The sequence below is a fragment of the Rhizobium sp. BK512 genome (genome assembly GCF_014194915.1).
Taxonomy (GTDB): Bacteria; Pseudomonadota; Alphaproteobacteria; order Rhizobiales; family Rhizobiaceae; genus Rhizobium.
This window is the reverse complement of the sequence record NZ_JACIAS010000010.1, coordinates 227,097-324,259: the sequence shown is the minus strand read 5'-3', so window position 1 is coordinate 324,259 and position 97,163 is coordinate 227,097. Positions and strand designations below refer to the sequence as shown.

Here is a 97,163-nt window from a genome sequence, read left to right as displayed (position 1 = left end):
GACGCGGGGTGGAGCAGCCCGGTAGCTCGTCAGGCTCATAACCTGAAGGCCGCAGGTTCAAATCCTGCCCCCGCAACCAAACATATAGCCCGCATGCAAGCGGGTTTTTTTTGTTTGATAACACGACGAGCATGCAACGTCTCGAAAGTCGCCCAAGCTCCCAAAGCCGACGCGGCGAAACCAAAATCTCCCCTCACTCCATCTCATCTAAATATCTCGGCGCGGATATTTCCGATGCTTCGATACATCTTAAGCACAGTCAGCCAATCGCATCCGGATATTCGGGTCTACTATCAAAATTTCGAATGTGCTAAAGTAAATTCGCGTGGCGCTTTAGATTTTTGCGCACGGATTTCAATTGGTTTTTCGAAGTCTGCTGTCTCGCTCAGCCGGAGTACTTCTTTTCATGCCCTAAATCGATGAACTTTTCAGGGAGGGGAACAATGCGGATATATGCATCTTCTCGATCGGCAATACGACGCAGGGGGCGTTGGGTCCAGTTCGGGTTATCGATATCAAGCGTCATCTGCGCGGCCAGTCTTCTGACCGGGGTTGCCGTTGCACAGGCACCGACCGAAGAGCAGCGCAATGAGATCCGGGCAGCATGCCGTTCGGATTTCATCGCACAGTGTTCAGGGGTGCAGCCTGGAGGTATCGAGGCGCTGACCTGCTTGCAGCAACATGATTCCACGCTTTCCGCAGCCTGCCGCAAGGCAGTCTCCGCCGTCAGCGCCAAGCCGAAATCGACATCTGCGGAGCCATCTCAGACGGCGCCTGCGACGGCAGGGGCGGCCACGGCGGCACCAGGAGCCGGCGCCCAGGCGGCGGCTCAGCCGACCGACGCACAGCGCAACGCCGTCAAGTCAGCTTGCCGCTCCGATTTTATGGCGCAATGCTCCGGCGTGACTCCGGGAGGTGCCGCGGCACTCGCCTGCCTGCAGCAGCATAATGCCCGCCTGTCGGCGCCTTGCCAGCAGGCTGTTGCGGCCATCGGTGCGGCGGGCGCGCCCGCGGCCGGTGCGGGTGCAGGTGCCGCAACGGCAGCCACACCGCCGGCGACCCGGCCGGCTGCGATGCCTGTCTTCTCTCCCCGCGAGGAAGTGATGATCGTGCGCGAGACTTGCGGGCCGGACTTCCGAGCTTTCTGCCGCATGGTGCCGATCGGCGGCGGGCGGGTGATCGAGTGCCTGCGGGACAATCTGCAGCGCGTGTCGCCAGCCTGTCACAGGGTGCTGACCTCGGGCCTGTAGCGGCCTTCCAATTCCTATCCGGTTTCGCCCGGAATGCCTGAGCCGTCAGGCATTCTCCTGACGGTTCCGCTCAGCCGTTTCGAGATCGTCGCAGTACGATCCGAAATCTCCGCATCCGATGAATTCAATGACGACACAAATGAAAGGCAGTGCCATGTCATCGACTTCTCTATCGCGATTGAAACGAATACTGAGCTATTCCGCTGTTGCCGTCGGCCTTGTGCTGCCGACCCATGCATGGGCGGATGATGCAAAAGATCTTCTGAAGGCCATGTCCGATTTTCTGGTGGCGCAGAAGAGCATATCCTTCAACTACCAATCATCACTCGAGGCTGTGACCCCGGACTTCGAGAAACTGCAATTCGTCAGTTCGGGTACAGCCAATATCACCCGCCCCGACAAGCTGCGTGTTACGCGGACCGGAGGCTTTGCCGATATCGATGTCAGTTTCGACGGTTCGACGCTGACCGTGCATGGCAAGAACCTCGATGCCTATGCGAAGGTCGATGGCAAGGGCTCGCTTGATGATCTGATCGACAGGCTCGCCGATGCTGGCGTGGAAGCACCAGGCGCCGATCTGCTCTCGTCTCACGTCTATGACATCTTGATGTCCGACGTGACCGAGGCCAAGCACATCTCCAGCGCCTTCGTCGACGGTGTGGAATGCGAATATCTGGCTTTCCGCACACCAGAACTCGACTGGCAGATCTGGATACAGACGGGTTCGCAGCCGATACCGCGGCGCTATGTAATCACCAGCAAACACGTCGTCCAGGCGCCGCAATATACGCTCGAGATCAGCAACTTCAAAAGCGGGGCGGATGTCGCCGCCACCTCCTACAATATCGACATCCCAGCCAATGCGAAAACCGTGGATCTGAGTGAACTTCAATCGATCGATGAGCTTCCGGCGCCCGCCGTTACAGGAGATATGCAATGATCTGCAGCAAGCTCTTTTTCGCTCTGTGCCTCGCCGGCGTGATGGTCTTCACCGATTTTCGCCTGGAAGGAGAAGGCCCGCTACCGCTGTCGATAGGCTTCGCCACGCCGGCGGAGGCGGTCATCGGCCGTCCCTTGACGCCGCTCTCCTATGCCGGAGTGGCGCGTCGCACCACCCGCCGGGTAGTCCGACGCACGGCGACGACGATCGCCGTGCTGCCTCCAGGCTGCATCTATGGCCCTTATTATGGCGGCTATTATTATCGCTGCGGTGGCCTCTACTATGCCAAGAGCGGCGGCGTCTATGTTCAGGTGATCGTGCAATAGGCTGCTTGCCAGCCTATTGTGCCGTCATTTCAGTATCGGTTACAGCAGGCGCTTTACCGCGGCGCCTTCTGAACTCTTCAAGGCGCTGCAGCACGACGTAGAAAGAAGGAACGAACAAAACGGCAAGGCAGGTCGATGCGATCATGCCGCTGAAGACCGATATGCCGATTGACTTGCGGGCAGATGCGCCAGCTCCCGTCGCGAGGACAAGCGGCAGGACGCCGAGAATGAAGGCGAAGGATGTCATGAGGATCGGTCGGAAGCGCAGGCGGGCAGCCTCAACGGCTGCTTCGAGGATTTCCATGCCTTCCTCTCGCTTTTCTCGGGCGTATTCGACGATGAGAATGGCATTCTTCGATGCCAAAGCGATCAAAAGGATCAGGCCGATCTGGGTGTAGAGGTTGTTGGCGACGCCCGCCGCCATCAACGCGCCGACGGTGCCGAGCAGGGCAAGCGGGACAGCCAGCAATACGGCGAGCGGCAGGATCCAGCTTTCATATTGACCCGCGAGCACGAAGTAGACGAGCAGCATGCCGAGCGCGAAGATATAGTAGATCTGTCCGCCGACCGCCTTTTCCTGATAGGAGAGCGCCGTCCACTCATAGCCGGTTCCTGTTGGCAAGGTCTGGTCGGCAATCTGCTCCATGACATCGAGTGCCTGGCCGGAGCTGAAGCCGGTCGCAGGTCCGCCGACGATCGTTGCTGACGGGTAGAGGTTGTAGAGGCTGATCAGGGAGGGGCCTTCCATCGGCTTGATATCGACGACGGTACCGAGCGGCACCATCGTGCCATCCCCGGCCTTGACCTCCAGATTGCGGATATCGTCGGGGCTGACGCGGAATTCCGGAGATGCCTGAGCGTAGACCTGGAACGTGCGGCCAAACTTGTTGAACTGTGTCACGTAGCTCGATCCAACGTAGCCCGAGAGCGCAGAGAAAACCTGTCCGACCGTGACGCCCAATGTCTCGGCCTTGATACGGTCGACCACGATCTCGAGCTGCGGCACATTCGAGCGGAACGACGTACTCAGCCTTTGCAGCGATGACTGGGCTTCGCCATTTTTCACAATCGTATCGGTAAGCGACTGCAACAGTGCATAGTCGGAAACACCATTCTTGAGTTCCACTTGCATCGTGAAGCCGCTGGCATTGCCGACGCCCTGAATCGGCGGCGGTACGATCACCAGGGTTTTCGCGACCAATACGCTTTGCAGCGCGCCATTCAGATGCTGGTAGATGGACAGAAGATCCTGCCCTTTTTCCTTGAGGCGTTCGTCCCAGTCCTTCAGCACGACATAGGCCACGCCGGCGTTTTGAAGGCTGGCATTGTTGTCGAGAACGGATATGCCGCTGATCGTCAGGACCTGATCGACGCCCGGCGTCTCCTGGGCGATCTTGCCGACCTCCGCCATGACGGCGTCGGTGCGCTCCTTGGAGGCACCATCGGGCAGTTGCGCGCCGATCAGCACGTAGCCTTGATCCTCGATCGGCAGGAACGCGCTCGGCACGCGTGTCAGCCCCCAGACAGCTAGTCCCATCAGCGCCAACGCCAGAATAGCCATGACCGCGGCGTGGCGCGTCATCGAGCCTATCAGCCGGACGTATCCGCGTTCACCCCAGTCGTAGATCCTGTTGAAACCGCGATAGACGAAGTTGCGCTTCTCGGGAGGCACCGGCGTGCGCAGCCAGAGGGCGCACTGCGTCGGCTTCAGCGTCACAGCGTTGATGGCGCTGATTAGCGCGGTGGCTGCGATCACGAGAGCGAACTGCCGATAAAGCTGGCCCGTCAGCCCCGGCAAGAAGGCGGCTGGAATGAAAACCGCCATCAGCACCAGCGTGATACCGATGACGGGACCGAGCAGTTCGTCCATTGCCTTTTCAGCGGCCTTACGGCCGGTCATGCCCGCCTCGATATGTCTCGCCACACCCTCGACAATGACGATGGCGTCATCGACGACAATGCCGATGGCGAGAACGATTGCAAACAGAGTGGAGAGGTTGACCGTGAAGCCCATGGCCGCCATCGCGGCAAAAGCGCCGATGATAGTGACAGGAACAGTTGTCGCCGGAACGAGCATAGCTCGCCAGTCCTGCAGGAACAGCAGAATGACGATGAGAACGAGAACGCCTGCCTCGATCAGCGTGACATAGACTTCGTCGATCGAGGCCTTGACGAATTTCGTGGTGTCGAAGGGGAGATGATATTCGAGGCCCGGCGGGAAGGCCTTCGCCAGTTCCGCCATCTTCACATCGACTGCCTGGGCCACAGCAATGGCGTTTGCTTCCGGCAATTGGGAGATCCCGATGCCCGCAGCCGGTCGGCCATTCTGCATGAAGGTCTGGCTATAGGTCTGCGCACCCAGTTCGACCCGGCCGATATCGCGGATGCGCGTTACCCGGCCGCCGTCCGAACCATCGACCTTGACGATGATGTTTTCGTAGTCAGCAGCATCGTTCAGCCGTCCATTGATGTTCAGCGTGTATTGGAATGTCTGCCCCTGGGGTACCGGCGGAATGCCGATCTGGCCAGCCGTGACCTCCTGGCTCTGCTGCTGCACGACATTGACGATATCCTGTGGTGTCAGCCCGCGAGCCTGCAGCAGGTTCGGATCCATCCAGATGCGCATGGCATACTGGCCGGCGCCGAAGACCGTGACATTGCCGACGCCGGGCAGGCGGGCAAGTTCGTTCTGGAGGTTGATGACCGCATAATTGGAGAGGAACAGGTTATCATAGCGGCTGTCCGGGGAGGTCAGGGTGACAAAGCCGAGGATGGCGGTCGATTTCTTCTGGGTGCTGACGCCCTGGACCTGCACCGCCTGTGGAAGCGACGACATGGCAATCGCGACGCGGTTCTGCACGAGGACCTGTGCCTGGTCGGGATCCGTTCCAATCGCGAAGGTCACGGTGAGCGAATAGGTGCCGTCACTTGCGCTCGTGGACTGCATATAGAGCATGTCCTGCACGCCGTTGACCTGCTGCTCGATCGGCAGCGCGACCGTATCGACAAGCGTCTTGGCGCTTGCGCCCGGAAAACGCGTCGTCACCTGCACGGTGGGTGGAACGACATTCGGATATTGCGCGACCGGCAATTGGAAGAGAGCTACCGCGCCGATGAGAACAAAGACCAGGGCCAGAACATTGGCGAGCACCGGCCGTTCGATGAAGAAGCGCGAGATCATGCTGTTGCCCTTGGACGTTCGGATGAGGCGTTGCTGCGAAATTACTGCGTCGTCGTCGTAGCCTTTGCATCGGTGCCGGCCGCCGCCGGTTGCGGTTTCATGTCGATTTTCTCAGGCGCGGCCTTGCTCCCGGGGATCGCCTGCTGGATGCCCTGGACGACGACCCAGTCGGCGGGTTCGAGGCCGGATTCGATGACGCGGAGACCGCCTTCGCGCTGGCCCGTCTTCACCTGCTTCTGCTCGACCGTATCGTCCTTGCCGAGAACGAGCAGGTAGCTGCCGAGCTGGTTGGTGGCGATCGCATCGTCGCGCACGAGCAGCGCTTTCTCGCTCCGGCCGATCGGTACGCGAACGCGCACGAAGAAGCCAGGCAGCATCGCCTTGTCCTTGTTGTCGAACAGGGCCCGGACTTGAAGCGTGCCTGTTGATGCATCGAGTTGCGGCGAGACGTAGTCGAGATGTCCCTTATGCGGGTAGCCTTCTTCGGATTGCAGGCCGAGTTCGGCTGGGATGCTTGGCAGATCCGTCTGCTTGAAGGTGCGTCCCTGCTTTCTCAACATATCCTTGATCAGCAGAACCTGGGTTTCGCTGACGTTGAAATAGGCATAGATCGGGTCCGTCTGGACGATGCTTGCGAGCTTGGTGGGGCCTGAGACGCCGACGAGCGTGCCGATATCGACAAGGTGGTCGGTCACCGTGCCATCGAAGGGTGCAATCACTTCGGTATAGCCAAGATTGATCGTTGCGAGTTCGACATTGGCCTGGGCATTGAGGATTTGCGCATTGGCTTCGTCGAGCGTCGCCTTGGCGCTGTCGACGGCTGTCTGCGTCGTGACCTGCTGCTTCATCAGATTGACCTGACGATCGTACTCCTGCTTGGCCCCAACCTGGGATGCCTGTTGCGATGCGAGGGATGCCTTGGCCTGATCAAGCTGGGCCTGATAGGTGTCGCGCTCGATTCCGAAGAGTTTGGTTCCCTTCGTTACGGTCGTGCCATCCTGATAATCGATCGACTGAAGGTAACCCTGGACGCGTGCTTCGATATCGACCGAGTTCAGCGGCGCAGTATTGCCTGTGAGTTCGAAATAGAGGGTGACGGGCTCCTGGACTGGTTGTGCAACACGGACGGCCGGCGGCGGAGGCGGGACGTAGGTATTGCTGCTTCCATCGCAGGCAGCGAGCGCTGCCATGCCGATGAGTGTCACAGAAATCTGCAGGCCCCGATGCAATCCCTCACGCATTCTTGCTGCCCCGATGATCTATGTGCCCCGGTCGTCATGCGTGCCCTGGTGGCGGCCCCATCAGTCGCCAAGTGTTTCAGGCATGCGGTACTATGTCGTGGAATCGTCCGAAATTGCAATAGGTTATGGCATGCAATTTAGCTGTGTCTAAACGATTGATGACTCCGCAACCCTACCGTGGTTCAGTCTGGATAATTTCCATTCATTGCTGAGTAATGAGCAGTACGTAGGCGAGGAACAGCACCAGGTGAACTGCGCCTTGCATGAGATTGGTGCGGCCGCTCGAAAAGGTAATGATGCTGACGGTAATTGTCAGAACGAACATGACGAGATCCGGACCCTCAAGCCCTAACGTGACCGGGTGCCCGTAGAAGTGGCTGATTGCGAGCATCGCCGGTACCGTCAGGCCGATCGTCGACAGGACTGAGCCGAGGAAGATGTTGATGGCGCGCTGCAGGTGGTTGGCGACGGAAGCGCGCACGGCGCTGATCGCCTCAGGTGTCGCGACAAGCACCGCCATGATCACGCCCCCGAATGCCGCCGGTGCATGCAGGGTTTCGATCACATAGTCGATCGGCTTGGCAAGCTGTTCAACCAGGAAGACCACCGGCCCCATGTAGGCGAGCAGCAGAACGGCATGATGCCATACCCCCCGGGGGGGCCGAATGCCGACTGCGCGCCGCTCAAGATTGTTGCCGTCTTCGGCGAAGTAGCGCTGGTGACGGCCGGACTGCAGCAGGAGAAATATGCTGTAGAGACCGATCGAGACGATACCGAGAAACATCTGCCGCGCGGCCGTGGGGTGCGGACCATCCGGGCCGGCGAGGAAAGTCGGCATGACGAGGCCAAGGGTTGCGAGCGGCACGATCACCCCAAGATAGGCATTGGCGCCATGCAGATTGTGCTGCTGATCTTCCCGCCGCCAGGCGCCAAAGAGCAGCGATAGGCCCACCATGCCGTTCAGGATGATCATGACCACCGCAAACAGCGTGTCGCGTGCGAGTGTTGGATTATTTTCCCCATGCAGCATGACAGCCGAGATCGCCATCACTTCGATCGAGGTAATCGCAAGTGTTAGGATGAGGGTCCCGTAGGGCTCGCGAAGCTGCTCTGCCAGATGATCCGCATGGCGAACGACCGACAGGGCGGAGCCCAGAACGACAGCGAAAAGCCAGAAAAAAATGACGACGAACCAGAATGGCTCGGCAATCCGGGCGAAGATCGGATCGGGGAAAGCGAGGAAAATCAGGCTGGTCGCGGCGCTGACGCCAATGAACCATTCCTCGCGTGCCAGGCTCGTTATGTTTAAGGGATGCAGGGCGGGGCTGTCAGTCATCGGCACCACCGCCAGCCACGGAATGCCGTCGCTTCACAACCGCGATCACTGTCATTTTCCCCTCCGCCTCCCAACTGGCCGGCTGATTGTCTCACGCAGAGGGGCAACGCGCCTATCTAAAAATCATCGCTGCGGGCTCAGGGCGAATTTAATGATACTTCCGCTTCTCCCGCCCCAGAATTTCCGGGGCGTTGAGGCCGGCAATCGGCCTTGAGAGATCGGCGGGGATGTCGCCCGCGAGTTGGAGATCCAGATAGCGGGCGCAGCAGACGCGGAGGAAGGAGGTGAAGTTGCCGAGATCATGGCCGGCGTCGATCGACTCGTGGTGCAGTCTGGTTATCAGCTGGACCACGTTCATGCCGTCGCGGGCGGCAATTTCCTCGAGTTTCGACCAGAAGAAATTCTCCAGTCGCACACTGGTCACCATGCCGTCGATACGCAGCGACCGAGTGGTGCTTTCCCAGAGCCGGGCATCCGCCTTGATAAACAGTTCACACATCACGTCCTCCCGCCGGTCCATTTAAAGCGTGCCGCGATGCCACGCTTTAAGGCTTTGATTTTGCACGTCATTATCGCAAAGCCGCTGTTTGCGCGACATGCTTTAGGCGGCGTTGGTCTCTAGGACCGTTGCAGCATCAAGCACCGTCATGAACTGGCGCAGCCACGAGGGATGGGCCGGCCAGGCCGGTGCGGTGACGAGATTACCATCGGAAACAGCATCAGTGATGGCAATATCGGCATAGGTGCCGCCGGCAAACTCGACTTCCGGGCGGCAGGCGGGATAGGCCGAGCAGGTGCGGCCCTTGAGCACACCGGCGGCCGCCAGAAGCTGGGCGCCGTGGCAGATGGCAGCGACCGGCTTGTTGGCATCGAAGAAATGCCTGACAGCCTTGATGACTTCGGGGTTGAGGCGGAGATATTCCGGCGCGCGGCCGCCGGGGATGACGAGCGCATCGTAATCTTCGGCTCGCACGCTTTCGAAGGTGGCGTTCAGCGCAAAATTATGACCGCGCTTTTCGGAATAGGTCTGGTCGCCTTCGAAATCATGGATAGCGGTGGCGACCGTCTGGCCGGCTGTCTTGCCGGGGCAGACGGCGTGGACCGTGTAGCCGCAGGCAAGCAGTGTCTGGAACGGAACCATCGTTTCGTAATCTTCAGTGAAATCGCCTGTGATCATCAGGATTTTGGACGCTGGCATTTCTTCCTCCTCTAAAAACCAACAGATGGACTTTAACAAAGGATCGCGGGCCGCGGGTACTAAGGGAATACTACACGGGGCTCCGGCTCAGGTCGTCTCGCGGGTCATGGCATCGGGAATGGCGCAGGCCTCGCCGCCGCCGAACATGCGCGAACGGGTAAGGAAGCGCTTCTCGCGGCCATTATCGAGCGAAAACATGCCGCCGCGCCCGGGTACGACATCGATGATGAGTTGGGTATGCTTCCAGGCCTCGAATTGACTGGCGCTGATATAGACGGGAACGCCGCCGATTTCGCCGAGTTTCACATCCTGGTCGCCAACGATGAAATCATCCGTCGGGTAACACATGGGCGATGAGCCGTCGCAGCAGCCGCCGGACTGATGGAAGAGGACATCAGGGTAGTCCCTTTGAATTTCCTTGATGAGGTCGAGCGCCGCATCGGTTGCGAGTACACGCGGTTCGCCATTGACCATCTGTTCCATGATTGCCTCCTCCAAGACAATGCCTCCTCCCCGTCAAGGGAGGAGGCTCGATGATAGCACAATCGACTGCTTCTCAGAAGAAACCAAGTTTCTTGGGGCTGTAGCTGACCAGCATATTCTTGGTCTGCTGGTAGTGGTCGAGCATCATCTTGTGCGTTTCACGGCCGATGCCGGATTGCTTGTAGCCACCAAAGGCCGCGTGGGCCGGATAGGCGTGATAGCAATTGGTCCAGACGCGGCCGGCCTGGATTTCCCGGCCGAAGCGATAGGCCCGGTTGGCGTCGCGGGTCCAGACACCAGCGCCGAGACCGTAAAGCGTGTCATTGGCGATCTCGAGCGCTTCCTTCTCATCCTTGAAGGTGGTGACCGAGACGACCGGGCCGAAGATCTCTTCCTGGAACACACGCATCTTGTTGTGGCCCTTGAAGATGGTCGGCTTGATGTAATAGCCGTCAGACAGTTCGCCGCCGAGATCGTTGCGCGAGCCGCCGGCCAGCACCTGTGCGCCTTCCTGCTTGCCGATATCGAGATAGGCGAGGATCTTTTCCATCTGTTCGGTGGAGGCCTGAGCGCCGATCATCGTTGCCGGATCGAGCGGGTTGCCCTGCTTGATGGCCTCGACGCGCTTGACGGCCCGTTCCATGAAGCGATCATAGATCGATTCCTGGACGAGAGCGCGGCTCGGGCAGGTGCAGACTTCGCCCTGGTTCAGCGCAAACATGGCGAAACCTTCGAGCGCCTTGTCGAAGAAATCGTCGTCTTCGGCCGCCACGTCTGCAAAGAAGATATTGGGCGACTTGCCGCCGAGTTCCAGCGTGACCGGAATGAGGTTCTGGCTGGCATATTGCATGATGAGGCGGCCTGTCGTCGTCTCGCCGGTGAAGGCGATCTTGGCGATGCGTGGGCTGGAGGCGAGCGGCTTGCCGGCTTCGAGACCAAAGCCATTGACGATGTTGAGGACGCCGGGCGGCAGCAGATCGCCGACGAGTTCTGCCCAGAGAAGCAGGGAAGCGGGTGTCTGTTCGGCCGGTTTGATAACGACGCAGTTGCCGGCGGCAAGGGCCGGCGCCAGCTTCCAGGTCGCCATCAGGATCGGGAAGTTCCAGGGAATGATCTGGCCGACGACGCCGAGCGGTTCATGGAAATGATAGGCAACCGTATCATGGTCGATTTCGCCGATCGTGCCTTCCTGGGCCCGTATGCAGGAGGCGAAATACCGGAAATGATCGATGGCGAGCGGAATGTCGGCCGCCATGGTCTCGCGGATCGGCTTGCCGTTGTCCCAGGTTTCAGCCTGAGCCAGAAGCTCCAGCTTGTCTTCCATGCGTTGGGCGATCTTCATGAGAATGTTGGAGCGCTCGGTGGCGGAGGTGCGGCCCCATTTTTCCTTCGCGGCATGGGCGGCATCGAGTGCTGCATTGATGTCCTTTTCATCGGAGCGCGGGATTTCGCAGAGTTTGCCGCCGGTGACGGGCGTGACGTTGTCGAAATATTTGCCGCCGATCGGCTCACGCCACTCGCCGCCGATGTAGTTGCCGTATTTCAGCTTGAACGGCGACTCGACGATTTTCTGATGAAGCATGTCATCCTCCCTTGATGAACAGGTTCCGGATCGAACCAGTGGGAGGAAATCTGTGTCGCTTTGGCTCGGTAGAACAGGGCGGCTTGCCAATACCGCACCGCACAGTGTCGCAGAGTTGCGACAGGTTTCGGTGTCACCACGAGATTGTGACCGAACCCTTGCTCGATATTAGTGGAGGTCGAGTTTCTTCATCTTCCGGTGCAGTGTTGCACGGCTGATGCCTAGAGCCGCAGCGGCTTGGGAGACATTGCCGTGGGTGCGGGAAAGTGCCCGCAGCAGCGCCGCTTTCTCGGCCTCGGCCATTTCTTTTTCCTGGGAAACATGGCCTTCATGCAGGGCGTCGGAGGCGGGAAGGCCGGCAGCGATGCGCACGTCATCCAACTTGAGGACGAGGCGGGCGGCGCGTGTGGCGCCGAGAACGAGATCATGCCGATCGACGGCCAGCAAGGCGTTCGCGGAATTGGCGCCGGCCGGCACCATGACGAAGCGTGCACCGGCAAAGGCGGAGCGGAAGAGATTGAGCTCGATGCGCATCGCCGCATCCCGCACGGCTTGCGAGAGGATGCTCAGCGTCATTTCGTTGACGTCATCGCGGCAGGTGGAGATGTCGAGGGCAGCGGCCAGCAGGCCGCGGTGATCGCGGATCGGGGCCGTGGTGCAGCTGAGCTTGATGTTGGAGCAGTAAAAATGCTGATCGCGAAAGACAGCGACTGCACGATCATCGGCCAGCGCAGTACCGATGCCATTGGTGCCGATGCTGGCTTCCGTCCATACCGAACCGGTCCATAGACCAAGATCATGAAATTCCTTGTCATTGCCGACGGCGCCGCGGCGTTCCAGCGCAATGCCGTTGCGATCGGTCAGGAGCAGGCAGCAGCCGGCCTTGCCGACTGTTGCAAAAAGCCGGTCGAGTTCGTCGCGCGCATCGGCGATCAACTGATCCGATTGCTCCCGGGCAACGCTGAATTCCTGTTCGGTAAGACGTAGCGGCGTGCGCCTATCTTCGGGAGCAAGCTGATACATGGTCATGCAGCGGCGCCAGGAGGCGACGATTGGAGAGCTGGCCGCAGCGGAATTTTGCTGGGCGCACGTATAGACATGTTCCGCATGTGCGGATTGTTCGTGCATTGAGGCTCCTCCCACGGAACTTGCGCATACTCTGATGTAAATGTGGCGGCTTTGCAATCAGCCGGGCATGACGGCAGATTGCATGGATCGAATTTGCGTTGCCGCGAGTGTCGCACTTCTGAAACAGTTGTGCCGGGCCGGGTGACCATCATGCTCGCGACAATATGACCGCTCATCCGCTTGCTCGGCCTCGCTTTACGGCATAGCGTCGTATTTACTTGGATATAACGATCCGGGATGGCGCCTTCTCACTTTTGCGTGTCCCCATGGGCGACTGCGTAACAAAACACTGCTTGGCTCCGTAGTTCTCGGCGTGGACAAAAGATCGGCATGGCGGGAATAAAGCCGGCCGATCGTTGTCTACTGAATGAAAGTGCCTGTCGCAGATGCTGTAGACATAGGAGAGCGACGCGATGCTGAACAGACGATTGCTGCTGATCACTGCGGGACTTGGCGCCTTCGCCCTGCGCTTGGGTTTCGGCAGCCAAGCCATGGCGAAGGAAACCTTTGCCGTTAGCCATACAGACGAAGAGTGGAAGAAGCTGCTGACTGCGGACCAATATTCGGTACTGCGGCAGGAGGGAACGGAATATCCCTTCACAAGCCCGCTGCTGCACGAGGAGCGCAAGGGCAATTTCGCCTGTGCGGGCTGTGATCAGGAAGCCTTTTCATCGACTACGAAATTCGACAGTGGCACAGGCTGGCCGAGTTTCTGGGCGCCGCTCAATGACAAGGTCGTCGGCACGACGCGCGATACATCCTTCGGCATGGTGCGCGATGCCGTCCATTGCGGGCGCTGCGGCGGGCATCTTGGCCACGTCTTTAACGACGGGCCGAAGCCGACCGGCTTGCGCTACTGCTTGAACGGCGTGGCCATGACATTCCACCCGGCTTCTGCCTGATCGACGGGACACTCTGATGCTTCTCTTCGTCCTTGCCTATCTCGGTGGGGTGCTGACGATCGTCAGCCCCTGCATCCTGCCAGTGCTGCCGTTCGTTTTCGCCCGTGCCGGCCAACCTTTCCTGCGCAGCACATTGCCGATGATGCTCGGCATGGCGGCGACATTCGCTGGAGTCGCGACCCTCGCTGCTGTCGGCGGCGGATGGGCCGTGCAAGCCAATGAATATGGCCGCTATGTCGCGATCGTGCTGCTTGCCGTTTTTGGCGTCATTCTGCTTTTCCCGGCGCTGTCGGATTACCTGACGCGACCGCTCGTTTCGCTCGGTGCGCGTCTGTCGCAGTCTGCCGATCAAAACACACGCAGTGGCGGCTCGGCCGTTGCCGCTTCGCTGTTGCTCGGCGTCGCGACCGGGCTGCTTTGGGCACCCTGCGCCGGGCCGGTTCTAGGCCTCATACTAACGGGTGCGGCGCTGCAGGGCGCGAATGTCGGAACGACGCTTTTGCTGCTTGCCTATGCGCTGGGGGCTGCGACCTCGCTTGCACTGGCACTCCTCATTGGCGGCAAGGTCTATCAGGCGATGAAGCGTTCGCTTGGCGTCGGCGAATGGCTGCGGCGTGGCGTGGGTGTTGCGGTTCTCACGGCTGTCGTGGCGATTGCACTCGGCCTTGATACCGGCTTCCTGACGCAGGCTTCGCTTGCCAGCACCAATGCCCTGGAGCAGGGTCTGGTCGACAAGTTCCATCAGCAACAGACGGCTGACAATGCCGGTGGCTCGATGAAGTCGGTGTTAATGCCGGCTGGTGGCGGGGGCTCGATGTCGATGACCGCCAACAACCAGATGATGATGACCGGCAATCCCGCCACGATGAGCGGTAACACCATGATGATGGCGATGAAGCCAAAGGGTGCTGCCGAACAGCTGCCGGTCGAAGGTCAGATGCCGCCGCTCGATGGCGCGGTGCAATGGCTGAATTCCACGCCGCTGACGGTGGAGCAGCTGAAGGGCAAGGTCGTCCTCGTCGATTTCTGGACCTATTCCTGCATCAACTGCCTGCGTGCCATCCCCTATGTCAAAGCCTGGGCCGAGAAGTACAAAGACCAGGGTCTCGTCGTCATCGGCGTGCATTCGCCTGAATTCGCCTTCGAGAAGAATGTCGACAATGTGAAGAAGGCGATCTCCGATCTCGGCATCACCTATCCTGTTGCTGTCGATAACAACTATGCGATCTGGCGCGCCTTCGACAACGAATATTGGCCGGCGCATTATTTCATCGATGCGAAAGGGCAGGTCCGCCACCATCATTTCGGCGAGGGCGATTACGACCAGTCCGAACGGATAATCCAGCAATTGCTGGCCGAAGCCGGCAAGACCGGTGTTTCCAGTGATATCGTGGATGTGAAGGCGACCGGTGCCGAAGCCGCTTCCGATGCTGCCAATGTGCAATCGCCGGAAACCTATGTCGGCTATCAGCGCTCGGAGAACTTTGTTGACGACAAGGGCACGATCAACGATGCCGCGCATGATTATGTTGCCGTGACGCCGAAACTCAATGAATGGGGCCTGACCGGCAATTGGACAGTCGGGTCCGAACAGGCAACGTTGAATGCTGCCGACGGTACTATCTATTACCGCTTCCATGCCCGCGATCTGCATCTGGTTCTCGGTCCAGGCGCAGATGGCAAGCCGGTGCGCTTCAAGGTGATGGTCGATGGCAAGGCGCCCGACGATGGTCACGGCGCGGACACGGATGCCGACGGCAATGGCACGGTGACGGGGCAGCGCCTCTATCAACTAGTGCGCGAAGCCGGACCGGTCGGCGACCACACGTTCGAGATCCATTTCCTCGATCCCGGCGTGCAGGCTTTCGCCTTCACCTTCGGCTGAGCCAGGCCTCGATGCCTTTTGCTGCGGCCCGGCCCGTTGCGAAACAGGCAGTCAACAGATAGCCGCCTGTCGGTGCCTCCCAATCCAGCATCTCTCCGGCCGCGAACATGCCGGGGAGATGTTTCAACATGTAGGTTTCGTCGACCTCGCTGAAGGCGATGCCGCCGGCAGAGGATATGGCCTCGGCGATGGGGCGTGGGCGCAGCAATGGGATAGCCAGCGACTTGATGGCGGCAGCGAGTTTGTGCGGATCGTTGCGATCGGTCTCCGGCACCAATTCACGCAGAAGTGCCGCCTTCACGCCATCGAGCCCGGCGCCTTTGCGCAGGCGGTTGGAAAAGCTCATCTTGGCATCCTGCCGGGTCAGATCGCGCGACAGGCGATCTGCGGTGCGGCCCGGGGCAAGGTCGACTGTCAGTCTTGCCTCACCATGCGACAGCAGGTCGTCACGCAAAGCGGCTGAATGCGCGTAGATGAGGCTGCCTTCGATACCGTGCTTGCTGATGACGAATTCGCCCGGAAATGTCCCGGCGCGTGATGTTGCCGTCACGGATTTCAGCGGCTCTCCGGCGAAGCGTTCGCGAAGGATCTCGCTCCAGGCGACATCGAAGCCGCAATTGGCCGGTTGAAACGGTGCGATCGCCACCCCGCGCTCGGAGAGCAATGACACCCAGCCGGCATCGGAGCCGAGGCGCGGATAGCTGGCGCCGCCGAGCGCGAGCAGGGTTGAATCGCAGGATATGGTCTTGTGGCCGTCAGGCGTTTCGAAAATATGGCCGTCTTCTGTGAACCCGATCCAGCGATGGCGGGTGAAGAAGCTGACGCCGCGGGCTTCCAGCCGGGCGAGCCAGGCGCGCAGCAGCGGCGAGGCCTTCATCACATCGGGGAAGACGCGGCCGGACGAGCCTACGAAGGTCTCGCTGCCGAGGTCTGACGCCCAGGCGCGGATATCGGCCGGCGTGAAGGCATCGAGGGCTGCGCGCAGGCGGGGATTGGCGTTGCCGAAGCGGGTGGAGAAGCGTTCGTAGTCTTCGGAATGGGTGATGTTGAGACCGGATTTGCCAGCGAGCAGGAATTTGCGGGCAAAGGTCGGCATCGCATCATAGACGGAAACGGCATGGCCGCTTGCCGACAGCACTTCGGCTGCCGAAAGGCCGGCGGGGCCGCCGCCGATGATCGCGATTTTCTTCTGTTTCATTGCGCCTTCTTGGCGTGGGCAGTCGGCGAGCGCAAGTCTCAGTGATGTGGATGCACGCACTTGCCGTGATCGGCCAGCACCTCGATGACCCGGCACTGGTCGACGCGACCATGGCCGCAGCCTTCGACCATCTGTTCCAGCTCTGCCTTCAGGGCATTGAGGCTGCGGATGCGCTGCTCGACCTCGATCAGGCGGGCCTTGGCGATGGCATCGGCGGAAGCGCAGGGCTGATGCGGGTCGTCCTGAAGCTGCAAGAGAGTGCGGATCGCCTCGATCTCGAAGCCGAGCTCGCGGGCATGGCGGATGAAGGCGAGGCGGTTGAGGTCCGATGGTTCGTAGGAGCGCTGATTGCCCTCGCTGCGGCTCGGCGCAGATAGCAGACCGATGCCCTCATAATAGCGGATCGTCGGCACTTTGACGCCGCTTTGGCGGGCAGCTTCACCGATGGTGATCTTTTTCATGATTTTCCTCTTGCACCTCTAGTCGCTAGAGGATGTAGGAACGATACTGCCTACAAGCAAGGATCGAAATCATGAGCGAAGCAGCACAGGCACGGTACCGGGTTGGCGGCATGGATTGTGCCGCCTGCGCAACAAAGATCGATACGGCCGTCAGGCGTGTGCCCGGCGTCGAAGACGTCTCCGTATCGGTGACGGCGGGCACGATGACTGTGCGCCACGATGGCAGCAGCGATCTCAAGGCGATCGAAAAAAAGGTGACCGGCCTCGGCTATTCGGTTGCTCCGCTCACGGGCAAGGCCCCTGTCCGGGAAAGCAAGACCGATCATGATCATGCGGATCACGACCACGATCATGACCACGGGCATGATCATGATCACCATGGTCATGAGCATGATGATCACGACCACGAAGGTCACGACCACGATCATGCTGGTCATCATCACGCCGATCACGGGCATTCGCATGGCGCCGAGGAAGTCGAGGGGTTGCACGGCCATGATCATGGGCCGATGACCGGTCCCTGGTGGCAGAGCAAGAAGGGCCGATTGACGATCCTTTCGGGACTTGCACTCGTCGTTGCCTACGTGGTCGGCCATCTGGTGCCTTCGATTGCTCCGTATGCTTTCATCATCGCCATGCTGGTGGGGCTGGTGCCGATCGCGCGTCGCGCGGTCATGGCCGCACTTTCCGGCACGCCCTTTTCCATTGAAATGCTGATGACGATTGCCGCTGTTGGCGCGGTCATCATCAATGCCGGTGAAGAGGCAGCGACGGTCGTGTTCCTGTTCCTCGTTGGTGAATTGCTGGAAGGGGTTGCCGCCGGCAAGGCGCGCGCCAGCATCCAGTCGCTGACGACGCTGGTGCCGAAGAACGCACTGCTCGAGGCGGCTGGCGAAGTGAAGGAAGTGCCAGCCGAGAAACTTGCGGTCGGTTCCATCATTCTCGTGCGGCCGGGAGACCGGATTTCCGCCGACGGCACCATTCTTTCCGGTGAAAGCGCGATCGACGAGGCTCCGGTGACGGGCGAAAGCACGCCGGTGCGCAAGGGCACAGGCGAAACGGTGTTCGCCGGCACGGTGAATGGCGACGCTGCATTGCGCGTCCGTGTCACGGCCGCTGCCGAGGACAATACGATCGCCCGTGTCGTCAAGCTTGTAGAGGAGGCCCAGGAATCGAAGGCACCTACGGAACGCTTCATCGACCGTTTCTCCCGCTACTATACGCCTGGTGTCGTCGTCGTGGCGGCCCTGGTCGCCGTTCTGCCGCCGCTGCTGGGGGGCGGAGCATGGGGCGAATGGATCTACAAGGGACTCGCGATCCTTTTGATCGGCTGCCCCTGCGCGCTGGTCATTTCGACGCCGGCAGCAATAGCTGCCTCGCTTTCAGCGGGTGCGCGCCGCGGTCTGCTGATGAAGGGTGGGGCAGTCCTTGAATCACTCGGCAAGGTGACGGCCGTTGCCTTCGACAAGACAGGCACGCTGACCGAAGGCAAGCCGCAGGTCACGGATATCATCGCCTATGGGCGCTCGGAGGCTGAGGTGCTTTCGCGTGCTGCCGTTCTAGAGCAGGGCTCCAGCCATCCGCTGGCGCTGGCGATCCTCAACCGTGCCAAGGCCGATGCCGTGCCCGTGCCGCCCGCTTTCGAAGTGGAAGCATTGCCCGGCAAGGGCATGACCGGGAAGGTGGATGGGGAGACGCTCGATCTGCTGTCGCCGCCGGCCGCGCGCGAGCGCGGGGCGCTGAATGCCGAACAGGATGAGCGGGTCGCGGCGCTGAATGGCGCGGGCAAGAGCGTCTCGGTCCTGCTCATCAATGGTGTCGCCGCCGGTCTCATCGCCATGCGCGACGAGCCACGCGACGACGCCAAGAGCGGGCTTGCGACGCTGAAGGCGGCAGGCGTGCGCGCCATCATGTTGACCGGCGACAACAAGCGCACGGCAGCAGCCGTTGCCGGTGACCTCGGCATCGACTGGCGCGGCGAGCTGCTGCCGCAGGACAAGCAGCGCATTGTTGGCGAATTGAAGAAGGAAGGATTGTTCGTTGCCAAGGTCGGTGACGGCATCAATGATGCGCCTGCACTTGCCGCAGCCGATGTTGGCATCGCCATGGGCGGGGGCACCGACGTTGCGCTGGAAACGGCGGATGCGGCGGTACTGCATGGGCGTGTCGGCGACGTTGCCCGCATGATCGACCTTTCGAAGCGGACGATGCGGAATATCTTCCAGAACATCACCATCGCGCTCGGGCTGAAGGCCGTGTTCCTGGTCACCACCATCGTCGGTATTACCGGCCTGTGGCCAGCGATCCTCGCGGATACAGGCGCGACCGTATTGGTGACGATGAATGCACTTCGCCTTCTTCGCATAAAGATATAAAGATTTCTTTATGTCATCTTGACGATCCGATGCGACAGGTGCATGCTTGTCGCATCGTGGTTCTCTGGATTTGACGATCCTGAGCTAAGAGGGAATTCGGTGAGGCTAACGCCAAGACCGAAGCTGCCCCCGCAACTGTAAGCGGATAGACACCGTCCTTCGACGTCACTGGGAAGACGCCTGGGAAGACTGGATGGTGTTGAAGACCCGCAAGCCAGGAGACCTGCCGCGATAGATAACGTCCACGGGCGGGGTGTCCCGGTGTGCCGCTTTGCGCGAGACGGCACGTCTGTAGCCACACCTCGTCGATGCGTTGCGCCTGAGCCTTGCCCATAACCTTCGGGGTAAGGAAATGACCATCAAGACTGCAAATCTCGGCTTTCCCAGGATCGGAAAGCATCGCGAACTCAAATTCGCACTTGAAAGCTATTGGGCCGACAGGTCCGATGCCGGCGTGCTTCTCGATGTCGGCAAGCGGCTGCGGGCGCAAAACTGGGCTCTGCAGAAAGAGAAGGGGATCGATATCATCCCCTCCAACGATTTCTCGTTCTATGACCATGTGCTCGACACGACTGTCATGGTCGGCGCCATACCTTCGGCCTATGGCTGGAAGGGCGGGCCTGTTGCGCTCGATACCTATTTCGCCATGGCGCGCGGTTCGACCGGCGATGCGGCGCACGCCGATTGCGGCCATAAGCACCATCACGGACATGGCGTGCCGGCGCTGGAAATGACCAAGTGGTTCGACACGAACTATCACTACATGGTGCCGGAAATCGGTCCCGATCAATTCTTCGCGCTGACCGCAAACAGGCCACTCGATGCCTTCATCGAGGCGAAGACGCTCGGAATCCACACACGGCCAGTCATCCTCGGCCCTGTCACCTTCCTGAAACTCGCCAAGGGAACCGAGGAAGGTTTTGCACCGATCAGCCTGCTTGAACGCCTGTTGCCTGTTTACGCGAGGGTGCTTGCGGAACTGAGCGCTGCCGGTGCCGACTGGGTGCAGATCGACGAACCGTGCCTGGTGCTGGATCTCTCAGGAGAAGAGCAGGCAGCGCTGAAGCATGCCTATCGTGCGCTGCACGAGCTGGTGCCGAACCTCAAGATCATGCTCGCCACCTATTTCGGCAATATAGGCGATAACCTGCCGACGGCGCTCGCATTGCCGGTTTCCGGCCTGCATGTCGATCTCGTTCGTGCTCCGCAGCAGATCGATGCCCTTCTCAAGACGTCCCCCGATTTGACGCTGTCGCTCGGCATCATCGACGGACGCAATATCTGGAGGGCGGACCTTGCCGCGATCCTGAAAAAGATCGAGCCACTGGTTCAGCGCTTCGGCGCGGATCGGCTGCAGATCGCGCCATCCTGCTCGCTGCTGCATGTGCCGATCGACCTGGATCTGGAAACCGGACTGGATGAGGAACTGACGTCGTGGCTCGCTTTCGCCACCCAGAAACTCGATGAACTCTCTGCCCTCGGCAGTCCCGGCGGGGCTTATCAAGTAATTGCTGCAGCCTCTCAGGCCGTTGCCTCTCGAGCGGCTTCTCCACGTGTGCATGATCTCAAAGTTAGGCAGCGGGTCGCGGCAATCGATGAGACGATGATGACGCGGAGCAGCGGTTTTGCCGAGCGGACCAGCCTGCAGGAGCGCAAGCTTTGCCTGCCGCTCTTCCCGACAACGACGATCGGCTCCTTCCCGCAGACATCCAATGTGCGCAAGTCCCGCTCGGCCTTCGCAAAGGGTACGATCAGCGAGGCGGACTACGATGCGTTCCTGAAAAAGGAGACCGAAGCGGCGATCCGTTGGCAGGAGGAAATCGGTCTCGACGTGCTCGTCCACGGGGAATTCGAGCGCAACGACATGGTGCAGTATTTCGGTGAGCAGCTTTCCGGTTTCGCCTTTACGCAACATGCCTGGGTGCAGAGCTACGGTTCACGCTATGTCCGCCCGCCTATCATCTTCGGCGATGTCTCTCGGCCGAAGCCGATGACAGTCGAGTGGTGGCGCTACGCGCAGTCGCTGACGGACAAGCCGGTCAAGGGAATGCTGACCGGGCCGGTGACGATCCTCAACTGGTCCTTCGTGCGTGATGATCTTTCTCGCGCGGATGTCAGCCGGCAGATCGCTCTGGCGATCCGCGACGAAGTGATCGATCTCGAAAAGGCGGGTGCTGCGATGATCCAGATCGACGAGGCCGCTCTCCGTGAGGGTCTGCCATTGCGCAAGGCCGACTGGAAGACCTATCTCGACTGGGCGGTCGAGAGTTTTCGCCTTTGCGCATCCGGTGTTTCCGACGAGACGCAGATCCATACGCATATGTGCTATTCGGAGTTCAACCAGATCATCGATGCCATCGCCGCGATGGATGCCGATGTGATCTCGATCGAGACTTCACGATCGAAGATGGAACTGCTGGAGGCTTTCCGCAGCTACAAATATCCGAACGAGATCGGCCCCGGCGTCTACGACATCCATTCGCCCCGCGTTCCCGAGGTCGCCGAGATGACGGAGCTCCTGACGCTGGCGCGGAAGCGTCTGACGGACGGACAGCTATGGATCAATCCGGATTGCGGATTGAAGACACGCAAGTGGGAAGAGGTTCGCCCGGCACTCGTCAACATGGTTGCCGCCGCTCGGCAGTTGCGTAATGCCGCACCGCCGACACGCGCCTGAGCGCCTAATCGATTCCTGGAGAGCCGGCTATGGGCCGGCTCTTTCCGACGCGGCCTTCTCTACAGGCTGCTTTCGTTAACCATTCATTAACCACGTTTTTCACAGGAATGCAGCGATTTCAAACATGCCGTAACGCGATGCGCAAACCATCCGTTGACGCAAACCGGGATTCGAGTACTATATCTAGTGTTCAAGGTTCCTTCGATTCGTGAGGGTCGGGGGCTAAGATGGGAATACGGTGCGTCTCGCCATGACGGCGCGACAAAGCCGGAGCTGCCCCCGCAACTGTAAGCGGCGAGCAACTGTCCGATTTCAGGTCACTGAGGCATGAAGCTTTGGGAAGGCTGGGGGCAGGGTGCTTCGACCCGCGAGCCAGGAGACCTGCCTTGAACGAGGTATCCACGGGCGGGGTGTCCGGAAGGTCGCGTATACGCAGGCGGATCAAATCCGCGCCTGTTGCGCTGCCCCCGAATGTCCGCTGAACACTTCGGGATTGAAGTCATGTTGAAAGCATTAAAACCGCCGCCCGCGCAGATCGTGCGGGGGAGAGTGTTCGGCGTGTAAAGCGCCAACTTTGTCAGATCAATACCAAGCATTCCCTCGGACGCCGCAAGGCGCCCGATCCTAGTTCTGCGTCTGGAATCCATTGACATCACGAGGAACATGATGAGCGTTACCGTTTACAGCAAGCCTGCCTGCGTACAGTGCACCGCTACCTACCGCGCCCTCGACCGTTTGGGCGTCGACTACCAGATCATCGATATCTCCGAGGATGCCGACGCGCTCGATCGCGTGCGCGGCATGGGCTACATGCAGGTTCCGGTCGTCGTTGCCGGCGAGAACCACTGGGCGGGCTTCCGTCCCGACATGATCAGCGCGCTCTCCTGACCGGAGAAAAGCGGTGGGCCTGATCGTCTATTATTCCAGCCGGTCCGAAAATACCCATCGTTTCGTCGAGAGGCTGGGACTGCGCGCGGCGCGCATTCCCGCTGGCGCTGAAGACATCCACATTCGCGAACCCTATGTGCTGATCTCGCCCACCTATTGCGGGGACGGCGGCAAAGGGGCCGTGCCCAAGCAGGTAATCCGTTTCCTCAATGATGCGGAAAACCGCTCCAACATCCGCGGCGTGATTGCTGCGGGCAACAGCAATTTCGGCGAGACCTACGGGCTTGCCGGCGACGTAATCTCGCAAAAATGCCAGGTACCTTACCTCTACCGGTTCGAGCTCCTGGGGACTGCCGAGGATGTCGCCAATGTCAAAGACGGGATGGGACGATTTTGGACACGGGGACAAATCTGACGCGGGATGCGGGCGTCAAGCCGCTCAAGGCCGTGGAAGCGCTGGATTATCACGCGCTGAACGCGATGCTGAACCTCTATGATGATGAGGGCAAGATCCAGCTCGACAAGGACCGCATGGCGGCCAAGCAGTATTTCCTGCAGCATGTGAACCAGAACACGGTGTTCTTCCATAATCTCCGGGAGAAGCTCGATTATCTGGTAACTGAAGGCTATTACGAGCAGGAAGTGCTCGACCAGTATTCCTTCAATTTCGTCCGCGACCTGTTCGACGAAGCCTATGCCAAGAAGTTCCGGTTCCCGACCTTCCTCGGCGCCTTCAAATATTACACCAGCTACACGCTGAAGACTTTCGACGGAAAGCGCTACCTGGAGCGCTATGAAGATCGTATCTGCATGGTGGCGCTCGCGCTCGCCAGAGGCAATGAACAGCTTGCCCGCGATCTGATGGAAGAGATCATCTCCGGCCGTTTCCAGCCGGCAACGCCAACCTTCCTCAATGCCGGCAAGAAGCAGCGTGGCGAACTCGTCTCCTGCTTCCTGCTGCGTGTCGAAGACAATATGGAATCGATCGGTCGCTCCATCAATTCGGCGCTGCAGCTGTCCAAGCGTGGCGGAGGCGTTGCGCTGTCCTTGACGAACATCCGCGAGGCCGGTGCGCCGATCAAGCAGATCGAAAACCAGTCTTCCGGCATCATCCCCGTCATGAAGCTGCTCGAAGACTCGTTCTCCTACGCCAACCAGCTTGGTGCGCGGCAGGGGGCAGGTGCCGTCTATCTCAATGCGCACCACCCCGATATCATGCGCTTCCTCGATACCAAGCGCGAAAATGCCGATGAGAAGATCCGCATCAAGACGCTATCGCTCGGCGTCGTCGTGCCTGACATCACCTTCGACCTCGCCAAGAACAATGAGGATATGTACCTCTTCTCGCCCTATGACGTGGAGCGGGTCTATGGCGTCCCCTTCACCGAGATATCGGTGACTGAAAAGTATCGCGAGATGGTGGCGGATGCCCGTATCACCAAGAAGAAGATCAAGGCCCGCGAATTCTTCCAGGTGATCGCCGAAATACAGTTCGAGAGCGGCTATCCCTACATCATGTTCGAAGACACGGTGAACCGCGCAAACCCGATCGCCGGCCGCATCAGCATGAGCAACCTCTGCTCGGAAATCCTACAGGTGAGCGAGGCCAGCGAATTCAACGACGACCTTTCCTACAAGACGATGGGCAAGGATATTTCCTGCAATCTCGGCTCGCTGAATATCGCCATGGCGATGGATTCATCCGATTTCGGCAAGACGATCGAAACCTCGATCCGCGCGCTGACGGCCGTTTCCGACATGAGCCATATCTCTTCGGTGCCTTCGATCGAGAAGGGCAATGACGACAGCCATGCGATCGGCTTGGGACAGATGAACCTGCATGGCTATCTTGCCCGCGAGCGCATCCATTACGGTTCGGAAGAAGGCGTCGATTTCACCAATATCTACTTCTACACGGTGACCTATCACGCTCTGCGTGCATCCAACCGCCTGGCGGTCGAGCATGGCGCAAGTTTCAAGGGCTTCGAGAATTCGAAATATGCCTCAGGTGACTATTTCGACAAATATACCGGGCAGGAGTGGAAGCCGGCGACCGAGAAGGTGCAGGCGCTGTTCGATGACGCCGGCATTCATATCCCGACGCAGGAAGACTGGCTGGAATTGAAGAAGGTCGTCATGGCCTCCGGGCTCTATAACCAGAACCTGCAGGCGGTGCCGCCGACGGGCTCGATCTCCTACATCAATCACTCCACCTCCTCGATCCACCCGATCGTCTCGAAGATCGAGATCCGCAAGGAAGGCAAGATCGGCCGCGTCTATTATCCGGCGCCGTTCATGACCAACGACAATCTCGATTATTACGAGGATGCGTACGAGATCGGCGCGGAAAAGATCATTGATACTTATGCGGCTGCCACCCAGCATGTCGACCAGGGCCTGTCGCTGACGCTGTTCTTCCGCGACACTGCAACGACGCGCGACATCAACCGCGCCCAGATCCATGCCTGGAAGAAGGGCATCAAGACAATCTATTACATCCGCCTTCGCCAGATGGCGCTGTCCGGCACCGAGGTGCAGGGCTGCGTCTCCTGCACGCTATAACCGACCGGAGAAAACCATGAACATGCAAGTCAAGCCGGTCAGCCGCGTGCGCGCCATCAACTGGAACCGCATCGAGGACGACAAGGATCTCGAGGTCTGGAACCGTCTGACCGGCAATTTCTGGCTGCCGGAAAAGGTGCCGCTGTCGAACGACATTCCGTCGTGGGGAACGCTGACGCCGGTCGAGCAGCAGCTGACGATCCGCGTCTTCACCGGGCTGACGTTGCTCGACACGATCCAGAATGGTGTCGGCTCCGTGAAGCTGATGGCGGATGCGGTCACCCCGCATGAGGAAGCAGTGCTTTCCAACATCTCCTTCATGGAAGCGGTGCATGCACGCTCCTATTCCTCGATCTTCTCCACGCTCTGCCTCACGCCCGACGTCGACGATGCCTATCGGTGGTCGGAAGAGAATGAGTTCCTGCAGAAGAAGTCGGCGCTGATCATGGAGCACTATGCGTCCGGCGATCCCTTGAAGAAGAAGGTCGCAAGTGTCTTCCTCGAGAGCTTCCTCTTCTATTCCGGTTTCTATCTGCCGATGTACTGGTCAAGCCGCGCCAAGCTCACCAACACCGCCGACATGATCCGCCTCATTATCAGAGACGAGGCCGTGCATGGCTATTATATCGGCTACAAGTTTCAGCGCGGACTGGAAAAACTCTCAGAAGAGCGCCGGCAGGAGATCAAGGACTTCGCCTTCGATCTGCTCCTCGAACTCTACGACAACGAGGCTAGATATACGGAAGCGCTCTATGATGGCGTTGGGCTGACGGAGGACGTCAAGAAGTTCCTGCATTACAACGCCAACAAGGCGTTGATGAACCTCGGGTACGAAGCGCTGTTTCCGGCCGAAGCCTGCAAGGTCAATCCGGCAATCCTGTCTGCGCTTTCGCCGAATGCCGACGAGAACCACGACTTCTTCTCGGGTTCCGGCTCCTCCTATGTCATCGGCAAGGCGGTGGCGACCGAGGACGAAGACTGGGATTTCTGAGGTTTATCTTTACGAAGCCTCTTATCATTCGGCCCGCTATCGCCCACATTCAGCCCGATGTGTTCGTTGAATGTGGCGTAGCGGGAGTTTTTCATGAGGCCCTCTTTCGAAGCGACTGATCCGGCAAGCGAAGCTGCCGAAGGTGTCTGGCCAATCCGCAGGCGTCGAATTCTCGATTGGCTGATCAACGAGACCCGCGGTGAACGTTTCATCGACAATATCCTGGTGGAGATGTGCAAGCGGCTGTTGGCGGCTGGCGTACCGGTGAACCGCTCCAGCCTGCATTTCCGCACCAACCATCCGCAATGGATCGGCGCCCGCATCCTGTGGGTGGAAGGCATGGAAGAGGCGAAGATCAACACCTTTGCCTACGGGGTGGAAACCACGCCGCAATTCCTCAACAGCCCGGTCAACGAGATTCATAACGGCGCCAACGAGGTGCGGAAGAACCTGGAGGATTTGTGGGAGGGCGACGATTATCCCTTCTACCAGGAACTACGCGACGACGGCTATTCCGAATATATCGCCTGGCCGATCGATCATACGTTCGACAAGCGTCACGTCGTTACGTTCTCCACCAATAGGCCCGGCGGTTTTACCGGCGAACACGTGGATTTCCTGCGCGACCTGCTGCCGGCTCTCACTCTCGTCAGCGAGATCAGGCTCAAGAACATCATGGCGCGCACGCTGCTGCAGACCTATGTCGGGCCGCATGCGAGCGAACAGATTCTCTCCGGCGTCATCACCCGCGGCAGCGGAACGACCGTAGGTGCGGCGATCATGATCTGCGACCTGCGCGATTTCACTGCGATCTCCGATCTCTGGCCGCGCGACGACGTCATCCAGTTGCTCAATGACTATTTCGATGCCATGTCCGATCCGATCGAGCGGCACGGCGGCGAAATCCTGAAGTTCATGGGCGATGGACTGCTCGCCATCTTCCCGCTGTCGAAGCCTTCTGCCTGCGAAGACCTGCTGACGGCGATCCGTGAAGGGCAGGAGGCGATGGCGAAAGTGAATGAGCAACATCAGCGCCTGGGACGTGATCCACTGCGCTATGGTGTCGGCGTCCACGTCGGCGACGTTATGTATGGTAATATCGGTTCGCGCCGGCGGCTGGATTTCACGGTCATCGGCCCGGCAGTCAACGTCGCTTCGCGGCTTGAAACCTTGACCAAGGAAGTCAGGCGGCCGGTCCTGTTGTCTCGCGCTTTTGTTGAGATGGCGACCTGCACGGAAGAGATGGACAATCTCGGCACTTTTCCTCTGCGCGGGCTTGGGGAGCCGGTCGAAGTCTTCGGTTTCCGCGAAAAGCCGACAGCGGGTCGTGACGCAGCTTAGGCTACCGGAAAATTGATCTGCGGCGGCAGGAGCAGGCTCTGGCTCTCTGCTGCCGGATTGCCAATGCGCTGAAGAAGCATCTGGCCGAGATGTTCGCCTGCCTCGACCAGATCCTCGTATATGGTCTCGATCTTCGGCTGCAGATGCGTGAGGAGATGCGACGTCTCCTTGGCGACGATGTCATAGTCCTCGGCCAGAATACTGCCCGCATCACCCATGGCGCTGACGAGCGCCAGCGCAGAAACTTCACCCGGACAGACAAAACCATCGGGAACATCGGGTGCGGTGGCGCGCGCGCGGAAGAAATCTCTAATTTCATTGGCCGGCGAATCGAGCGTAACGGCTTCCGGTATCTCGTAGGCCACGCCAGCCTCGCGCACAGCGGTCATGAAGCCATGAAGGATATGCTGGCTGAAAGTCAGCCGCTTCGGCGGCATGACGACTGTAACCTTCTTCCTGCCCTTGGCGATCAGGCGCCGGGTGGCTTCGTAGGCGAAAGCATAATTGTCGTAATCGACATAGGCATGCGGTGTCGAAAACTCCGTGCGCCCGTGAGACACGAATGGGAAGCCAACCTCCTGCAGCATGCGCACCCTCGCATCGAAGGGTTCCGTCCGTGTGAAGATCAGGCCATCGGCGAAATTGTTGCGGACGATATATTCCGCCGCTTCGAGATCCGTCGTCGACAGGAAATTCGGGGCGACGACGAGGTGATAGGATGTCTCTTTCAACACCTTGGCGATGCCGTACATGATGGCGGTGCCGAAGCCGACGACCTCCTGATGCGGATCGAGAAGGATGCTGATGACGTTTGTGCGGCCCGTCTTCAGGCGTTGGGCAGCCCGGTCCGGCAGGTAACCGATCTCGCGGGCAATGCGATGAACGCGTTCGCGGGTCTCGACCGATATTTGCGGAGCGTCGCTTAGTGCGCGCGAAACTGTCGTTACCGCGAGACCGGTCAATGTAGCGATGGTACGCAAGGTCGGCTTGCCGCGCTTTTGCGCGCCATCTGGATTTTCACCGCGTTGCAGTTGGGACGATTCGGTCACTGAGGACATTCCGTGCTGGATCGCGGCTACCATAACACGATGAAACCGGCATGCAATCGATCAATGCAAACGATTTAAATTTTTACAATTTGTTAGGCATTGGAAAAAAATATAATAAAAACAATGGCGCTGCGAGTTAATCATATTTTTCTCGGGAGTCGAGGAAGGGCTTGACGTCGCTGCGTTTATAACGTTTTAAATTGTCAATCGCGCTGGGAGGCGCGGTGCGGTGTTTGATCGTCATTACGGGCGGAAGACATCGGGGTGGCTGAGGAGGGTCTCGCCGCCCACTTACGAACGGGAGGATATTCATGCGCAAGTTTTTGAGCTCGGCAGCTCTTGCTGTCGTGATGATGGCTGGTTTCGGCAGCGCCCATGCGGCCGATGTCAAGGAAGTTCAGATGTTGCACTGGTGGACGTCCGGCGGTGAAGCCGCGGCGCTCAACGTGCTTAAGGGCGACCTTTCCAAGGAAGGTTACGCCTGGAAGGACGTCCCGGTTGCCGGCGGTGGCGGTGACGCAGCCATGACCGCGCTGAAGGCGATGGTCGCGGCCGGCACCTATCCGACGGCATCGCAGATGCTCGGCTATACGGTGCTTGACTACGCCCAGGCTGGCGTCATGGGCGACCTGACCGAGACGGCGAAGAAGGAAGGCTGGGACAAGTCCGTTCCGGCGGCACTGCAGAAGTTCTCTGTCTATGACGGCAAGTGGGTCGCAGCACCTGTCAACGTTCACTCCGTCAACTGGCTGTGGATCAACAAGTCCGTCATGGACAAGATCGGCGGCACGCAGCCGAAGACCTTCGACGACCTGATCGCCCTGCTCGACAAGGCGAAGGCAGCCGGTGTCATTCCGCTCGCACTTGGCGGTCAGAACTGGCAGGAAGCCACGATGTTCGACTCCATCGTGCTGTCGACCGGCGGTCCGGAATTCTACAAGAAGGCTTTCAACGACCTCGACGAGGCTTCGCTGAAGTCCGACACGATGAAGAAGTCGTTCGATAACCTTGCCAAGATCATCCAGTATGTCGACCCGAACTTCTCGGGCCGCGACTGGAACCTGGCAACCGCGATGGTCATCAAGGGCGACGCTCTGGTGCAGGTCATGGGTGACTGGGCGAAGGGTGAATTCGTTGCCGCCAAGAAGACCCCTGATGCCGACTTCCTGTGCTACCGCTTCCCGGGCACCGACGGCAGCGTGATCTACAACTCCGACATGTTCGGCATGTTCAACGTTCCTGACGACCGCAAGGCCGCTCAGGTAGCGCTCGCCACGGCAACGCTGTCGAAGAGCTTCCAGTCCGCTTTCAACGTCGTCAAGGGTTCGGTTCCGGCCCGTACCGACGTTCCGGATACGGATTTCGACGCTTGCGGCAAGAAGGGTATTGCCGACCTGAAAGCTGCCAACGAGGGCGGCACGCTGTTCGGCTCGCTGGCACAGGGTTATGGCGCGCCTCCGGCTATCGCCAACGCCTATAAGGACGTTGTCTCGAAGTTCGTTCATGGTCAGATCAAGACCTCCGACGACGCTGTTACCCAGCTCGTCCAGGCCATCGACGACGCCCGCTAATATTCCCATCGACAACGGCTTTCCCGCGCGATGCGCGGGAAAGCCTCAGCCCCTGCGGGTGCTGGAGGAGATGATTTCATGAGCACAGTTGCGACCACAGACCCGATACTGACGTCGAAGTCCTCAAGCCGGACGTCCATTCGTGGCCGGCTGCAAGATGCGCTGCCGAAGATCGTGCTGGCGCCAAGTTTTCTCATCACGGTGATTTTCGTCTACGGCTTCATCGTCTGGACAGCCTATCTCTCCTTCACCAATTCCAAGACCTTTCCGTCCTATGCGCTAACGGGCACGCGTGCCTACGAGCGGCTCTGGCGCTGGACTTTCGAGAGCGACCCGCCGTCCTCGTGGTACACGTCGATTACCAATATGGGGATCTTCGGCTTCCTCTATATTTTCATCTGCCTTGGGCTCGGGCTGATGCTGGCTATACTTCTCGATCAGAAGATCCGCGGTGAAGGCATCTTGCGGCCGATCTTCCTCTATCCGATGGCGCTGTCCTTCATCGTGACAGGCGTTGCCTGGAAATGGTTCCTCGATCCGGGCCTCGGGCTCGAGCAGACGCTGCACCATTTCGGCTGGACGAGCTTCCATTTCGACTGGATCAAGAACAAGGACTTCGTCATCTACACCGTCGTCATCGCCGGTGTCTGGCAAGCCTCCGGCTTCGTCATGGCGATGTTTCTTGCCGGCTTGCGCGGTATCGACGGCGAGATCATGAAGGCTGCCCAGATCGATGGCGCCTCGCCTTTCCAGATGTACCGCCGGATCATCATTCCGCTGCTGCGACCGATCTTCCTGTCGGCTTTCATCGTGCTCGCCCATATGGCGATCAAGTCCTACGACCTTGTGGTGGCGCTGACCTCCGGCGGCCCCGGTGGCTCGGCCTGGCTGCCGTCCAATTTCATGTACGAATACACGTTCAAGCGGAATGAAATGGCTGTCGGTTCTGCAAGCGCCATCATCATGCTGATGACCATCTCGGCCATCATCGTTCCCTATCTCTATTCCGAATTGAGGGAGAAGGGACGATGAGCAGCATTGCCTCTTCCGAAATCGCAACTTCGCATGGCGGCACTAGCGGTCGCTGGATCGGCCGTGTCGTCATCTACGGCCTGCTGTTGATCTTTGCCGTTCTTTACCTGATGCCGCTTTTCGTCATGCTGACGACCTCGTTCAAGACCATGGACGAAATCCAGAACGGCAATATGCTGGCGCTGCCGCAGTCGCCGACACTCGATCCGTGGTTCAAGGCCTGGGGCGAGACCTGTGTCGGCCTCACCTGCGCCGGCATCAAGGGCTACTTCTGGAATTCGATCAAGATGGTCGTGCCGGCCGTCGCGATCTCCACCATTCTCGGCGCGCTCAACGGCTACGTACTGACCAAGTGGCGCTTTCCTGGCGATACGCTGGTTTTCGGCCTGATGCTGTTTGCCTGCTTCATACCGTTCCAGTCCGTGCTGCTGCCGATGGCCACCATTCTCGGTTTTCTCGGCCGTTTTGGCACGACCCTTCAGAACGCGACCGGATTCAGCTTCGGCTTCGGCAATCCGACGGTGAACCTGGTTTTCGTGCATGTCGTCTACGGTCTCGGCTTCACGACGCTCTTCTTCCGCAATTTCTACGAAGCCTTCCCGACGGAGTTGGTGAAGGCAGCGCAGGTCGATGGCGCGAGCTTCTTCCAGATCTTCCGTCGCATCATGCTGCCGAATTCGCTGCCGATCATCGTGGTCACGGTCATCTACCAGTTCACCAATATCTGGAACGACTTCCTGTTTGCCTCGGCCTATGCCGGTACGGGCGAATCCATGCCGATGACGGTGGCGCTGAACAACGTCGTCAATACCTCGACCGGCGTGGTCGAATACAATGTCAACATGGCTGCGGCGATGATCGCGGCCGTTCCTACGCTCATCGTCTATATCCTCGCCGGCCGCTATTTCGTGCGCGGTCTGATGGCGGGCGCCGTCAAAGGGTGATCCATGGCTTTCCTTGAAATTTCCGGTCTCAAGAAGCGTTTCGGCGCCGTCGATATTCTCAAGGGGATCGATCTGGAGCTTGAAAAGGGCGGCTTCCTGGTGCTGGTCGGTCCGTCCGGTTGCGGCAAGTCGACACTGCTCAACACGATTGCCGGGCTCGAGGCGATCACCTCTGGCGAAATCCGTATCGACGGCCGTGCGATCAATGATCTGCATCCGTCCAAGCGTGATATCGCCATGGTCTTCCAGAGCTACGCGCTCTATCCGAATATGACCGTTGCCGGCAACATTGCCTTCGGCATGGAAATCCGCGGCGTGCCGAAGGAAGAGCGCGAAAAGGCGATCAAGCAGGTCTCCGACATGCTGCAGATCGGCCATCTGCTCGATCGCAAGCCCTCGCAACTGTCAGGTGGCCAGCGTCAGCGCGTCGCGATGGGGCGCGCGCTGGTGCGCAATCCGCAGGTCTTCCTCTTCGACGAACCGCTCTCCAACCTCGATGCGAAACTGCGCGTCGACATGCGTACGGAAATCAAGCGCCTCCACCAGCGCATGGGAACGACGATCGTCTACGTCACCCACGACCAGATCGAGGCGATGACACTGGCGACCAAGATTGCGGTGCTGAAGGATGGCGTGCTGCAGCAGTTCGGCACGCCCGCCGAGATCTACAACAGCCCAGCCAATGTGTTCGTGGCGGATTTCATGGGATCGCCGGCGATGAACCTGGTGAACGCCACCGTCGAGAATGGCGCCGGCGGGCTGCAGGTTTCGCTGGAGCGGCCGAATGGCGAGCCGCTGAAGCTGCCCGTCAATGCCGGCAATAACAGCCTGACAGGTTATACCGGCAAGCAGGTCATCTTCGGGATCCGTCCGGAAGCACTGACGGATATTGACGGAGCTGACCGCAAGGCAAAGTCGGTCGTCCATGGCGATTGCGCCATCGAGGTCGTGGAGCCGGCCGGTTCAGATACATTTGCCGTCACCAAGCTCGGCGGCAAGTCGGTAGTGGCGCGCCTTGGAGCGGATACCGGCATCCTGCCGGGCCAGAATACCCGCCTTGCCTTCAATCTCGACAAGGCGGTCTTCTTCGATCCAGCCAGCCAGTTGCGGATCGCTTAGCCAGCAAAATATTCTCTGGCGGCCGTCAGACGGCCGCCACGGAAATCGTGACTGGTGCGAAGTGGCTCGAGGTCGCTTCGACCGTGATTTCGCCCGTCAGGCCTGTTGCCTCCAGCCAGAAGCCCGTCGTTCCGCCCTGGAGCGGTACGGCCGTTGGCCCGACGATCTTGCCGGGCCCCTTCACGGTCAAGGTTGCAACCTCATTGAGGAACGGCAGCCGCTGGCCGCGCTGGTCGAGCGCGCGGATGATGACGCGGGTCGTGTCGCGTTCGCGCGCCTTCAGCGTGGTGCTGTCGGGCACGACTTCCAGTGCGGTCGGCAGCGGATCGGCCGCGAGCGTCAGGCTGGCTACAGGCTCGCCGTTGACGAAGCCGGTGAATTCGCCGTCGATCCATTCCAGGCCCCAGCGGCCGAGTTCGTCCTGTGTGAAATGGCGGTGGTCGAGCACGACGGGCGGATGCGGCAGGTGCGGGTAGTTTTCGCGGTCCGGACCGATGCGCTTCGTCAGCGAACCGTATTTCAGCTCCACCTCATCGCAATTGGTCAGGATGATCAGTGGCAGCACGCCGCCGATACTGCGTTCGCCGCGCGCCCAGAAGGTGACCGGCTTCATGATGACGTCTTCCGAAGGGTCGCACTGGCTGGCATAGACGTAGGCCGCGAATTTCGGTTCGCGGAACATATCCATGACGCCGTGATAGCAGATGCGGTCGCCGGAGCCGAAATCCTTGTGCGTGTTATAGTCGAACATGCACCAGCCGATCGCGCCAGAAATATCCGGATCGCCATAGGCCGCGTTCAGCACTTCCAGATGGCGGCGCACATGCTCTGCCTGGCGCTGCTCTGCATCATACATCTTGGTCGGATGCATGTGGCCGTTGAATTCGGTGATGATGTACGGGACCTTATAGGAGAGGCCGGTATTTTCCTGCTGGCTGCGAAGGGCCGTGCGCGGGCGGTTTGCACCCGGCAGTTCCTCATTGCCGAGGATGAAGTCGTTCATCGTGTAGACGTCTTCGAGCAGCTCGCTTTCCGTCAGGTAACGAACGCCGCCGGTCTGGCGGGTGGAATCGAGTTCGTGGGCCAGGCGGTTGGTGGCGGTATAGAAGTCGTGGCTATCGAGCGATTCATTGATACGCACGCCCCAGATGATGATCGAGGGGTGGTTCCAGTCGCGCTCGATCATGCGGCGCACGTTCTCGATGGACTCATTCTGCCAGTCGAGATCGCCGATATGCTGCCAACCGGGGATTTCCTCGAAGACGAGCAGGCCGATGCGGTCGCACTGGTCGAGGAACCATTTCGACTGCGGATAGTGCGAGGTGCGCACGATATTGCACTTCAGCACCGTCTTCATGATATCGGCGTCGCGCTCCTGCGCGGAGCGGCCGGCGGCGTAGCCCACATAGGGATAGGCCTGATGGCGGTTGAGGCCCTGGAGCTTTACGGGGCGACCGTTCAGCAGGAAGCCTTCCGGGGTGAATTTGGCGGTGCGGAAACCGAAATGGCCGGTGGTCCGGTCGGCGCCATGTTCCGTCTTCAGTTCGACGGAAACTTCATAGAGCGCCGGGTTCGACAGATCCCAGAGTTCGATGTCGGTCAGGCCGCCGAAGGAAAGAGTGGTGCTGGTCCCGATCGTCTCGCCGGCAGCACTCGCCAGAATGTTGCCATGCGCGTCCCGCAGCGATCCGGTCACCGTTGCCGCATAGGTGAGGCCCTGCGGGTTGGCGATATCGACACGTACTGTCGCCGATTTCCTGTCCGAGAGGACATCGTGCGTCTCGATCTTGATATTGCGGATCGAAACCTTGTCGGTGACTTTAAGCCAGACGTCGCGATAGATGCCGGCATAAGTCAGATAGTCGATACGGCCGCCGAAGGGCGGGATCGCCGGGTTCTCGCTGCCGTCGATCTTAACGGTGATCAGGTTGTCGCCCTTGATCAATTTGCCGGTAAGACGAGCTTCAAACGGCGTGTAGCCGTCCTTGTGGGCGATGATCTCTTCGCCGTTCAGATAGACGACGCTGTCAGCCATGGCGCCGTCGAAGAGGATGGAAACTTCGCGGCCTTCGAATTCCGGCAGCCAGCGCAGCACCTTCTGATAGGTGAAGGCGCGCTGATAACGCTTCTCGTCGAAATAGTTGAAGGGCAGCTCGACGGCGGTGTGCGGCAGATGGACCATCGCGGCGCCATCGAAGGCTTCCGTCAGGTTCTGGCCGAAGCCCTCGTGGAAGCTCCAGGATTCATTCAAGGAAACGACTGAGCGCATCTCATTCTCCCCGGCAGGCGGCAGAAGAGAGGTGGCGCCTGCTAGCGGCGCGGCAAAGGGTGATCATCGGTAGTCCTCCTCGAAGCGAATGAATGAACCGCCCCTCAGGCGGTCGAGCCCCAGCGGGGCGTGCAGGCAAGCGTGATGCTGTGCGGGCCTTCGTCGCCGGCCTCGTGGCGTTCGATCACTTCGACGACAGCATCCATGAAGGCTGCGTGGTCGAGGCTCAGCGTCGTCAGGTCGTTGCAATCCCAGGCGGCCATGGCGATACCGTCCTGACCGACAATGGCGATATCCTCGGGCGTATTCTTGCCGAGGACGCGGCGGGCGGCATCGCGCGCGCCGATCGCCATGACGTCATTGCCGCAGATGATGGCATCGACTTTCGAGCGGTGCAGCAGCAGGACGGCTTCCTTGAAGCCGGAATCATAGGAATAGTCGCCGAAGGCTTCCGCTTCGAAGGCAAGGCCATGACGCGCCAGAGCGTCGGCAAACCACCTGCGGCGCAGCTTGTCGATCCAGCTCGACTTGGTGCCGGAGAGATAGGCGAAGCGCTTCTTTCCGTCGCCGACAATCTTGTCGATGATCTCGCCGGCGCCGACCGCGCCGTCGATGCGGATGTTGGAAACATCCTCGTTTTCCAGCGGCTCGAAGGAAACGATGATCGGCTTGGTCGTGTGGAAAATATCGACCGCATCTTGCATCGAGACCATGTCGGAGAAGATGACGACATGATCGACCTGGTAGGTGGAGGCGAGCCGCATCAGCTGCAGGCGGTCCGAATGATCAGCGCAGCAGAGCAGGATCGGCAGGAGCTGGCGGGCCTGCAGGCGGTGGACGAGGAGCTGCTGCTCCTCGGCCTCGCAAGGGTTGCCGATGGCATTGACCACGAGTGCGACCAAGCGCGAGCGCTGGTTGTTCAGCGAGCGGGCGATCGCATTCGGCTGGTAGCCATATTCGCGGGCAACGGCGAGGATGCGGTCGCGCGTGGCGCTTCCGATCCTGGAATCCGGCGAGAAAGCCCTCGAAATCGTCGCCGAGGACACACCAGCGAGTTTCGCCAGTTCCTTCGAGGTGATCCGCCGTCTGTTCGTTCCGCTCATTATTTTGCGCCTATCCGGCGATCCTGACGGGGGTGCCGTCGGCTGCTGCCGATTCCTTGATTGCATCCCAGAGCCTAGCGAATCTGAGACCCATTTCAACGGAGCCGGAGTTTTCCATCGTTCCGGCGCGGATAGCGAGGAAATTCTTCATCGGATTGCCGAGAATCTCGGCTTCTTCGCGCGGTTCGCTGGTGCGTCCGATGCTGATCTCGCGCCAGCCGCCCCAGGCATCGATGCGTACGATCGCCTTGGAATAGAAGAAGGTGATGTAGGAAGCGCAGCCGGGAGGGCCCTCGCCGGCGGCCGTCAGCGTCGCCAGCGCGCCGTTCTTCAGGCGGGCGGAGACGGCGGTGGCGATATCCACCTTCTTTCCGTGGTTGTTCATATAGGCGGACACGCTGTCGAAATCGGAATTGGCGAGCAGGCAGACGGTGTTCATCATGTGCGCGCCGGTATCGAACATGAAGCCGCCGCCGGAAATTTCCGGCTGCTGTTTCCAGTGGCCGTCATAGTTGGAAGACCAACTTTCCCAGATCATGCCGGAAATGGCGATGAGATCGCCAAATTCACCGGAGAGGGCCCGTTTGCGGGTATCGAGCACCAGCGGCGAAAGGCCGCCCTGGAAGGCGGTGACGATGGTGACACCGCTCTTCTTCTGTGCGGCGATCAGCGTTTCTGCCTCGGCGACGGTCGTGACCATCGGCTTTTCGAGGAAAAGATCGAGGCCGGCTTCGGCAACGGCTGTCGCCTGTTCGGCATGGAAAGCGTGCGGGGTGGAGACGTAGATGATGTCGAGTTCACTACGGCATTTTGCGAGCATGTCGCGGTAGTCCTCGAAGCTTTTCGGCTCCGGTGCTCCGGCTGCGGTGCAGACGTCGATGAGGCGCTTTCTGGAGGTTTCCGTCGTGTCGGCGAGCGCTACGAATTCGATTTCCGGCATCTTCGCCCAGCTCTGAGCATATTCAGCCGCCTTCAAGCCGGCGCCGATGACGCCGAGGCGCAATTTCTGAGACATCGAAATCCTCCCTGATATCGTTGTGCAAACGATTACACAAACGTCACCATTGGTGCAAGTTATAAATAACTCAATAAAATCAATATTGTATGTTTGAGTTGGTTGCGGCTTTAAAAATCATCTTGTCAGCATTCAGAATGCGTGTACATTTTCTTCGCCGGTGCTGGAGGGCGCCGTGGCTCTAAAAAAGGGAGGACTTCCGTTGAAGAAGACGGTTATCGGTGGCCTGTGCGCCATCCTGCTCAGCGCGGTTTCGACGCTGGCCCATGCTGAAACAATTCGTATCGCCAATCACGGCCAGGCCGGCATCGACGCGATGAAGTCGACCGTCGAGCGGATCGAGAAAAAATACGGCGTGACCGTCGAGGTCGTCGAATATCCAGCGCCGGACAAGGATTATCTCACCAAGCTCCTGACCGAACTGGGGGCTGGTAATGCGCCAGACCTCTTCTCCATCCCCACGACGGCTGCCGTTGCCGATATGGTTGAAGCCGGTTACCTCGCTCCTGTTAGCGCCGAGTTCAAGGCCTGGGACGGCTATGCCAACCTCTATGACGTCGCCAAGCAGCTCGCCGTCAGCCCGGATGGTGAAACCTATGTGATGCCGTTCATGCTCGGCATTCAGGAAATCTATTACCGCAAGGACGTTCTCGAAAAGGCCGGCATCTCCACCGAACAGCCGAAGACCTGGCAGGAACTGCTCGACCGCGCAGCCGAGGTGAAGCAGAAGACCGGTTCTTACGGCCTGCTCTTCCCTGCCGGCGTTTCCTGGGGCAGCGGCGCCTTCGACGAAGGCTTCCAGCACCTGATCGTTGGTTCCAAGACGCCGCAGCTCGTCGATGCCGACGGCAAGCTCGATCTGAACGGCGAAGGCGTGAAGGATGTCTTCAACGTCTACAAGACGCTGATCGACAAGGATCTGATGCCGGTGCAGCCGCTGCTCGGACCGGAACCCTGGGTCGTGCCGAAGTATGAAATGTTCCCGGCCGGCAAGCTTGCCGCCACCACCTGCGGTTCCTGGTGCTACATTTTCGACTGGGGTCGCGAGAGCAAGAACCCGATCCCTGACGTGACCAAGATCGTCGGCACCTGGACCGTTCCGGGTCAGAGCGGCGGCCAGTACGTGCTTGCTAACCTCGCTGCTCCGTGGGCCGTCAACTCCAAGTCGGCCAATGTGGAACTTGCCAAGAAGGCGCTGATGGAAATCGGCTCGGTCGAAACACAGGTTTCCTATGCTGCCCGCATCGGCAACATCCCGGCCAGCAAGGATGCCGCCAAGGATCCGGAATTCCAGAAGCTGACGGAACTCGTTCCGATCCATGCTGCTGCTGGAAACGGCGTCTTCCTGAAGCAGGCTTCCGGCTTCGGCACAGTTGCCGAAGGTGTGGCGCGCGCCACCGAAGCCCTGCTGCGCAAGGAAACCGATGCAGCCGGCGCCCAGAAGATCCTTGTCGACTACGTCAAGGAAACGCTCGGCGACGACATGGTCAAGTAAGCCACTGATATCTTCCTCCCGCCAAGACGGGGACGCGGCATTCTCGCCGCGTCTTCCCGATTTCATTCGATAAGGTTGTGAGCTTCAATGGCCCGAAACTCTCATGAAAAGCGAACCGAGCGCCAACTCCTGCTGGTTCTGCTGCCGTCGCTGGTCCTGCTTCTGGCCTTTGTGATCTATCCCGCCCTCTATTCCGTCTATCTGAGCTTCACCAATGAGGCGCTGACGGGAGCTGCGGCCCTGCGGCCGCGCTTCGTCGGCATCCGCAACTATGTGCGTCTTTTCAACGATGCGAAGTTCTGGAATTCGCTGTTCGTCACCTTCGTCTTCGTCATGGGCTCTGCCGTCATCGGGCAGTTCGTGCTCGGGCTGATTTCGGCAATGGCGTTGCGCCGGCCGATCCGTTTCCGCCAGTTCTTCTCTTCGATTATTCTTCTGCCGAATGCCGCCCCGGAAGTCGTTGCCGGCTTCATGTGGATCTCGATGCTGGCCGGCGGCGAACATGCGACGCTCTCGCGCATCGTTGCCTTCTTCGGCATTGATCCCGCTGACTGGCTGAACGCCTTTCCACTGTCGATGATTATCATCGTCAATACCTGGCGCGGTATCGCGACCGCGATGATCCTGCTGACGGCTGGCCTCAGCACCATTCCCTCCGAGATCTACGAGGCGGCGCGCATGGATGGCGCGACACCGTCGCAGATGTTCCGCCGCATCACCCTGCCGCTGATGATGCCGACAATCCTGCTCTACATGCTGATTTCGGCCGTCTCCACCATTGCCGTCTTCGGTCTCGTCTACGCGCTGACGCGCGGCGGCCCGGGCGGGGCGACGGAGGTCGTCAGCATCTACATCTACAACCAGTCCTTCACGGCCTTCCAGCTCGGTTACGGTGCTGCGGTCGCGGTCGTCGCGCTCATCATCTCGCTGATCCTCGGTATCGGCTATGTCCGGGCCATGAAAGTGGAGGTCTGACATGACCGCTATTTCCCCAAGCGAAGGGGCCAACAAGACCCGCTCCGACGTGCTTGCCTACGCAACGCTGTCGATCATCTCGATCTTCTGCGCCGTGCCCTTCTTCTGGGTGCTGCTCGCCTCCTTCGACGGCAATGCGCAGCTCTTCCTGCGCTGGCCGGAGCAGTGGACGTTCGCAAACTATGTGCGCGTCTTCACCAAAGAGGATGGGGCGAAGTGGCTGTTCAACTCGCTTTTCGTGGTCGGCGGAGCGACGCTTATCGTCATGGTTCTGGCGGGGCTCGGCGGCTATGCGCTGTCGCGCACGCGGGCCTGGTGGAAGCTGCCCTTCCTCTACGCGATCCTGCTGATCCGCGTGTTGCCGCCGACGGCACTCGTCGTGCCGCTCTACAAGTTCCTGCTGACGCTGAACAATGGGGAGGCTGCAATCCTGCGGCCGATCTTCGGAAGCTATGCCCGCGATATCATGCGCTGGACCGGGTTCATCGACGGTTATCTCGGTATCATGCTGGTGCTCGCCACCATGCAGTTGCCGCTGGCTCTCTGGATCATGAAGACCTTCTTCGACGGCCTGCCGCGCGACTATGAGGAAGCGGCCGTCATGGACGGGGCGACGATGATGCAGCGCATCCGCCGCGTGCTGATTCCGCTTGCCATGCCTGGGCTCGCGGCCGCCGGTCTCTTCGCCTTCATGTCTGCCTGGGGCGATTTCCTGCTGCCGCTGATCTTCCTGTCGTCGCCAGAGCTGCAGACGCTGCCGCTCGGCCTCTTCCGCGCCTTCCTGCGCATCAACGAGATCGATTACGGCCTGCTGACGGCGCTCGCCTTCATTTACCTGCTGCCTGCCGTCGTCGCCTTCGGCTTTGCGCGGCGCTTCCTCGTCCAGACTTTCTCGGGCGGTGTGAAGGGCTGAGATCAAGAAAGAGAAACGAATGATCAATCTCAGAAACGTTCGCAAATTCTACGGCGCGCTCGAAGTCATCAAGGGCGTCGATATCACGGTGGAGGATGGCGAATTCGCCGTGTTCGTCGGCCCGTCGGGCTGCGGCAAGTCCACGCTGTTGCGCATGATCGCCGGCCTCGAAGGCATCGATGAGGGCGATCTGGTGCTGAACGGCCAGCGCATCAACGACGTGCCCCCGGACAAGCGCGGCATCGCCATGGTATTCCAGTCCTACGCGCTCTATCCGCATATGACGGTCGCAGAAAATATCGGCTTTTCGCTGAGCCTCAAGAAGGTGCCGGAAGCCGAAATCAAGAAGCAGGTGGAAGGTGTCGCCGAGATCCTGCAGCTGACTGACTATCTCAGCCGCAAGCCGGGAGCACTATCCGGCGGCCAGCGCCAGCGCGTGGCGATCGGCCGCGCGATCATCAAGAAGCCGTCGCTGATCCTGTTCGACGAGCCGCTGTCGAACCTCGATTCTGCGCTGCGCGTGCAGATGCGCGCCGAGCTGCAGCGCCTGCATCGCGAGCTGAAGGCGACTGTGGTCTATGTCACGCATGACCAGGTCGAGGCGATGACGATGGCCGATCGTATCGTCGTGCTGAACAAGGGTGTCGTTGCCCAGCAGGGCGCACCGATGGAACTCTATCACCAGCCGGAAAACGAGTTCGTCGCGACTTTCATCGGCTCGCCGAAAATGAACGTGCTGCCGATGACGGCAACACGCCGGGATGTCGGCAAGGTGCATCTGGAAAGCCCGCTCGGCCTTGCGATCGATCTGACGGATGCAAACGGCTCCGTGCCGCAGGGTGAGGCGAAACTCGGCATCCGGCCTGAGCATCTGAGGCTCGCGCCGCAGGGGCAGGGCGATTTTTCGGCCGAGGTCGTCATCGTCGAGCGGCTTGGTGTCGAGACCTATCTGACAGTTGGGTCGCAGGAGCAGCCGATCGTTGTGCGCACAGAAGGCGACATGACCATTCGTCCCGGCGATCGCGTTTCGCTCACAGCCGAGCGCGCCGCTTGCCATCTGTTCGATTCCGCCGGCCGGGTTCTCCGTTCGGCTCAAATTTGAAACATCGAGGAATAGCATGACAATCAAGGTCACGATCTGGAATGAAGGACGCCACGAGCAGGTCCACAAGGAAGTCCAGGATATCTATCCCGATCGTATCGACGGCGCGATCGCTGCTGGCATTGCCCATCCCGATTTCGAGATCCGTCGCGGCACGCTCGACGATCCGGATGAAGGCCTGCCGGATTCCGTGCTCAACGATACCGACGTGCTGCTCTGGTGGGGGCATATGGCGCATGAGGAAGTCAGCGACGGGCTGATCGACCGTGTGCAGCAGCGGGTTCTGAAGGGCATGGGCCTTCTGGTCCTGCATTCCGGCCATCACTCCAAGCTCTTCCGCCGGCTGATGGGCACCAACGCCAATCTCTCCTGGCGCGAAACGCCAGAGGGCGATCTGGAGCGCGTCTGGGTGGTCAATCCCTCGCATCCGATCGCCGAGGGCCTGCCGCCCTATTTCGAAGTCAATGCTTCGGAAATGTATGGCGAGCCCTTCGACATTCCGCAGCCGGACGAACTGGTCTTCATCTCCTGGTATTCGGGCGGCGAAGTGTTCCGCAGCGGCTGCACCTTCCAACGCGGTCGCGGGCGTATCTTCTTCTTCAGCCCCGGCCATGAGACCTATCCGATCTATCACGACAAGACCGTTCACAAGGTCATCTCGAACGGCATCCGCTGGGCGCAACAGAAGCACACCGACGGCCGCATCCTCGAAAACTGGCACCGCAAGGAGCCGCTGCACGGGCGGCCGGACAAGGTGAAGGCTTAAAGAGTTCCTCCCGTGGGGGCTGGGGCCATGATGATCCTGGCCTCCGCGGGCGGTAAACGATGGAGGCTGGAATGCAGACTGTTTCGATGAAGGCCGACGGAGATGCCTTTCTCAGCAAGGCATTCTGGGTTTCCATTCATCGCGATCTGCCGCAGCGGCTCGATGCACTGGCGAGGCTTGCCGCCGAGCGGCCTGATGTCTTCGCTTTCGAATGCAGCCAGAAGATCGCCGAGCGCTGCAATGTCTCGCAGACCAGCGTCATCCGTTTTGCGCATCATCTCGGCTTTGACGGTTTTGCCGAGATGAAGCAGGTTTTCCAGCAGGGGCTGAGGGCGGCAGCCCGCAAGGGATAGGCTTACGGGTACTGCGCTCCGTTCGTCGTCGTATAAATCGAATAGAGCGACTGCGTTGCGGTGATGAAGAGGCGGTTCTTCTTCGGGCCGCCGAAGGTGATGTTGGAGACGGTCTGCGGCACCTTGATCTTGCCGAGCAGCGTCCCGTCTGGGGCAAAGCAGTGCACACCGTCGGCGGCACTGGTCCAGAGATTCCCCGAGACATCGAAACGGAAACCATCCGGTATGCCGTTATCGATCGAGCAGAAGTAGCGGCTGTTTGTGAGCTTGCGGCCATCCACGACGTCGAAGACGCGGATGTGGCGCGGGACGTCATGATTGGCGGAACCGGAATCGGCGATGAAGAGCTGGCGCTCGTCCGGCGAAAAGGCCAGCCCGTTCGGCTGGATGAAGTCGGTAACGACAGCTTCGATATCGCCGGTTGCGGCATCGATGCGATAGACGTTGCGGCTTTCCTGCTCTTCCGGAGATTTGTGGCCTTCGTAATCCGACATGATGCCGTAGCTCGGATCGGTGAACCAGATCGAGCCGTCGGACTTCACAACGACATCGTTCGGGGAGTTCAGCCGTTTGCCATTGAAGCTGTCGGCCAGCACGGTAATGCGTCCATCAGGCTCGGTGCGGGTCACACGGCGACCGCCATGTTCGCAGGAGACCAAGCGGCCCTGCCGGTCGCGGGTATTGCCGTTGACATAGTTGGACGGTGAGCGGAAGACGGAGACCGAGCCATCCGGTACCCAGCGCATCAGGCGTTCGTTCGGAATGTCGCTCCAGATCAGGCAGTTCAGATCGGAAAACCAGACAGGTCCCTCAGCCCAGCGGCAGCCCCTGTACAATTCCTCCAGCACGGCGCTGCCGGCGATCAGCGCTCCAAAGCGCTCGTCCCTGATGTCATAAAGCTCGCTTCCGGCCATGCCCGATTCCTCCCAGATCGATATTGTTTCTTCGTAGCGGGAAACGAAGCAATCTGCCAGAGCCCGGAGGCGGAAAGGCGCCGGGCTCTGATGCGTTACAATGGTACGTTAGAGCGCCGCGACCGGATGCGGCGAGCCGTCATAAGCGCCCCAGATCGACTGATCGAAGCAGATGACGGAGCCGGTCATCAAGCCAGATTCGCCGGACGAGAGATAGGCACAGGCGCGGGCCACTTCTTCCGGATCGACAAGCCGGCCGAAGGGCTGGCTTGCGGCAGCCTTGGCGAGCCAGTCGTCGTCGGCCTTGTGAAATTCCCTCTGGATGCGATCTTCACCTTCGGAGGCCATCCAGCCGATATTCAGGCCATTGACCCGGATACGATTGCGCAGCAGCGCGTAGGCGGTGTTCTTCGTCAGCGTTTCCAAGGCGCCCTTGGAGGCGCAATAGGCAGCGATGAAGGGCTGGCCGGCCTTGGCGGACATGGAGCCGATATTGACGATCGTGCCTTCGATCTTCTCGCGGCGCATGACCTTCACCGCCTCCTGCATGAGGAAGAATGGGGCACGGACATTGACGGCGAACATGGCGTCGAAGAGCTCAGGGCTGGTATCGAGGATCGTGCCGCGGTCGGTGATGGCGGCGGCATTGACCAGCGCATCGACGCGGCCGAAGGTCTGGTCGCAGACATGGACGACATTCCTGGTATCCTCGACCTTGGCGAGATCGGCCTTGACGTAGACGACCTTCGCGCCGGTCTTTGCCGATATCTCCTCCGCCTTCGCCTTGCCCTTGGCCTCGTTGCGGCCGCAGATGATGATGCCCTTAGCGCCGCGTTCGGCAAAGAGGCGGGTAATGGTGGCGCCGAGGCCCTGTGTGCCGCCGGTGACGATGGCGATCTTGCCGTCGAGGCGAGCGTAATCCGTGCTCATGTGTTTTTTCCTCCTGATGACATGCGAATGGCCCCTTACCAGCGGCAAGGGGCTCTTGGATGATGGTATTGTGATGGCCGCGTCAGCTCAGCTTCCTGGCTGCCTGTTCGGCAAGGGCTTTGCTGAAGGCGTCGTCGCTCCAGTTTTCGGCGAGTGCCTCGTGCATGAGCTGGGCCTGGGTCTTCGGCGCGAGGCCGCCGAGCGGCGGGTCGCGGTCGAGATTGGTAGGGAAGGAATAGCCTTCCGCGCAGGAGGCGACGGCATTGGCGATCTCGCCGGCTGAAAGCTTGGCTTTCAGTGCCTTGAGGGCGGGGAAGAGCCTTGCGCTCATGCGTTCGCGGTTGACGGTTTCCATCGCCCGGCCGAAAGCCGAGGAGACCTGCAGCAGGTTTGCGACGCGCTTGATGTCTTTCGAGCGGTTGGTGCCGGCGGCATGGAAGAGGGCGGGGTTGAAGAAGACGACATCGCCCTTTTTCAGCGACAGCTGGATATGGTTCTGGTCGAAATAATCCTTGAATTCCTGGCGCTTGAGCGCGAGGTAGCCGGGCTCATAGGTCTGGCTGTGCGGCAGGAAAAGCGTCGGGCCGCTTTCGAGCGGCATGTCGCAATGGGCGACCGCACCCTGCAAGGTCAGCACCGGCGAAAGGCGGTGAACATGGGCCGGGAACTGTTCGATCACCTTGGAGGACTGGAAGCCGAGGTGATAGTCGCGGTGGGCCGATTGCGCGGCACCGCCCGGGTTCACCCGGTTGACCTGCGCCGTCATCTGGTAGTGCGGGCCGAGCCATGCCTCGCTTGCCAGCGCCACGATGGCATTGCCGTAGTAGCGGGCGAAATTCTCGGGGTCGGCAAGGCAGTGCTTTTCGAGCGAGTTCCAGATGCGGTCGTTTGCGCCAGGCTTGGCGAAATGGTCGCCGCCGCCGGTCGAGCTGCGGTGCTGCTCCTCGATGATCTCGTCGAAGATCGTGCTCGCCCGGTCGATGATGCCGGTGTCTTCGTAGGCATGTTTGAAAACGACGACGCCGGGGCCGATGCCGAAGGCTTCGCAGATTTCGGCGAGAATGGCGCGGCGGCCTTCCGGCGTCGAGGCTGCCTCGATCACCTTGCGGCTGTCATAGATCAGCACGTTCTTCTCGACGGCTGAGGCCGAGGGATAGTCGGCAAGGGCCGTGGTCTTTTCGGCGAGTGCGCGGAAATCGTTGAGATCGCAGGCGTCTTCGGTGAGCCAGACGCGGTCGGCGCGCAGTTTTTGCTGGTTGTCTGATTTCATCGGGTGCTCCTCCATGTCCGATGAAGGGACTATACGCCGCCGGCGATCCTGATATAGATCAGGAATCCATCAAAAATCCATCAGAACTGCAAGCATGGCTCATCCCTTTCTCGTCAAGGATATCGCTTTTCAGGCAGGTCTCAGCACTGCCACAGTCGATCGCGTGCTGAACGGCAGGCCCGGCGTGCGGCGGCAGACCGAGATGCGGGTCAAGGCGGCAATCGTCGAGCTCGAGAAACAGGTGGGTGCCGATGTGGTTGGCCGCAAGCTCACGATCGATATCGTCATGGAAACGCCTGACAGGTTCAGCACGGCGGTGCGGGCCGCGTTCGAAGCGGAGGTTGCGACCTTCCTGCCGACCGTCTTCCGCTGCCGCTTTCATTTTGCCGAGGTGATGCGGGCGGCGGAGCTGGTACAGCTTCTCGACCGGATCCGGTTGCGTGGCACACATGGCGTTGTGCTGAAGGCGCCTGATGTGCCTGATATCGTCGCTGCCGTCGCAAGGCTCGATACCGCCAATATCCCAGTCGTCACCCTCGTAACCGACCTGCCGAATTCCGCCCGGTCGGCCTATGCCGGCGCCGATAACCGGGCAGCAGGGGAGACGGCGGCCTATCTCATCGGTCGGTTGCTCGGTGCCGCCGGCGGCAAGGCGCTGGTGACGCTGTCAAGCGGCCGGTTTCGTGGCGAGGAGGAGCGGGAGATCGGCTTTCGCCGGGTGATCCGTGCGCATTATCCTCTAATTGGCATTATCGAAGTGAGCGAAGGGCATGGCACGGATGCCGCGACGGGCACGCTCGTTGCCAAGGCCCTTGCCGATGATCCCTCGATCAATGCGGTCTATTCGGTCGGCGGCGGCAATCGCGCGGTGCTTGCGGCTTTCAAGGCTGCCGGCAGGCCGGTCTCGGTCTTCGTGGCGCATGATCTCGATGCCGACAACCGCGCTTTACTCGCCGAACGGCGGATCGATTTCGTGTTGCATCACGATCTCAGAACCGATGCGCGCGCCGCTTTCCGTGCAATCATGGCCCATACTATCCCCGTCAGCCGGACGGCGCCGGTGTCCTTTTCGGCCGTCGAAATCGTTACGCCCTATAATATGCCGACAAGCCAATAGTCTGTTCGAGTTGATTGTCTTTTCATCTGCGGCAGATTCACGTTACAGCTTGCGGATCGTGAGGAGAGCGCATGGATCACAGCGACGTCGGCACAATCGCAGCATGGGTGACGGAACAGGGCTTGAACGGTGCGACCGAGGCGGAGCTGCTTGCCGGCTTCTGCGAAGCCTGCCGCAATGCCGGCATGCGGCTCGATCGCGCCATGGCGCTGATGGACACGCTTCATCCCGTGCATGAAGGCCGCGCATTTCGCTGGGATAGCGTTGAGGATTTCGAGGGCGAGTTCGAATATGGCCCTTCGGGTGAGGGCCAGGGACTGGATACCTGGCGTCGTTCGGCCTTCTACCATCTCTGGACCAGCGGCGATCGAGAGGTGCGGCGCCGGATCGGCTTCGGCGATCCGACCGATTTCATCATGCTGGACCAGATCTACAAGCTCGGTCATACCGATTACGTCGCCATGGCGCATCGCTTTGCCGAGGCCGGCACGATCGGCGAGATGGATTGCTTCTTCTCGCATTTCTCGACGAAACATCCGGAGGGCTTTTCCGACCAGGATCTTGCGATCCTGCGCAAACTGGTGCCGGTGCTGGGACTGGCGATCAAATGCGTGGCTCTTGCCCGTATCGCCCGCACGATCGCCGAGGTCTATCTCGGTGAGGATGCGGCCCGCCAGGTGATGGACGGCAAGATCTCGCGCGGCAAGACCGAGCGAATTTCGGCAGCACTATGGTTCTCCGATCTGTTGAACTACACGAAGATCTCGGACAATTCGCCGCCGGAAGAGATCATTCCGCTGCTCAATGAATATAGCGAGGCGGTGATAACAGCGATCCATGAAGCCGGTGGGAATGTTCTGAAGCTGATCGGCGACGGGGTGCTTGCTATCTTCAAGGGCGAGGAGCCGGCGGAAAGCTGTTCTGCCGCGTTGACGGCAGAGCGCCTGCTCCGCCAGAAGCTTGCAGTGCTCAACGCTGCACGCGAGGTGGACAGGCGGCCAACAACTGATGTCTATATCGGCCTGCATATCGGCGATGTCTTCTACGGCAATATCGGCAGCCAGGACCGTCTGGACTTCACGGTCATCGGGCCGGCGGTCAACGAGGTGAGCCGCATCGCCTCGATCTGCCGTTCAGTCGATCTCAATGTGCTGATGTCGTCGGATTTCGAAGCGGCGATCCCCGAGGCGGAGCGCAACGTCCTCGCCTGCATCGGCCGCTATGCGCTCCGCGGCGTCAAGCGCCCGCAATTGCTTTACACGCTGGAAAGCGCGCGGTTAAACGGGTGACCGGCAGGGGCGTTGCTGCAACTGCATATATGCGCTGATGATCTGGTCGAGCAAAGGCAATCGTCTCACGACGCAGAAGCGGCCTAACGCAGCAATCCCTGTCCGCCGTCGATCCAGACAGGCGTGCCGGTAATATGCCGGGCGCGCTCGGAGGCAAGGAAGAGGATCGTTTCGGCGACATCGTCACTAGACCCTGCCTTGCCGCCAGTGATCGGGATTTCGCCCTTCGGCCAGATGACGGGCACTTCGGTTTCCTCGCGATGGCGCGATGTTGTGTTGGCGGAAATGCTGGTGTCGATCGCGCCGGGGCAGACGGCATTGACGCGAATGCCATGTTTGCCGAGCTCGAGTGCGAGCTGCTGAACCATGGCGACCTGGCCGGCTTTGGTCGCGGTATAGGCGGTGGCGCCCGGGGTGGTGAAGGTACGCGTGCCATTGATTGACGAGACCACGACGATCGAGCCGCCGTTCATCTTCAGATAGGGCACGGTGAGATGCAGTGTCATGTATGTGCCGCGCAGGTTGACGGCCATGGTCCGATCCCATTCTTCGGGCTTGAGGTCATCGATCGGCGCCCAGACGCCATTGATGCCTGCATTGGCCACCACGATGTCGATGCCGCCGAAATTCTCTGTCATCTTATCGACGGCCGCGCGCATTTGGGCCTCGTCGCTCGTATCGGCGGTCAGTTCGATCGACCGACCGCCAGCGGCGATGATCTCCTGGCAGGTTTGTAGCACCTCGCTCTCGGTGCGGCTCAGCACCGCGACCCTGGCGCCTTCAGCGGCGAGCTTCAGCGCAGTCGCCTTGCCAATCCCGGAGCCTGCGCCGGTCACTAGTGCAATTTTTCCCTGCAACTCCATGAGCCGCTCCTCTTTGCGGTTGCCGGTAAAGGCAATGATCGGGGCGGCTCTTGGTTCCGGAGCGTGTGGCGTTGAGGATTATTTCAGGAGGCTGTGGCGAAGCGCCCACCGTTCCGGTCCGTGAACGGCGGCAAAGAGCAGACCGGCCAAGAAGGTGAAGTGATCGACGAAGAAGCCGAATTCAGCCTGGTTCTGCTGCCATTGCGAGGGGCCATGGAAGGCAAAGGCCAGGAAGATCACGTAGATGGCGGCAAGCAGGCTCGCTTCTGTGAAAAAGGCGCCGGATATGAAGGCAAGCGCCAGTGCGATTTCGAAAAAGGCGGCGATCCAGGCAAGGAATGTGGCCGCTGGAAAGCCTGCCGCGGTGATGTAGGCGGCCGTCGCGCCGATATCGGCGAACTTGAAGCCGGCGGCCATGAAAAAGATGAAGCTGAAGATGATGCGGGCAACAATGATTGCGATTGCTCTGGCCATGTGAAATTTCCTCCTTGAGCTTTCACAATGACGAATGAAGTGTCCGATATCCTACACGGAGAATGAAAAAAAGGGCCGCTTTCGCGGCCCTTTCGCTTACCATTCGGCAAAGCTGCCATCCTCGTGGCGCCAGATGGGATTGCGCCAGCGGTGACCTTCCTTGGCACGCTCAATGACATAGGCCTCGTCCACTTCGACGCCGAGGCCAGGCCCCTGCGGAATGGAGACGAAGCCGTCGGCATATTGGAAGACTTCCTTGTTGGAGATGTAGTCGAGGATGTCGTTGCCCTTGTTGTAGTGGATGCCGAGGCTCTGTTCCTGAATGAAGGCATTGTAGGAGATGGCGTCGACCTGCAGGCAAGCGGCAAGCGCGATGGGGCCGAGCGGGCAATGGGGTGCCAGCGCCACGTCATAGGCTTCAGCCATGGCGGCGATCTTGCGGCATTCGGTGATGCCGCCTGCGTGGGACAGATCCGGCTGGATAATATCGACATAGCCATCCGACAGGACCGACTTGAAGTCCCAGCGGGAATAGAGGCGTTCGCCGAGCGCGATTGGCGTCGAGCAATGGTTGGCGATTTCCTTCAGGGTTTCGCGGTGTTCGGAGAGAACCGGCTCCTCGATGAACATCAGCTTGTAGGGTTCGAGTTCCTTGGCAAGAACCTTTGCCATGGGTTTGTGGACACGGCCGTGGAAATCGACACCGATACCGACATGCGGGCCGATCGCCTCGCGGATCGTCGCGATGGTCTCGACCGCCTTGTCGATCTTCTCGTTGGTATCGACGATCTGCATTTCCTCGCAGCCGTTGAGCTTGATCGCCTTGAAGCCACGGGCGACGACGTCCTTGGCGTTGCGGGCGACGTCGGAGGGGCGGTCGCCGCCGATCCAGGAATAGACCTTGATGCGGTCACGCACCTGGCCGCCGAGCAGCGAATGGATCGGCTGGCCGAGCGCCTTGCCCTTGATGTCCCAGAGTGCCTGATCGATGCCGGATATCGCCGACATATGGATGGCGCCGCCGCGATAGAAGCCACCGCGATACATCACGGTCCAATGGTCTTCGATGAGGAAGGGATCCTTGCCGATGAGGTAGTCTGCGAGTTCGTGGACGGCCGCCTCGACGGTCAGCGCGCGGCCCTCGACAACGGGTTCGCCCCAGCCGACGACGCCTTCATCGGTTTCGATCTTCAGAAACAGCCAGCGCGGCGGGACGATATAGGTGGTCAGTTTGGTGATCTTCATGACAGTCGCACTTTCGTTTCGCTTCGTGTTCCCATCGACGGCCGTGGCCGCTGATATCTTATCATTTCGTCCGGCCGGCGGCGGTCAGGTCGCGTTTGGCGAGGTCGAGAATCCGGTTGACGCAATCGCGCGCGCCAGCGGCATCGCGCAGGCGCAGGGCTTCGACCACCTTGCCATGCAGGGCCAGGGCCTCGCGGTGATCGGGCATGGCGACGTTGGAGGCGTGCAGCGCGTATTTGAGCGCAGCGTGGATGGCGCTGGAGAGACGGCGAAAGACCTGGTTGTGGCTGGCCTTGAGCAGCACGGTATGGAAGAGCAGATCGGCCTCGGTGAAGGCCTCGGCATCATCGCTCGCCGCTTGCATGCGCTGCCAGGCCCCTTCGAGATCGGCGATTTCCTGCGTGCTGGCGCGACTTGCGGCATATTCGGCCGCTGCCGGCTCGATGGTGCGGCGGGCTTCGAGGATGCTGGCAAGCAGGTCGAAATCGCCGAGATGCGGCCCCATCCATTCCAGTAGGTCCTGATCGAGAATGTTCCACTCGTCCTTGTCGCAAACTGTGGTGCCGATGCGTGGTTTGCCGCGTACGAGCCCCTTGGATTCCAGAACCTTCAGGGATTCGCGGATCACGGTACGGCTGACGCCATAGAGCTCGCAGAGGTCGTTTTCGCGTGGCAATAGCGTGCCTGCAGGGTAGCGGCTGGCGCAGATATCCTCGGCAATCGCCGCCGTAACGCTACGGCGGACGCGCGGCCGGCGCTCGGCCGCTGCGGTTTTCTCATCGCGTCTTGTTGCGGGCTGCATCGGAAAGTTCCTCTTGGTCAAGTCTCTTACCTTAATCATCATACACAGGCAATCTTCTTGTATGATGATTTGCCTTCAATCTGGTGTCGTCTTCCGCGGATAGAGGACTATATTGCCGGTCGGAAGGGCAGAACGCTCTTCGCGGCGGAGCGGCGCAACGCTTCAAAATTCAATCGAGCAGGAGGACGGCATGCAGATCAATCGTACAGCTTCGGCCCATTGGTCAGGTGGTCTCAAGGACGGAAAAGGTCAGATCACGACCCAGAGCGGCGCGCTGAGCAATTATCCCTACGGCTTTGCAAGCCGCTTCGAAGGCGTTGCCGGTACCAACCCGGAAGAGCTTATCGGCGCTGCCCATGCGGGCTGCTTCACCATGGCGCTGTCGCTGATCCTCGGCGAAGCCGGACTGAAGGCTGACCATATGGAAACCTCCGCCAAGGTGACGCTGGAAAGCGTGGAAGGCGGCTTTGCCATCACCGCCATCCACCTGTCGCTGTCGGGCAGCATTCCCGGCGCCGACCAGGCAAAATTCGAAGAACTGGCCGGGATGGCAAAAGCCGGCTGCCCGGTTTCCAAGGCTCTTTCTGCGGTTCCGATCACGCTCGACGTCAAGCTCGTCTGATCCTTCAAGCCTATTTTCTTCCTGATGCCGCAGCCTGCCCGGGCTGCGGCATTATTGTTTGCATCGCAAAATCATTGACAAGTGAAGTATTATATTTTACGACTGACGAAATTCAAAATTCGTCAGTCGTAAAACATCAGGCCTGAAACCATGAATGACCTCGCGGAAACCACGCTGGACGTCACACGGCAGGAAAATATCACCCGCATCCTGGATGCGGCCGAGCGGCTTTTCCGCCACTACGGCTATTCCAAGACGACCGTCGCGGATGTGGCCCGCGACCTTGGCATGTCGCCTGCCAATATCTACCGTTTCTTCGCCTCCAAGGTTGAGATCCATCAGGCGATCTGCGGACGCATGCTGGCGATGAGCTATGAGCTTGCAGCCAATGTCTGCCGTCAGAAGATCAGCGCTTCCGACCGGTTGCGCCAGTACGTGCGCAGCCAGTACCAGCTGACGCTCGACACGATGCTCGATCAGCAGAAAGTGCATGAGATGGTGATCGTCGCGATCGAACGCGACTGGCATGTCATCGAGAAGCACATCGACTCCATTCACGCATTGATTGCCGACGTTATCCGCGAAGGCATCGCTTCCGGTGAATTCGCCGACCAAGACCCCGAGGTCGCCTCCCGCTGTTTCGGAGCGGCGACCATCAATCTCTGCCACCCGCAAATGGTTGCCCAATGTCTTGCCAAGACAAACCGTGCGGCCGTGGACGAACTGATCGAATTTGCGATCAGGGCACTTAGAAAATAAGCGCGGCCAACGTCGCCCAAGAAAACCCTAGATAATCAGGAGTGCGAAAGATGTTTTCGCTCAAGACCTTCAGCAATCGCGTGCCGTCCGTCATGAGCCTCGCGCTCCTTGGTGCGGTCGGGCTCGGCGTTGCCGGCTGCACGGAAGAAAAGGCAGAGGTCAAGGAAGTCATCCGTCCGGTCAAGGTGGTCGAGATCGCCAAGGCCGGTGATACCCGTACGCTCGATTATTCCGGCTCGGTGAGGGCGCGTACGGAAATGAACCTCGGGTTTCGGGTCAACGGCAAGATTACCGAACGTCTCGTCGATATCGGCGAACGGGTAAAGCCCGGCGATATCCTCGCCCGCATGGACTCGACCGATTACGAACTCGCCGTGAAGACCGCCGAAGCCAATCTCGCTGCTGCCGAAAAGGCGGTTGAAACCGCCGATCTCGTCAATCGTCGCGCCGAACAGCTCTTCGACAAGAATGTCGCGCCGAAATCGCAGGTCGAGCAGGCGTCTCTCAGCCATGATCAGGCAATTTCGACTCGCGATGCCGCCATCTCCGCGCTCGATCAGGCGAAGAATCAGGTGAGCTATACCGAGCTCAAGGCCGACCACAATGGCATCGTGACCACCATCAATGCCGATGTGGGTCAGGTCGTCGGCTCGGGAGCGCCTGTCGTCACCGTCGCTGTCGACGGCGAGAAGGAAGTGCAGATCGCGGTGCCTGAAAACGATATCGCCCAGTTCAAGCCGGGCAAGACCGTGAAGGCGGGTTTCTGGGCCGACAGCAAGCTGGTGCTCGACGGCACCGTTCGCGAAGTCTCCGGCAGCGCCGACCAGCAGTCCCGCACCTTTGCAGTGCGTGTCAGCCTGCCGAATGATCCTCGTGTACTACTCGGCATGACGGCGTCCATCGAGGCCAATGTCAGCAATAGCGACAGCTATGTTTCCATTCCGCTGAGCGCATTGGCGCAGAAGGACGGCAAGCAGGTCGTCTGGACTGTCGACCGCGGTACGGAAACTGTTCACGTCAGGGACATCGAGGTCGCGGATTTCACCGGCGATGGCGTGCGTGTGGCCAAGGGGCTCGATAGCGGCGATCTCGTCGTCGCCGCCGGCACGCAATTCATGAGCGAAAACCTGCAGGTCAAGCTTCCCGACCAGCAATCGGCTTCGGCTGAAACGGACGCAGCCGTCCGCTGAACGGCCAGGGAGAGGGAACAGGATCATGGACAACGCCACTTCGGAAAAGCGCCCGTTCAACCTTTCGCGCTGGGCAATCGGTCATCCGAGCATTGCGCGCTTCCTTTTCGGGCTAATCCTCATCACGGGTGTGCTCGGCCTGACCCGCATGGGCCAGAAGGAAGACCCGGATTTCACCTTCCGCGTCATGGTGGTGCAGGCGCTCTGGCCTGGAGCATCGCTGCAGGACATGGAAGATCAGGTCACCAACAAGATCGAGCGCAAGCTGCAGGAAACCCCGCATCTCGACTGGGTAAAGTCCTATACGCGGGCAGGCAGCACGATCATCACCGTGCAGGTGAAGGGTGATACGAATTCGGCTGATGTTGCCGACGCCTTCTATCAGGTGCGCAAGAAGGTCGGCGACATCAACAGCGATTTGCCGCAAGGTCTGCTCGGCCCTTATTTCAACGATGAATTCGGCGACACGTTCATCACGCTGCATTCGATCAGCGGCGATGGCTATTCCTATCCGGAACTGAAGAAGTTCGCGATTCAAGCGCGCGATATGCTGCTGACGACGCCCGGCGTAGAGAAGGCCGTCATCATCGGCGACCAGCCGGAAAAGATCTATATAGACGTCTCCTCCAAGGCTCTGGCCGAGCGCGGGTTGACGATCCCCGACCTGCAAAACGCAATCAAGGGCCAGAATGCCGTCGATCCGGCAGGCAATGTCGATACCGGCCTGCGCTCGGTGCGCATCTCGGTCGAAGGCAATGTCCACAAGGTCGAAGACATCAGGGAATTGCGCCTGCGCTCCGGCAACCAGGTGACGCGCCTCGGCGATATCGCCACTGTCACTTCCGGTCTCGAAGACCCCTATCAGCGCAAATACCGCTTTAACGGTCACGATAGTGTGCAGGTCGGCGTCGTCATGGCCAAGGGCTTCAAGGTCACCGATGTCGGCAAGGATGTTGAAGCGACCTACAAGCGCTTCGAGGACTCGCTGCCCTACGGTGTCGCCGTCGATCAGATCTCCAACCAGCCTGATGTCGTGACCGATGCGGTCAGCGAGTTCATGCATGCGCTGGGCGAAGCCCTTGCCATCGTGCTCGTCGTCTCGTTCCTGTCGATCGGCTGGCGCTCGGGTCTTGTGATCGCCATCGCCATTCCGCTGGTCCTGGCTGCGACGTTTGCCATCATGTACGAGCTCGGCATCGACCTGCAGCGCATTTCGCTCGGCGCGCTCATCATCGCGCTCGGCCTGCTTGTCGACGATGCGATGATCGTCGTGGAAATGATGGAGCGAAAGCTCGAGGAGGGCCTCGTCAAGATCGATGCCGCGAGCTTCGCCTATTCCTCGACCGCGTTCCCGATGCTGACGGGTACGCTGATCACGACCGCCGGCTTCATTCCGGTCGGCTTTGCGGCATCGACGGCCGGCGAATATGTGCGTTCGCTCTTCTATGTCGTCGGCATCGCGCTGGTGACCTCATGGTTCGTGGCGGTCTATTTCACGCCGTGGCTCGGCTACATGATCCTGAAGCAGCGTCACCATGCGGGCGAGCATCACGACGTGTTCGACACGCGCTTTTATCGCGGCCTGCGCCACACGGTCGGCTGGGCGGTGCGTCATCGCGTCATCGTGCTTGCGCTGACGCTCGGCACGTTCGTCGCGAGCCTCTGGAGTTTTCAGTTCATTCCCCAGAACTTCTTCCCGCAGTCCTCGCGTCCGGAAATCCTCGTCGATCTCTGGCTGCCCGAGGGGACCAGCATCAAGGAAGTGGAAGTCCAGGCCAAGGCGCTGGAAGCCAAAATGATGGACGATCCGGACAAGAAGTTCATCGCCACCTATATCGGCGAAGGCGCACCGCGCTTCTTCCTGCCGCTCGACCAGCAGCTGCGCAACCCGAACTATGCGCAGCTCCTCATCATGGCTAATGACGAGCCAGCGCGTGAGCGTCTTATTACCAAGCTCCGGACGATCCTGGCGGAAGACTTCCCGTCCGTCCGCGGCAAGGTCGACCGTCTCTTCCTCGGTCCGCCGACGGGCTGGCCGGTGCAGATGCGCGTCATGGGTCCGGATCGTGCGGAAGTGCGCAAGATTGCCGATCAGGTGAAGGACCGCTTCACCAGGGATCCGATGCTCGGTGCCATTCATGACGACTGGCTCGAGCCGGTGCCTGCCATGAAACTGGTCATCGATCAGGATCGTGCCCGTGCTCTCGGGGTCACTTCGCAGCGTGTCCGCCAGATGCTGCAGACCGCCATGTCCGGCGCACCGCTCGACGATTTCCGCGATGGCGAGGAAACGGTTTCGATCGTCGCTCGCGAGCCGGATGCGAACCGATCACTGCTCTCTGCTGTCAATTCGGTCTATGTGCCGACGGATTTCGGCGGCTTCGTCCCGGTCTCGCAGATCGCCAAGGTCGTGCCGTCAATGGAGCAGGGTGTCGAATGGCGGCGCGACCGCCTGCCGACGATCTCGGTGCGGGCAACGCTGCCTGACGGCGTCCAGTCGAACGATGTTGTGACCAAGCTCTACAACGACATGAAGGACCTGCGCGACAGCCTGCCCGCCGGCTACAAGATCGAGATCCAGGGCGGGGCCGAGGATTCGGCTGAAAGCCAGGCCTCGATCGCCGCGAAGGCACCGATCATGCTCGTCGTCATCATGATCCTGCTGATGGCCCAGCTGCAGCATTTCGGCAAGGCGATGCTGGTCTTCGCCACAGGTCCGCTCGGCATCATCGGCGCGGCTTCGGCCCTGTTGATCAGCGGTGCGCCCTTCGGCTTCGTGGCGATCCTCGGCGTCATCGCGCTGCTCGGCATCATCATCCGCAACTCGATCATCCTCGTCGACCAGATCGACCAGGATATCAAGGCGGGCATGCACCGGCAGGAAGCGATCGTCGGTGCTGCGGTACGCCGCTTCCGGCCGATCATGCTGACGGCGCTGACGGCCGTGCTGGCGCTGATCCCGATCTCGCGTGGCGTCTTCTGGGGTCCGCTCGCCTACGCCATGATGGGCGGCATCCTCGTCGCCACGGTACTGACCATCCTTGTACTGCCGGCCGGCTATGCCCTGTTCTTCGGCCGCGAACCGAAGGCCAGGAATGACGAACATGCCAATGCCAACCAGGAAGAGGCGGATGGGACCATTCATCATCCGCCGGCATTGGCAGCCGAATGAGACAATGGCGCGGTCGAGGCCGCGCCATTTTTGTTTCAGCTTCAGACCACTAGCTTCGCCAGATTGCCGGTTGTCTCCGGCGGCCTTGACGTCTGCGGCAGTAGCGCGAAGGCGCGCGAGAAGACTATGGCCTGAACGGGAGTAAAGATCGCCCTATATTCATCGGAGGGAGGATCTGACTGTGGTCGATTACCGTTTGGAAGCGAGCTGGAGCCCGGTCGAAGGAGGCTTTGGACGCTTTACCTTCACGCTCTTCAATCTTTCCGCCGAACCGCTCTCCGGTTTTACGCTCGCCTGTACTTCGCTCACCCACGTGGCGGACGAGCACGTGGCTGAAGGCGCCACGCTCAAGCGGCGCGTTGCAAATTTTCACGAATATTCTCCGCCCGAGGGTCTCATCGTCAAGCCGGGCGGCAGCTGGCGGTTCACAATGGAAGGGCTGACGAATGGCCCGAAGCATGTCACGGCCGGTATCAAGTCCGCCTACCTCACACTTGGCGACGGCCGGCATGCACCCGTCAGTTTTGGCGATCTGATGCTTGATGGCGTGGAACAGGGGGCGTTGCCGGAGCTTCTGCCGAAGGGTGAAGTGAGCGAGCCGTATTCGCTGCTGCCCTGGCCGTTGCATGCGGCGTTACGGCCGGGCGAGATGCCTCCCATCGCACTCTATCCGGCAGCCGGCACCAGTGCCAAGAATACCAGGGCCGTGGCGAAAGTGCTCGCGCTTTACCAACGGCTCTTTCCTGACGACAACGTGCCTTTCGCGCTTCAGCCGGTTGAGGGAGGACGGCAGATCCGGTTCAAAGGGGAATCCTCGATCATGGAGGCGGCCTACGAACTGCGTTTCACGGCGAAGGAGATTATTCTTGGCACCGACGATGCGAGTGGCCTGCTTTATGGGTTGATCAGTCTTGCGCAACTGCTGCACGGAGCACGTCACGAGCCGGAAACCTTCCAGTTTCCGGTCTTCGGCACCATCGCCGATCAGCCGCGCTACGAATGGCGCGGCTGTCATCTCGACGTCAGCAGGCATTTCTACCCGGTTGCAGATGTCAAACGGCTGATCGATGTCCTCGCCTGGAACAAGCTCAATATTTTCCACTGGCATCTGACCGACGACGAAGCCTGGCGGCTGGAGATCAAGGCCTATCCTGAGCTTACAAAGATCGGTGCCAAGCACGGACCTGACGAAGTGCTTCTACCGCAATTCGGCGACGGCGCGGAGCCTCATTCGGGATTTTACAGCCAGGATGATGTCCGGGAAATCGTTGCTCATGCGGGCATGTTGCGTGTCGACGTCGTGCCGGAGATCGATATACCCGGTCACAGCACCGCAGCACTGCTCTCCCTGCCACAACTCGTCGAGCGACAGGAAGCGCCGGGCGGCTATCGCCCCGAGCCGAACAATCCCAACAATGCGCTCAATCCGGCGGTCGGATTCACCTACGAGTTCCTCGGCAAGGTGTTCGACGAGATGCTCCAGCTCTTTCCGTCCCAATATATCCATATCGGCGGGGATGAGGTGCCGCACGGTTCCTGGCTTGCCTCGCCGCTCTGCAAAATGCTGATGGAGCGTGAGAAGCTCGCAGATACCGCCGAACTGCAATCTTATTTCCTGCGGCGGATCAAGGCGATGCTTGCCGAGCGCGGCAAGAAACTTGTCGGCTGGAACGAGGTCTCGCATGGCGGCGGTGTCGATCGCGACGGCACGCTGCTGATGGCCTGGGAGAAGCCGGAGGTCGGTATCGAGCTTGCGGGTGAGGGCTATGATGTCGTCATGACGCCTGGGCAGGCCTACTATCTCGACATGGCGCAGGCCGAGGACTGGGGAGAGCCCGGCGCGGGCTGGGCCGGCTTCACGCCACCGGAAAAGACCTATTGCTACGAAGCCGAAGGCGAATTGCCGGAGGAGCTCAGGGGGCGGATGCGCGGAATCCAGGCCTGCATCTGGGGCGAGAATTTCGCCTCGCGGAGCTATTTCAACCGGCTGGTCTTTCCGCGGCTGTCAGCCGTCGCGGAAGCAGCCTGGACGCCCTTTCTGCGAAAGGACTGGCTGCGCTTTGCCGCGATCGTCCGGATGTGGCCGACGCTTTAGAAATCTGTTCTGCCGCAATCCAAAGTCGCGGCACGATTTTATTGGAATTGCGCTATGCGGCTTCGGCCTTGAGGCCCAAAAGCGCAGCACCGATCAGGCCCGGTTCGATACGGCATTCGCTGCGTACGATCAGCGGGCGGTCGAATTTACGCAATATGCGAGCGCGCACCGCATGATCCAGTTCCGCCAGAAGCGCCTCGACATTCGAGAGGCCGCCGCCCACGGGCACGATGGTTGCGCCTGTGATGTTGATGGCGAGCGCCAGCGGTGAGGCGACGAGATCAACATAGACGTCGATCGTGCGATTGGCCTTTTCCTCGCCGTTGCGCCAGTCGGTGATGATTTCCTCGCTGGAGAAATCGAGGTCGTGCAGCGTTTTATGCAGGCGTTCCAGACCCCGAGCACCGCCAACGGTATCGACACATCCTTTCTGGCCGCAGCCGCAGGCATAGGCGGGGATGGCGACAGGCGGAGTGCCGGCATGTGATGCGATGATCGGGCCATGGCCCCATTCGCCGGCAAAGCCGCCTGAGGCATTGATGAGACGACCATCCGAGACGACGCCGCCCCCGACGCCCGTGCCGAGAATGGCGCCGAAGACGATGCGGTGGCCACGACCGGCGCCAAGTTCGGCTTCCGCCATGGCGAAACAATCGGCGTCATTGGCGATCAGCACGGGCAGGCCGAGCTCACGCTCGAGGTCAGCGGCAAGGTTGCGGTCGTGGATACAGGGGATATTGGCGACGATGAGGCGCTGCGTATCCGGGTCGACAACACCGGCAATCGAGAGGGCAATACGCGAGGGGCGCTCGCCAGCCTCGGCGATGAAGCTCCTCAGCGTCTCGACGAAGGCCGGGAAATCATCCTTGGGGGTCGGACGGCGGCCGAGCGGTACGATGTCGGATTCCGAACGTGCAATCCCGCCCTTGATGGCGGAACCTCCGATATCGAATGAAATAATCATCTGATGCCTGCCCATTGTCTATGCTCGGCGTCTGCTCGCACTGTTGGCGGGGAATTACAAGGATTATTCGATAAATGAACTAAGGCTGATCGCCATCAGGCGACAATTTCGTCCGACAAGGTCATGCTATTGGCATATTGCATGGGCAAGCTTTGCACCATTCACCCTTCCGACGCCGGATTCATGACAATCGAAAATACCGAAACTCGCAGAACCACCGCCCGCAGGCCGCGTCCGAAAGGCCGGCGCCTGTCCTCTATCCTGCGACAGATGGCGGCGGATCGAAGCCGCGAACGCGTGTCGATCGGCGACCTGTTCCAGACGATGGGCGACCGGGCGATCGGCGCGCTGATGCTGATTTTTGCGCTGCCGAACGCTTTTCCGACGCCGCCGGGCACCTCGTCGCTGCTCGGAGCACCGCTGATCTTTCTTGCCGCCCAGCTTACCTTTGGCCTGAAGCCGTGGCTGCCGAAGGCGATTGCGGCGCGCTCCATGCGGCGGGAGGATTTCGAGACGATCGTCGGGCGCATTCACCCCTGGCTCGCCTGGGCAGAGCGCATGCTGCAGCCACGATTGAGCATTTTCGTCGAGCCGCCGGCGGAATATCTGGCGGGCTTCTGCTGTCTGGTGCTGGCGATTGTTCTCGTGCTGCCGGTGCCGCTTGGCAATATCCTGCCGGCGATTGCGATTTCGCTCTTTGCCTTTGCGATTCTCGGTCGAGACGGACTGTTTTCACTTCTCGGTTTTGCGGTGACAGCCATCTCGCTCGTCGTTGCTGGCGGGGTGATCTACGGTCTCGTCAAGGCGGCCATCTACATCGTCATGCGGTGGTTTGGATAAGGAAGCGACTGCTTGCTTTTTCAACGCCCTCGACATTTGCCCGATTTTTGTTTTGATCTGCGCCAGATAGACTCAAAAAAATTAATTGGCGGCGATAGATGGTAAAAAGATCGGAGACATCAGGGCGGCTGGACGATGCGGCGCGCGCCGGCTGGCTTTATTATGTCGCCGGTCGCACACAGGATGAAATTGCATCCGCCATGGGTATTTCCCGCCAGTCGGCGCAGCGGCTCGTTTCGCTTGCCGTGGCAGAACGGCTGATCAAAGTGCGGCTCGACCACCCGATCGCCGCCTGCCTCGAACTTGGAAATCAGCTGCGCAAGAAATTCGGTCTGAGGCATGTCGAGATCGTTCCCAGTGATCCGGGTTCATCGTCGACGACGGTCGGAATTGCCGAGGCGGCTGCTTCCGAAATCGAGCGCTGGCTGAAACGTCCAGATCCGATCGTACTTGCCGTCGGCACGGGGCGAACGCTGAAAGCGGCTGTGGACCAGCTGCCGGCGATCGAATGTCCCAATCATCGGATCGTGTCGCTGACAGGCAATATCGCCCCTGACGGTTCAGCCGCTTACTACAACGTCATCTTCAGCATGGCCGACGCCGTCAAGGCGCGGCACTTTCCGATGCCGCTGCCTGTTCTCGTCACCTCGGCGGAGGAGCGGGAGCTTCTGCACGGCCAGCAACTCGTGCGCTCGACGCTCGCAATCAGCGCGCAGGCGGATGTAACCTTCGTCGGTATCGGCGAACTCGGCATAGATGGACCGCTCTGCGTCGATGGTTTCCTGGAAAAAGACGAGATGATGGAGCTGATGCGTGGGGGCGCGGCGGGCGAGATCTGCGGCTGGATTTTCGACGCCGACGGAAAGCTGCTCGACAACCCGATCAATGAACGTGTCGCGTCCGCTCCGATCCCGCCACGCGATTCCTCGACAGTGATCGGGATCGCCAAGGGAAAACGCAAGTTCAAGGCGATCCGAGCTGCCATCACCGGCCATCAGGTGAACGGTTTGATTACTGACGAAGAGACGGCTGAGTTTTTGCTCACTAGCTGAGCAAAAATATTTCCTTTTTAGTTCAATAACATAACTCAATTGTTCGGCATCGCAGCAACGATTGCCAATTGACAAAATTTTCCCTTTGATGAGTAATTGCCCATGAGCAAAGCGAATGCTCACACTCATCTTCTGGGAGGAAGATATGACATTGAGAACTCTCCTGCTGGGCGCATGCTCAGCAATGGCGTTTGCCGGCATGGCTTCGGCCGAGACGCTGACGATCGCGACCGTGAACAACGGCGACATGATCCGGATGCAGAAGCTGACGGATGATTTCAAGGCGAAGAATCCCGGCATCGACCTTGAATGGGTAACCCTCGAAGAAAACGTACTGCGCCAGAAGGTCACGACCGACATCGCGACCAAGGGCGGCCAGTACGACGTGCTCACGATCGGCACCTATGAAGTTCCGATCTGGGCGAAGAAAGGCTGGCTCCTGCCGCTCGACAATCTCGGCGCCAACTATGACGTGGACGATCTGCTGCCGGCCATCCGCAGCGGCATCAGCCAGGACGGCAAGCTCTATGCAGCTCCGTTCTACGGCGAAAGCTCCATGGTCATGTACCGCAAGGACCTGTTCGACGCCGCCGGCCTGAAGATGCCCGACGCGCCGACCTGGGATTTCATCGCAGATGCTGCGAAGAAGGTGACCAACAAGGACAAGGAAATCTACGGCATCTGCCTGCGCGGCAAGGCCGGCTGGGGCGAAAACATGGCCTTCCTGACGGCTATGTCGAACTCTTTCGGCGCCCGCTGGTTCGATGAACAGTGGAAGCCGCAGTTCGATCAGCCCGAGTGGAAGGACACGCTGACCTTCTACGTCAACCTGATGAAGGAGGCCGGCCCTCCCGGCGCTTCTTCCAACGGCTTCAACGAAAATCTGGCGCTCTTCCAGACCGGCAAGTGCGGCATGTGGATCGACGCAACGGTTGCTGCTTCGTTCGTAGCCGATCCGAAGCAGTCGCAGGTTGCCGACAAGGTCGGCTTTGCGCTGGCTCCGGACAAGGGCCTCGGCAAGCGCGGCAACTGGCTCTGGGCCTGGAACCTCGCCATCCCGGCAGGCTCGCAGAAGACTGAAGCAGCAGAGAAGTTCATCGCCTGGGCAACGAGCAAGGACTACACCAACCTCGTCGCCGAAAAGGAAGGCTGGCTGAACGCACCTCCCGGCACCCGCACCTCGCTGTATGCGAATGCCGACTACCAGAAGGCCGCTTCCTTCGCGAAGATGACGCTCGATAGCATCAACTCCGCTGACCCGACCAAGCCGACTGTCAAGCCGGTTCCCTATGTCGGTGTCCAGTTCGTGGCGATCCCGGAATTCCAGGGCATCGGCACGGCCGTCGGCCAGCAGTTCTCCGCGGCTCTTGCCGGCCAGATCTCGGTCGACCAGGCTCTGCAGAGCGCGCAGCAGCTGACTACCCGCGAAATGACCAAGGCGGGCTACATCAAGTAAAACCTCCTGAGAACGTACGGAATGTCTGACATTCCGCACCTCTGGGTCGCCGATTGCCCGAACTGCATCGGCGGCCGCTTTTTTCAAAGCTGTTTCTCAGCCGTTTCCGCTTCAGATCAGACCGGTGGTTTGCCATGGCAACGTTTCACACTCGCTCCGCAGCACGTTTTATGATTGCACCGTCCGTGGTGCTGCTCTTCGCGTGGATGATCGTCCCGCTCGCGATGACGATTTACTTCTCCCTGCTGAACTACAATCTGCTCAACCCGGGCATGGAGAGTTTCGTCGGTCTCTTAAACTACCAATACTTCCTCACCGACCCGGCCTTTTTCGCCGCGCTCATCAATACGCTGGTGCTGGTTGCCGGCGTACTTGTCATCACCGTGGTCGGCGGTATTCTCTTTGCACTCCTGCTCGATCAGCCGATTTATGGCCAGGGCATCGTACGCATCCTGGTCATTGCGCCCTTCTTCGTCATGCCGACAGTGGCGGCCCTTGTCTGGAAGAACATGTTCATGAACCCGGTCAACGGTCTCTTCGCCTATATGGCAAAGGCTGTCGGCCTGCAGCCGATCGACTGGCTGGCCACCGTGCCGCTATTCTCGGTCATCCTGATCGTCGCCTGGCAGTGGCTTCCCTTCGCCACGCTCATCATGCTTACCGCGCTGCAGTCGCTCGATGAAGAGCAGAAAGAAGCCGCCGAAATGGACGGCGCCGGGGCGATCTCGAAATTCATCTACATCATCCTGCCGCATATGGCCCGCGCCATCACGGTGGTGATCCTGATCCAGACGATCTTCCTGCTTTCGGTCTTCGCCGAAATCCTGGTCACCACCAATGGCGGTCCAGGCACGCAGAGCACCAACCTCACCTATCTCGTCTATGCGCAGGCGTTGCTGCAGTTCGATATCGGCGGGGCTTCTGCGGGCGGTATCGTCGCAGTCGTGCTTGCCAATATCGTTGCGATCTTCCTGGTGCGCCTCGTCGGCAAGAATCTGGAGGCTTGAGATGGCTAGAAAGGTTACCACCCAACGCAAGGTCATCATGACCGCGATCGCCTGGGCGCTCGGCATCCTGATCTTCTTCCCGATCCTCTGGACATTCCTGACGAGCTTCAAGTCGGAGGCGGATGCCATCGCCTCGCCGCCGCAGTTCCTGTTCTTCCACTGGACCACGGAGAATTATTCGGAAGTGCAGAGCCGTTCCAACTATCTCAGCCACTTCATGAATTCGGTGGTCATCTCCTTCGGCTCCACGCTGATCGGCCTCATCATCGCCATTCCGGCCGCCTGGGCCATGGCCTTTGCGCCGACCAAGCGGACGAAGGACGTGCTGATGTGGATGCTGTCGACGAAGATGATGCCGCCGGTCGGCGCGCTCATCCCGATCTACCTGATGTTCCGCAACTCGGGCCTGCTCGACACACGGACCGGCCTGGTGATCGTGCTGACGCTCATCAACCTGCCGATCATCGTCTGGATGCTCTATACCTATTTCAAGGAAATTCCCGGCGAAATCCTGGAAGCCGCCCGCATGGACGGTGCCTCGCTCGTCAAGGAAATCGTCTACGTGCTGACGCCGATGGCCGTGCCCGGCATTGCCTCGACTCTGCTCTTGAACATCATCCTTGCCTGGAACGAAGCCTTCTGGACGCTGAACCTGACGGCCTCCAAGGCCGCACCGCTGACGGCGTTCATCGCTTCCTATTCAAGCCCGGAAGGCCTGTTCTACGCTAAGCTCTCGGCGGCCTCGACCATGGCGATCGCGCCGATCCTCATCCTCGGCTGGTTCAGCCAGAAACAACTTGTCCGCGGCCTGACCTTCGGCGCGGTGAAATAAGATCATAGGGAGAGAAACATGGGCAGCATTACCCTTCAAAAGGTTTCGAAGGTCTTCGGCGAAGCCAAGGTCATCCCTTCGATCGATCTCGATATCCGGGATGGCGAGTTCGTCGTCTTCGTCGGCCCGTCCGGTTGCGGCAAGTCCACTCTGTTGCGGCTGATCGCCGGCCTCGAGGATGTCTCGGGCGGCAAGATCGTCATCGACGGCAAGGACGCGACCGAGAAGGCTCCGTCCGAACGGGGTCTGGCGATGGTCTTCCAGTCCTACGCGCTCTATCCGCATATGAGCGTGCGCAATAACATCGCCTTCCCGCTGAAGATGGCGGGCATGGACAAGGCAGAGATTGACCGCAAGGTGGATGATGCCGCCCGCGTGTTGAATCTCGGCGACTATCTGGATCGCAAGCCGCGCCAGCTTTCGGGCGGCCAGCGTCAGCGTGTCGCCATCGGCCGCGCTATCGTGCGCCAGCCTTCAGCCTTCCTCTTCGACGAGCCACTGTCGAACCTCGATGCTGCGCTGCGCGTCAACATGCGCATTGAAATCAGCGAGCTGCACCAGCAACTCAAGACGACCATGGTCTACGTCACCCATGATCAGGTGGAAGCGATGACCATGGCCGACAAGATCGTGGTGCTGAACAGGGGTAATATCGAACAGGTCGGTTCGCCGCTGGAGTTATACCGCAGCCCGCGAAACCTCTTCGTTGCGGGCTTCATCGGCTCGCCCAAGATGAATTTCATCAAGGGGCAGAATGCTGCGCAGATGAATGCGCACACGATCGGCATCCGTCCGGAACATGTGCTGCTGTCGACCGAAAGCGGCGACTGGAAGGGCAGGGTGATGGTGGCCGAACATCTCGGCTCCGACACGTTCCTGCATGTCGATGTCGAAGGTATCGGGATGGTGACGGCGCGCAGCAACGGCGATTTTGCGTCCAAGGCCGGCGACACGGTCTACCTGACGCCGGACAAGACGCGTATCCATAAATTCAATGAGAGCGGCCTTGCTATCTGAAGCGACCGCCGGCTGGGGGCAGACATGCGGAGCGGACAATCTCGTCCGGCCCGTGCTAACGGGAGGGCTTAGGGCTCTTTCGAAGACCTTCAAGAGGACTGAAACATGACGTGCAAACTATCGCTGGCAACGCTCCACGAGGCGGCAAAGACCGCGGCCATTCCGGCTTACGATCGGGCGTCGCTGAAAGCCGGCATCGTGCACTTCGGCGTCGGCAATTTCCATCGCGCCCATCAGGCGATCTATCTCGACGATCTCTTCAATGCCGGCAGCGACCATGATTGGGCAATCATCGGCGCCGGCGTTCTGCCCTCAGACGCGGCCATGCGCGACAAGCTTGCCGCGCAGGATTTCTTGACGACCGTCGTCGAGCAGGACAACAACAGGACGGCGGCGCGTGTGACCGCGCCGATGATCGATATCCTGCCCGTCGGCGAACCTGACGTTGTCATCGCCAAGCTCGCCGATCCCGAGATCCGCATCGTCTCGATGACGATCACCGAGGGCGGCTATTTCATCGACGCGTCCGGCAAGTTCAATCCGGCGCATCCGGCGATTGCCGCCGACGGGCAGAACCCGTCTGCGCCGAAAACGGTCTTCGGTCTGATCGTTGCCGGTCTGAAGGCACGCAAGGACAAGGGCATCGCGCCCTTCACCGTCATGTCCTGCGACAACATTCCCCATAATGGCGTTGTGACCACGAATGCGGTTGTCGGCACGGCGAAGCTCTCCGATCCGGCTTTTGCGGACTGGATCAAGGCAAATGTCTCCTTCCCGAATGGCATGGTCGACCGCATCACGCCGGCCACCAGCCAGCGCGAGATCGATTTCTTGAAGGAGAATTTCGATATCGAGGACAACTGGCCGGTCTATTGTGAAGAATTCAAGCAGTGGGTGCTGGAAGACAAGTTCCCGATGGGGCGTCCGGCACTCGAAAAGGTCGGCGTCACTTTCGTACCTGACGTCACGCCCTATGAGCACATGAAAATCCGCATCCTCAACGGCGGCCACGCGGCGATCGCCTATCCGGCGGCGCTGATGGATATTCATTTCGTGCATGAATCGATGGAAAACGATCTGATACGTGCCTTCCTCGCCAAGCTCGAAAATGAGGAAATCATCCCCATCGTGCCGCCGGTGCCGGATACGTCGCTTGCCGATTATTTCAAGCTGATCGAGCGCCGCTTCCTCAATCCCAAGATTGCCGACACGATCCCGCGTCTGGCGCAGGACGGCTCCAACCGTCAGCCGAAATTCATCCTGCCGTCGACGCTCGACAATCTCAGCCAGGGCCGGGATGTCGTCGGCCTTGCGCTCGTCTCTGCACTTTGGTGCCGCTACTTCTTCGGCAAGAGCGACAGCGGCAAGGAGATCGTCTTCAACGATGCCAGCGCCGATCGCCTGCATGAGGCGGCCGTCAAGGCAAAGGACGATCCGGCCGCCTTCCTCGTCTTCGACGATATTTTCGGCGAAGTGGCCAAATCCGATGTTTTCCGCAAACGTTTCGCCCATGCGCTGAAAACCCTGTGGGAAAAGGGCACGAAGGAAACGTTGCAGCTCTATCTCGACGGCAAGCTCGCGGTGTAAGAAATCCTGATGGCGGCGTTTCTGCCGCCATCCCGGCCTTGCGTACAAAGCAGGACGGTCTCTTCCGAACTGAACTCAGGTTGGGTCTTTCATGGCTGATGCTGAACCACGGCTGGTCATTTTCGATTGCGACGGCGTACTCGTCGACAGCGAGCCGATTTCGATCTCCGTTCTCGTCAAGGCGATGGCCGATCTCGGCGTGACGATTACCGAGGACGAGGCCTATGAGCGATTCCTCGGCAAGAGCCTGGCAACTCTGATCGACATATTGGAGACGGAGTTCAACGTGCATGCCCACGAGGAATTCCTGGAAGGCATCCGCACCAGTCTCTATGCCCGTTTCCGCACCGAGCTGAAAGCCATGCCAGGCATTGGCGAGACGATCGATGCACTTGGCATTCCCTGCTGTGTCGCCTCGTCCAGCCAGGTCGAGCGGATAAGGCTATCGCTCTCGGTCACCGGGCTCTTACCAAAGTTGCCGAACATCTTCAGTGCCAGCATGGTCAAGCGCGGCAAGCCGGCGCCGGATCTCTTCCTTTATGCTGCCGACCAGATGCGTGTGGAGCCGCGTGACTGTGTCGTTATCGAGGACAGTCCGGCAGGTATTGCTGCAGCCAAAGCGGCGGGCATGACGGTCTTCGCCTTCACTGGCGGCTCGCACGCAAATTTCGCTGGATATCGCGAGGAACTCGATCGTCTTTCGCCGGAAGTCGTGTTTGACGCCATGCCGGAATTGATACAACTTGTCCGCAAACAAAAGCTGGACGGGACTCAGCATTGATGCGTGATCATGTGGTTGCGGTGGATATCGGCACGAGCAGCGCACGCGCCGGTGTTTTTGACACGCATGGCCGCCTGCTTGCCAAGTCTGAACATCCAATCCTCATGAACCGGCCGCGCGAGAACCATGCCGAGCATGATTCCGAGGACATATGGTCGGCCGTTTGCATTGCCGTGCGTGCGGCCATGGGCCAGTCCGGCATTGAGGCCGCCGCAATCGGCGCGATCGGTTTCGACGCCACCTGTTCGCTTGTGGTGCGCGATACCGAAGGCAGGCAGATCAGTGTTTCCACCAGTGGCGAGAGGCGCTTCGATACGGTCGTCTGGCTCGATCACCGGGCGCTGAAGGAGGCAGATTTCTGTACGGCGACGAAGCATGAAGTGCTGGAACATTCCGGCGGCGTCATGTCGCCGGAAATGGAAATGCCGAAGCTGATGTGGCTGAAGAAGGAGCTGCCGGCGACCTGGGCGAACACCGGATACCTTTTCGACCTTGCCGATTTCCTGACGTGGAAGGCAACCGGCTCGCTTGCCAGATCCCGCTGCACGCTGACGGCCAAATGGAATTATCTAGCCCATAAGGAAAGGGGCTGGCAGGGAGACTTCCTGAAGCAGATCGGTCTTGAGGATTTGCTGCTTCGTGGCAGGCTGCCGGAAGACACGGTGGCGGTTGGAGAAAGCGTCGGCAAACTGACGCCGGATGCTGCCGAAGCGTTGGGCCTGACCTCCAGTTGCCATGTTTCGGCCGGGATGATCGATGCCTATGCCGGCGCGCTCGGTACACTCAGCGGTTATGCCGGCGATCCGGAGAAGCTCGAGCAGCAGCTTGCGCTCATTGCCGGGACATCGAGCTGCGTCGTTGCCTTTTCCCCCGAGCGAAAGCCAAGCCAGGGAATGTGGGGCCCCTATTACGAGGCGGTTTTTCCGCAATCGTGGCTCGTCGAGGCCGGTCAATCCGCGGCCGGTGCACTCCTTGATCATATCGTGCGCATGCACGCGGCCGGCGGTGAGCCAACCGCGGTGCTGCATCAGAAGATCGTCGCCCGCATCGCGGAACTGAGAGCAGAGGCGGGTGACGCGCTCGGCGCACGGATCTTCGTCCTTCCGGATTTTCACGGCAATCGGTCGCCATTGGCTGATCCGCATGCTGTCGGCGTCGTCAGCGGGCTGACGCTCGATACGTCCTTCGACGGTCTCTGCGCGCTCTATTGGCGGACCGCCATCGGTATTGCGCTCGGTATCCGTCACATTCTCGAAAAGATGAGAGATCACGGTTATATGCCGGATACGCTGCATGTGGCTGGTGGGCACGTGAAGAACCCCATTCTGATGGAGCTCTATTCGGATGTGACGGGTTGCAAGGTCATCGTGCCTGACATGAACGAGGCGGTACTGCTTGGCACCGCGATCGCTGCATCAGTTGCCTGCGGCTCGCACAAGGATTTGGCGGCGGCGGGGAGGGCGATGTATCCCGGTGGCTCCGAGCGTCTTCCCAACAGGAGCAAGCAGGCGCTTTACGACCGCGACTATCGCCGCTTTCTTGCGATGTACCGTCATCGGGCTGAGCTGGAAGCGATCGAATAATTCAGCGGTTAGCCGTCTCCCCAAGGATGGTCGCAAATTCCACCATACGTCGTCGTCGTTGGCTTGCCTCTTCGCCGGCGTTCAAAATGACCGCCTCGGACAGGCAGTCGAGCAAGGCGATCAGCGGCGGCAGGTTATCCATATCAGGCGCGCGGGCAGGCGGTAACGGCAGGACGACATTCGACTGTTCCGGCAGCCAGTCCGCATGCTGAGCGGAAATCAGGATCACTTTGTAACCGTAACGCCTGGCAGTGCGCGCAAGCAGCCGTGACCTGGCGAAGCGCCGACAATCAATGATGACGAGCACGGCATCTTCGACGAAAGCACGGGCGAAAAGCTCCGCGAAGCGATTACCTGCGCCGTCGATCGCACGGACACTGTCGCGAGCCTGGGTCAGTCGCTGGCAGAAATGGCTGGAGAAGCCTGACAGTCTTGCATGGGTGGCGACGAAGACCTCTTTGGATGCGCCGATCATCGCGACGGCTTCGCCCCAATGCGGCTGGGCGGTCAGATGATAGATGTGATGCAGTGCCTGTATCTGCTCCGCCACGAGAACGGCGAGCGGCTTACCATCCGATGCGTCGGTTTGCAGTTCCGTCATCGAACTCTGGAACTGGACCGGAGAGGTCGTTGCCGTTTCGCGGATCTCCACCTTCACGCTGTCCAGTCCCTGGTAGCCGAGCGCTCGCAAAAAACGGCCGACCGTCATCGGCGAGAGATCAAGCCGGTCGGCAACCGATGCAGCGGTTTCAAACGGCAGGTCGTTCAAATGTTCAGTAAAATATTTCGCGATGCGTCGTTCGGCGGGCGTGCCGGACTTCGCGTATTGCCTAAGCTTGTCTACAAAATCTTCCACGTCGCAGCCTCCCCCATATCCTCAGAGGCTTCCCGTGGATTCGTGGAGCCGAATCCCTGTTTTTTAATATTGTCCGGAAGCTCTTCTTAGGCCCACACGTATATCGAACGTTACGAACTATATATTAGCATGTAATTTTCGACAAGTTTTCTATTCAAGCATGTAATTTTCAACCGACTTGCCGCAGGACCGCGGGCTTCCTACATCACGCTGCGTAACGGAGACGCCAGAGAATGATCCTTGACGCCGCTCGCCTTTCTCTCCTCAACCTTTTTGCGCCGGAGACCCGGTCGGCTTTCTGGAAGGTTCTGGGGCTGACCGTGCTGGTGCTGATCGGCTTGTGGTTCGCCTTGCGCGGCCTGTTCATCAGTCTCGTATTTCCCTGGGTGAGCGGGTTCTTTCCCGAGATGCCCGATTGGGCCGGCTGGCTCAGCTTCGTTTTCCTTGTCGCCGCCGGGATCGGACTTGCGCTCGCGCTGGCGCTGCTGCTTTCGCCGGTGACTGCACTGATTGCCGGCCTCTTTCTCGACGATGTCGCCGAGGTGATCGAGAAGCGGGACTATCCGCAGGATGTGGCCGGCAAGGCCATGCCGCTCGGACCTGCGATGGCAAGCTCAATCAAGTTCCTGGGGGTGGTGATCGCCGGCAATATTATCGCCCTCTTGCTACTCTTCATTCCCGGCGTCAATCTCGTGGCCTTCTTTCTTGTGAACGGCTACCTGCTCGGGCGGGAATTCTTTGAATTTGCGGCCATGCGCTTCCGTTCTCCTCCGGAGGCGCGACTGTTTCGCGCCAAACATGGTCCGACGGTCTTTCTCGGTGGCCTGGTGATTGCACTCTTTCTGGCGATCCCGATCGTCAACCTGCTCACGCCTCTCTTTGCCGCCGGCATGATGGTGCACCTGCACAAGTTGATCTCCGCGCGCGATCCCGATTTCCGAGCCTAGCTTTCACGCAAATCCGAACGAAAACCGCGCTAGACCGTTGGTGAATTGCTTTAGCCGGGCAGCACTGCCGCCTCATACATCGCCGCATATTCGGCGCTTGGCGGGATCGGCTTGATGACGTCGATCAAGACGCCGTTGGGATCGGCGGTAATGAAGTGGCGCTGGCCGAAATCCTCGTCCCGGATCGTGCGCAGGATCGGCAACCCTGCCTCCGTGCAGATAGCGTAAATCGCGTCCACATCCTCGACCTCGAAATTCAGGAGAAGGCCGGAGATCTTGCCGCGGCCGGCGGCCGGGATGGTTTCGTGGCTACCGTCGAGCACGGCAAGCGTCACATGCTCATCCTCGATCGATTGCAGATGGACATACCAGTCGCTTTCGAAGAGAGGCTGGAAACGGAAATGACGGCAATAGAAGGCAGCCGTCCCGGCAACGTCATCCGTCATGATCACGGGATAATAGCTCGTCGATTTCATCGCGTTCCTCTTTCTGTATTTTACGTACATTCTGTATGTTTTCTGTTATTAACATACATGCTGATTGTATGTAAATAGAGGTCATGAGTCGCAGTAACCGCGAGAGAACCGAGCAAACGAGACAGGCGCTGATGGATGCCGCGCGCCGGCTTTTCGTCGAGAAGGGATATGCCGAGACAGCTACGCCCGATATCGTGACAGAGGCTGGTGTAACGCGCGGTGCGCTCTATCATCACTTCGAAGACAAGAAAGCGCTTTTCCGGGCGGTGATCGAAAGGGAGGCGGCCGGTGTCGCCAACGAAATCGAGCAGCGCGGGACGCGGCAAACCGCACCGCGTGAAGCGCTGCTTGAAGGTGCTGCGGCCTATTTCGATGCAATGGAAGTGGAAGGGCGAACACGGCTGCTTCTGCTCGAGGCACCGGCCGTGATCGGCCTGTCCGCGACAGCAAAGATCGACGCGGAGAATGCCGAGGCGACATTGCGGGCAGGGCTCGAAGCCTTGTTGCCACAGGCCGGTGCCAGCGCTTTGCTCGGGCCATTGACGGCCATGCTCTCGGCAGCTTTCGATCGCGCTGCGATCGCCATCGAAGCAGGCGGCAGTCGTGAAGACTATGAGCGGGCAATAGCTGCCCTAGTCGACGGCCTCGCCGATCAGTTGCGGCGGTAGCTCGACCAGCGGCGCCGGGATATCGCTGCTCTTTTCCGGCGATTTGCAGATATCGGCAATCACGCAGCGCTCGCATTCGGGGCGACGGGCCTTGCAGGTATAACGGCCGTGCAGGATCAGCCAGTGATGAGCGTGGTAGAGATATTGTTTCGGCACCACCTTCATCAGCCGGTCTTCAACCTCGTCAGGCGTCTTTCCGGGTGCGAGCCTGATGCGATTGGCGATCCGGAAGATATGGGTGTCAACCGCCATCGTTGCCTGACCGAAGGCCATTGACAGGACGACATTGGCGGTCTTGCGGCCGACGCCCGGCAGGCGCACCAGTTCCTCGCGCGTCTCCGGCACCTTGCCGCCGAACTCGTCGACCAGCATTTGCGAGAGCGCAATGACGTTCTTCGCTTTGTTACGATAGAGGCCGATCGTCTTGATGTAGTCGCGGACCTTTTCTTCGCCGAGATCGAGCATCTTCCGTGGCGTATCGGCGATCCTGAACAGCGCGCGAGTTGCCTTGTTGACACCGGCATCCGTCGCCTGGGCGGAGAGGGCGACCGCCACGACGAGCGTGAAGGGATTGCTATGTTCCAGCTCGCCGCGCGGTTCCGGCCGCTGGACGGAAAAGCGGCGAAAGATCTCTTCGCGCTCGGCCAGCGAGTAGGCTGTCTTGACCGGCACCGCCGGCTTGCGGCGGGTGATCACATTCGAGTTTAGCGACGGTTTGGTATTGGATTTGAGTTTCGGATTGGCCATGGAAAATCTATACTCAGTCGCCATGATGGAAAGCAACGCCGACAGCCGGAACGAGCAGCCTGTTTTTGCGGCCGAACTCTTTCCCTACCGCTCGCTTGGGCGGAAGGGTTTCAAGCTGTTGCTCGCCATATCGGGCGCGATCTGCTTCATGTACGGCATGTTCTTCATCGTCACCGGCGCCTGGCCGATCGGCTTTTTCTTCGGCCTGGACTTCGTACTTCTCTACGGGGCTTTCTGGCTGAATTATCGCTCCGGCAGGGTGCGGGAAGAGGTAACTGTTTCGCGTACGGATGTCTCGGTGCGCAAGTTTTCTCCGTCCGGCCGCATGATCGAGCATCATTTCAATCCGTTCTGGACGCGTTTCCTCGTTCGCCGGCATCAGGAGATCGGCATTCTCTCCATGCATATTTTCGGCGAGGGCAAGCGCACGGATGTCGGCTCCTTTCTCAATCCTGACGATCGCGAAAGTTTCGCCAAGGCCTTCAAGGGCGCGCTGGCAACGGTAAAACAGCGTCTCTGAGAGATCACGCAAGAAACGGGTGGTTTGGTTCGCCGGCCTTGATTATCTCCTTTGTAAAGGAGAAAAACGATGAACATGATCGCGAAGCTCGAAACAGACATCACCCCTGATGGACCCGATTACGACACCGTCCGTCGGGTCATTGAACTGATCAGCGAGGAATATCGCGACCAGCCGTCGCTGGAAGCGATCGCCGCGCGGCTGAACCAATCGCCGACGCAACTCCAGAAGACCTTTACCCGCTGGGCCGGCCTTTCGCCCAAGGCCTTTCTGCAGGCCGTCACGCTGGACCATGCCAAGCGGCTCTTGCGCCAGGAAGAAATGCCGCTGCTTGAAACGTCGATCGAGGTCGGTCTGTCCGGCCCGAGCCGCCTGCACGACCTGTTCGTGACGCATGAGGCAATGTCGCCGGGCGAATGGAAGGCGAAGGGTGGCGGACTGACGATCCGCTACGGGTTCCACACATGTCCCTTCGGCACGGCGCTCGTCATGGTCACGGACCGCGGCCTTGCGGGTCTCGCCTTCAGCGATTCCGGTGATGAGAAGGCTTGCCTGGAGGATATGACCTGCCGTTGGCCAAATGCGGAATATGTGGAAGACCGCCAGGCGACAGCGCCTTATGCCGAACGCATCTTCCAACCGGGCCGCTGGACATCCGACCAGCCGTTGCGGGTCGTGCTGATCGGAACGGATTTCCAGGTCAACGTCTGGCAGAGCCTTCTGAAAATTCCCTTCGGTAAGGCCGTGACCTATAGCGACATTGCCAAGGACATCGGCCGGCCGACTGCCATGCGCGCCGTCGGTGCGGCAGTCGGGGCCAATCCGATTTCCTTCGTCGTGCCCTGCCATCGCGCACTCGGGAAAAATGGCGCGTTGACCGGTTACCATTGGGGTCTGACCCGCAAGCGGGCCATGCTCGGTTGGGAATCGGCACACGCCTGAACGAGAATACCGAAGCCGCTCAGGCGGCTTCGGCGAGCTCCAGCAATGCCTTTGCGGCACTTTCATCCGTTATGAGCGTATTGCAGCCGATGCGCTTGATCGTTGCACGGATCGCGACGGCACGATGGGCGCCGCCGGAGGACAGTACGATGTGTTTTGCTTCCTTCAGCGTATCGAGATCAACCGACATCACCCGCTGATTGATCGAGTGATCGACGGAATTGCCGTCCTTGTCCAGAAAGTTGAACATGGTGTCGCAGACGCAGCCGGCATCGATCAGTTGCTGCAGCTCGGCCTTTGAAATCCACCCCTCGGAGAGCGAGGTCGAATGCGGACCGATATCGCCGCAGCTGACGATTGCGAGATCAAGGTTTTCCGCCAGCCGGTAGATCGTATCGAGCCCGCATTTTTCGATGAGATTGCGTTTGGTTTCGATAGAATCGACGAGCAACGGGGCGAGAAACATATAACACTCCGCGCCGAGCTGATTGGCGAGGCGCCAAGTGTAGTCGATTGGATTCGTCTGGTGAACGGCGACGATACCGCCGAGCAGGGAAACGATCTTGCAGTTGTCGCGGCGCGGCGGGCGGAAGCTTGCAAGAGAAGCCGTCATCGTGCGGCCCCAACCGACGCCTATCGTATAATCGTCCGGAATGGCCTCCGACAGGAACTGGCCCAGCGCCAGCCCGACATTCTTTGCCAGTGAATTCACATCACATTTGGCGGGCTCCGGCACGACGATCGCCTCGTCCAGGCCATAGGCCCGTTCCAGCTTGACCGAAAGCTCCACACAGTCGCCGATCGAGTCGTTGATCCAGATCTGTACTTCGCTGCGCTTCATCGCCTCGTCGAGCAGCCGGATGACGGTCGTGCGGCTGATCCCGAGCTGTTCGGCAACATCCTTCTGGGTCAGGCCCTCGTTGTAATAGAGCCATGCCGCCCGCAGCCGGAGTGAGGAGGCTTCGGAATAAGCAGTGTGCGTGCCGCGTTTCAGCTTGACCACATCTCCTCCCGCGCCGATTTCGCCCTAGATCTTTGCCATCGATGGCATAAGATTGGGGCATCGGCTTTGTTCCCGCGATAATGCCGGGTGTGACACTTATGTCAATTGAAATGCACAAATGTCCTTGACTTTTCGTTGCCGGAGCGGCGATAGTCATGGTCGACAATGTCGTTCTTGTCCGTCCGAGGAGGGCAATGTGCGGGCATGCGGAAAGTCACGATCGGCCCATCAGCCGCACGCGACAGCGCTTGCAAGGCGCTTGTCGTTTTTCGGCGGTTGGACCAACGCGCCTGGGAACACCGCCAATGTCTCTCACGTTTATGACTCATCCGTGACGGTGGCGCGTCTTTTCGCCTGCAGCATGCAAACCATCGGTCCTCAGATCACCTCTTTGCCGGGCGGAACTCGCGCCGGTCCGCAGTCCAAGTTCAAAAAGGATTTTGACCATGACATCCAAGCTTGACCAACTCCGCGAGATCACAACCGTCGTTGCCGATACCGGTGACATTCAGGCTGTTGCTCGCCTGAAGCCGGTTGATTGCACGACCAACCCGTCCATCGTTCTCAAGGCACTCGGTACCGAGATGTTTGCCGATGACATGAAGGAAGCGATCGCCTGGGGCAAGAAGATCGGCGGTGACGCCGATGCAGCGGCCGCAGCCGTTGCTGATCGCCTCGCTATCTCCGTCGGTTCTGCCCTCGTAAAGCTCGTTCCCGGCCGCGTTTCGACTGAAGTCGATGCCGACCTCTCCTTCGATACCGAAGCTTCGCTCAAGAAGGCGCGCAGCATCATCGCCGCCTACAAGGAGCGCGGCATCGAGAAGGACCGCATCCTCATCAAGCTCGCTTCCACCTGGGAAGGCATTCGCGCCGCCGAAATCCTTCAGAAGGAAGGCATCGACTGCAATCTGACCCTGCTTTTCTCCAAGGCCCAGGCCATTGCCTGCGCTGACGCCGGCGTGTTCCTGATCTCGCCCTTCGTCGGCCGCATTCTCGACTGGTACAAGAAGTCGACCGGCAAGGATTTCACTGCCGAGGAAGATCCGGGCGTTCTGTCCGTTCGCGACATTTACAATTACTACAAGGCCAATGGCATCAAGACCGTCGTCATGGGCGCCTCGTTCCGCAACACCGGCGAAATCGAGGCGCTAGCCGGTTGCGACCGTCTGACCATCGCTCCGAACCTGCTCGATGAACTGTCCAACGACCAGGGTAAGCTCGAGCGCAAGCTGTCGCCGGAAACGATCAAGCCGGCCCCGAAGGTCACGGTCGACGAAAAGACCTTCCGCTGGATGATGAACGAAGATGCGATGGCGACGGAAAAGCTCGCAGAAGGCATCCGCGCATTCGCAAAGGATCTCGGCACACTGCGCAGCCAGGTCCGCAAGGAACTGCAGCTCGCTGCTGCATAAGGCTGCCAGGCCGCACTTTGATGAAAGGCGCGGGTGCCGATGGCATCCGCGCCTTTTTCATGTTGATATCAAGGACATAGAGGCTCGGAGGATTGACGTGGCTGACGAGGATGACGGAAATTCGCTGGTGTCGCTTGCCTACAAGCACGCAAGCTTCATCCTTTCGGTGCTCGGTGGTCTGATCGTCTTTCTGCTGCTGACCTCGCGGGAGGTCAGCGCCAGCAATGTCCTGTTTGGCTGGAATGCCTCGGCGATCATCTTCATCGGGCTGAGTTGGCGCAAGATGCTTCGGGCGACGGTTGAAAGCATCAGGAAACGGTCCGAAGATCTCGACTTTTCCGATACTTTCCTGCTTTTCCTATCGATTGCAGCGGCTCTCGCCAGCATTGCCGGAATCGGCATCGAGCTTCATTCGATCAAGGATGCACCGGCGGATGTCGCGCTGTGGCGCGCCGCTGCTGCGATCCTGACTATCCTGATCTCCTGGTTTTTCCTGCACACGCTTTTCACGATCCATTACGCCCACTATTTCTATGGCGGTTCGGAAAAGTGCGAAGGGCTTAAATTCCCTGATGGAATCGAGGAGCCTGCCTATTGGGACTTCCTCTATTTCTCTTTCACGATCGGTGTCGCGGCACAGACGGCCGATGTGGCCGTAACCTCGACGACGATGCGCAAGTTCACCCTGCTGCATGCGCTGCTGTCGTTCCTGTTCAACACCACCATTCTCGCACTTGCGATCAATGTCGGCGCAAGCCTGCTCTAGAGTCTCTCCGCGGATCGGAAAAATCTCTCGAATTCTGCAAGGTCACCCGAAGCGACATCTGAAATCGCCCAGAACGTTAGTCCGCCGTCCGACCATTGTACCATGTTGTAGCCGTCGCGCTCTGTCGTCGTCTGGGTGCCCGAAGCCGTGGGCCAGATGAACAGGTTGATGACGTGGCCGTGGCGCCTGTAAACAAGGGCGGCAACGGCACGGCCGCCGATATAGTCCACGCGGCCCCCGACCAGCGGAAATCCGTCCTTCGTGAGATCGCTGACTGGCGGCGAGAAATCGATCTTGCCATTGAACCAGGGCTTCACCGTATGCTGGTCCGAGGTCAGGACGTCGGTCAGATGGTCGGCCATCATCGACCTGACATGGCTTGCCATGATCTCGTCCTGCAGGATGAGGGTCTGTGATGGAGTGTTGATGAACAGGAAAGCGCTTGCCGCCAAGACCGCCAGCGAGGGAATGAAACTCCACTGCCGCGAGAGGTCAAAGGCGCGGCGCCAGAAGGGCGGCCGGTGTGCTCGAGGCAAGCTGGAGGCGACCGCTGTCTGTTCGAAGGACAGCATGGACAGGACTTGTGAACGCAGGGCTTCGGGCGGCCTCCATCGGACGCCGTCCTGGTCGATGATCTTTTTCACCGCCCCAACCCTTTCCATCTCCGCCCGGCAGCTCTCGCAAGTCGCCAGATGACCCTCGAATTGCGCTGCATGGACGCCATCAAGTTCGCCGTCGACGAAGCCGTGGAGCATGATGCGCCATTCGGCGCAGGCATTTTGATGGGCTTCGCTCATCCTGCCGCCTCGCTCTTGTTGCATGCATCCCAGATGTCGGCGAACTCGCGCCGCGCCCTGGCAAGGCGCGACATGACGGTGCCGATCGGCGCATCGATGATTTCTGCGATCTGTCGGTAGGAGAGGTCTTCGAGTTCACGCAGCACGATGATTTCCCGCATCGTTTCGGGAAGCTTGCTGATGACGTCGCGAACACGCTGCTGCTCCGTCTGCCGGATCATCGCCGTTTCCGGCGAATCCTCTTCCGATGCCACTTGATAGCCTTCGTCTTCATCGGGATCGGCACCGCCGGTCTCGTCCAGATACCGTTCGAAACGGGCCTTGCGGCGATCCTGCTGGCGCCAGGCGTGGCAGCAATTCCTGACGATCGCAAACAGCCAGGAGCGCGGATCGCCGCCGCGATATGTCTCGAAATTGCGGTAGGCGCGCAGAAAGGCTTCCTGGACGATATCCTGCGCGGCCTCGGCGTCGCGGCTAAGGAAGCGGGCAAAATTGTAGGCCGCGTCGAGATGCGGGATAATCACGTCCTGAAAGCGATGCATGAATTCATGCTGGGTCGCCGCGTCGATCTTTGCGGCAATCCGTTCGCTGCCGGATTTCTCTGCAGCCATGAGATGGAACAGTCGCGTCACGCCGGCGAACAGCACCTGTAACGGTGATGGTCGAACATGGGCGCGCGGCGCCTGGCCGCCGAGCAGGAAACTCCAGTCGATCGATCCGACGGGATAGGTGATCTGAGCGTTTGTCATCATCCTCCCTGCCTCAACAGCAGCCGATTGGGACGTGAGAGCCGCAGGTATTGGATGCGGTCTCCTGCAGTCTAGACCGATCGACGCGCAGTTTTATTCCAGAAAATCTCGATTTATTTGCGCTGGGATCGACGTCAGCTCTGGGTAGTAAAAATAGTGTCGTTTTTCCAATGGGTTGAAAGAAATTTCGGGGAAATCGGGAATAAGCATCCGGTGCCTTCGATCTAGTTCGTCAGCGGGGACGTCAGAGCAATCGCAGTCTCCGCCAGTCGAAATGCCATCAACAAGAGGAGGCATAATCATGTTGTCAATGTCACGTCGCGCCGTCCTGGGATCGGCTGCCGCTGCGGCCGCATTCGGTCTGTCTTCGAAGATCGAATTCGTCATGCCGGCATTTGCCGAGACGCCGTTGGAACCGACAGTCGGCTTCTACAAATACAAGGTCGGCGATATCGAGGTCACGGCGATCTATGACGGTATCTGGAAAAAGCCGCACGACCCAGCCTTCATCAAGAACGCCTCGATCGAAGACACCAAGGAGGCGCTTTCCAAGGCCGGTCTTACGACCGAATTCATGCCGATCCCGCTGACGGTGGTCGTGCTGAAGGTCGGTGGTCGCACGATCATGATGGATGCCGGCTCCGGCGTCGGTCAGTGGCAGGAGAATGCCACGCATCTGCCGGCGAACATGGCGGCGGCCGGTATCGACTACAAGAAGATCGATACGATCATGATCTCGCATTTCCACCCCGATCATGTCTGGGGCCTGATGGAAAAGGGAACGAACAATCCCGTGTTCCCGAATGCAGAGCTCATCGTCAACGCGATGGAATACAACTGGTGGACGGAGCCCGGCCGCGTCGAAAAGCTTGCCGAAGGCAGAAAGCCGGCCGGCAAGCGCATCGCCGCCGTCTTCCCGAAATGGAAGAACTGGAAGCTGGTGGATGACGGGGCCGAAGTCGCGCCCGGCGTCCGGCTGCTGTCGGCACCCGGCCATACGCCTGGTCATTCGACCTATCTGGTGAGCTCCGGAAACAAGCAGCTGCTCGTCTCCGCAGACATCATGTACGTGCCTGCGCTGCTCGCGCCGCATCCCGACTGGCAGGGCAGCTACGACCAGGACGGACCGACGGCGATAGACACGCGTCGCCGTCTCATCGATCGCGTCATCGCAGACAATATCGCGATCTGCGGTTCGCACTTTCCGTTCCCCGGCTCAGGCACCTTCGTCAAGGACGGAAGCGCCTATGGCTTTACCCCGACAATCCAGGCCTGAAAGGCTCCAAGGAGACGATCATGATCAAGACCAGCAAATACGTGGTTCTAACCTTCATCGGCCTTTGCGCCGCTTCCGCCGGCTTTACGGCGATCAGTGCGCTGCCGGCTTTTGCCGTCGACAACATGGAATCGACGGACGCACCGGACCTTACTTCGGTGCGTGCCAAGATCGACGCCAAGGACTATGCCGGCGCGCTCCAGGAGCTCCGCGACCTCGCTGAAGATAACCAGCAGGCAGACGTGTATAATCTGATGGGCTTCACGCTGCGCAAGACCGGCGACTTCAAGACGTCGCTGACCTATTACACCAAGGCGCTGGAACTGCAGCCGGATCACAAAGCGGCACGCGAATATCTCGGCGAACTCTATATCGAGACCGGCGACATGGCGAAGGCCGAGGAGCAGGTGTCCGTGCTCAAGCAGCTCTGCCCTACGGGCTGCGAAGAGCTTGAGGACCTGCAAGATGCCATCGCAGCGAAAGGAGGCAACTAACCGGCATGTAGACTGCAAGGCAGGCGGGTCTACCGCCTGCTTTCTTCGAAGAGGAGGTTACAATGGAAAACGCTTTAGCGGAAAACGCTTCGGGCCGGGTTCGGCTGGCCGATCTCATTCTTCTACTTGGCAGGCTCCTGCTGGCCCTGATTTTCCTGCATGAAGGCGCGACGCTTGCGGCCGATATGACTGCTACGCTCGCTGCCTTTCAGAAGCTCGGATTGCCGGCGATCGTGACATTTGGTGTCGTCGCCCTGCAGCTCGGCGCCGGTCTCTCCGTTGCCGCTGGCCTGTTGAGCCGGCTCGGCTCAGTGGCGCTAGGGCTGTTCTGCCTCGCTACGGCCTTTCTGTTTCATACCAACTTTGCGAGCCAGAACGAGTTGCTGCATTTCGAGAAGGATCTTGCAATAGCCGGCGGCATGTTCGTCCTGGCGGTGAGGGGCGCTGGATCGATATCAATCGACAATCTCGTGAAGCGACAGGTGAAGGAGGTGCATCCCTGGCTCAAGGCGGTGCTCTAGCCAACGGAGGTCGCAAGCACCGCCGTCACACCCGCCGTCAGAAGATCGCCTGTCCTGCCATCAGGGCCAGGATAAGGAAGATCAGGAAGACAACGAGGAATATGCCGAAGAGCACGCGGGCGATCGTTGCGGTCGCCGCAGAGATGCCGGAGAAGCCGAAAAAGCCGGCGACGATCGAAATTACCAGAAATATCAGAGCCCATTTTAACATGGATATCCTCCTTCCGTGATTGCCGGGAGAAGACGCGCCAAAGCCGATTTTGTTCCAAATTGCTAGAATGGAACGCCCGTCCCTGAAGGCGCATTACTTTGCCCCGCAAAGGCTTTTCAAAGAGGTCCCGATCTGCTTGAAGGGATCGTCATCGATTTGCCCCATCGACGAAAGCCATCGTCCATGAATGCCTTTCTGGACCCCCAGGTCATATCCGCCTATCTCGAAGTGATCATGATCAACATCATCCTGTCGGGGGATAATGTGATTGTCATCGGCATGGCCGCCGCCGGCCTCTCCGCCGATTTGCGCGGGAAAGCGATCGTCGCCGGCATTGCCGCAGCCGCCGTCGTCCGCATCGTTTTTGCCGTTATCGCCGCCCAGTTGCTCTTCATCAAGGGCATCACGCTCGTCGGCGGCCTGCTGCTTCTGTGGATCTGCTGGACGATGTTCGGCGAGTTGCGGGAGAGGGGCGAAGAGGGGGCTCAGGAGGAAGCCGGCCACCACGCTCACAGGCCTAAACTTTTCCGGAAGGCGATCGGCCAGATCATCTTTGCGGACCTTTCCATGTCGCTCGACAATGTCCTGGCCGTCGCCGGTGCCGCGAAGTCGAACATGCACGCCTTGATCTTCGGCCTTATCCTTTCCGTCATCCTGATGGGCGTCGCATCCAGCCTCGTGGCAAGACTGCTTAACCGCTTCCGCTGGATCGGCTGGATCGGCCTTGCCATCATCGTTTATGTGGCGCTCGACATGATATGGGAAGGCGGCATTGAGCTGTTCGCACTTTATGGTCAGGCCCAATAACCGGGTCTAGATTTTCAGGCTTGAGAGCAGCGATATAAGCTGGGACTGGCGCTGTGTGCCCGTCTTGGCGAGAACCTTCTTCACATAGCCGCGCGTCGTCTCATAGGTCAGGCCGGATATTTCGGCGATCTGGCGTGGCGATGAACCATCCATCAGCAGGCGCGCTACCGTCGTTTCCTGAGGCGTGAGCGAAAAGAGCCGGCGCAGCAGGTCGCGGCTTGGGGCCACTCGCTCCGAGAGGTCCGTGATGATCGCGACTGCGGCGGAATGCGAGAAGAGTTCGGCAGGTACACCGTTCAGCCGCTGGGCACGGATTATCAGCGGCGCCTTTCCGGGACGGGAAAACAGGACCGGCGTGGAAGCGGCCGGATTGGTGAGGGGCTCCTTCGAAAGCGTTGCCTGCAGGTGGCGGCGCAGGAGCCCCGTCTCTTCCTGGCGGAGAGTGACGAGTTCGCGATCGGCAATCCGGATGTTGTCGTCGAGCAGCATCTCCGCCCGCTGGTTCAGCCTGGTGATGCGGCCAAAACGATCGAAGAAGACCACGGCGGTGCCGGCGAGCTCGAATGCCTCGCTCATGCTGTCGATCTTGGCAACATGCAGCGTGCGGATGATTTCGGCGGCGGCAGTCAGCCTCGACTGCATCTTCACAAGCACGCGCTCATCATCGCGATCGAAGGGCTGGTCTTGAATCCGGCGCTGCAGGTTGAGGCTCAGCATCGTATCACCGGAGGTGAAGCCCACCATGGCGGAATAGCGGAAGCGGAAGCGGGCCAGGAACTCGGTGTAGAAGCTCTCGTGCTTGAATTCTTCCTCGCCGGCGATGTCGTGTTCGATGACGACGCTCTTGGCCATCGCAACCGCCAGGCCGCGTTCGCGAAAGTCACGCTGATACCATTCCTCGTCGAAATAAACCTTGAAGGCCTCCAGCAAATTCGGGGTGGTCAGGAAGCCGGCGGGGAATTTCCCGCGCACCGGCATGATATGCGTGCCGATGGAACCGGTGGCACGGCTGATCTGCTCCAGCGTGCGCTCCCAGCTTGCCGGCATAAGAGCGGATTCCAGCAACCCGTCTAAAGCCGTTTCAAGCTCGGAGATATCAATGCGCGTCGCCATGAGTAGGTAATGCCTGACCGATCTCTTTCATCCGACAAGGAAGCACACTTATCGCGAGCCGACAAATAGTGTGAAACGGCAATTCCACGTTTAGAAATAGTATTTGCAGTTGTATTACGACAAAGTGACAAAAGTCACTGATGGCGACAGTGACTTTTGAATCAGATCAAGATTTTGCCGTTCAACTATCCGTGATTGATCATAACGTGACGGACGGCGGTATAGTCTTCCAGAGCGTAGACAGACATGTCCTTGCCGTAGCCTGATTGCTTGAGGCCGCCGTGCGGCATCTCGTTGACCAGCATGAAATGCGTGTTGATCCAGGTGCAGCCATATTGCAGGCGAGCAGCAGTCTTCATGCCGCGGCCGATATCCCTGGTCCAGACGGATGAGGCGAGGCCGTAATCGCTGTCGTTTGCCCAGTTCACCGCATCCTCTACCTCGGTGAAGCGGGTGACAGAGACGACGGGTCCGAAAACTTCACGGCGGACGATCTCGTCTTCCTGCGTTGCACCCGCGACGACCGTCGGCGCGAAGAAGAAGCCCTTATCGCCAGAGATCCTGCCGCCGGTGGTGATTTCCATATGCCTATGTTCGGAGGCGCGGGTGACGAAGCTTTCGACACGGTCGCGCTGGCGCTTGGAAATCAACGGGCCAATTTCGTTCTCGGTGTCGTCAGCCTGGTTGAAGCGGATGCTGGAGACGGCCGATGTCAGGTCGGCGACGAAATTGTCGTAGACCTTCGCATCAGCGTAGATCCGGCAAGCGGCTGTACAGTCCTGGCCGGCATTATAGTAACCGAAGGTGCGGATGCCGGCGACGACTGCATCGATATCGGCGTCATCGAAGACGATGACCGGCGCCTTGCCGCCAAGTTCCAGATGGGTGCGCTTGACGGTCTTGGCAGCGGCCTGCAGCACTTTCTTACCGGTCGCAATGTCGCCGGTGATCGATACCATGTTGATCTTCGGATGGTTGATCAGGGCGTTGCCGACACTCTCGCCGCGGCCGAGAACGATGTTGACAACGCCTTCGGGGAGGATATCGGCAAGGAGCTTTGCCATCTTCAGCGCCGTCAGCGGCGTCTGTTCAGACGGCTTGAAGACCACGGTATTACCACCGGCGATGGCGGGTGCGAGCTTCCAGGCCATCATCATCAGCGGGTAGTTCCAGGGCGCAATCGATCCGACGATGCCGATCGGGTCACGTCGGATCATCGAAGTGTGGCCGGGAAGATATTCGCCGGAGACCGGTCCGTGCAGATTGCGCACGGCACCGGCGAAGAAGCGGTAGCAATCGACGATGGCGGGGATTTCATCATTCAGCACGGCATTGATCGGTTTGCCGCAGTTCAGCGCCTCGAGCGTGGCGAAGCCCTGCGCATCCTTTTCAATGGCGTCGGCAATTTTCAGGAGGTAGGCAGAACGTTCGGATGGTGTCGTCTGCGACCAGGCGACAAAGGCTTTCTCGGCCGCATCCACGGCGGCGTCGATCTGGCCGAGCGAGGCTTCCGCAAGGTTCAGCACCGTTTCGCCCGTCTTCGGGTTCAGAATGTGCTCTTCCGTTTCCGTGCCGCTTTCGAAGCGGGAACCGATCAGCATTTGCGTGTCCATGGGCGTTCTCCCTTGTGGTTGATCGTGTGGGGCGGAGGGGGTTCCGCATCCCGCTCCGGTTATTTGCCGGCGCCGGCGATCTGGTCGCCGTCGCGAGTGAGGTAATAGGCTGCCAGGATCGGCAGGAAGGTGACGAGCACGACGACCATGGCGACCACATTGGTGACCGGGCGCTGACGGGGGCGGATCAACTCTTCGAGCATCCAGATCGGCAGCGTGGATTGCTGGCCGCCGGTGAAGGTGGTGACGATCACCTCATCGAAGGAGAGGGCAAAGGCGAGCATGCCGCCGGCGAGAAGCGCGGTGCCGATATTCGGCAGGATGACATGGCGGAAGGTCTGGAAGCCGTCGGCACCCAGATCCATCGAGGCTTCGATCAGCGAGGCCGATGTCCGTCGGAAGCGGGCAACGGCGTTGTTGTAGACGACGACGACGCAGAAGGTGGCGTGACCGAGCACGATCGTCCAGACCGAGAAGGGGATGTCGAAGAGGCTGAAGGCGGAGCGAAGCGCAATGCCGGTGATGATGCCGGGAAGCGCGATCGGCAGAATGACGAGCAGCGAGATCGCTTCACGGCCAAAGAATTTCGTCTGGCTCACGGCGGCCGCACAGAGCGTGCCGAGGATCAGCGCAATCACGGTCGCGATGCAGGCAACCTGCAGCGAGAGGCCAAGAGCCGACCAGACATCCGGGCGGTTCCAGGCGATGCCGAACCATTGCAGCGTCAGGCCTGGCGGTGGCCACTGGTAGCTCTTCTCTTCCGTCGTGAAGGCATAGACGAAGATCAGCAGGATCGGCAGATGCAGGAAGAGCAGGCCGCCGGCGGCTGCGATCTTCAGGACGAGGGGTGATTTCTGTCCGCGGTCAGAGCGCATCGAAGGCTCCCATGCGTTTGGCGAGCCACAGATAGATCGCCATGATGGCAATCGGCACTACGGAGAAGGCAGCGGCGAGCGGTACGTTGCCGGCCGTTCCCTGTTGCGTATAGACCGCCTGGCCGATGAAGAGACGGGATGAGCCGATGATCTGCGGGATGATGTAATCGCCCAAAGTCAGCGAGAAGGTGAAAATCGAGCCTGCGACGATGCCGGGCAGCGCCAGCGGGAAAAGCACGGTTCGGAACGTTTGGCGTGGCGTAGCGCCAAGATCGGCTGAGGCCTCGATCAGGTTGCCCGGCACGCGCTCGAGGGCTGCTTGCGTCGGCAGGATCATATAGGGCAGCCAGATATAGACGAAGACGATGAAGGTGCCGAGGTAGCTGACGGAGAGCGAATTGCCGCCTACGATGGGCAAAGCGAGTACGCCGTCGAGAAGCCAGGACAGATGGAACCTCTCGAAAAACCAGGTGAGGATACCTTCCTTCGCGAGGATCAATTTCCAGGCGTAGATCTTGACGAGATAGCTCGACCAGAGCGGCATCATGACGCCAAGATAGAAGAGGGCCTTCCATTTTCCTTGCGCATAGCGGGCCGCATAATAGGCGGTTGGAAAGGCAACGAGGGCCGAGGCGACCGTCACCAGCGCCGCCATCAGGATTGTTCTGATGATGATGTCGAAATTGCTGGGGTTTAGAAGCTGGGCATAGGTGTCGAGGGTGAACTCGTAATTCACCATCCCCGAGAAATCGTCGATCGAGAAGAAGCTCTGCAGCAGCAGCGCTATCAGCGAGCCGATATAGATGATGCCGAGCCAGAGAAGCGGTGGGGTCAGCATCAGGAAGAGCAGCAGTTTCGGGTGGCGCCACAAGCTGTCCGAAAGGCGGCCGAAGAAACCGCCACGTTGCGGCAGGATCGAAGTCTCGGGCTTGGTGATTGCTAGCGCCGTCATGCCGCATCATCCATATAGTGCACGTCGCCCTGCTGCCAGGAAAGGCGGATGGCGGTGCCGATATCGGGCACGTCGCTGCCGGCCGGCAGCATGACGTGAAGACGCGATCCCCTGGTCTCGACGGCAAGCCGGGTCGCCGCACCCAGGAAGCTGGCATTTTCGACCCTGGCTTCAATGCCGTCAGCTGCGATGTGGATTGCTTCCGGCCGCAGGCTCGCCCAGCGTTTCTCGCCGCCAAGGGCTGTCATGACATCGGGGGCGATGACATTCGACGAGCCGACGAAATCGGCAACGAAGCGTGTTTTCGGACGCCGATAAATGTCCTGGGGGGTGCCGTGCTGGACGATGCCGCCGTTGTTGAAGACCGCGACGCGGTCGGCCATGGAGAGCGCTTCGCCCTGGTCGTGGGTGACGAAGATGAAAGTGATGCCAAGCGCGCGCTGCAGGCTCTTCAACTCCTCCTGCATCTGCTCGCGTAGTTTCAGGTCCAGGGCGCCAAGCGGTTCGTCGAGCAGGAGTACCCGTGGCTTGTTGACGAGTGCACGGGCGAGCGCCACACGCTGGCGCTGGCCGCCGGAGAGTTGGCCGGGACGGCGGCTGCCATAGCCGGGCAGCTTCACCAGTTCCAGTGCCTTCTCGGCTTCCTTGATCCGCTCCGTCTTGCCGACGCCCTTGACCATCAGCCCGTAGGCGACGTTGTCGAGTATATCGAGATGCGGGAAGAGCGCGTAGTCCTGAAAGACGGTGTTGACGTTGCGGCGATAGGGCGGAACGCCTTCGGCGGTTTCGCCGAAGATTTCGATATGTCCCGATGTCGGCTGTTCGAAGCCTGCGATCAGCCGCAGGCAGGTTGTCTTGCCGGAACCGGACGGGCCGAGCATGGCGAAGAACTCGCCGGGGACGATTTCAAGGTCAACGCCATCGACGGCGCGCACCGCGCCGAAATGGCGAGACACCTTCTGGAAACGGACGGCTGACGTCATGGAAGCTCCGGACCTGTATCATTCGAGGGAGGCATTGGCCTTCGTTCTAAACGCGCTGCCCCAAACCCCTCCCCACAAGGGGGAGGGGCTTAACCTGCGGCGCCCACTCTCAAACCTTTCGGCGTTTCAGCAGGAATGCGGCGGTGCCACTCCGGCCCCTCGACTTTGCGAGGAGTTGGGAAAGGCACTTACGTTGATCGGCCTGGCGTCAACGCCCGCCGATCACGCCGATATAATCCGACACCCAGCGATGATAGGGCACGCATTCGCTCTCGGTCGTGCATTTGGCGACCGGAGTCTTCCAGAACTTGATCTTTTCGAAGTGATCGTAACCGTTGCCGTTGCAGCCGGTGTCGGTCAGCAGCTCGTTGCCCTTGCAGGCTGCCGGAACCGAGGGAACGGCGCCGAACCAGGCGGCGGCATCGCCCTGTACTTTCGCCTTCAGGGAGTGTTCCATCCACATATAGGCGCAGTTCGGATGCTCGCTGTCGGCGTGCAGCATGGTCGTGTCAGCCCAGCCAGTTACCCCTTCTTCGGGGAAGGTCGAAGCGATCTTCTGCTTGTCTGCCTGCATCAGATTGACCTGGAACGGCCAGGAGCCGGAGGCAACGACACCTTCGTTCTTGAAGTCGTCGACCTGGATCATCGCATCATGCCAGTAGCGCGAAACAAGCTTGCGCTGGCCACGCAGCAGGTCGAGGGCGGCCTTGTACTGATCCTCGTTGAGCTCGTAAGGATCCTTGATGCCGAGATCGGGCTTGTGCGCCATCAGATACATGGCCGCATCGGCGATATAGATCGGGCCGTCATAGGCCTGGACGCGGCCCTTGTTGGACTTACCATCAGGCAGGTTCTGCTCTTCGAAGACGACGTTCCAGCTCGTCGGCGCCTTATCCTTGAAAGTGTCCGTGTTGTACATCAGTACGTTCGGGCCCCAGAGATAAGGCACGCCGTAGTGGACGCCGTTCACCGTATGCCAGGGCGCATTCTGCAAGCGCTCGTCGATGGTCTTGAAGCTCGGAATCAGGTCGGTGTTGATCGGCTGGACGCGCTTGCCGGCCACAAGGCGCAGCGATGCGTCGCCCGAGGCTGTGACGAGGTCGAAGCCGCCTTCGTTCATCAGCGCCACCATTTCATCCGAGGTGGCGGCGGTCTTTACGGAAACCTTGCAGCCCGTTTCCTTCTCGAAGTCGGTGACCCAATCGTAATTCTTGTCGGTTTCACCGCGCTCGATATAGCCGGCCCAGGCGACGATGCTGACGGCGCCTTCTCCCTTGCCCAATTCCTTCAGCGGTTCGGCAGCGACAACCTGCGTCGCGAAGCTCAGGCTCGCGAGGGCAGCAGTGCACGATTTCAGAAGATGCTTCATCGTCTGTCTCCCGGTTCGGTGCCGCTTTTGCGGCGTTTTGTTCCCGGAAGAAAAGGTGACGCGGAAAGGCCGGTTTCGCAAATTCATTTATCAGAAAGCCGATATCGGAAATTCCGATACCTAGCGGGATCTTCCCGATCGCATGTTCTCGGCGATAGCCACGAAATCGCGCGCCGCCTGCGGCAGGCTGGAGCCCTTGCGCCAGACCATGCCGACCTGCACGACGGGCAGAGAACCGGAAACGTCGCGGCTCTCGATACGGTCGCCTTCCAGCGACCAGGGGCGATAGACAAGATCGGGCAGTAGCGCCACGCCCGCGCCCGTGGCAACCAGGCTGCGCACGGCTTCCACCGAGCGAGTGCGGAAGGCGACGTGTGGACGGGCGCCGAGTGCGGTCAATAGTTTGCCGGTATTCTCCTCGATTTCATCCACCGTCAGCATGATCAGCGGTTCGCGGGCGATATCGGCAACCGAGATAATATCGGCCGAGACCAGCGCATGCCCCATCGGTAGCCAGAGGCGATAGGGGGAGGTTTCCAGAATTTCTGCCTGGAGAGCCATGCGATCACGCAGATTTGAAATCACCATGACAGCGACATCCAGCTCGCCGCCGACCAGCAGATGTTCGAGATAACTGCCATTGTCCTCGATGGCGCTGACTTCGACGCCGGGGCAGGCCCGGCGATAGCGGGCCAGCAGGTCCGAAAGCACATAGCCGGCAACAAGCGAAGTAACGCCGATATTGAGCGTGCCGGAAGGTATGTTCTGCTGGGCGGAAAAGCTGGTGCGGGCATCGGAGACCGTTGCCAGGATTTTCGTGGCGTGCCGCAGGAACTGGTGACCATTGTGGGTGATCGAGAGCCCCCGCGGGTGGCGTTCGAACAACACGACCCCGAGGTCGCTTTCGAGTTCTTTCAGCGCCTCCGTTATCGATGATTGGGAGATCGACAGGTTCTGCGCGGCGCGTGTGACCGAGCCCTGTTCTGCAACGGCGACGAAATATTGTATCTGGCGAAGCGTGAAAGCCATGGCATTTTAGAGCATGCGCGTGAGCGCTCTGGCAAGCGCAGGAGCAGCCGGACCTTTTTTGGTATTTTGTCACTTCGAGACAAAGTCGGAAGGCCCACTTAAACATTCGGAAACGTCATTTCCCTAGCTTAACAGTCACTTGTATTGCGTTGGAGTTTTCAGATGGCGGAGCAGTTGGCGTGAAGGCCTTACTGCGCATATTCCGGCCTTCCCGGAAATTGGCTTTGATCATCGGTGGTAGCGCCCTGTTAGCGGGCGTTTCCGGCGGTGCTGCGGTCTATGTTGGCAAAGACAGGCTGCTGGGTGACGAGGAAGCCGCTGATGGCGTGGCCTGCACCGACGTCAATCTCGTGACGATCAAGAAGCAGGATCATGTCTGGGTCCGCAAATACATCAAGACCGAACCTGTCGACGGCATGACGCGCGTCAAGACGGCGTTGCGCGTCGCCCAGGCCGTCTATGAAGCGCAAAAGCCCGATCTGGTGCAGGTCGTCGTCCTCGACGAGAACGGTCCGACCCTGCGCTCGGACATTCGCGGTCGGGCGATCGGCGCCGACGTGGTCTATATTGCGCATCCCGACAAGATGGTCGAAGGTCTCGACGACAAACCCTATACGGCCCGTTATTACGACGGCAAGGCGAGTGAACAGGGCCTCTTCTACGGCGAACGCATCGAGTTGCCGGACGATCGGATCGCAACGCTGAATGCGAGCCTCAAGGACCCGGCCGATTGCATCGATCCAGTGGCCGTCGCCTCCACCAAGAAAGAGAGCAAGCCGGAAAAGGGCGCTGCGCCCAAGGAGGCTGAGGAACCGTCTGCCCAAGAGCAGGCTGCCAAGGATGCAGCCACTCCGGCGGGAGACGCTCCCGCAGAGGAGCCGCCCGTCAAGAGCGGCCACTAGTTCCGAAAACGATCAGGCAGCAGGCTTGATATTTTCCCTTATCAGTGAGGCATCGCGCGCCGGCGGCTGGCCGAAGAAGCGTGCGTATTCCCTGCTGAATTGCGAGGCGCTTTCATAGCCCACGGTGTAGGCGACCGAGGATGCATTTCCGGATTGGCCAATCAGAAGCTGGCGAGCCTGCAGCAATCGGATGCGTTTCTGGAACTGGATTGGGCTCATCGCCGTCACTGCCTTGAAATGGCGATGAAAGGCGGACACGCTCATCGAGGCGAGGCCGGCAAGCTTTTCGACCTCGACCGCCTCTGCGTAGTGATCGCGTACCCAGCGGATGGCGAGTCTTATCCGCGAGAGTGCGCTGTCGGGTGCCGCAATATCACGTAATATCCAGCCTTGTGGCCCCTGCAGCACGCGATAGAGGATTTCGCGTTCATAGGCAGGCGCAAGAGCCGGGATATCCTGGGGCCGCTCCATGAGCTGCAGCATTCTCAGCCAGGCACTGAGAAGTTCCGGTGTCATGCGGCAGACGGAATAACCGCCGCCTTGCCCCTCCTGATAGGTCTGTGGCGGGAGGTCGATGAGAAGGGCTGCCACCCTTGCCGGATCAAGCGACAGACTGACACCGATATAGGGCCTGTCGAGACCGGCTTGCTGCACTTTGCCAGTTGCGGGCATATCCACCGAGATGACGAAATAGGTGGTGGGGTCGTAGTAATAGTCCTGGCCGGCGATGGTGAGCGTCTTGCTGCCATCCACGATCAGGTTGACCATTGGCTCATAGATCGCCCCGAGCCTGTGCTCAGGGATCTCTCCCTTGACCATCAATATGCCGGGTATGCCGGTTTCCGTCGGGCGGTTTTCGGCGCGGGCCGTCAGGCGGCGCATCTCTTCGAACATTGTCTGCATGGGGGAATCCTGACCCAGCTCGTCATTGCGCGCAAGACAAAAGCAGGAATAGGCAAGAACGAGGCAGTTTCCGGCGGAGTAGCGGCCTCCCGTTTCCCCTAGCTTCCGGCCATCGAAAGCAAGGAGACACAGATGAAAATCGCAATCATTACCGGTGGCAGCCGGGGCATCGGTCAATCGGCAGCTCAGGAATGCGCGCGGCGCGGAATGGGGGTCATCCTGACCTACAACAGCCACAAGCCCGGCGCCGATGAAGCTGTGGCCGAGATCAAGGCGGCGGGCGGCCAGGCAGTCGCGCTGGCTTTGGATGTCGGCGATGCCGCAAGCTTTCCGTCCTTCGTTGAGGAGGTCAAGCGACTGCTTTCCACCTATTGGGGCCGCAGTGATTTCGATTGCCTCGTCAACAATGCCGGGTTCGGCATGTTCAATCTGATAGAGACGGTGACGACCGACCAGTTCGACGCGCTGATGAACGTGCACCTGAAGGGCCCGTTTTTCCTGACGCAGGCGCTGTTGCCGCTGATGGTGGATGGTGGCGTGATCCTCAATGTGACGAGCGCCTCGGTGCGTGTCGCAACGGCCGGTGTGGCGCCGTATGCCGCTCTCAAATCTGGGCTTGAGACCTTGACGCGGTATCAGGCGAAGGAGTTCGGCAACCGCAGGATCCGCGCCAATGCGGTCTCGCCTGGCGCTATTCGCACCAATCTGGCTGATGCCGCGCTGGACAAAAACCCGGAATTTGCGGCGCTGCTTGCCTCGCAGACGGCACTCGGCCGGATCGGAGAATCCGACGATGTCGGCCGGGTGATTGCCATGCTGGCGTCCGAGGACGGTGCCTGGATCAACGCGCAAACGATCGAGGTCGCCGGCGGCTACATGATCTGAGGCGGAATGTTTCAGGAAAAGCAAAACGGAGCGTCCTTTCGGGCGCTCCGTTTTGACGTTCAGGCAACTCGTTTCTCAGTCAGCCTTGGCGCGGCGGGCCGGGAACAGGATGACGTCGCGGATCGACGGCGCGTTGGTGAGGAGCATGATCAAGCGGTCGACGCCGATGCCGAGACCGCCGGCGGGCGGCATGCCCTGGTCGATCGCATCGAGGAATTCCTCGTCGAGCTGTTTTTCCTTCTCGCCGCGGGCATGCGCCTGCTCGAGCTGCTCCACCATGCGGCGGCGCTGTTCTTCCGGATCGTTGAGTTCGGAGAAAGCGTTGCCGAGTTCCCAGGCATTGCAATAGGTCTCAAAACGTTCAACGAGGCGGGGCTCGCCCGGCACTTCCTTGGCGAAGGGCGAAATGTCCTTCGGGAAATGCGTGACGTGCGACGGCTGGATCAGCGTCTGCTCCACCTTCTCTTCAAAGATGAAGGCGAGGCATTCGCCCCAGGTCCAGTCCTTCTCGACCGCGAAGCCGGCAGCCTTGGCGGCGGCGCGGGCTTCCTCGTCGGTCTTCATCGCCAGGAAGTCGATGCCGGTCACTTCCTTGACGGCGTCCGGCATCGGCACGCGCTTGAACGGACCCTTGAAGGACAGCGTCTTGTCGCCGAAGGGGAATTCCGTCGTGCCGTGGATGGAGAGCGCTAAGCTCTCGAACAGCCGCTCGACGAGGTCCATGATGTCCTCGTAGTCGGCATAGGCCCAGTAGCACTCCATCATGGTGAATTCCGGATTGTGCCGGGTGGAGACGCCTTCGTTGCGGAAGTTGCGGTTGATCTCGAAGACCTTGTCGGTGAGGCCCGAAACCAATGTGCGCTTCAGGAACAGTTCCGGCGCGATGCGCAGGTACATGTCGAGCTTCAGCGTGTTGTGATGCGTCTTGAACGGCTCGGCGGTGGCACCACCGTAGACCGAATGCAGCATCGGTGTCTCGACTTCCATGAAGCCGTCGTCTTCCATGAAACGGCGGATGCCGGAGAGGATCTTCGAGCGCTGCTGGAAGCGCAGCTTGGATTCCTCATTCGTCATGATGTCGAGATGGCGCTTGCGGTAGCGCAGTTCTATGTCGGAGAGGCCGTGCCACTTTTCGGGCATCGGCAGCAGCGACTTGGTCAGCATCTCGATCTTCTGGGCGTTGATGGTCAGTTCGCCGCGCTTGGTGCGACGTACAACGCCGGTGACGCCGATAATATCGCCGATGTCGATCATCGGCAGCAGCGCACGGGCTTCTTCCGGGGTCGTGTCCTTGTGACTGAAAATCTGGATCTTGCCGCCGGCATCGTGGATGTCCATGAACATGCCGGAGTTGCGCGACGAGTAGACGCGGCCGGCGACCGTCACGACATCCTGTGTCTCGACGTCGGGTTCCAGGTTCTCGTATTTCGCGGCCAGCTCGGCATTGGTCAGCGTGCGGTGGAAATGCGCCGGATACACGTCGCCGATCTGCTCGCGCAGCAGCTTCAGCTTCTGGGCGCGCACTTCCGTTGCATCGGAGGAAAGGGTGTTTTCGGTCTTGTTGTCAGCCATTGTCTGGATCCTCTGACTGTTCTTACTTCGAGCCGACGAGGGCGGCGACTGCCTGCGAGGCAAGCTTCAGGCGCTGACGCACGACGGAGCGACCGAGGATCGCCATGGAATCGAAAAGCGGCAGCGAGCGTGACGAGCCGGAAACGGCAACGAAGAGCGGAGCGACGACGACTTTCAGCTTCTTGCCCATGCGGTCGGCGATGGCGCGCAGTTCAGCTTCGATCGTCTCGACGTTCCATTCCAGGATCTTTTCGAGATCCGGC

Annotated in this window: 89 protein-coding genes, 1 tRNA gene and 2 riboswitches (1 of these 92 only partly in view); of the genes, 51 read left to right on the top strand and 39 right to left on the bottom strand. The window is 59.9% G+C overall.

Features of this window, described 5'->3' with window-relative positions; all coding sequences use genetic code 11:
• Nucleotides 1–2 precede the first annotated feature (2 nt).
• The 4 genes from FHX06_RS30605 (at nt 3) to FHX06_RS30590 (ending at nt 2,516) form a co-directional block, all read left to right on the top strand.
• Nucleotides 3–79: transfer RNA gene (locus FHX06_RS30605), tRNA-Met, on the top strand.
• 364 nt (nt 80–443) lie between these two features.
• Nucleotides 444–1,250 carry a cysteine rich repeat-containing protein gene (locus FHX06_RS30600; RefSeq protein ID WP_113211843.1) on the top strand — a complete coding sequence of 269 codons (807 nt, stop codon included), beginning with the start codon at nt 444–446 and terminating at the stop codon, nt 1,248–1,250.
• A 154-nt stretch (nt 1,251–1,404) separates the two neighbouring features.
• Nucleotides 1,405–2,190: a DUF2092 domain-containing protein gene (locus FHX06_RS30595; RefSeq protein ID WP_112968664.1), complete on the top strand. Its 786-nt coding sequence runs from the start codon at nt 1,405–1,407 to the stop codon at nt 2,188–2,190.
• Nucleotides 2,187–2,516: a hypothetical protein gene (locus FHX06_RS30590; protein ID WP_113211844.1), complete on the top strand. Its 330-nt coding sequence runs from the start codon at nt 2,187–2,189 to the stop codon at nt 2,514–2,516. The genes FHX06_RS30595 and FHX06_RS30590 overlap by 4 nt, the downstream gene beginning before the upstream one ends.
• A gap of 13 nt (nt 2,517–2,529) precedes the next feature.
• Here FHX06_RS30590 and FHX06_RS30585 read toward each other — a convergent pair whose 3' ends face one another.
• The 8 genes from FHX06_RS30585 to FHX06_RS30550 all read right to left on the bottom strand — a co-directional run bounded on the left by FHX06_RS30585 (nt 2,530) and on the right by FHX06_RS30550 (nt 12,665).
• Nucleotides 2,530–5,697 (bottom strand): efflux RND transporter permease subunit, encoded by a 3,168-nt coding sequence (locus FHX06_RS30585; protein WP_112968666.1) that lies wholly within the window; start codon nt 5,695–5,697, stop codon nt 2,530–2,532.
• 41 nt (nt 5,698–5,738) lie between these two features.
• Complete coding sequence (locus FHX06_RS30580; protein WP_112544469.1) at nt 5,739–6,938, bottom strand: efflux RND transporter periplasmic adaptor subunit; 1,200 nt, start codon at nt 6,936–6,938, stop codon at nt 5,739–5,741.
• A gap of 202 nt (nt 6,939–7,140) precedes the next feature.
• On the bottom strand, nt 7,141–8,274 hold the full coding sequence (locus FHX06_RS30575; RefSeq protein WP_183881985.1) for a calcium:proton antiporter: 1,134 nt from the start codon (nt 8,272–8,274) through the stop codon (nt 7,141–7,143).
• A gap of 148 nt (nt 8,275–8,422) precedes the next feature.
• Nucleotides 8,423–8,773 carry a ribbon-helix-helix domain-containing protein gene (locus FHX06_RS30570; protein ID WP_112544467.1) on the bottom strand — a complete coding sequence of 117 codons (351 nt, stop codon included), beginning with the start codon at nt 8,771–8,773 and terminating at the stop codon, nt 8,423–8,425.
• A 102-nt stretch (nt 8,774–8,875) separates the two neighbouring features.
• Nucleotides 8,876–9,472, bottom strand: a complete 597-nt coding sequence (locus FHX06_RS30565; protein WP_112544466.1) for a DJ-1/PfpI family protein — start codon at nt 9,470–9,472, stop codon at nt 8,876–8,878.
• 87 nt (nt 9,473–9,559) lie between these two features.
• Entirely contained in the window at nt 9,560–9,955 is a 396-nt protein-coding gene (locus FHX06_RS30560; protein WP_113015403.1) for a DUF779 domain-containing protein, read from the bottom strand.
• Nucleotides 9,956–10,028: 73 nt separating this feature from the next.
• Complete coding sequence (adh, locus tag FHX06_RS30555; RefSeq protein WP_112544464.1) at nt 10,029–11,537, bottom strand: aldehyde dehydrogenase; 1,509 nt, start codon at nt 11,535–11,537, stop codon at nt 10,029–10,031.
• A 168-nt stretch (nt 11,538–11,705) separates the two neighbouring features.
• Nucleotides 11,706–12,665 (bottom strand): helix-turn-helix domain-containing protein, encoded by a 960-nt coding sequence (locus FHX06_RS30550; protein ID WP_183881983.1) that lies wholly within the window; start codon nt 12,663–12,665, stop codon nt 11,706–11,708.
• 413 nt (nt 12,666–13,078) lie between these two features.
• Between FHX06_RS30550 and msrB the strand changes: the two genes are divergently transcribed.
• Complete coding sequence (gene msrB / locus FHX06_RS30545; protein ID WP_112544462.1) at nt 13,079–13,567, top strand: peptide-methionine (R)-S-oxide reductase MsrB; 489 nt, start codon at nt 13,079–13,081, stop codon at nt 13,565–13,567.
• Between the two features lie 16 nt (nt 13,568–13,583).
• Nucleotides 13,584–15,452, top strand: a complete 1,869-nt coding sequence (locus tag FHX06_RS30540; RefSeq protein ID WP_183881981.1) for a cytochrome c biogenesis protein DipZ — start codon at nt 13,584–13,586, stop codon at nt 15,450–15,452.
• Here the strand turns inward: FHX06_RS30540 and FHX06_RS30535 are convergent.
• Complete coding sequence (locus FHX06_RS30535; protein WP_183881980.1) at nt 15,439–16,650, bottom strand: TIGR03862 family flavoprotein; 1,212 nt, start codon at nt 16,648–16,650, stop codon at nt 15,439–15,441. The two genes, FHX06_RS30540 and FHX06_RS30535, sit on opposite strands and share 14 nt — an antisense overlap.
• Nucleotides 16,651–16,688: 38 nt before the next feature.
• Complete coding sequence (locus FHX06_RS30530; RefSeq protein ID WP_112544459.1) at nt 16,689–17,111, bottom strand: MerR family transcriptional regulator; 423 nt, start codon at nt 17,109–17,111, stop codon at nt 16,689–16,691.
• A 71-nt stretch (nt 17,112–17,182) separates the two neighbouring features.
• Between FHX06_RS30530 and FHX06_RS30525 the strand changes: the two genes are divergently transcribed.
• The 7 genes from FHX06_RS30525 to FHX06_RS30495 all read left to right on the top strand — a co-directional run bounded on the left by FHX06_RS30525 (nt 17,183) and on the right by FHX06_RS30495 (nt 27,945).
• Entirely contained in the window at nt 17,183–19,486 is a 2,304-nt protein-coding gene (locus tag FHX06_RS30525; protein ID WP_183881978.1) for a heavy metal translocating P-type ATPase, read from the top strand.
• 40 nt (nt 19,487–19,526) lie between these two features.
• Nucleotides 19,527–19,732, top strand: a riboswitch (cobalamin riboswitch).
• 106 nt (nt 19,733–19,838) lie between these two features.
• Complete coding sequence (gene metE, locus FHX06_RS30520) at nt 19,839–22,163, top strand: 5-methyltetrahydropteroyltriglutamate--homocysteine S-methyltransferase (protein WP_183881976.1); 2,325 nt, start codon at nt 19,839–19,841, stop codon at nt 22,161–22,163.
• A 176-nt stretch (nt 22,164–22,339) separates the two neighbouring features.
• Nucleotides 22,340–22,567, top strand: a riboswitch (cobalamin riboswitch).
• A gap of 262 nt (nt 22,568–22,829) precedes the next feature.
• A complete protein-coding gene (nrdH, locus tag FHX06_RS30515; RefSeq protein ID WP_007820342.1) occupies nt 22,830–23,051 on the top strand; it encodes a glutaredoxin-like protein NrdH in 222 nt (73 codons plus the stop codon).
• Between the two features lie 13 nt (nt 23,052–23,064).
• Entirely contained in the window at nt 23,065–23,466 is a 402-nt protein-coding gene (gene nrdI, locus FHX06_RS30510) for a class Ib ribonucleoside-diphosphate reductase assembly flavoprotein NrdI (RefSeq protein ID WP_112968674.1), read from the top strand.
• A complete protein-coding gene (gene nrdE / locus FHX06_RS30505) occupies nt 23,445–25,613 on the top strand; it encodes a class 1b ribonucleoside-diphosphate reductase subunit alpha (RefSeq protein WP_183881974.1) in 2,169 nt (722 codons plus the stop codon). The genes nrdI and nrdE overlap by 22 nt, the downstream gene beginning before the upstream one ends.
• A gap of 16 nt (nt 25,614–25,629) precedes the next feature.
• Nucleotides 25,630–26,604 (top strand): class 1b ribonucleoside-diphosphate reductase subunit beta, encoded by a 975-nt coding sequence (nrdF, locus tag FHX06_RS30500; RefSeq protein WP_112544450.1) that lies wholly within the window; start codon nt 25,630–25,632, stop codon nt 26,602–26,604.
• Nucleotides 26,605–26,697: 93 nt separating this feature from the next.
• Nucleotides 26,698–27,945 carry an adenylate/guanylate cyclase domain-containing protein gene (locus tag FHX06_RS30495; RefSeq protein ID WP_113211852.1) on the top strand — a complete coding sequence of 416 codons (1,248 nt, stop codon included), beginning with the start codon at nt 26,698–26,700 and terminating at the stop codon, nt 27,943–27,945.
• Here the strand turns inward: FHX06_RS30495 and FHX06_RS30490 are convergent.
• Complete coding sequence (locus tag FHX06_RS30490; RefSeq protein ID WP_113211853.1) at nt 27,942–28,994, bottom strand: LacI family transcriptional regulator; 1,053 nt, start codon at nt 28,992–28,994, stop codon at nt 27,942–27,944. The genes FHX06_RS30495 and FHX06_RS30490 overlap by 4 nt on opposite strands.
• A 311-nt stretch (nt 28,995–29,305) precedes the next feature.
• Between FHX06_RS30490 and FHX06_RS30485 the strand changes: the two genes are divergently transcribed.
• From FHX06_RS30485 to FHX06_RS30470, 4 genes are all read left to right on the top strand, one after another.
• Entirely contained in the window at nt 29,306–30,565 is a 1,260-nt protein-coding gene (locus FHX06_RS30485; protein ID WP_113211854.1) for an ABC transporter substrate-binding protein, read from the top strand.
• A 78-nt stretch (nt 30,566–30,643) separates the two neighbouring features.
• Nucleotides 30,644–31,597, top strand: coding sequence for a carbohydrate ABC transporter permease (locus tag FHX06_RS30480; RefSeq protein ID WP_112544442.1), 954 nt, complete (start codon nt 30,644–30,646; stop codon nt 31,595–31,597).
• Complete coding sequence (locus tag FHX06_RS30475) at nt 31,594–32,541, top strand: carbohydrate ABC transporter permease (RefSeq protein WP_112544440.1); 948 nt, start codon at nt 31,594–31,596, stop codon at nt 32,539–32,541. Before FHX06_RS30480 ends, FHX06_RS30475 begins: the two co-directional genes overlap by 4 nt.
• Nucleotides 32,542–32,544: 3 nt before the next feature.
• Nucleotides 32,545–33,660, top strand: coding sequence for an ABC transporter ATP-binding protein (locus FHX06_RS30470; protein WP_112968678.1), 1,116 nt, complete (start codon nt 32,545–32,547; stop codon nt 33,658–33,660).
• Between the two features lie 25 nt (nt 33,661–33,685).
• Here FHX06_RS30470 and FHX06_RS30465 read toward each other — a convergent pair whose 3' ends face one another.
• From FHX06_RS30465 to FHX06_RS30455, 3 genes are all read right to left on the bottom strand, one after another.
• Nucleotides 33,686–35,929, bottom strand: a complete 2,244-nt coding sequence (locus FHX06_RS30465; protein ID WP_183881972.1) for a glycoside hydrolase family 2 protein — start codon at nt 35,927–35,929, stop codon at nt 33,686–33,688.
• 104 nt (nt 35,930–36,033) lie between these two features.
• Nucleotides 36,034–37,032 (bottom strand): LacI family DNA-binding transcriptional regulator, encoded by a 999-nt coding sequence (locus FHX06_RS30460; protein ID WP_112544434.1) that lies wholly within the window; start codon nt 37,030–37,032, stop codon nt 36,034–36,036.
• A 10-nt stretch (nt 37,033–37,042) separates the two neighbouring features.
• Nucleotides 37,043–38,047, bottom strand: coding sequence for a Gfo/Idh/MocA family protein (locus FHX06_RS30455; protein ID WP_113211857.1), 1,005 nt, complete (start codon nt 38,045–38,047; stop codon nt 37,043–37,045).
• A 202-nt stretch (nt 38,048–38,249) separates the two neighbouring features.
• Here FHX06_RS30455 and FHX06_RS30450 point away from each other — a divergent pair, with 202 nt between their 5' ends.
• The 6 genes from FHX06_RS30450 (at nt 38,250) to FHX06_RS30425 (ending at nt 43,651) form a co-directional block, all read left to right on the top strand.
• Nucleotides 38,250–39,542 (top strand): ABC transporter substrate-binding protein, encoded by a 1,293-nt coding sequence (locus tag FHX06_RS30450; RefSeq protein WP_113211858.1) that lies wholly within the window; start codon nt 38,250–38,252, stop codon nt 39,540–39,542.
• Between the two features lie 87 nt (nt 39,543–39,629).
• Nucleotides 39,630–40,517, top strand: a complete 888-nt coding sequence (locus FHX06_RS30445; protein WP_113211859.1) for a carbohydrate ABC transporter permease — start codon at nt 39,630–39,632, stop codon at nt 40,515–40,517.
• Between the two features lies 1 nt (nt 40,518).
• Nucleotides 40,519–41,430, top strand: coding sequence for a carbohydrate ABC transporter permease (locus FHX06_RS30440; protein WP_113211860.1), 912 nt, complete (start codon nt 40,519–40,521; stop codon nt 41,428–41,430).
• A 19-nt stretch (nt 41,431–41,449) separates the two neighbouring features.
• On the top strand, nt 41,450–42,532 hold the full coding sequence (locus FHX06_RS30435; RefSeq protein ID WP_113211861.1) for an ABC transporter ATP-binding protein: 1,083 nt from the start codon (nt 41,450–41,452) through the stop codon (nt 42,530–42,532).
• Nucleotides 42,533–42,548: 16 nt separating this feature from the next.
• Complete coding sequence (locus FHX06_RS30430; protein ID WP_113118099.1) at nt 42,549–43,298, top strand: ThuA domain-containing protein; 750 nt, start codon at nt 42,549–42,551, stop codon at nt 43,296–43,298.
• Between the two features lie 71 nt (nt 43,299–43,369).
• Entirely contained in the window at nt 43,370–43,651 is a 282-nt protein-coding gene (locus FHX06_RS30425) for a MurR/RpiR family transcriptional regulator (protein WP_162738533.1), read from the top strand.
• A gap of 2 nt (nt 43,652–43,653) precedes the next feature.
• Here FHX06_RS30425 and FHX06_RS30420 read toward each other — a convergent pair whose 3' ends face one another.
• The 3 genes from FHX06_RS30420 to FHX06_RS30410 form a co-directional block, all read right to left on the bottom strand.
• The gene (locus tag FHX06_RS30420; protein WP_183881970.1) at nt 43,654–44,565 is read right to left on the bottom strand and encodes an SMP-30/gluconolactonase/LRE family protein; all 912 of its coding nucleotides are present in this window, start codon (nt 44,563–44,565) and stop codon (nt 43,654–43,656) included.
• 108 nt (nt 44,566–44,673) lie between these two features.
• A complete protein-coding gene (locus FHX06_RS30415; RefSeq protein ID WP_113211864.1) occupies nt 44,674–45,495 on the bottom strand; it encodes an SDR family oxidoreductase in 822 nt (273 codons plus the stop codon).
• A gap of 82 nt (nt 45,496–45,577) precedes the next feature.
• Complete coding sequence (locus FHX06_RS30410; protein WP_113211865.1) at nt 45,578–46,765, bottom strand: phytanoyl-CoA dioxygenase family protein; 1,188 nt, start codon at nt 46,763–46,765, stop codon at nt 45,578–45,580.
• Between the two features lie 94 nt (nt 46,766–46,859).
• On the opposite strand from FHX06_RS30410, the gene FHX06_RS30405 reads away from it, so the two are divergent.
• On the top strand, nt 46,860–47,882 hold the full coding sequence (locus tag FHX06_RS30405) for a LacI family DNA-binding transcriptional regulator (RefSeq protein WP_113211866.1): 1,023 nt from the start codon (nt 46,860–46,862) through the stop codon (nt 47,880–47,882).
• A gap of 71 nt (nt 47,883–47,953) precedes the next feature.
• Nucleotides 47,954–49,171, top strand: a complete 1,218-nt coding sequence (locus tag FHX06_RS30400; RefSeq protein WP_113118094.1) for an adenylate/guanylate cyclase domain-containing protein — start codon at nt 47,954–47,956, stop codon at nt 49,169–49,171.
• 83 nt (nt 49,172–49,254) lie between these two features.
• On the opposite strand, the gene FHX06_RS30395 is transcribed toward FHX06_RS30400, so the two are convergent.
• The 4 genes from FHX06_RS30395 to FHX06_RS30380 form a co-directional block, all read right to left on the bottom strand.
• Nucleotides 49,255–50,034, bottom strand: coding sequence for an SDR family oxidoreductase (locus FHX06_RS30395; protein ID WP_183881968.1), 780 nt, complete (start codon nt 50,032–50,034; stop codon nt 49,255–49,257).
• 78 nt (nt 50,035–50,112) lie between these two features.
• On the bottom strand, nt 50,113–50,508 hold the full coding sequence (locus tag FHX06_RS30390) for a DoxX family protein (RefSeq protein WP_113118141.1): 396 nt from the start codon (nt 50,506–50,508) through the stop codon (nt 50,113–50,115).
• Nucleotides 50,509–50,604: 96 nt separating this feature from the next.
• Complete coding sequence (gene dgoD, locus FHX06_RS30385) at nt 50,605–51,753, bottom strand: galactonate dehydratase (RefSeq protein ID WP_112968693.1); 1,149 nt, start codon at nt 51,751–51,753, stop codon at nt 50,605–50,607.
• A gap of 61 nt (nt 51,754–51,814) precedes the next feature.
• Entirely contained in the window at nt 51,815–52,555 is a 741-nt protein-coding gene (locus tag FHX06_RS30380) for a FadR/GntR family transcriptional regulator (RefSeq protein WP_112544403.1), read from the bottom strand.
• A gap of 190 nt (nt 52,556–52,745) precedes the next feature.
• Here FHX06_RS30380 and FHX06_RS30375 point away from each other — a divergent pair, with 190 nt between their 5' ends.
• The 5 genes from FHX06_RS30375 to FHX06_RS30355 all read left to right on the top strand — a co-directional run bounded on the left by FHX06_RS30375 (nt 52,746) and on the right by FHX06_RS30355 (nt 60,393).
• Nucleotides 52,746–53,177, top strand: a complete 432-nt coding sequence (locus FHX06_RS30375; RefSeq protein WP_112544401.1) for an OsmC family protein — start codon at nt 52,746–52,748, stop codon at nt 53,175–53,177.
• Between the two features lie 150 nt (nt 53,178–53,327).
• Entirely contained in the window at nt 53,328–53,936 is a 609-nt protein-coding gene (locus FHX06_RS30370) for a TetR family transcriptional regulator (RefSeq protein ID WP_112544399.1), read from the top strand.
• 50 nt (nt 53,937–53,986) lie between these two features.
• Entirely contained in the window at nt 53,987–55,126 is a 1,140-nt protein-coding gene (locus tag FHX06_RS30365) for an efflux RND transporter periplasmic adaptor subunit (protein ID WP_183881966.1), read from the top strand.
• Nucleotides 55,127–55,151: 25 nt separating this feature from the next.
• Nucleotides 55,152–58,298: an efflux RND transporter permease subunit gene (locus tag FHX06_RS30360; RefSeq protein ID WP_113145447.1), complete on the top strand. Its 3,147-nt coding sequence runs from the start codon at nt 55,152–55,154 to the stop codon at nt 58,296–58,298.
• A gap of 181 nt (nt 58,299–58,479) precedes the next feature.
• Nucleotides 58,480–60,393 (top strand): beta-N-acetylhexosaminidase, encoded by a 1,914-nt coding sequence (locus FHX06_RS30355; RefSeq protein ID WP_183881964.1) that lies wholly within the window; start codon nt 58,480–58,482, stop codon nt 60,391–60,393.
• Nucleotides 60,394–60,445: 52 nt separating this feature from the next.
• Here the strand turns inward: FHX06_RS30355 and FHX06_RS30350 are convergent, their stop codons facing one another.
• On the bottom strand, nt 60,446–61,357 hold the full coding sequence (locus tag FHX06_RS30350; protein WP_112544489.1) for an ROK family protein: 912 nt from the start codon (nt 61,355–61,357) through the stop codon (nt 60,446–60,448).
• Nucleotides 61,358–61,618: 261 nt separating this feature from the next.
• Between FHX06_RS30350 and FHX06_RS30345 the strand changes: the two genes are divergently transcribed.
• The 9 genes from FHX06_RS30345 to FHX06_RS30305 all read left to right on the top strand — a co-directional run bounded on the left by FHX06_RS30345 (nt 61,619) and on the right by FHX06_RS30305 (nt 71,512).
• A complete protein-coding gene (locus FHX06_RS30345; protein ID WP_183881991.1) occupies nt 61,619–62,197 on the top strand; it encodes an exopolysaccharide biosynthesis protein in 579 nt (192 codons plus the stop codon).
• A 98-nt stretch (nt 62,198–62,295) separates the two neighbouring features.
• Entirely contained in the window at nt 62,296–63,249 is a 954-nt protein-coding gene (locus FHX06_RS30340) for a sugar-binding transcriptional regulator (RefSeq protein ID WP_112968698.1), read from the top strand.
• 145 nt (nt 63,250–63,394) lie between these two features.
• Entirely contained in the window at nt 63,395–64,705 is a 1,311-nt protein-coding gene (locus tag FHX06_RS30335) for an ABC transporter substrate-binding protein (RefSeq protein WP_112544488.1), read from the top strand.
• A gap of 134 nt (nt 64,706–64,839) precedes the next feature.
• Entirely contained in the window at nt 64,840–65,712 is an 873-nt protein-coding gene (locus FHX06_RS30330) for a carbohydrate ABC transporter permease (RefSeq protein WP_112544487.1), read from the top strand.
• 1 nt (nt 65,713) lies between these two features.
• Nucleotides 65,714–66,544, top strand: a complete 831-nt coding sequence (locus tag FHX06_RS30325) for a carbohydrate ABC transporter permease (protein ID WP_112544387.1) — start codon at nt 65,714–65,716, stop codon at nt 66,542–66,544.
• Nucleotides 66,545–66,562: 18 nt separating this feature from the next.
• On the top strand, nt 66,563–67,561 hold the full coding sequence (locus FHX06_RS30320) for an ABC transporter ATP-binding protein (RefSeq protein WP_112544385.1): 999 nt from the start codon (nt 66,563–66,565) through the stop codon (nt 67,559–67,561).
• Between the two features lie 105 nt (nt 67,562–67,666).
• Entirely contained in the window at nt 67,667–69,148 is a 1,482-nt protein-coding gene (locus tag FHX06_RS30315) for a mannitol dehydrogenase family protein (protein ID WP_183881963.1), read from the top strand.
• A 91-nt stretch (nt 69,149–69,239) separates the two neighbouring features.
• A complete protein-coding gene (locus FHX06_RS30310) occupies nt 69,240–69,929 on the top strand; it encodes an HAD family hydrolase (protein WP_112968701.1) in 690 nt (229 codons plus the stop codon).
• Nucleotides 69,929–71,512 (top strand): FGGY-family carbohydrate kinase, encoded by a 1,584-nt coding sequence (locus FHX06_RS30305; protein WP_183881961.1) that lies wholly within the window; start codon nt 69,929–69,931, stop codon nt 71,510–71,512. The genes FHX06_RS30310 and FHX06_RS30305 overlap by 1 nt, the downstream gene beginning before the upstream one ends.
• Nucleotide 71,513: 1 nt before the next feature.
• Here the strand turns inward: FHX06_RS30305 and FHX06_RS30300 are convergent, their stop codons facing one another.
• Nucleotides 71,514–72,368, bottom strand: a complete 855-nt coding sequence (locus FHX06_RS30300) for a MurR/RpiR family transcriptional regulator (RefSeq protein WP_112544378.1) — start codon at nt 72,366–72,368, stop codon at nt 71,514–71,516.
• Between the two features lie 233 nt (nt 72,369–72,601).
• On the opposite strand from FHX06_RS30300, the gene FHX06_RS30295 reads away from it, so the two are divergent.
• Nucleotides 72,602–73,315, top strand: a complete 714-nt coding sequence (locus FHX06_RS30295; RefSeq protein WP_183881959.1) for a sulfate transporter family protein — start codon at nt 72,602–72,604, stop codon at nt 73,313–73,315.
• Nucleotides 73,316–73,365: 50 nt separating this feature from the next.
• On the opposite strand, the gene FHX06_RS30290 is transcribed toward FHX06_RS30295, so the two are convergent.
• On the bottom strand, nt 73,366–73,791 hold the full coding sequence (locus FHX06_RS30290; protein ID WP_183881957.1) for a VOC family protein: 426 nt from the start codon (nt 73,789–73,791) through the stop codon (nt 73,366–73,368).
• An 83-nt stretch (nt 73,792–73,874) separates the two neighbouring features.
• Between FHX06_RS30290 and FHX06_RS30285 the strand changes: the two genes are divergently transcribed.
• Nucleotides 73,875–74,459, top strand: a complete 585-nt coding sequence (locus tag FHX06_RS30285; RefSeq protein WP_183881955.1) for a TetR family transcriptional regulator — start codon at nt 73,875–73,877, stop codon at nt 74,457–74,459.
• On the opposite strand, the gene nth is transcribed toward FHX06_RS30285, so the two are convergent.
• Nucleotides 74,424–75,206 carry an endonuclease III gene (nth, locus tag FHX06_RS30280; RefSeq protein WP_246715688.1) on the bottom strand — a complete coding sequence of 261 codons (783 nt, stop codon included), beginning with the start codon at nt 75,204–75,206 and terminating at the stop codon, nt 74,424–74,426. The genes FHX06_RS30285 and nth overlap by 36 nt on opposite strands.
• A 22-nt stretch (nt 75,207–75,228) precedes the next feature.
• On the opposite strand from nth, the gene FHX06_RS30275 reads away from it, so the two are divergent.
• Nucleotides 75,229–75,726, top strand: a complete 498-nt coding sequence (locus FHX06_RS30275; RefSeq protein ID WP_112544368.1) for a DUF2244 domain-containing protein — start codon at nt 75,229–75,231, stop codon at nt 75,724–75,726.
• 69 nt (nt 75,727–75,795) lie between these two features.
• Nucleotides 75,796–76,668: a methylated-DNA--[protein]-cysteine S-methyltransferase gene (locus FHX06_RS30270; RefSeq protein WP_112968707.1), complete on the top strand. Its 873-nt coding sequence runs from the start codon at nt 75,796–75,798 to the stop codon at nt 76,666–76,668.
• Nucleotides 76,669–76,687: 19 nt separating this feature from the next.
• On the opposite strand, the gene FHX06_RS30265 is transcribed toward FHX06_RS30270, so the two are convergent.
• Nucleotides 76,688–77,671 (bottom strand): sugar-binding transcriptional regulator, encoded by a 984-nt coding sequence (locus FHX06_RS30265; protein WP_112968708.1) that lies wholly within the window; start codon nt 77,669–77,671, stop codon nt 76,688–76,690.
• Between the two features lie 446 nt (nt 77,672–78,117).
• Between FHX06_RS30265 and tal the strand changes: the two genes are divergently transcribed.
• Both tal and FHX06_RS30255 read left to right on the top strand, forming a co-directional pair.
• Nucleotides 78,118–79,083 (top strand): transaldolase, encoded by a 966-nt coding sequence (tal, locus tag FHX06_RS30260; RefSeq protein WP_112968709.1) that lies wholly within the window; start codon nt 78,118–78,120, stop codon nt 79,081–79,083.
• A gap of 97 nt (nt 79,084–79,180) precedes the next feature.
• On the top strand, nt 79,181–79,849 hold the full coding sequence (locus tag FHX06_RS30255) for a DUF1345 domain-containing protein (RefSeq protein ID WP_113145455.1): 669 nt from the start codon (nt 79,181–79,183) through the stop codon (nt 79,847–79,849).
• Here FHX06_RS30255 and FHX06_RS30250 read toward each other — a convergent pair.
• Both FHX06_RS30250 and FHX06_RS30245 read right to left on the bottom strand, forming a co-directional pair.
• Entirely contained in the window at nt 79,846–80,646 is an 801-nt protein-coding gene (locus tag FHX06_RS30250; RefSeq protein ID WP_183881951.1) for an anti-sigma factor family protein, read from the bottom strand. The genes FHX06_RS30255 and FHX06_RS30250 overlap by 4 nt on opposite strands.
• Complete coding sequence (locus FHX06_RS30245) at nt 80,643–81,398, bottom strand: sigma-70 family RNA polymerase sigma factor (protein ID WP_183881949.1); 756 nt, start codon at nt 81,396–81,398, stop codon at nt 80,643–80,645. The genes FHX06_RS30250 and FHX06_RS30245 overlap by 4 nt, the downstream gene beginning before the upstream one ends.
• Nucleotides 81,399–81,696: 298 nt before the next feature.
• Between FHX06_RS30245 and FHX06_RS30240 the strand changes: the two genes are divergently transcribed.
• The 3 genes from FHX06_RS30240 to FHX06_RS30230 all read left to right on the top strand — a co-directional run bounded on the left by FHX06_RS30240 (nt 81,697) and on the right by FHX06_RS30230 (nt 83,686).
• Entirely contained in the window at nt 81,697–82,671 is a 975-nt protein-coding gene (locus tag FHX06_RS30240) for an MBL fold metallo-hydrolase (protein ID WP_183881947.1), read from the top strand.
• A 20-nt stretch (nt 82,672–82,691) separates the two neighbouring features.
• Nucleotides 82,692–83,165: a tetratricopeptide repeat protein gene (locus tag FHX06_RS30235; protein WP_113015444.1), complete on the top strand. Its 474-nt coding sequence runs from the start codon at nt 82,692–82,694 to the stop codon at nt 83,163–83,165.
• Nucleotides 83,166–83,227: 62 nt separating this feature from the next.
• Complete coding sequence (locus tag FHX06_RS30230) at nt 83,228–83,686, top strand: DoxX family protein (protein WP_183881945.1); 459 nt, start codon at nt 83,228–83,230, stop codon at nt 83,684–83,686.
• Between the two features lie 37 nt (nt 83,687–83,723).
• On the opposite strand, the gene FHX06_RS30225 is transcribed toward FHX06_RS30230, so the two are convergent.
• Nucleotides 83,724–83,897 (bottom strand): DUF1328 domain-containing protein, encoded by a 174-nt coding sequence (locus FHX06_RS30225; RefSeq protein ID WP_007817547.1) that lies wholly within the window; start codon nt 83,895–83,897, stop codon nt 83,724–83,726.
• 183 nt (nt 83,898–84,080) lie between these two features.
• On the opposite strand from FHX06_RS30225, the gene FHX06_RS30220 reads away from it, so the two are divergent.
• A complete protein-coding gene (locus FHX06_RS30220; RefSeq protein ID WP_183881943.1) occupies nt 84,081–84,704 on the top strand; it encodes a YjbE family putative metal transport protein in 624 nt (207 codons plus the stop codon).
• A 6-nt stretch (nt 84,705–84,710) separates the two neighbouring features.
• Here the strand turns inward: FHX06_RS30220 and FHX06_RS30215 are convergent, their stop codons facing one another.
• The 7 genes from FHX06_RS30215 to FHX06_RS30185 form a co-directional block, all read right to left on the bottom strand.
• Nucleotides 84,711–85,817 carry a helix-turn-helix transcriptional regulator gene (locus tag FHX06_RS30215; protein ID WP_183881941.1) on the bottom strand — a complete coding sequence of 369 codons (1,107 nt, stop codon included), beginning with the start codon at nt 85,815–85,817 and terminating at the stop codon, nt 84,711–84,713.
• Nucleotides 85,818–86,002: 185 nt separating this feature from the next.
• Nucleotides 86,003–87,430 (bottom strand): gamma-aminobutyraldehyde dehydrogenase, encoded by a 1,428-nt coding sequence (locus tag FHX06_RS30210; protein ID WP_183881939.1) that lies wholly within the window; start codon nt 87,428–87,430, stop codon nt 86,003–86,005.
• 59 nt (nt 87,431–87,489) lie between these two features.
• Nucleotides 87,490–88,305, bottom strand: coding sequence for an ABC transporter permease (locus FHX06_RS30205; RefSeq protein WP_112968718.1), 816 nt, complete (start codon nt 88,303–88,305; stop codon nt 87,490–87,492).
• Complete coding sequence (locus FHX06_RS30200; protein WP_183881937.1) at nt 88,295–89,257, bottom strand: ABC transporter permease; 963 nt, start codon at nt 89,255–89,257, stop codon at nt 88,295–88,297. Before FHX06_RS30200 ends, FHX06_RS30205 begins: the two co-directional genes overlap by 11 nt.
• Nucleotides 89,254–90,240 carry an ABC transporter ATP-binding protein gene (locus FHX06_RS30195; protein WP_113015450.1) on the bottom strand — a complete coding sequence of 329 codons (987 nt, stop codon included), beginning with the start codon at nt 90,238–90,240 and terminating at the stop codon, nt 89,254–89,256. Before FHX06_RS30195 ends, FHX06_RS30200 begins: the two co-directional genes overlap by 4 nt.
• Nucleotides 90,241–90,448: 208 nt before the next feature.
• Complete coding sequence (locus tag FHX06_RS30190) at nt 90,449–91,609, bottom strand: ABC transporter substrate-binding protein (RefSeq protein WP_112544335.1); 1,161 nt, start codon at nt 91,607–91,609, stop codon at nt 90,449–90,451.
• A gap of 120 nt (nt 91,610–91,729) precedes the next feature.
• A complete protein-coding gene (locus tag FHX06_RS30185; protein ID WP_183881935.1) occupies nt 91,730–92,638 on the bottom strand; it encodes a LysR family transcriptional regulator in 909 nt (302 codons plus the stop codon).
• Nucleotides 92,639–92,817: 179 nt separating this feature from the next.
• On the opposite strand from FHX06_RS30185, the gene FHX06_RS30180 reads away from it, so the two are divergent.
• Entirely contained in the window at nt 92,818–93,540 is a 723-nt protein-coding gene (locus FHX06_RS30180) for a hypothetical protein (protein ID WP_112968723.1), read from the top strand.
• Nucleotides 93,541–93,552: 12 nt separating this feature from the next.
• Here FHX06_RS30180 and FHX06_RS30175 read toward each other — a convergent pair whose 3' ends face one another.
• A complete protein-coding gene (locus tag FHX06_RS30175; protein ID WP_112544329.1) occupies nt 93,553–94,443 on the bottom strand; it encodes an AraC family transcriptional regulator in 891 nt (296 codons plus the stop codon).
• Nucleotides 94,444–94,575: 132 nt separating this feature from the next.
• On the opposite strand from FHX06_RS30175, the gene FHX06_RS30170 reads away from it, so the two are divergent.
• Nucleotides 94,576–95,328 (top strand): SDR family NAD(P)-dependent oxidoreductase, encoded by a 753-nt coding sequence (locus FHX06_RS30170; protein ID WP_113145464.1) that lies wholly within the window; start codon nt 94,576–94,578, stop codon nt 95,326–95,328.
• Between the two features lie 75 nt (nt 95,329–95,403).
• Here the strand turns inward: FHX06_RS30170 and lysS are convergent, their stop codons facing one another.
• Both lysS and gltX read right to left on the bottom strand, forming a co-directional pair.
• The gene (lysS, locus tag FHX06_RS30165) at nt 95,404–96,900 is read right to left on the bottom strand and encodes a lysine--tRNA ligase (protein ID WP_112968726.1); all 1,497 of its coding nucleotides are present in this window, start codon (nt 96,898–96,900) and stop codon (nt 95,404–95,406) included.
• A 22-nt stretch (nt 96,901–96,922) separates the two neighbouring features.
• A protein-coding gene (gene gltX, locus FHX06_RS30160) for a glutamate--tRNA ligase (protein ID WP_112544324.1) crosses the window boundary here: on the bottom strand, nt 96,923–97,163 show its end. The gene runs 1,214 nt beyond the window's last position; 241 of the gene's 1,455 nt are visible here — the last part of the coding sequence; its start codon lies off the right edge, out of view; its stop codon occupies nt 96,923–96,925.

What these genes read in the sequence shown, in the direction of transcription:
- FHX06_RS30320 (WP_112544385.1), top strand. Translation starts at nt 66,563, where the DNA reads ATGGGCAGCATTACCCTTCAAAAGGTTTCGAAGGTCTTCGGCGAAGCC.
- FHX06_RS30305 (WP_183881961.1), top strand. Translation starts at nt 69,929, where the DNA reads ATGCGTGATCATGTGGTTGCGGTGGATATCGGCACGAGCAGCGCACGC.
- FHX06_RS30455 (WP_113211857.1), bottom strand. Translation starts at nt 38,047, where the DNA reads ATGTCTCAGAAATTGCGCCTCGGCGTCATCGGCGCCGGCTTGAAGGCG.
- FHX06_RS30350 (WP_112544489.1), bottom strand. Translation starts at nt 61,357, where the DNA reads ATGATTATTTCATTCGATATCGGAGGTTCCGCCATCAAGGGCGGGATT.
- FHX06_RS30195 (WP_113015450.1), bottom strand. Translation starts at nt 90,240, where the DNA reads ATGACGTCAGCCGTCCGTTTCCAGAAGGTGTCTCGCCATTTCGGCGCG.
- FHX06_RS30390 (WP_113118141.1), bottom strand. Translation starts at nt 50,508, where the DNA reads ATGGCCAGAGCAATCGCAATCATTGTTGCCCGCATCATCTTCAGCTTC.
- FHX06_RS30470 (WP_112968678.1), top strand. Translation starts at nt 32,545, where the DNA reads ATGGCTTTCCTTGAAATTTCCGGTCTCAAGAAGCGTTTCGGCGCCGTC.
- FHX06_RS30380 (WP_112544403.1), bottom strand. Translation starts at nt 52,555, where the DNA reads ATGCAGCCCGCAACAAGACGCGATGAGAAAACCGCAGCGGCCGAGCGC.
- tal (WP_112968709.1), top strand. Translation starts at nt 78,118, where the DNA reads ATGACATCCAAGCTTGACCAACTCCGCGAGATCACAACCGTCGTTGCC.
- FHX06_RS30460 (WP_112544434.1), bottom strand. Translation starts at nt 37,032, where the DNA reads ATGAGCGGAACGAACAGACGGCGGATCACCTCGAAGGAACTGGCGAAA.
- FHX06_RS30495 (WP_113211852.1), top strand. Translation starts at nt 26,698, where the DNA reads ATGAGGCCCTCTTTCGAAGCGACTGATCCGGCAAGCGAAGCTGCCGAA.
- FHX06_RS30530 (WP_112544459.1), bottom strand. Translation starts at nt 17,111, where the DNA reads ATGAAAAAGATCACCATCGGTGAAGCTGCCCGCCAAAGCGGCGTCAAA.
- FHX06_RS30330 (WP_112544487.1), top strand. Translation starts at nt 64,840, where the DNA reads ATGGCAACGTTTCACACTCGCTCCGCAGCACGTTTTATGATTGCACCG.
- FHX06_RS30410 (WP_113211865.1), bottom strand. Translation starts at nt 46,765, where the DNA reads ATGAAATCAGACAACCAGCAAAAACTGCGCGCCGACCGCGTCTGGCTC.
- FHX06_RS30420 (WP_183881970.1), bottom strand. Translation starts at nt 44,565, where the DNA reads ATGGCCGGAAGCGAGCTTTATGACATCAGGGACGAGCGCTTTGGAGCG.
- FHX06_RS30430 (WP_113118099.1), top strand. Translation starts at nt 42,549, where the DNA reads ATGACAATCAAGGTCACGATCTGGAATGAAGGACGCCACGAGCAGGTC.
- FHX06_RS30525 (WP_183881978.1), top strand. Translation starts at nt 17,183, where the DNA reads ATGAGCGAAGCAGCACAGGCACGGTACCGGGTTGGCGGCATGGATTGT.
- FHX06_RS30200 (WP_183881937.1), bottom strand. Translation starts at nt 89,257, where the DNA reads ATGACGGCGCTAGCAATCACCAAGCCCGAGACTTCGATCCTGCCGCAA.
- FHX06_RS30475 (WP_112544440.1), top strand. Translation starts at nt 31,594, where the DNA reads ATGAGCAGCATTGCCTCTTCCGAAATCGCAACTTCGCATGGCGGCACT.
- FHX06_RS30185 (WP_183881935.1), bottom strand. Translation starts at nt 92,638, where the DNA reads ATGGCTTTCACGCTTCGCCAGATACAATATTTCGTCGCCGTTGCAGAA.
- FHX06_RS30465 (WP_183881972.1), bottom strand. Translation starts at nt 35,929, where the DNA reads ATGCGCTCAGTCGTTTCCTTGAATGAATCCTGGAGCTTCCACGAGGGC.
- FHX06_RS30295 (WP_183881959.1), top strand. Translation starts at nt 72,602, where the DNA reads ATGATCCTTGACGCCGCTCGCCTTTCTCTCCTCAACCTTTTTGCGCCG.
- FHX06_RS30250 (WP_183881951.1), bottom strand. Translation starts at nt 80,646, where the DNA reads ATGAGCGAAGCCCATCAAAATGCCTGCGCCGAATGGCGCATCATGCTC.
- FHX06_RS30595 (WP_112968664.1), top strand. Translation starts at nt 1,405, where the DNA reads ATGTCATCGACTTCTCTATCGCGATTGAAACGAATACTGAGCTATTCC.
- nrdH (WP_007820342.1), top strand. Translation starts at nt 22,830, where the DNA reads ATGAGCGTTACCGTTTACAGCAAGCCTGCCTGCGTACAGTGCACCGCT.
- FHX06_RS30335 (WP_112544488.1), top strand. Translation starts at nt 63,395, where the DNA reads ATGACATTGAGAACTCTCCTGCTGGGCGCATGCTCAGCAATGGCGTTT.
- FHX06_RS30275 (WP_112544368.1), top strand. Translation starts at nt 75,229, where the DNA reads ATGATGGAAAGCAACGCCGACAGCCGGAACGAGCAGCCTGTTTTTGCG.
- FHX06_RS30485 (WP_113211854.1), top strand. Translation starts at nt 29,306, where the DNA reads ATGCGCAAGTTTTTGAGCTCGGCAGCTCTTGCTGTCGTGATGATGGCT.
- FHX06_RS30215 (WP_183881941.1), bottom strand. Translation starts at nt 85,817, where the DNA reads ATGGCGACGCGCATTGATATCTCCGAGCTTGAAACGGCTTTAGACGGG.
- FHX06_RS30190 (WP_112544335.1), bottom strand. Translation starts at nt 91,609, where the DNA reads ATGAAGCATCTTCTGAAATCGTGCACTGCTGCCCTCGCGAGCCTGAGC.
- FHX06_RS30395 (WP_183881968.1), bottom strand. Translation starts at nt 50,034, where the DNA reads ATGGAGTTGCAGGGAAAAATTGCACTAGTGACCGGCGCAGGCTCCGGG.
- FHX06_RS30225 (WP_007817547.1), bottom strand. Translation starts at nt 83,897, where the DNA reads ATGTTAAAATGGGCTCTGATATTTCTGGTAATTTCGATCGTCGCCGGC.
- metE (WP_183881976.1), top strand. Translation starts at nt 19,839, where the DNA reads ATGACCATCAAGACTGCAAATCTCGGCTTTCCCAGGATCGGAAAGCAT.
- FHX06_RS30375 (WP_112544401.1), top strand. Translation starts at nt 52,746, where the DNA reads ATGCAGATCAATCGTACAGCTTCGGCCCATTGGTCAGGTGGTCTCAAG.
- lysS (WP_112968726.1), bottom strand. Translation starts at nt 96,900, where the DNA reads ATGGCTGACAACAAGACCGAAAACACCCTTTCCTCCGATGCAACGGAA.
- FHX06_RS30235 (WP_113015444.1), top strand. Translation starts at nt 82,692, where the DNA reads ATGATCAAGACCAGCAAATACGTGGTTCTAACCTTCATCGGCCTTTGC.
- FHX06_RS30480 (WP_112544442.1), top strand. Translation starts at nt 30,644, where the DNA reads ATGAGCACAGTTGCGACCACAGACCCGATACTGACGTCGAAGTCCTCA.
- FHX06_RS30440 (WP_113211860.1), top strand. Translation starts at nt 40,519, where the DNA reads ATGACCGCTATTTCCCCAAGCGAAGGGGCCAACAAGACCCGCTCCGAC.
- FHX06_RS30290 (WP_183881957.1), bottom strand. Translation starts at nt 73,791, where the DNA reads ATGAAATCGACGAGCTATTATCCCGTGATCATGACGGATGACGTTGCC.
- FHX06_RS30210 (WP_183881939.1), bottom strand. Translation starts at nt 87,430, where the DNA reads ATGGACACGCAAATGCTGATCGGTTCCCGCTTCGAAAGCGGCACGGAA.
- FHX06_RS30285 (WP_183881955.1), top strand. Translation starts at nt 73,875, where the DNA reads ATGAGTCGCAGTAACCGCGAGAGAACCGAGCAAACGAGACAGGCGCTG.
- adh (WP_112544464.1), bottom strand. Translation starts at nt 11,537, where the DNA reads ATGCTTCATCAGAAAATCGTCGAGTCGCCGTTCAAGCTGAAATACGGC.
- FHX06_RS30425 (WP_162738533.1), top strand. Translation starts at nt 43,370, where the DNA reads ATGCAGACTGTTTCGATGAAGGCCGACGGAGATGCCTTTCTCAGCAAG.
- FHX06_RS30240 (WP_183881947.1), top strand. Translation starts at nt 81,697, where the DNA reads ATGTTGTCAATGTCACGTCGCGCCGTCCTGGGATCGGCTGCCGCTGCG.
- FHX06_RS30325 (WP_112544387.1), top strand. Translation starts at nt 65,714, where the DNA reads ATGGCTAGAAAGGTTACCACCCAACGCAAGGTCATCATGACCGCGATC.
- nrdF (WP_112544450.1), top strand. Translation starts at nt 25,630, where the DNA reads ATGAACATGCAAGTCAAGCCGGTCAGCCGCGTGCGCGCCATCAACTGG.
- FHX06_RS30315 (WP_183881963.1), top strand. Translation starts at nt 67,667, where the DNA reads ATGACGTGCAAACTATCGCTGGCAACGCTCCACGAGGCGGCAAAGACC.
- FHX06_RS30220 (WP_183881943.1), top strand. Translation starts at nt 84,081, where the DNA reads ATGAATGCCTTTCTGGACCCCCAGGTCATATCCGCCTATCTCGAAGTG.
- FHX06_RS30415 (WP_113211864.1), bottom strand. Translation starts at nt 45,495, where the DNA reads ATGAGCACGGATTACGCTCGCCTCGACGGCAAGATCGCCATCGTCACC.
- FHX06_RS30400 (WP_113118094.1), top strand. Translation starts at nt 47,954, where the DNA reads ATGGATCACAGCGACGTCGGCACAATCGCAGCATGGGTGACGGAACAG.
- FHX06_RS30445 (WP_113211859.1), top strand. Translation starts at nt 39,630, where the DNA reads ATGGCCCGAAACTCTCATGAAAAGCGAACCGAGCGCCAACTCCTGCTG.
- FHX06_RS30580 (WP_112544469.1), bottom strand. Translation starts at nt 6,938, where the DNA reads ATGCGTGAGGGATTGCATCGGGGCCTGCAGATTTCTGTGACACTCATC.
- FHX06_RS30585 (WP_112968666.1), bottom strand. Translation starts at nt 5,697, where the DNA reads ATGATCTCGCGCTTCTTCATCGAACGGCCGGTGCTCGCCAATGTTCTG.
- FHX06_RS30540 (WP_183881981.1), top strand. Translation starts at nt 13,584, where the DNA reads ATGCTTCTCTTCGTCCTTGCCTATCTCGGTGGGGTGCTGACGATCGTC.
- FHX06_RS30575 (WP_183881985.1), bottom strand. Translation starts at nt 8,274, where the DNA reads ATGACTGACAGCCCCGCCCTGCATCCCTTAAACATAACGAGCCTGGCA.
- FHX06_RS30245 (WP_183881949.1), bottom strand. Translation starts at nt 81,398, where the DNA reads ATGATGACAAACGCTCAGATCACCTATCCCGTCGGATCGATCGACTGG.
- FHX06_RS30340 (WP_112968698.1), top strand. Translation starts at nt 62,296, where the DNA reads ATGGTAAAAAGATCGGAGACATCAGGGCGGCTGGACGATGCGGCGCGC.
- FHX06_RS30170 (WP_113145464.1), top strand. Translation starts at nt 94,576, where the DNA reads ATGAAAATCGCAATCATTACCGGTGGCAGCCGGGGCATCGGTCAATCG.
- FHX06_RS30270 (WP_112968707.1), top strand. Translation starts at nt 75,796, where the DNA reads ATGAACATGATCGCGAAGCTCGAAACAGACATCACCCCTGATGGACCC.
- FHX06_RS30590 (WP_113211844.1), top strand. Translation starts at nt 2,187, where the DNA reads ATGATCTGCAGCAAGCTCTTTTTCGCTCTGTGCCTCGCCGGCGTGATG.
- FHX06_RS30535 (WP_183881980.1), bottom strand. Translation starts at nt 16,650, where the DNA reads ATGAAACAGAAGAAAATCGCGATCATCGGCGGCGGCCCCGCCGGCCTT.
- FHX06_RS30405 (WP_113211866.1), top strand. Translation starts at nt 46,860, where the DNA reads ATGGCTCATCCCTTTCTCGTCAAGGATATCGCTTTTCAGGCAGGTCTC.
- FHX06_RS30435 (WP_113211861.1), top strand. Translation starts at nt 41,450, where the DNA reads ATGATCAATCTCAGAAACGTTCGCAAATTCTACGGCGCGCTCGAAGTC.
- FHX06_RS30205 (WP_112968718.1), bottom strand. Translation starts at nt 88,305, where the DNA reads ATGCGCTCTGACCGCGGACAGAAATCACCCCTCGTCCTGAAGATCGCA.
- FHX06_RS30565 (WP_112544466.1), bottom strand. Translation starts at nt 9,472, where the DNA reads ATGCCAGCGTCCAAAATCCTGATGATCACAGGCGATTTCACTGAAGAT.
- FHX06_RS30175 (WP_112544329.1), bottom strand. Translation starts at nt 94,443, where the DNA reads ATGCAGACAATGTTCGAAGAGATGCGCCGCCTGACGGCCCGCGCCGAA.
- FHX06_RS30600 (WP_113211843.1), top strand. Translation starts at nt 444, where the DNA reads ATGCGGATATATGCATCTTCTCGATCGGCAATACGACGCAGGGGGCGT.
- FHX06_RS30560 (WP_113015403.1), bottom strand. Translation starts at nt 9,955, where the DNA reads ATGGAACAGATGGTCAATGGCGAACCGCGTGTACTCGCAACCGATGCG.
- FHX06_RS30310 (WP_112968701.1), top strand. Translation starts at nt 69,240, where the DNA reads ATGGCTGATGCTGAACCACGGCTGGTCATTTTCGATTGCGACGGCGTA.
- FHX06_RS30365 (WP_183881966.1), top strand. Translation starts at nt 53,987, where the DNA reads ATGTTTTCGCTCAAGACCTTCAGCAATCGCGTGCCGTCCGTCATGAGC.
- FHX06_RS30370 (WP_112544399.1), top strand. Translation starts at nt 53,328, where the DNA reads ATGAATGACCTCGCGGAAACCACGCTGGACGTCACACGGCAGGAAAAT.
- FHX06_RS30570 (WP_112544467.1), bottom strand. Translation starts at nt 8,773, where the DNA reads ATGTGTGAACTGTTTATCAAGGCGGATGCCCGGCTCTGGGAAAGCACC.
- FHX06_RS30550 (WP_183881983.1), bottom strand. Translation starts at nt 12,665, where the DNA reads ATGCACGAACAATCCGCACATGCGGAACATGTCTATACGTGCGCCCAG.
- nth (WP_246715688.1), bottom strand. Translation starts at nt 75,206, where the DNA reads ATGGCCAATCCGAAACTCAAATCCAATACCAAACCGTCGCTAAACTCG.
- FHX06_RS30360 (WP_113145447.1), top strand. Translation starts at nt 55,152, where the DNA reads ATGGACAACGCCACTTCGGAAAAGCGCCCGTTCAACCTTTCGCGCTGG.
- msrB (WP_112544462.1), top strand. Translation starts at nt 13,079, where the DNA reads ATGCTGAACAGACGATTGCTGCTGATCACTGCGGGACTTGGCGCCTTC.
- dgoD (WP_112968693.1), bottom strand. Translation starts at nt 51,753, where the DNA reads ATGAAGATCACCAAACTGACCACCTATATCGTCCCGCCGCGCTGGCTG.
- FHX06_RS30230 (WP_183881945.1), top strand. Translation starts at nt 83,228, where the DNA reads ATGGAAAACGCTTTAGCGGAAAACGCTTCGGGCCGGGTTCGGCTGGCC.